The 115,343-nt window shown below is 48.5% G+C and carries 113 protein-coding genes and 5 pseudogenes (1 of these 118 running past the window's edge); 50 read left to right on the top strand and 68 right to left on the bottom strand.

The features are described 5' to 3' along the window. A partial coding sequence (locus OR1_RS12755; protein WP_041972275.1) for an ATP-binding protein occupies positions 1-1,191 on the bottom strand: 1,191 nt, incomplete at its 3' end. A 3-nt stretch (positions 1,192-1,194) separates the two neighbouring features. Beyond that, positions 1,195-1,761 carry an ATP-dependent Clp protease proteolytic subunit gene (locus OR1_RS12760; RefSeq protein ID WP_041972276.1) on the bottom strand — a complete coding sequence of 189 codons (567 nt, stop codon included), beginning with the start codon at positions 1,759-1,761 and terminating at the stop codon, positions 1,195-1,197. Between the two features lie 372 nt (positions 1,762-2,133). Between OR1_RS12760 and OR1_RS12765 the strand changes: the two genes are divergently transcribed. Next, positions 2,134-2,913, top strand: coding sequence for a hypothetical protein (locus tag OR1_RS12765; RefSeq protein WP_041972277.1), 780 nt, complete (start codon positions 2,134-2,136; stop codon positions 2,911-2,913). 5 nt (positions 2,914-2,918) lie between these two features. Here OR1_RS12765 and OR1_RS23300 read toward each other — a convergent pair. From OR1_RS23300 to OR1_RS12825, 12 genes and pseudogenes are all read right to left on the bottom strand, one after another. Next, positions 2,919-3,179: pseudogene (locus OR1_RS23300) on the bottom strand (AAA family ATPase); the annotation flags it as partial. Between the two features lie 110 nt (positions 3,180-3,289). Then, positions 3,290-3,817 (bottom strand): hypothetical protein, encoded by a 528-nt coding sequence (locus OR1_RS12770; protein WP_052440437.1) that lies wholly within the window; start codon positions 3,815-3,817, stop codon positions 3,290-3,292. Between the two features lie 17 nt (positions 3,818-3,834). Further along, positions 3,835-4,884, bottom strand: a complete 1,050-nt coding sequence (locus tag OR1_RS12775; protein ID WP_041972278.1) for an ADP-ribosylglycohydrolase family protein — start codon at positions 4,882-4,884, stop codon at positions 3,835-3,837. Positions 4,885-4,930: 46 nt separating this feature from the next. Continuing rightward, positions 4,931-5,470: a cyclin-dependent kinase inhibitor 3 family protein gene (locus tag OR1_RS12780; RefSeq protein ID WP_041972279.1), complete on the bottom strand. Its 540-nt coding sequence runs from the start codon at positions 5,468-5,470 to the stop codon at positions 4,931-4,933. After that, positions 5,467-5,814 carry a TSCPD domain-containing protein gene (locus OR1_RS12785; RefSeq protein ID WP_041972280.1) on the bottom strand — a complete coding sequence of 116 codons (348 nt, stop codon included), beginning with the start codon at positions 5,812-5,814 and terminating at the stop codon, positions 5,467-5,469. Before OR1_RS12785 ends, OR1_RS12780 begins: the two co-directional genes overlap by 4 nt. Before the next feature lie 65 nt (positions 5,815-5,879). Continuing rightward, positions 5,880-6,872 carry an ARPP-1 family domain-containing protein gene (locus OR1_RS12790; protein WP_041972281.1) on the bottom strand — a complete coding sequence of 331 codons (993 nt, stop codon included), beginning with the start codon at positions 6,870-6,872 and terminating at the stop codon, positions 5,880-5,882. A gap of 107 nt (positions 6,873-6,979) precedes the next feature. Next, on the bottom strand, positions 6,980-7,300 hold the full coding sequence (locus OR1_RS23305; protein ID WP_041972282.1) for a DUF4258 domain-containing protein: 321 nt from the start codon (positions 7,298-7,300) through the stop codon (positions 6,980-6,982). 88 nt (positions 7,301-7,388) lie between these two features. After that, positions 7,389-8,521, bottom strand: a protein-coding gene (locus OR1_RS22080) for an IS630 family transposase (protein ID WP_237754291.1) whose coding sequence is annotated in 2 segments (ribosomal slippage) — positions 7,389-8,089 and positions 8,089-8,521 — 1,134 coding nt in all. Because the reading frame shifts where the segments join, the coding sequence is not laid out codon by codon here. A gap of 226 nt (positions 8,522-8,747) precedes the next feature. Next, positions 8,748-9,215: a hypothetical protein gene (locus OR1_RS12810; RefSeq protein WP_041972285.1), complete on the bottom strand. Its 468-nt coding sequence runs from the start codon at positions 9,213-9,215 to the stop codon at positions 8,748-8,750. 60 nt (positions 9,216-9,275) lie between these two features. Then, the gene (locus OR1_RS20920) at positions 9,276-9,860 is read right to left on the bottom strand and encodes an ERCC4 domain-containing protein (RefSeq protein WP_052440438.1); all 585 of its coding nucleotides are present in this window, start codon (positions 9,858-9,860) and stop codon (positions 9,276-9,278) included. Between the two features lie 12 nt (positions 9,861-9,872). Continuing rightward, entirely contained in the window at positions 9,873-11,219 is a 1,347-nt protein-coding gene (dnaB, locus tag OR1_RS12820) for a replicative DNA helicase (RefSeq protein ID WP_041972286.1), read from the bottom strand. A 113-nt stretch (positions 11,220-11,332) separates the two neighbouring features. Next, complete coding sequence (locus OR1_RS12825) at positions 11,333-11,746, bottom strand: single-stranded DNA-binding protein (protein WP_082002940.1); 414 nt, start codon at positions 11,744-11,746, stop codon at positions 11,333-11,335. A gap of 390 nt (positions 11,747-12,136) precedes the next feature. Between OR1_RS12825 and OR1_RS12830 the strand changes: the two genes are divergently transcribed. From OR1_RS12830 to OR1_RS12845, 4 genes are all read left to right on the top strand, one after another. Next, positions 12,137-12,343 carry a hypothetical protein gene (locus OR1_RS12830; RefSeq protein WP_041972287.1) on the top strand — a complete coding sequence of 69 codons (207 nt, stop codon included), beginning with the start codon at positions 12,137-12,139 and terminating at the stop codon, positions 12,341-12,343. After that, positions 12,333-12,932: a zeta toxin family protein gene (locus OR1_RS12835; protein WP_041972288.1), complete on the top strand. Its 600-nt coding sequence runs from the start codon at positions 12,333-12,335 to the stop codon at positions 12,930-12,932. Before OR1_RS12830 ends, OR1_RS12835 begins: the two co-directional genes overlap by 11 nt. Positions 12,933-13,028: 96 nt before the next feature. Beyond that, entirely contained in the window at positions 13,029-14,015 is a 987-nt protein-coding gene (locus tag OR1_RS12840; protein ID WP_041972289.1) for a YafY family protein, read from the top strand. 79 nt (positions 14,016-14,094) lie between these two features. Then, positions 14,095-14,370: an integration host factor subunit alpha gene (locus OR1_RS12845; RefSeq protein WP_041972290.1), complete on the top strand. Its 276-nt coding sequence runs from the start codon at positions 14,095-14,097 to the stop codon at positions 14,368-14,370. 86 nt (positions 14,371-14,456) lie between these two features. Here OR1_RS12845 and OR1_RS12850 read toward each other — a convergent pair whose 3' ends face one another. Both OR1_RS12850 and OR1_RS12855 read right to left on the bottom strand, forming a co-directional pair. Beyond that, entirely contained in the window at positions 14,457-15,395 is a 939-nt protein-coding gene (locus OR1_RS12850) for a 3'-5' exonuclease (protein ID WP_041972292.1), read from the bottom strand. Positions 15,396-15,517: 122 nt separating this feature from the next. Continuing rightward, a complete protein-coding gene (locus tag OR1_RS12855; protein WP_041972293.1) occupies positions 15,518-17,845 on the bottom strand; it encodes a hypothetical protein in 2,328 nt (775 codons plus the stop codon). A gap of 317 nt (positions 17,846-18,162) precedes the next feature. Between OR1_RS12855 and OR1_RS12860 the strand changes: the two genes are divergently transcribed. The 6 genes and pseudogenes from OR1_RS12860 to OR1_RS12880 all read left to right on the top strand — a co-directional run bounded on the left by OR1_RS12860 (position 18,163) and on the right by OR1_RS12880 (position 22,026). Then, positions 18,163-18,573 (top strand): helix-turn-helix transcriptional regulator, encoded by a 411-nt coding sequence (locus tag OR1_RS12860; protein WP_041972294.1) that lies wholly within the window; start codon positions 18,163-18,165, stop codon positions 18,571-18,573. 185 nt (positions 18,574-18,758) lie between these two features. After that, positions 18,759-18,908 (top strand): annotated as a pseudogene (locus tag OR1_RS22805) (type IV toxin-antitoxin system AbiEi family antitoxin domain-containing protein); the annotation flags it as partial. A 138-nt stretch (positions 18,909-19,046) separates the two neighbouring features. Next, positions 19,047-19,361 carry a hypothetical protein gene (locus OR1_RS22810; RefSeq protein ID WP_237754296.1) on the top strand — a complete coding sequence of 105 codons (315 nt, stop codon included), beginning with the start codon at positions 19,047-19,049 and terminating at the stop codon, positions 19,359-19,361. Further along, positions 19,358-20,284, top strand: a complete 927-nt coding sequence (locus tag OR1_RS12870; RefSeq protein ID WP_041972297.1) for a nucleotidyl transferase AbiEii/AbiGii toxin family protein — start codon at positions 19,358-19,360, stop codon at positions 20,282-20,284. The genes OR1_RS22810 and OR1_RS12870 overlap by 4 nt, the downstream gene beginning before the upstream one ends. 106 nt (positions 20,285-20,390) lie before the next feature. Continuing rightward, positions 20,391-20,612, top strand: coding sequence for a DUF1653 domain-containing protein (locus tag OR1_RS12875; protein ID WP_041972298.1), 222 nt, complete (start codon positions 20,391-20,393; stop codon positions 20,610-20,612). A 229-nt stretch (positions 20,613-20,841) separates the two neighbouring features. Then, complete coding sequence (locus OR1_RS12880; RefSeq protein ID WP_041972299.1) at positions 20,842-22,026, top strand: MFS transporter; 1,185 nt, start codon at positions 20,842-20,844, stop codon at positions 22,024-22,026. An 11-nt stretch (positions 22,027-22,037) separates the two neighbouring features. On the opposite strand, the gene OR1_RS12885 is transcribed toward OR1_RS12880, so the two are convergent. The 3 genes from OR1_RS12885 to xseA all read right to left on the bottom strand — a co-directional run bounded on the left by OR1_RS12885 (position 22,038) and on the right by xseA (position 24,725). Further along, positions 22,038-23,000 carry a D-2-hydroxyacid dehydrogenase gene (locus OR1_RS12885; RefSeq protein ID WP_041972301.1) on the bottom strand — a complete coding sequence of 321 codons (963 nt, stop codon included), beginning with the start codon at positions 22,998-23,000 and terminating at the stop codon, positions 22,038-22,040. A gap of 68 nt (positions 23,001-23,068) precedes the next feature. Continuing rightward, a complete protein-coding gene (gene xseB / locus OR1_RS12890) occupies positions 23,069-23,287 on the bottom strand; it encodes an exodeoxyribonuclease VII small subunit (protein WP_041972302.1) in 219 nt (72 codons plus the stop codon). Continuing rightward, a complete protein-coding gene (xseA, locus tag OR1_RS12895; RefSeq protein ID WP_041972303.1) occupies positions 23,280-24,725 on the bottom strand; it encodes an exodeoxyribonuclease VII large subunit in 1,446 nt (481 codons plus the stop codon). Before xseA ends, xseB begins: the two co-directional genes overlap by 8 nt. 237 nt (positions 24,726-24,962) lie before the next feature. Here xseA and OR1_RS12900 point away from each other — a divergent pair, with 237 nt between their 5' ends. After that, positions 24,963-25,448, top strand: coding sequence for a hypothetical protein (locus OR1_RS12900; RefSeq protein ID WP_041972305.1), 486 nt, complete (start codon positions 24,963-24,965; stop codon positions 25,446-25,448). A 51-nt stretch (positions 25,449-25,499) separates the two neighbouring features. Here OR1_RS12900 and OR1_RS12905 read toward each other — a convergent pair whose 3' ends face one another. From OR1_RS12905 to lexA, 19 genes are all read right to left on the bottom strand, one after another. After that, positions 25,500-26,057 carry a thermonuclease family protein gene (locus OR1_RS12905; protein WP_041972306.1) on the bottom strand — a complete coding sequence of 186 codons (558 nt, stop codon included), beginning with the start codon at positions 26,055-26,057 and terminating at the stop codon, positions 25,500-25,502. Between the two features lie 33 nt (positions 26,058-26,090). Next, positions 26,091-26,366, bottom strand: coding sequence for a hypothetical protein (locus OR1_RS12910; RefSeq protein ID WP_041972307.1), 276 nt, complete (start codon positions 26,364-26,366; stop codon positions 26,091-26,093). Between the two features lie 233 nt (positions 26,367-26,599). Further along, a complete protein-coding gene (locus tag OR1_RS12915) occupies positions 26,600-27,214 on the bottom strand; it encodes an HAD family hydrolase (RefSeq protein ID WP_041972308.1) in 615 nt (204 codons plus the stop codon). A 55-nt stretch (positions 27,215-27,269) separates the two neighbouring features. Beyond that, entirely contained in the window at positions 27,270-28,229 is a 960-nt protein-coding gene (locus OR1_RS12920) for a GSU2403 family nucleotidyltransferase fold protein (RefSeq protein WP_202812054.1), read from the bottom strand. Between the two features lie 77 nt (positions 28,230-28,306). Then, on the bottom strand, positions 28,307-28,612 hold the full coding sequence (locus tag OR1_RS12925; protein ID WP_041972311.1) for a GIY-YIG nuclease family protein: 306 nt from the start codon (positions 28,610-28,612) through the stop codon (positions 28,307-28,309). Positions 28,613-28,668: 56 nt separating this feature from the next. Further along, positions 28,669-28,950 carry an isoprenylcysteine carboxylmethyltransferase family protein gene (locus OR1_RS20925; protein ID WP_052440439.1) on the bottom strand — a complete coding sequence of 94 codons (282 nt, stop codon included), beginning with the start codon at positions 28,948-28,950 and terminating at the stop codon, positions 28,669-28,671. Between the two features lie 213 nt (positions 28,951-29,163). Then, positions 29,164-29,937 (bottom strand): SagB/ThcOx family dehydrogenase, encoded by a 774-nt coding sequence (locus OR1_RS12935; protein WP_041972313.1) that lies wholly within the window; start codon positions 29,935-29,937, stop codon positions 29,164-29,166. Continuing rightward, a complete protein-coding gene (locus tag OR1_RS12940; protein WP_041972314.1) occupies positions 29,934-30,116 on the bottom strand; it encodes a hypothetical protein in 183 nt (60 codons plus the stop codon). Before OR1_RS12940 ends, OR1_RS12935 begins: the two co-directional genes overlap by 4 nt. Positions 30,117-30,186: 70 nt before the next feature. Then, the gene (locus OR1_RS12945) at positions 30,187-31,296 is read right to left on the bottom strand and encodes an ATP-binding protein (protein ID WP_202812055.1); all 1,110 of its coding nucleotides are present in this window, start codon (positions 31,294-31,296) and stop codon (positions 30,187-30,189) included. Between the two features lie 136 nt (positions 31,297-31,432). Further along, complete coding sequence (locus OR1_RS12950; RefSeq protein ID WP_041972406.1) at positions 31,433-32,695, bottom strand: M48 family metallopeptidase; 1,263 nt, start codon at positions 32,693-32,695, stop codon at positions 31,433-31,435. 32 nt (positions 32,696-32,727) lie between these two features. Further along, positions 32,728-33,624, bottom strand: a complete 897-nt coding sequence (locus OR1_RS12955; RefSeq protein WP_041972315.1) for a radical SAM protein — start codon at positions 33,622-33,624, stop codon at positions 32,728-32,730. Continuing rightward, a complete protein-coding gene (locus tag OR1_RS12960; RefSeq protein WP_041972317.1) occupies positions 33,614-34,141 on the bottom strand; it encodes a DUF3750 domain-containing protein in 528 nt (175 codons plus the stop codon). Before OR1_RS12960 ends, OR1_RS12955 begins: the two co-directional genes overlap by 11 nt. Continuing rightward, positions 34,138-34,584: a hypothetical protein gene (locus OR1_RS12965; protein ID WP_237754292.1), complete on the bottom strand. Its 447-nt coding sequence runs from the start codon at positions 34,582-34,584 to the stop codon at positions 34,138-34,140. The genes OR1_RS12960 and OR1_RS12965 overlap by 4 nt, the downstream gene beginning before the upstream one ends. Before the next feature lie 20 nt (positions 34,585-34,604). Beyond that, positions 34,605-34,880, bottom strand: a complete 276-nt coding sequence (locus OR1_RS12970) for a cupin domain-containing protein (protein WP_041972319.1) — start codon at positions 34,878-34,880, stop codon at positions 34,605-34,607. Positions 34,881-34,918: 38 nt separating this feature from the next. Beyond that, complete coding sequence (gene dinB, locus OR1_RS12975; RefSeq protein ID WP_041972320.1) at positions 34,919-36,148, bottom strand: DNA polymerase IV; 1,230 nt, start codon at positions 36,146-36,148, stop codon at positions 34,919-34,921. Positions 36,149-36,152: 4 nt separating this feature from the next. Beyond that, on the bottom strand, positions 36,153-36,689 hold the full coding sequence (locus OR1_RS12980; protein ID WP_041972407.1) for a hypothetical protein: 537 nt from the start codon (positions 36,687-36,689) through the stop codon (positions 36,153-36,155). Between the two features lie 42 nt (positions 36,690-36,731). Further along, positions 36,732-37,892 (bottom strand): MFS transporter, encoded by a 1,161-nt coding sequence (locus OR1_RS12985; RefSeq protein ID WP_041972322.1) that lies wholly within the window; start codon positions 37,890-37,892, stop codon positions 36,732-36,734. 2 nt (positions 37,893-37,894) lie between these two features. After that, on the bottom strand, positions 37,895-38,134 hold the full coding sequence (locus OR1_RS12990; protein ID WP_041972323.1) for a hypothetical protein: 240 nt from the start codon (positions 38,132-38,134) through the stop codon (positions 37,895-37,897). Between the two features lie 3 nt (positions 38,135-38,137). Continuing rightward, complete coding sequence (gene lexA, locus OR1_RS12995) at positions 38,138-38,740, bottom strand: transcriptional repressor LexA (protein ID WP_041972324.1); 603 nt, start codon at positions 38,738-38,740, stop codon at positions 38,138-38,140. Positions 38,741-39,029: 289 nt separating this feature from the next. On the opposite strand from lexA, the gene OR1_RS13000 reads away from it, so the two are divergent. From OR1_RS13000 to OR1_RS13080, 19 genes and pseudogenes are all read left to right on the top strand, one after another. Further along, positions 39,030-39,215 carry a hypothetical protein gene (locus OR1_RS13000; RefSeq protein WP_041972325.1) on the top strand — a complete coding sequence of 62 codons (186 nt, stop codon included), beginning with the start codon at positions 39,030-39,032 and terminating at the stop codon, positions 39,213-39,215. A gap of 54 nt (positions 39,216-39,269) precedes the next feature. Next, positions 39,270-40,556 carry a MerR family transcriptional regulator gene (locus tag OR1_RS22325; RefSeq protein ID WP_160295248.1) on the top strand — a complete coding sequence of 429 codons (1,287 nt, stop codon included), beginning with the start codon at positions 39,270-39,272 and terminating at the stop codon, positions 40,554-40,556. A 48-nt stretch (positions 40,557-40,604) separates the two neighbouring features. Further along, positions 40,605-41,378, top strand: a complete 774-nt coding sequence (locus OR1_RS13010) for a methyltransferase domain-containing protein (protein WP_041972326.1) — start codon at positions 40,605-40,607, stop codon at positions 41,376-41,378. Between the two features lie 534 nt (positions 41,379-41,912). Next, positions 41,913-42,318, top strand: a pseudogene (locus OR1_RS22815) (DDE-type integrase/transposase/recombinase); the annotation flags it as partial. 450 nt (positions 42,319-42,768) lie between these two features. Next, positions 42,769-43,338, top strand: coding sequence for a flavin reductase family protein (locus OR1_RS13015; protein WP_041972327.1), 570 nt, complete (start codon positions 42,769-42,771; stop codon positions 43,336-43,338). Beyond that, entirely contained in the window at positions 43,338-43,535 is a 198-nt protein-coding gene (locus tag OR1_RS13020) for a hypothetical protein (protein WP_041972328.1), read from the top strand. Before OR1_RS13015 ends, OR1_RS13020 begins: the two co-directional genes overlap by 1 nt. A gap of 2 nt (positions 43,536-43,537) precedes the next feature. Beyond that, positions 43,538-43,828, top strand: coding sequence for a putative quinol monooxygenase (locus OR1_RS13025; RefSeq protein WP_041972329.1), 291 nt, complete (start codon positions 43,538-43,540; stop codon positions 43,826-43,828). 4 nt (positions 43,829-43,832) lie between these two features. Further along, the gene (locus OR1_RS13030; protein WP_041972330.1) at positions 43,833-44,318 is read left to right on the top strand and encodes a DUF456 domain-containing protein; all 486 of its coding nucleotides are present in this window, start codon (positions 43,833-43,835) and stop codon (positions 44,316-44,318) included. 47 nt (positions 44,319-44,365) lie between these two features. After that, a complete protein-coding gene (locus OR1_RS13035; RefSeq protein ID WP_041972331.1) occupies positions 44,366-45,109 on the top strand; it encodes a cyclopropane-fatty-acyl-phospholipid synthase family protein in 744 nt (247 codons plus the stop codon). Between the two features lie 33 nt (positions 45,110-45,142). Beyond that, a complete protein-coding gene (locus OR1_RS13040) occupies positions 45,143-45,808 on the top strand; it encodes an SOS response-associated peptidase (protein ID WP_041972332.1) in 666 nt (221 codons plus the stop codon). 164 nt (positions 45,809-45,972) lie between these two features. Further along, the gene (locus tag OR1_RS22090) at positions 45,973-46,296 is read left to right on the top strand and encodes a hypothetical protein (RefSeq protein WP_152609886.1); all 324 of its coding nucleotides are present in this window, start codon (positions 45,973-45,975) and stop codon (positions 46,294-46,296) included. 45 nt (positions 46,297-46,341) lie between these two features. Beyond that, a complete protein-coding gene (locus OR1_RS13045) occupies positions 46,342-46,572 on the top strand; it encodes a PGPGW domain-containing protein (RefSeq protein ID WP_041972333.1) in 231 nt (76 codons plus the stop codon). After that, positions 46,569-46,880: a zf-TFIIB domain-containing protein gene (locus OR1_RS13050; protein WP_041972334.1), complete on the top strand. Its 312-nt coding sequence runs from the start codon at positions 46,569-46,571 to the stop codon at positions 46,878-46,880. Before OR1_RS13045 ends, OR1_RS13050 begins: the two co-directional genes overlap by 4 nt. Positions 46,881-46,893: 13 nt before the next feature. Then, the gene (locus OR1_RS13055) at positions 46,894-47,439 is read left to right on the top strand and encodes a hypothetical protein (RefSeq protein ID WP_041972335.1); all 546 of its coding nucleotides are present in this window, start codon (positions 46,894-46,896) and stop codon (positions 47,437-47,439) included. Further along, positions 47,436-48,371, top strand: a complete 936-nt coding sequence (locus OR1_RS13060) for a cation diffusion facilitator family transporter (protein ID WP_237754293.1) — start codon at positions 47,436-47,438, stop codon at positions 48,369-48,371. Before OR1_RS13055 ends, OR1_RS13060 begins: the two co-directional genes overlap by 4 nt. A gap of 103 nt (positions 48,372-48,474) precedes the next feature. Further along, a complete protein-coding gene (locus OR1_RS13065; RefSeq protein WP_041972336.1) occupies positions 48,475-49,155 on the top strand; it encodes a Bax inhibitor-1/YccA family protein in 681 nt (226 codons plus the stop codon). Positions 49,156-49,164: 9 nt separating this feature from the next. Then, positions 49,165-49,500, top strand: a complete 336-nt coding sequence (locus tag OR1_RS20930; RefSeq protein WP_052440440.1) for a PLDc N-terminal domain-containing protein — start codon at positions 49,165-49,167, stop codon at positions 49,498-49,500. A gap of 32 nt (positions 49,501-49,532) precedes the next feature. Next, positions 49,533-50,354 (top strand): nitroreductase family protein, encoded by an 822-nt coding sequence (locus OR1_RS13075; RefSeq protein WP_041972338.1) that lies wholly within the window; start codon positions 49,533-49,535, stop codon positions 50,352-50,354. 15 nt (positions 50,355-50,369) lie between these two features. Beyond that, positions 50,370-50,627, top strand: coding sequence for a DUF3820 family protein (locus OR1_RS13080; protein ID WP_152609887.1), 258 nt, complete (start codon positions 50,370-50,372; stop codon positions 50,625-50,627). Between the two features lie 375 nt (positions 50,628-51,002). Here OR1_RS13080 and OR1_RS20935 read toward each other — a convergent pair whose 3' ends face one another. Continuing rightward, complete coding sequence (locus OR1_RS20935) at positions 51,003-51,716, bottom strand: DUF2786 domain-containing protein (protein WP_052440441.1); 714 nt, start codon at positions 51,714-51,716, stop codon at positions 51,003-51,005. A 276-nt stretch (positions 51,717-51,992) separates the two neighbouring features. On the opposite strand from OR1_RS20935, the gene OR1_RS22095 reads away from it, so the two are divergent. After that, positions 51,993-52,289: a hypothetical protein gene (locus OR1_RS22095; protein ID WP_152609889.1), complete on the top strand. Its 297-nt coding sequence runs from the start codon at positions 51,993-51,995 to the stop codon at positions 52,287-52,289. Positions 52,290-52,334: 45 nt separating this feature from the next. Here the strand turns inward: OR1_RS22095 and OR1_RS13090 are convergent, their stop codons facing one another. Further along, a complete protein-coding gene (locus OR1_RS13090) occupies positions 52,335-52,676 on the bottom strand; it encodes a hypothetical protein (RefSeq protein WP_152609890.1) in 342 nt (113 codons plus the stop codon). A 121-nt stretch (positions 52,677-52,797) separates the two neighbouring features. On the opposite strand from OR1_RS13090, the gene OR1_RS22515 reads away from it, so the two are divergent. Next, a complete protein-coding gene (locus OR1_RS22515) occupies positions 52,798-52,953 on the top strand; it encodes a hypothetical protein (protein WP_193377106.1) in 156 nt (51 codons plus the stop codon). A 159-nt stretch (positions 52,954-53,112) separates the two neighbouring features. On the opposite strand, the gene OR1_RS13095 is transcribed toward OR1_RS22515, so the two are convergent. From OR1_RS13095 to OR1_RS13215, 25 genes and pseudogenes are all read right to left on the bottom strand, one after another. Next, a complete protein-coding gene (locus OR1_RS13095) occupies positions 53,113-54,192 on the bottom strand; it encodes an MBL fold metallo-hydrolase (RefSeq protein WP_041972340.1) in 1,080 nt (359 codons plus the stop codon). 114 nt (positions 54,193-54,306) lie between these two features. Beyond that, positions 54,307-55,464 (bottom strand): ATP-binding protein, encoded by a 1,158-nt coding sequence (locus tag OR1_RS13100; protein ID WP_041972341.1) that lies wholly within the window; start codon positions 55,462-55,464, stop codon positions 54,307-54,309. A 138-nt stretch (positions 55,465-55,602) separates the two neighbouring features. Next, the gene (locus OR1_RS13105) at positions 55,603-56,217 is read right to left on the bottom strand and encodes an arylesterase (protein WP_082002943.1); all 615 of its coding nucleotides are present in this window, start codon (positions 56,215-56,217) and stop codon (positions 55,603-55,605) included. A gap of 11 nt (positions 56,218-56,228) precedes the next feature. Then, entirely contained in the window at positions 56,229-56,525 is a 297-nt protein-coding gene (locus OR1_RS13110; RefSeq protein ID WP_041972342.1) for an MTH1187 family thiamine-binding protein, read from the bottom strand. A gap of 17 nt (positions 56,526-56,542) precedes the next feature. Further along, positions 56,543-56,830, bottom strand: a complete 288-nt coding sequence (locus OR1_RS13115) for a hypothetical protein (protein ID WP_041972343.1) — start codon at positions 56,828-56,830, stop codon at positions 56,543-56,545. Beyond that, entirely contained in the window at positions 56,793-57,347 is a 555-nt protein-coding gene (locus OR1_RS13120) for a cupin domain-containing protein (protein ID WP_041972344.1), read from the bottom strand. Before OR1_RS13120 ends, OR1_RS13115 begins: the two co-directional genes overlap by 38 nt. Positions 57,348-57,371: 24 nt before the next feature. Then, positions 57,372-58,151 (bottom strand): 4,5-DOPA dioxygenase extradiol, encoded by a 780-nt coding sequence (ygiD, locus tag OR1_RS13125; protein ID WP_041972345.1) that lies wholly within the window; start codon positions 58,149-58,151, stop codon positions 57,372-57,374. A gap of 70 nt (positions 58,152-58,221) precedes the next feature. Further along, positions 58,222-58,782, bottom strand: a complete 561-nt coding sequence (locus OR1_RS13130) for a cysteine hydrolase family protein (RefSeq protein ID WP_041972346.1) — start codon at positions 58,780-58,782, stop codon at positions 58,222-58,224. A 70-nt stretch (positions 58,783-58,852) separates the two neighbouring features. Then, positions 58,853-59,209 (bottom strand): helix-hairpin-helix domain-containing protein, encoded by a 357-nt coding sequence (locus OR1_RS13135; protein WP_041972347.1) that lies wholly within the window; start codon positions 59,207-59,209, stop codon positions 58,853-58,855. Positions 59,210-59,345: 136 nt separating this feature from the next. Next, positions 59,346-59,606, bottom strand: a pseudogene (locus OR1_RS13140) (HU family DNA-binding protein); the annotation flags it as partial. Between the two features lie 117 nt (positions 59,607-59,723). Then, complete coding sequence (locus OR1_RS13145) at positions 59,724-60,191, bottom strand: SRPBCC family protein (RefSeq protein ID WP_041972348.1); 468 nt, start codon at positions 60,189-60,191, stop codon at positions 59,724-59,726. A 155-nt stretch (positions 60,192-60,346) separates the two neighbouring features. After that, positions 60,347-61,384 (bottom strand): rhodanese-like domain-containing protein, encoded by a 1,038-nt coding sequence (locus OR1_RS13150; RefSeq protein ID WP_041972349.1) that lies wholly within the window; start codon positions 61,382-61,384, stop codon positions 60,347-60,349. 44 nt (positions 61,385-61,428) lie between these two features. Further along, on the bottom strand, positions 61,429-62,172 hold the full coding sequence (locus OR1_RS13155) for a hypothetical protein (protein WP_041972350.1): 744 nt from the start codon (positions 62,170-62,172) through the stop codon (positions 61,429-61,431). A 13-nt stretch (positions 62,173-62,185) separates the two neighbouring features. Next, positions 62,186-62,863 carry a flavodoxin family protein gene (locus tag OR1_RS13160; RefSeq protein WP_041972351.1) on the bottom strand — a complete coding sequence of 226 codons (678 nt, stop codon included), beginning with the start codon at positions 62,861-62,863 and terminating at the stop codon, positions 62,186-62,188. Positions 62,864-62,878: 15 nt separating this feature from the next. After that, the gene (locus tag OR1_RS13165; protein ID WP_041972352.1) at positions 62,879-63,622 is read right to left on the bottom strand and encodes a hypothetical protein; all 744 of its coding nucleotides are present in this window, start codon (positions 63,620-63,622) and stop codon (positions 62,879-62,881) included. A 15-nt stretch (positions 63,623-63,637) separates the two neighbouring features. Beyond that, on the bottom strand, positions 63,638-63,925 hold the full coding sequence (locus OR1_RS13170; protein WP_370543360.1) for a YheU family protein: 288 nt from the start codon (positions 63,923-63,925) through the stop codon (positions 63,638-63,640). Next, positions 63,909-64,400 carry a GreA/GreB family elongation factor gene (locus tag OR1_RS13175; protein WP_237754294.1) on the bottom strand — a complete coding sequence of 164 codons (492 nt, stop codon included), beginning with the start codon at positions 64,398-64,400 and terminating at the stop codon, positions 63,909-63,911. Before OR1_RS13175 ends, OR1_RS13170 begins: the two co-directional genes overlap by 17 nt. Then, positions 64,401-64,970 (bottom strand): hypothetical protein, encoded by a 570-nt coding sequence (locus tag OR1_RS22100; RefSeq protein WP_152609891.1) that lies wholly within the window; start codon positions 64,968-64,970, stop codon positions 64,401-64,403. It abuts the gene before it with no gap. Further along, entirely contained in the window at positions 64,963-65,568 is a 606-nt protein-coding gene (locus tag OR1_RS20940) for an isoprenylcysteine carboxylmethyltransferase family protein (protein WP_052440442.1), read from the bottom strand. The genes OR1_RS22100 and OR1_RS20940 overlap by 8 nt, the downstream gene beginning before the upstream one ends. 13 nt (positions 65,569-65,581) lie before the next feature. Next, on the bottom strand, positions 65,582-66,733 hold the full coding sequence (locus OR1_RS13190) for a glycosyltransferase family 2 protein (RefSeq protein WP_052440443.1): 1,152 nt from the start codon (positions 66,731-66,733) through the stop codon (positions 65,582-65,584). Between the two features lies 1 nt (position 66,734). After that, positions 66,735-67,655 (bottom strand): ROK family protein, encoded by a 921-nt coding sequence (locus tag OR1_RS13195; RefSeq protein WP_041972355.1) that lies wholly within the window; start codon positions 67,653-67,655, stop codon positions 66,735-66,737. 1 nt (position 67,656) lies between these two features. Next, the gene (locus OR1_RS13200; RefSeq protein ID WP_041972356.1) at positions 67,657-68,568 is read right to left on the bottom strand and encodes a 3'-5' exonuclease; all 912 of its coding nucleotides are present in this window, start codon (positions 68,566-68,568) and stop codon (positions 67,657-67,659) included. A 980-nt stretch (positions 68,569-69,548) separates the two neighbouring features. Beyond that, positions 69,549-70,565, bottom strand: a complete 1,017-nt coding sequence (locus tag OR1_RS13205; protein ID WP_052440444.1) for a RepB family plasmid replication initiator protein — start codon at positions 70,563-70,565, stop codon at positions 69,549-69,551. A 145-nt stretch (positions 70,566-70,710) separates the two neighbouring features. Then, on the bottom strand, positions 70,711-71,148 hold the full coding sequence (locus tag OR1_RS13210; RefSeq protein WP_041972357.1) for a hypothetical protein: 438 nt from the start codon (positions 71,146-71,148) through the stop codon (positions 70,711-70,713). After that, entirely contained in the window at positions 71,138-71,785 is a 648-nt protein-coding gene (locus tag OR1_RS13215) for an AAA family ATPase (RefSeq protein WP_041972358.1), read from the bottom strand. Before OR1_RS13215 ends, OR1_RS13210 begins: the two co-directional genes overlap by 11 nt. Before the next feature lie 1,345 nt (positions 71,786-73,130). On the opposite strand from OR1_RS13215, the gene OR1_RS13220 reads away from it, so the two are divergent. Beyond that, a complete protein-coding gene (locus OR1_RS13220; protein WP_052440455.1) occupies positions 73,131-73,709 on the top strand; it encodes a heme-binding protein in 579 nt (192 codons plus the stop codon). Here the strand turns inward: OR1_RS13220 and OR1_RS13225 are convergent. The 3 genes and pseudogenes from OR1_RS13225 to OR1_RS13230 all read right to left on the bottom strand — a co-directional run bounded on the left by OR1_RS13225 (position 73,697) and on the right by OR1_RS13230 (position 76,067). Beyond that, on the bottom strand, positions 73,697-74,797 hold the full coding sequence (locus OR1_RS13225) for an alkene reductase (protein ID WP_082002945.1): 1,101 nt from the start codon (positions 74,795-74,797) through the stop codon (positions 73,697-73,699). The genes OR1_RS13220 and OR1_RS13225 overlap by 13 nt on opposite strands. Before the next feature lie 172 nt (positions 74,798-74,969). Further along, positions 74,970-75,071 (bottom strand): annotated as a pseudogene (locus tag OR1_RS23035) (pirin family protein); the annotation flags it as partial. 156 nt (positions 75,072-75,227) lie between these two features. Beyond that, the gene (locus OR1_RS13230) at positions 75,228-76,067 is read right to left on the bottom strand and encodes a hypothetical protein (RefSeq protein ID WP_152609893.1); all 840 of its coding nucleotides are present in this window, start codon (positions 76,065-76,067) and stop codon (positions 75,228-75,230) included. A 377-nt stretch (positions 76,068-76,444) separates the two neighbouring features. Here OR1_RS13230 and OR1_RS13235 point away from each other — a divergent pair, with 377 nt between their 5' ends. The 16 genes from OR1_RS13235 to OR1_RS13320 all read left to right on the top strand — a co-directional run. Next, positions 76,445-77,581, top strand: coding sequence for an exonuclease SbcCD subunit D (locus OR1_RS13235; RefSeq protein ID WP_041972361.1), 1,137 nt, complete (start codon positions 76,445-76,447; stop codon positions 77,579-77,581). Continuing rightward, on the top strand, positions 77,569-80,616 hold the full coding sequence (locus tag OR1_RS13240; protein ID WP_041972362.1) for an AAA family ATPase: 3,048 nt from the start codon (positions 77,569-77,571) through the stop codon (positions 80,614-80,616). The genes OR1_RS13235 and OR1_RS13240 overlap by 13 nt, the downstream gene beginning before the upstream one ends. A gap of 302 nt (positions 80,617-80,918) precedes the next feature. Beyond that, entirely contained in the window at positions 80,919-81,257 is a 339-nt protein-coding gene (locus OR1_RS13245; RefSeq protein ID WP_041972363.1) for a hypothetical protein, read from the top strand. A 234-nt stretch (positions 81,258-81,491) separates the two neighbouring features. Then, positions 81,492-82,142: a hypothetical protein gene (locus OR1_RS13250; protein WP_041972364.1), complete on the top strand. Its 651-nt coding sequence runs from the start codon at positions 81,492-81,494 to the stop codon at positions 82,140-82,142. Positions 82,143-83,231: 1,089 nt separating this feature from the next. After that, complete coding sequence (locus tag OR1_RS13265; RefSeq protein ID WP_041972367.1) at positions 83,232-90,428, top strand: hypothetical protein; 7,197 nt, start codon at positions 83,232-83,234, stop codon at positions 90,426-90,428. Next, the gene (locus tag OR1_RS13270) at positions 90,421-93,120 is read left to right on the top strand and encodes a DEAD/DEAH box helicase (protein WP_052440445.1); all 2,700 of its coding nucleotides are present in this window, start codon (positions 90,421-90,423) and stop codon (positions 93,118-93,120) included. Before OR1_RS13265 ends, OR1_RS13270 begins: the two co-directional genes overlap by 8 nt. 40 nt (positions 93,121-93,160) lie before the next feature. Continuing rightward, a complete protein-coding gene (locus tag OR1_RS13275; RefSeq protein WP_041972369.1) occupies positions 93,161-93,928 on the top strand; it encodes a hypothetical protein in 768 nt (255 codons plus the stop codon). A 25-nt stretch (positions 93,929-93,953) separates the two neighbouring features. Next, a complete protein-coding gene (locus OR1_RS13280) occupies positions 93,954-97,727 on the top strand; it encodes an AAA family ATPase (protein WP_041972370.1) in 3,774 nt (1,257 codons plus the stop codon). 20 nt (positions 97,728-97,747) lie between these two features. Beyond that, entirely contained in the window at positions 97,748-99,808 is a 2,061-nt protein-coding gene (locus OR1_RS13285; protein ID WP_160295249.1) for a 3'-5' exonuclease, read from the top strand. Between the two features lie 213 nt (positions 99,809-100,021). Then, positions 100,022-102,787: an ATP-dependent DNA helicase gene (locus OR1_RS13290; protein WP_082002947.1), complete on the top strand. Its 2,766-nt coding sequence runs from the start codon at positions 100,022-100,024 to the stop codon at positions 102,785-102,787. Positions 102,788-102,823: 36 nt separating this feature from the next. Continuing rightward, positions 102,824-103,534 (top strand): hypothetical protein, encoded by a 711-nt coding sequence (locus OR1_RS13295; RefSeq protein WP_041972373.1) that lies wholly within the window; start codon positions 102,824-102,826, stop codon positions 103,532-103,534. A 19-nt stretch (positions 103,535-103,553) separates the two neighbouring features. Further along, entirely contained in the window at positions 103,554-106,547 is a 2,994-nt protein-coding gene (locus OR1_RS20945) for a site-specific DNA-methyltransferase (RefSeq protein ID WP_052440447.1), read from the top strand. Positions 106,548-106,556: 9 nt separating this feature from the next. Then, positions 106,557-110,183, top strand: coding sequence for a DEAD/DEAH box helicase family protein (locus tag OR1_RS13305; RefSeq protein WP_041972374.1), 3,627 nt, complete (start codon positions 106,557-106,559; stop codon positions 110,181-110,183). A 23-nt stretch (positions 110,184-110,206) separates the two neighbouring features. After that, entirely contained in the window at positions 110,207-114,514 is a 4,308-nt protein-coding gene (locus tag OR1_RS13310) for an AAA domain-containing protein (RefSeq protein WP_041972375.1), read from the top strand. A gap of 49 nt (positions 114,515-114,563) precedes the next feature. Then, positions 114,564-114,977: an HIT family protein gene (locus tag OR1_RS13315; protein WP_041972376.1), complete on the top strand. Its 414-nt coding sequence runs from the start codon at positions 114,564-114,566 to the stop codon at positions 114,975-114,977. 3 nt (positions 114,978-114,980) lie between these two features. After that, positions 114,981-115,343 carry the 5' portion of an HNH endonuclease domain-containing protein gene (locus tag OR1_RS13320; protein ID WP_041972377.1) on the top strand. It continues 672 nt past the right edge of the window, so 363 of the gene's 1,035 nt are visible here — the first part of the coding sequence; it begins with the start codon at positions 114,981-114,983; its stop codon lies off the right edge, out of view.

Here is a 115,343-nt window from a genome sequence, read left to right on the forward strand (position 1 = left end):
GGCCGGATCCAGCTCCAGCGGCTGGTTGGTCGCTAGGATGGTTATGCAGCGGGAGTTTTCCAATTCCAGAAGCAGGGAACGGCTCATACCGTGATTGCGCATCCCTGAGAAGATATCGTCGCACTCATCCAGGAGAACGATCCCCCCGGTGAGAGCGGCTTCCCTGAATAGTAGGCTTACGACTCCATCCCTGTGTACCGGGGCATTATCTACCTCTTCCATGTTGAGGGTCAGCAACGGGACATCGAGATGATTGGCTAACCCTCTTGCCAGCATGGTTTTGCCTGTACCTGATGGGCCGTAGAAGAGCATGGCGAGTCCGGTTCCGTACCCGAAAAAACGGTCCAATTCATTCTGCCGGCTGCTTTGCTGTGCCGCCTGGAACCTCTCGACTGTGGAGACGACTTCAAGTTTCAGATCTTCCTCCATGATGACCTGTTCGAGCCTGACAATGCTCCTTTCTTGGCGGATGAATGAAAATTCGCTGGTGTACTGGTTATTGTCCCCGATTATGTAGCGCGAGTGACGCTCGTGAAGATAGGTCGATACCTTCAGAATATTGGTTCTTTCGTCATAATGATCGCAGTGCCCTTCGATTATCTCCTGCTTGTTCAGTCTGCCATGCACACTGAAAAGACGGCGATTCTCCAACTGACTCCGCAGATCCGTGGAGATGATTGAAAGAATCACCCCGATCTCCATACCGTTGTCGCAGTTCCGCTCCAGCTTGCTGCTGCTGAATACCTCTGCAAAATCATGGGAGGTAAACTGCATCAGCAGAAGCAGTACGACCTTTCGCTCCAGCCTGTCCAGATTCCACATGCTGCAGAAGGAGATGAAGTTGAGATCAATTCTTTGAGTCTTGCACAGATCTTCACGTTGCCGGTTCTCTGCTTCAATTCTGGCAAGCATCTCCTCTGCCTGGCGCAGATCCGCATGTTCAGGGAGAAAAGGGAAGATGGCACTGAGCGGTTCTTCATCCCCCCTGCTCCGCCTATCCCCCCGACGGAGTGTGGCAACAGCAACCATCAGCATGGCCTCAAGCTCCAGAGCCTGGAGGTGTTCGAAGTTGTCGACAAACGGCACAAGACGTGTTCCCGGGATCAGGGTCTCTCTGGTCTGAGTGAATGAATAAAGCTGGGCTGCCTGGGAGCTGTCCGCGGCATGGGACTGCATCATCTGGCTGTTCATGGCCTAACCCCTCATCCTGATCGGTTCGATGACATCGGCGAGTCCGTGCTGGATCGCTTCATCGGGGGTGAGCCAGGTGTCCACGTCGCGGAGCAGGTACTTTTCAAGCTCTTTTCGGTCTTTGATGCCGGAGTAGGTGAGGTAATGATTGAGGATCCGCTCATGCTCCAGGTCTTCCTCTTTACGGCCGGCGATTAGCTGGCTGTGACTGCCGAAGTTGAAGGCGGAAAAGCGGTGGGATAGGATGGAGGTGCGAGGTGTTATGACACGACGCCCCTTGTCACCAGTCATGAAGATCAGGAGCCCCATGGATGCGATCATGCCGATGCCGGTAGTGTAGATCGGCACGCGGGACCACTCCATAATATCGATGATGGAGAACCCTGCCGGGCAGGAACCGCCCGGAGAGTTAATGATCATCTGGATCTGGCTGGTTTCCCCCTTGATGTTGTACTCGATGATCTGCTTACAAACCGTTTCGGCGGTGCCGCCGTTGATGGGGCCGGAGATGTAGATGATGCCGTAGTCGTCGAGCCCGCTCTCTTTCTTCTGCTTGTCGTTGTCTGCCATTTGGTGCCTCCCGAATCTTGAGTATGATTCAGGAATACACCCATGAGACGTCAAAACCTGTCGCATTACATCAAGCAGAATGTTGTTAAGGCTGGAGGAGAAAGGTACCCTTTGAAAAGGATTGTTTAGAGTGAAGAATGAAAGTTGGCTAAGCGGCGTAAATGTATCGTTTTGGCATCGACTCTAATGTATGGAGTTCTTAAAATCCCCACTTTCTGCCTTTACTAAGCTTAATTTGAATGAACCAAGGAGAACTATTTTTCAGTAACTTGAGACCATTATCAACAGATAGCTGTTAAATAATCACATCATGTTTAAGCATACTAATTAAATGACGATAATACGTTTATTGCTAATTCTGAAGGGAATTAAATGAAATACTACAGAGGGACTAGAGTTAGTTTTGCAGTAAAGGGCATCCAGATGCGAGGCCAAATCATCGAAAACAGCGATGGGGAAATCAGGATCAAAGGAATAAATGGGAAACTTTACTCTACCGATCAAAGAGGCAGGCACACTCATTTTGATAGGGGAACCTTACAAGAAGAATCTTTTGGAGTCAGGATATTTGACACTATTCTTGATGAAAAATACAATGACACCACTTCTCGTCAAGCAGCTGATTTTTGGAGAGAATTCTGTTTCGCGTCAGAATGGGACTTTGCATATGAGCGAGTACATTCAATAGCTGACATCGATTATTTTTTTGGTTCAAGAGTTATTCCTGAGCCAATAATCATTTTTTGTGGTCATGGTTTAGACAAAACCGATCAAAAAAGCGGTTTTGAAAAAGGCTGGATTTTATCCAACGGAGAAACCCTAGACGGAGGAATCAATAATCAAAATGGAATCAGAATCCTTCCTGCAAACAAAAATAAAATAATAATATTTTCTGCCTGTTTAATCGGTAAAAATACTAAAATGGCCACAAATTTGAAAAAATTATTTAACGCCGAGGCTCTTTTTGCCTATCGGACAGAAATTCAGGATAGAATTTGTTTCCTTGTTGAACCCTTTTTACTTACATTGATTTCGGAAGATGCAAGGATAAGTGCCATTCCGCATCATTATGAAACCACTAAGAAATCTCTGGCCCCATTGAAAAACATAAATCAAAGCCATGAGAAGACTTTTCCATTAATCCACTATTGACGCAACTAATCATTACCTTGTGATTCTGCTATGAGGACTACCTGAGTCACTTCCCAACTTTGCTGCGTCCCTCGCCGGTCGGCTAGGAAGCTGTCAGCCTCGTCCAGCACTAATATTGCATTCTGCTGCCTTGCCTCTTCAAACATGGAGGCAATCTTCTTTTCGCTCTATCCGACATACTTGTCGAGAAGGTCCGAGGCTCTTCTAACTATTACAGGCAGGCCAAGTTCATCTGAGATATAACGAGCCAACTCACTCTTGCCGGTTCCGGCTGCCCCCTAGAAGCAGAAGTTGCCATGTTGCCGCTTCTTAAGCCCTTCAATCAGTCGGGTAGAGATCATGAACGCTCCCCCCCGTTCACATCACATCGATCCCCCTATGATGCCTGCGAACTCAACTTGCGTGCCCATTCAATGAATGCATCATCCTTTGCCGCAGCAGTCGAAAAGTATTGTTTCTCAAGTTCTATATCCAGCCTTGCGAGGTCAAGTCGGTCGGCATCCCAACAGGTCCCGATGGTCGCCTCATAGCTTATGATGCCTCGTGTGTGGTAAGTGCATGCCTTTACAAGGAGATCGATCTGCCCGTCATCCAGACCAAGAAATTCCCGTTTGAGGCGTTGCGCCAGTCCAGCTCCCCTGCGACCGTGGCCATGGTCTGAGCGATCATTGATCCTTCTTGAATCGTGCAGGTAAGCAAATGCATCGACTACTCTGATATCTGCCCCGGTACGCTCGGCAAGTGACCTGCCAATAATGCTGACCCGCTCCCAGTGTGCAATGCCATGAATCCCTTCCCAGTTGAGTCGGTACTGGATACGTACTGCCTGGAGCAGACTCTGGAGCTCAGCCTGATTCATTCCCGGAGCATAATTATCAAATTCGTTGCTTCGACCTGATTGCATTTGGTTCATTCCCTATGTTATTCCGCTATTGCCAGCAATTGTCCTGACCGCTCAATAAGATCCTTGAGCTCTACTCTCTCACGCCATCCGTCGGGGATTGATTCCTTACCAAGCAGGAGCCCGAGAATATTGCCGGTTATTGAGCCGGTGCTGTCCGAGTCTCCATCGTGGTTTACCGCGAGTCGAACTCCTTTACTGAAATCACCTTCAGCAGCAAGGGCGGAGTAAACCCCTATGGCAAGCGCCTCTTCGCCTGTCCACCCCTCCCCTATCATTGCAATTGATTCCGGTGATGATGCCGCCGAGCTTTCCTTGAGGATTACGGCAAGATCCAGCAGTTCGAGGCACTCTTCATGCCCCGGCCACTGAACAAGAACTGACCGGGCATCCCGAATCGATTCCATCAGTGTTTTGCCTCTGGAGATACCGAATATTATCGCTGCAAATGCACCGGCGGAAAGGTAACCAGACGGATGTCCGTGAGTAATGGCGGCGAGTCGACAGCCAAGCTCGAATGAGTCCCCCAGCCCCTTTTCATAACCGGATCCGTTCATGAGTGAAGCATAGAGCAGTCCCACCGGTGCTACGCGCATCACGCCACCGCACCCTTTACTATCGTTCAGAGGGGAGTCAATCGTTCCAACAGAGCATGTTGTAAGAGCTGAGATACAGGTGTTGCCCGGAGCCCTTCTTACGTTCAAATCTGGGATGTTTACCAAGCCTCCACCGCTTCTGACAGTTGAAAGCTGCTCCCCCTGGAGTCCCCCCTGGGTTGCAAGCCAGCGCAGATACGCACTGTGGACGTATGATATGCAGGCTTCATGGTGTTTGAATGCTCCTGCTGAGCGGGCATGCAGCAGCCCTTCTGTCGTGAACAGAGTCATCTGGGTATCGTCGGTTATCGCTCCAATTCCGCCGGGAGCTTCTGCAAAATCTTCTATCCCTTTTGGGCCGAATTTCCTTCTGATCTCGTTTAGCGAGGAAAACTCCACTGCCCATCCTAGAGCGTCTCCGATAGCACCTCCAAGAAGACAACCTGCATAGTTTGCTGAGGTAATTCTGGTCATATCTGTGTCACCCGTTGAAATATTCAAATAGCTTCTCCCTGCGCATCTACCAAAGATTCAATATGAACCGCTCCTGCTGGAAGGTTTCCACCGTGCCAGGTCGGCTTGTTCTTACCATCTGGAGAGCCATGTGCGGGTCCATTCCCCGTTCTACCAGAAGTAAGGCCGCAACGGTCCCTGCCCTGCCAAGTCCACCTTTGCAGTGGACAATAATCTTCTCTCCCTGATCAAGCAGGCGATGCAGAAGCGGAGACGCATCCAGCCAGAGTTTTGCGAAAACCCCATCAGGAACATCAGCATCTTTTATGGGGAGGTGTAACCAGTGAAGCCCCAGTTCAATTGCCAGAACCGGCAGTTCGGAGACTCCCAGCTGATGAAGTTCTTTGTCTTCGACCAGTGTCACCAGAGTAGTTGCCCCCCAAGTTTTGATTGCTTGAAGATCTGTCGTGAGGTCCCGGTTCCACAGGCCGCTGATACCTTCATCCTTCTTTCCGGGGCAGAAGGTCATTCCGATGACACCATTAGTGCCAGGGGCGGAAACTCCATTGATTATGAGAGGGTCGGTAATACTTGTCCTGGCTTTCATGCATTTACCCTTTCCGAAAATTCACGTTCCGTTTCCCTGATCGCCTGCGCCAGTGAATCCATGCAAGATCGGATTCCCCGGTGGCAGGCTATCCCTCCGAGTTCCTGAACGACTGTGGCAGGCGGCACCCCGGCCCGCAGGCCGAATGAGATCATCCTGGTCAATCCATCCATCACGGCACTGCCGCAGGTGCCGGCTTTCCCAAAACGGCAGAGCAACTCGACCGGTTCCCCGCTTTTCAGGTCCCGATTAACCGTGACGTAGAGCCTCCCGCATGGGGTGTCGAGTTGCAGGGTCTGACCGGGAAGCGCTGCCGGGCGGTTATTTCTGAAGGTAGCTGGCATCAGATATCCCGGTCAGAGGCGAACGATCTTTTATCAATCAACATGGGATGCGCTCTACACATCGATTATTCGCGGAAACGGCGGCGTTGCGAAAACGATGACATTCTCTCTTCACGTGGTTGAGTCCCCTGCCCTTCCTTCCTGAAGAACGCCAGATGGATGGTTGTCTGTTCAACCATTAGAGCTGAACCAATAAGCTTGGGGCTCTTGAACCGGTAGTCGGTTCCCATCCCGGCAGCAGGGAAAACTTCTTCACTGCAAGTCCCTATCTCGTTAATGAACGATCTGGCTTTATCTAGTAATTCTTGATATTTAACCTCGCTTTTTTTTTGAAGTATCGCTTCCATTACATAACTGGTCAGAATCTTCCGGTGAAGTTTCGCGTATGCCTGCGGGTAGCCGACCAGATCGAGGCCGGCGAGACGACCTGCAAGGAACACAAGAACGCCGCACTGCCCATCAACCGAGGGAAGTCTGTCGATGTAGTCGGAGATGTCCTCGGTTCTCCCCTCATACACATCACGCATGGCGCTGGTGGCGGATGAGCAATTCGCTTCCTTTGAAAGGTTGTCGATGTTCTCCCAGATACCACCCTGGTCTGCCCGGTGGCCCCTGCTTTCGCGAAGGCTGTAGGAAACTGACTCGTTTTTGTAAGAACGGTGGTTACGGGACATCATAATTCCGGAATCCTCGAACTTGTCTGACCTGTAGTTCCATCGTCCCCGCTCGGTACAGGAAACGGGGAGCAAAGCATCAAATTTCCCCTGCAACAGGATGGTGCTGTTCAGCACCCTGTTCTGCTTGGCACCTCTCAACTCTTCACCGTCAAGAAGAAGAACGTGTTCCGACCCTCGGTTGATGACCTTTAGATCGGGGACAGAACCTTCCCTGCTTACCTCTGTCACCTCGATGTGACCCATTTCCAAGGCTTCACTCATGGTGAGGTATTCAATTCCGTCATAGGCAGGCGAAATGAGCGGTACTACTGCTATCGAGCCATGAACTGCTGGCTCCGCCAGTTTGAGTTGCTCAAGGTATCCACTTAACAGGTTTGCCATCTTCCACCTCCATGCTGGGTTTTCTGCCATTGTTGGAGGTCATCGTAGCAGGTGACCTCCCCCATACCGAGTCATAGGTTTGAAGTATTTTCAGTGAGTGTGATTTTTCAGTGCCACGAGCGGCGAGCTTTATCCCTAAGAGCGCTCAGGTCATTATTGCGATAGACGGTTAGAATTGCTCCGTCTGGCGAGCATACAACGTGCACTCCCTCACAACGGAAGAGGTTGACGCCATGTTTTTGGTAGCGGGAGACTTCCTTGTGTCCAACAACATATATGGCAGCACCACGGGTGTGAATAACTCGACCAAAAGAGATGACGAGGTCGATCTCGTCCGCGCTTATGGCTCGAGAGAACATTCGGGAACGAGCGTGATTTGTTAAAAAATAATCCGGGGAGAATGTTGACTGGAGAGCGGTACTGGCCATCTGACACCTCCTGAAAACGCTGAATTATTGCACGCGTTCAGAATATCAGCTGACCACACCCATTTAGTGCCCTAGTACCACGTAACAGTTATAACTTCGGATAAAGGCGCTTCAGTTTGATCCTGGCGTCCGCTGTAGTGAACTGCCAGACGATTTTTCTGGCGCTGTTATTTCGGTCATTTTCCCATGCGGCCACTTCTGCTTGCATGGTTGTCATGTCGGCAATTCGCCGACCAAGGCACTGACCTTTCAGGACGCTGAGTTCAATCTCTGCCATATTGAGCCAGCTACCATGCTTGGGTGTGTAATGTATTTCAAGTCGTTCGGCCAAGCGCCTGGCTTCTTCAGGTTCGAATGCTTCATAGAGTGAGGCGGTATTGTGAGTATTCAGGTTGTCCATAACCAATCGTACCTTGCTTGCTTCGGGATAGCGATTATCAAGCATCTGCTTGATTTGCATCGCCCAGTCTTTTCTGGTGCGTCGCTCCGTGATCGCCACATGCCGCCTGCCTGCCAACGGCTCGACTTCCATGAAGATCTCAGCAACTCCATTTCTCACGTATTCGTCATCAATGCGTACCGGTCTCCCAGGGGCATATGGTATGGGCTGACGTACTTCGCCGATCATCTGCTTGCACGATTCATCCATGCACACCACCGGATACTCAGGGTTGTAAGGAAGATGATACACTCCAAGGACATCTTCCATCGCTGCTACAAAGGCTGCGCTCCCTTCCGGTGGGATTTTCCAGTACTTGCTGAGATGAGGCTTAAGTTCGTTTTTTTTAAAACCCGCTGTACGGTCATGTGTGAAACGGATTCGGCAAACTTAAGTTCGACAGCCTTATCTGCAAGAAGTCTTACTGTCCAGCGTTGGTTGCCCTCTGGCACTTCTGAGCATGCCAGTGCTATCAGTCTTGCTTCGAATTTGCCGTCAAAAATAACTTCACGTGGCGGCTTTTCTCTTGGTTTGCGTTCAAGTGCTGCTTCGAGGCCATCTTCTACAAATCGTTTCTTAAGATGCTCAATCGTGCGGCTTGTCACACCCAGAGCTTCCGCCGTATCAGCAACATTCCATGCCGGTCCATCTGGACCTGCATCGCATAGCAGCAGTGCGCGGGCATGGACAAATCTCCTCGCGTGGGTTTTACCGCGACGAGTTAACGTTTCCAGTTCTCTTCGTTCATCTAAAGTAAGTGTTACTCGGTATCTTGACGACATGGTGGCCTCCTTGATAGAGAGGCCACCAGTATATAACACTTAGTAAATTACGAAATATTATATGTTACATGGTACTAGGTTTTCAAATAAATTTTCAACTGCAAGGAGGGTATTGAAGAGATTGAATGTGGTTATGCTATAGAGAGTTTATTGTGGTTCTTTCTCGAATAAACTCTAAATGACGAACGCCCATCATAAATTCCATAAATATATCCGCGAGATTAGATCAATTAAGTAATCTTTCGAAATTACTGGCTACATACTTCTCAAATTGTGGCTTGCAATATTCAATTAATTTCCCGGTGATTTTGTCCTTCTTCTTCCCATTAAACCAAATACTCCGTTTACCTTTGTTCTTGCCACTTTTGTTTTGATGAGCCTCACTGATAAACTCCTCTGAGTTCATTATCCAAGTCATGTCCATACGTTCTGAGTAAAACACAAACCAATAATTATCTCGTAATTCATGGGGGATAGCGGCAAAAAGAGCCGCATCTCCTTCACATACTGTTTGAGAGCGGGCCTTAATTTGCACCGTTATAAATGAGCCATCTTGTCGACGGATGACAGCATCTATCGCGTCATCATCGACCAAAGGGACATAGATATCTAACCCCTCTTTAAGCATCTTCCCAATCATCCAGTACTCCATACGCTTTCCAAAACCAGCTGAATGCCTAAATGGCAGGGACATATCATCTCCTATCTACGATAAATGGGTTTCCAAATCTGTTATACACATTGTTGTTAAATGCTACAATCCATCAGTGTCGATCAGTACGCGGTCATAACCGTTCTGCTCCAACCACCAGTAAGTGAAATGCTTCGAGAGCCAACTGGCCGCTTTTTCTGTTGCCAGATCTCGATGTCGAGACGAATACAAAACAGGAATACCGAACTTTGCCTCAATGGCATCCAGTGTCCCGCATACGGCATTGGGATGAGCTTCCGTCATCAAGTCGTCAAAACTACGGTACGGTGTCTTCATATCTTCGTAACTGGCTTCTATCAGAATCGCTTTCCATCGGAAAATTGCCAATCGTTCACACGCACGAAGGAAACGTTCTCTATTGGCGATTGTGCTGGATATTGCATCTGACATGGATTTACGTTCTAAAGCCAGGACATCTTCCATCCCTGCAACGGAATAGTCTCCGGCTTTAAGTGCAACGCATTGCTCACCACCAAACCAGTTCGGATGCCTGTCAAACAGGCAGAGCGGCATCTGTTCCCGCGAGTCAACCAGCACGACTGGTTTGGGAATCTTCCAGGCTCTAACCACAGCCTGCCCCCCGCGCATGACGAGAAGTCTTGTCTTACTGGGTGATACAAAGCGCATGCCTATCCTTTCCTAATCTGAGCGGTTGCTGAGATTTTCAAACTTGGTGAATTCCCCTATAAACGCGACATTGACGGTGTCGATCGGGCCGTTGCGCTGTTTTCCAACTATGATCTCCGCCTTCCCCTTCAGTTCCGGATCCTCCTTGTCGTAATACTCTTCCCGGTGAACGAACATGACAACGTCGGCATCCTGCTCAATTGCTCCTGATTCCCGCAAGTCACTGAGAACCGGCCGTCTCTCTTTAGCGGAGCGCTGTGTTGACAGCCTGCTCAATTGCGAAAGTGCAATGACCGGTACGTTGAGCTCCTTGGCGAGAGCCTTAAGTGAACGTGAAATCTCCGCTATTTCCTGCTGCCGGTTCTCGGATCTGCTGCTGCCGCGCATTAGCTGGAGATAATCGATCACAACCAGTCCGAGCCCATGAGAAGCCTTGAGCCGCCTGGCCTTGGCTCGAAGTTCCAGGACAGTAATTCCTGCCGTGTCATCAATGAAAATAGACCCGTCCGATAGCTGGCTGGCACCTTTGGTAAGCCGTGGGAAGTCGACATCTATGAGATGACCGGTTCTGAGGCGATTGGCATTAACCCGGGATTCAGAGCAAAGCATTCGGACTGCTAACTCCTCTTTGCTCATCTCCATGGAAAAGATTACGACCGGCACCTGTTTGGTGGCGTGGATAGCCGCGTGCTGTGCGATGTTGAGCGCCAGAGCAGTCTTCCCCATGGCAGGCCTCCCCGCGATAATGATCAGGTTACCTTTCTGAAAACCTGCTGTAAGTTCATCTAGGTCGTAAAATCCGGAAGGGATTCCGGTTATCCTCTCTTTTCGTTCATACAGATGCTGAATCTGATTGAATGCTGCCATCATAACTTCTTTCAACGGGACCGTGGTTTGAGTTACATGTTCACTGGATATCTCGAATACAGCCTGTTGAGCCTGGTCCAGCAGGTCGTTGATTTCTATCTTGTCATCATAGATTTTTGTGGCAATGTCTGTTGTGGCATGCATAAGACGCCTTGCAATGGCTTTCTCCTTTACAAGGCGACAGTAGTAGGCAATATTCGCAGAGGTCGGAACGTAATCTACCAGCATTGCCAGATAGGCCGCACCGCCGACTGCTTCCAAGGAGTTACGCTTCTTGAGAGTCGTTGTCAGGCTAATCAGGTCACATGGCAGGGACTTCTCTCGCAGTTCCAGCATTGCAGCAAGAATTTTCCGATGGCTCTCGACATAAAGGTCATCGACCTGGACCATTTCGATGACCGTGTTAATCGCCTCGTTGTCAAGAAGGATACCGCCGAGAACCGACATTTCAGCTTCAATGTGCTGAGGAGGGATGCGACGCATGTCATTCATTAATAACCTTTCATCAGCGGAAAGAATCCGGTTAGAAATGGAAAGTAACAGAGTACTGCTAGGTAGTGACAACATCCGTCTCTATCGCGATGCCCGAGACTCCCCAGTAAGTCTCAGAACGGCGCCTTATCATAATCATCAAGGCTGGAGTTCTCAAAACTGCCAACATCAAATGATGTATCTCCTTTCGCCTCACTCTTGGGCGACAGCATCTTCATGGAGTCTCCCACAATCTCAGTGGTGTAGCGGTCATTACCCTCCTTGTCCTGCCACTTACGGGTTTGAAGCCGCCCTTCAATGTAAACTGTCTTCCCCTTGTGCAAGTAGTCCCGGGCTATTTCAGCCTGCCTGCCCCACAGTGTCACGCGATGCCACTCTGTACGCTCTTCCATCTCGCCATTCTTGTTTTTAAACTTTTCGCTGGTTGCCACTGTTAATGACGCAACGGTTTGACCTGTTGCTGTTGTCTTGATTTCAGGATCTTTACCGAGATTACCAATAATTATAGCCTTGTTGAGTGATGCCATTTATTCCCTCCTTGATGATCTTTACTCCATCATAAAGGCCCACCTCCCCCATATAGTGCCCCACATCAGAAAAGATTCGGCTAACCTCTGATCATTTCCCTTTTTGTACCAAGCTCTCCGGATCTCAATTTCTCTTCTGGAAGGATCTATAAGGGAGGGGGCATCCGGGGAATATTTTCGGAAGCTGCTCTCGATTATCCTTTCATTGAAAGTTTCGTAGCAGTAGGCATACCTGAGATTACAGGTGTTGCAAATGTCCATGCCGGCAGATTCTACACTGCCGCAGGCGACACGCTGGTTTCTGTCTTTCCGGATTCAACAAATAATTTGACCCCTTAAGGAGGTTCAGATACTCTTCAAGTATAAACTGGCATCGTGATGGAGGTAGCTATGAAACCTGCTGCTCATAGAAATAGCGAGACAAGAGAACTAACAGATAAAGAGCTAAACGAAATTACTCGTGCTATGGGAGAAGATGTTCGTTCACAGTCAATAAAAGTTTCAGATATTATCCAGGCAAACCTTAAAGCAGAATTCGCTTCCCGCCGTCTTAGCACACCAGTTCAGATCACGACGAGAAAATCAGTTGCGGCCTAAATTGATCATAATAGCCGGTCCAAACGGTTCCGGAAAAACAACCTTTACCCCTCAGATGCTCAAACATGATTGGGCTGAAGGTTGTCTGTTCATCAACCCTGATGAAATTGCAAAAAATGAATATGGAGACTGGAATTCGCCTCAGGCCGTTATGAAGGCTGTCATAAGAGCTCAGGAGATGCGTGAAGATAGTTTGAAAACAGGCCGCAGCATGCTCATAGAATCGGTATTTTCAGCACAGGACAAGCTGGATTTTATCCGCAGAGCAAAAGAAGCAGAATTTTTCATCCGTTTCTTTTTCATCGGTACTGACACTCCGGAAATCAATGCAGCCCGTGTCGCGAGGCGAGTACTCCATGGGGGCCACGAAGTTCCAATTAACAAGATCATTTCCCGGTATTCAAAATCAATAGCTAATGCGTCAACAGCCCTTACGATTGCAGATCGTGGATATGTATACGATAATTCCATTACGAACCGAAATCCAAAGATTCTTTTTCGTACAAGAAATAGTGAAGTATTCAAAACCTATTCTGAACTGAATAATCATCCCTGGGCGCAAATGATGTGTGAGGAAATGAGGGATTAACTCATCACGCCGCCTTTCTCAGCGAATTCTCCCAAATCCCCTAGGCAGCACCAAAGGTTGTATCGTGTATAGTTGATTCATTTTGTGGAGGACTACATGGGCGAGCAACTGTATTTGGAGCGTTTTATCTGGTTTGACGATAAAGTTCGGCAGGGGAAATATCCAAACGCCACCACACTCGCCGAAAAGTTTGAAGTTGACAAGAAAACTGCACAACGATCCATTGAGCATTTTCGTGATCGAATTTTTGCTCCTCTTGAATATGATCCGGTAAAAAAGGGGTATTACTATTATGAAAAATTTGAGATCCCGGTTGCCCGGCTATCCCAAAATGAACTTCTCGCCTTATTGATATCGAAAAAGCTCTTGAGCGATGCATCGCCAGGTCCGCTCGGTGAGGAATTAAACAAAGTTGTCGATAAGCTTGGGACCATGATCGCTGCCGGAATGCCGGGCACTATATCTCCGGATCAGGCTTTTTCCTTCCGCTGGAATGGGTTTTACCCATCAGACTCAATATTCTTCAGCATAGTCAGCTCAGCGCTTCTACAGGGTCGTCTTCTGTCGTTCTGCTACTACTCTCCTACTAGCAGCGCCTGCACTATGCGCACTGTCGAACCGCATCACCTTGTCAACTACATGGGGACCTGGCATCTCGTTGCCTGGTGTCGTCTGCGTAATGAGTGGCGTGATTTTCTCTTATCAAGAATGAGTTTGTGCCAGGCGGAAGAGATCCGATTCGAGTTCCGTCCTGAGACTGAATGGCGGCCGCATTTGGATGAAACGTTTGGGATCTTTCAGAACAAGGAACGTTTCGATGTGACGCTCCGATTTACACCAGAGCGGGCCAAATGGATAGTGGGGGAGATCTGGCATCCAGAACAAGTCGTAGAGTTACAAGAGGATGGATACCTTGTAATGACCATACCGGTTTCACATCATGCCGAGATATTAATGGAGATTCTAAGACACGGTGCGCAAGTGGAAATATTACGGCCGGACTGGCTTCGGGCTAAAATAGTGGAAGAGGCAAGAGCACTTGCAGAACTTTACAGTTCGTCTTTCGAACCTACTACTAGATAGCGAAAAATCTGTTCCATCCGAAACAAATATTAGGTATAGATTCAGCTATATACTTTCAAAGTGTTCAGTGAGGGACTGTATGACAAAAGCCGATCTTGTCGGAAAGGTAAGCGACGTATCCAATTTCACCCAGAAAGAATCAGTCGATATAGTTGAATCAGTACTGGAGATTATCAAGGAAACCCTTGGGAAAGGCGAGACATTGAAGATCTCTGGGTTTGGAAGTTTCACTGTGAAGCAAAAGCGTGCACGTAAAGGGAGGAACCCTCAGACCGGTGAGTCCATAACGCTCGATTCCCGCAAGGTTCTGACCTTCAAAGCAAGCAATCTTTTGCGGGATGCCGTAAATCGCTGAACAGTCATCTCCCACTTTAGTATCTTACAGCTTGCATAGGTCGCTGGTGATGGCTGACGGATGATCGCTTCCCCCGTAGCATTCCTTCAGCGTTCGCGAACAGAAAATCGATCCTGTGCGCTGACTCTGAAAACTTCCACATCAGTGATTTTGCCATCTTGGTAAATTTCTTTCGCGAGCCAGCAGAGTTCATCCTTCTCCTGGCAACAGGGAATAGTTGTCCACCAAGCCTTGGATCTACCATCTGTTCCATCGTTCCAGCGATAGTTCCTTTGTTTAAGTAAATCTTTTTTATCAAATGGTGCTCCGACAGCCCATATTTTTGTAGTCTCGTCCAGATGCCTGTCAAGCAAGGACCTGAATACCAGGCGATTGCTCACAGGGAGTTTTCCAAGGAGAATTCCCAGAACCCCTTCCGCGTCATTGAGAGCTCGGTGTGCATCGACAAACAATCCGAACTTGAACAGAAGGTATTCCAAGGTTCTGGTGGAAAAATTCTCATTCTTCCAGTCAATCTGCTCGATGGAACATGCCCAAGGCAGTTTATTAAATGACGGGAATCTTTCTTCCACAAATTTGCGGTCAAAACCCGCATTATGCGCAATAACCAGACTTGCGGTATTCGCAAGGTGATTAACCCGACCATCGTCAAAAAACTTCCCACGGACCATTTCATCAGTAATACCTGTAAGTGCAGTTATTTCGGCAGTAATCGGCCGACAAGGGTCTTCAAAGCCGGAGTAACGGTCAACAACCCTTATGATGTCAGCTGTGTCTGGGTCAAACTCAAATGCAACAATTCCAACCTCAATGGCTTTATCTACCGTATAATTCAAGCCTGTCGTTTCCACATCGAGACAAATTGCTGTTTTTGCAGTATTGACGCTTTTCCTCGTAAAACGTGGGTCACTGTCAAGATCGACTTTACGAGATATTTTTGTAGAGCCTGTGGCGATAAGCGCATTAATTGCTGTTTCAACATCGACAGGGATCATAACTTTGGCATTACTGGAATCGGTAGTCATATATGTATTCTCCGTAAATTTATTAACAAGCTGAAAGATGTCTCCCAGGATATACAATTTTGTTTTTTTCTACGCTAGATGGGTGAAGATAATGTGATCTCAGATTCCACCCAGTCAGCAGGTTAATAATTGATCGCGACATTTGTCTCTGCTGCAATAAGCGGAGCGGAAAAAGGCGGCTGTTGAATGCTCTCGGAGTTTTCCGCAGCCGCTTCCTGCCGTTCTTTAACTTTATTAAGGTTGTCCCTTACACGGGCAAGAGCCGCGTCAGACAGGACTACTCCGAATCCGGCGGAATTCAGGCGGTCAACAACATGTTGAGCCAAACCCGGCAGCCCGTTCTGATATGTTTTCCCGTCGATTGAGCGTGATTTGTAATACAGCATCCCCTCAATCTCGATAAGGTCGTCACCATTACGTTTGCACAAGCATACTTTGCTCTGCCGCCTTTCAGAGTAACTCCCGGGACCATCGAGATAAAAGATATCCCCATCAAAGACACCCCAGACCTCTACGTAGTATCTTTTCTCGTCACTGCGCCGAATCAGAAAGTCAGCGGCGCGTAGCGTTCGCCTACCATTTTCCTCAAAATTCAGCCTTGGATGGAAGGATATGATTTTGACTCCAAGTGCCTGAAAGATCTCTGAAACAGCGGCTTCAAGGAACGAACCGAGCAGATTTCCTTGTGAGTCCTTGCATGGTGCTTTCAGGTTCAAATCTTTCGCGATCGATTCCAACCATTCTTTTTCGGATGCGTATTTGTAACTTCCGCTGTATTCTCTATGCCAATCCGTTGGTGAAATAACTCCCTGTTCCATCACAAAATCCTTCAAGTCCATATAGCTAGTATCTTTCCAGTGCATCAGAATAGGTATCCCAAGTCTTTCCCGCACCCGGTCAAGCAGTTTCCGCTCCCGAAGGTTCGCTACCAAGCCGGGATTTGCTACAGCGATTTCTTCTGTGGTCGTCGCTCCGAGGTTTTCTCCTATCTCAACTGCTTTCATGATCCGATCCTCGTCAGAAAGAGCACTGAAATTTGGCAACTGGTAGAGACCAAACTCCTTGCATACTCTGTCAGTCCATTGATTCGCACGGATAATCTTCATTATGCTTGGGCATTTCCTCTCTAAATCAGGTACCGATCTGATATTTAGCGGCAGTAGGTGCTCAATTATCTCATCGTAGTCCTGTGGTATTTTCTTGCTACCGATTGTGATGTTGAGCTCTTTACAGATTGCGAGCAGAGTATCGCGGTCATTCAGCTCAAACCTCAGAATCATGTTGCTGATTTTTCTGTCTGGATACATCTTCAGTTCATTCAAGCGCTTGCCGCTATGAGGTGCCAGCAATTCACGCAACATGTTTTCGTCGTCGTTCTCATATTTTTCGTGTTTTTGCCAACCTTGTTGATCAGCAAACTCATTCATTCGCCTGCCTCGAAGCCTGTTAAAGCTCTTTGGCAACAGAATTTGCGCCTGATGCAGGCTCGTTACGCCGTTATCGATGCACAGCTTTTTGAATTCAGCAAAGTCCGGGCGCGAAGCATCCAGCGAGTTGAAGTTTCGGCACTTTTCGTTCATGCAAAAAGTAAATCCTCTGTAGCGAATCTGATCGTAAGTTCTACCATTCTGGATGGTTCCACATGCCGCGCATTCAAGCATCACCGGTTGAGTGCGCAGTACTTGCATTGGGTTCTTCATTTCAAGCTTAGATCCGATAAAGCGCATCCCGTGCTCTGCCAAGAAGGAATTGAATCTGTCTGCGCAGGTGAACGGATAACAATCATCACACCCACGATATTTTCCCTCTCTTACAGTTCTCAATGTTTTCTTAGTTTTGTGTCCATGATCCAGGCATATGCATTCCATGTGAGTTGATTCGGTTTTGTATTCTGTCTCAAGCAGATTCAGTCCTTGTTCCATGAAGATCGCTTTGGCTTGTTCAAGGTCATAATTTGTTGGCTTGGCTCGAAAATCCATGGCCAACGTTTTTCTGAGAGATTCAGAACCGTATTTTTCACACCGTCTTGTGCCACTCCGGATAATTCTGTCCCACGTGGTTGTTTTCGTTTCCCCATTGAACTCGAAGGTAATGGGGTCTTTTGCTTTATGCAGTTTTTCAGTGTGGCAATCTATGCCCAGAAGTTGCCCAGGAGACTCTACTGGAACATGCACAGGGGATTTAACTGTCGCGCCAACTTTCCTCATCTCTTCAGTTATGTAAGAAAGGCGCAGTTTCCCTTTTGGGTGGCACGGTTGATAGGGGCAGCGACCTTTATTGCTCATAACTGTTCCAATCCCAGGCTCGTAGTAGCCACCGCATTCACGACACCTGACAAGTACCTTGACTTCATTGTTAACGATCGTGTCTGGACAATAGATCAAATCCAGATTCTTTTGCTGAGCGCTGCGAATGATATCGATCTTGGTTATATTGCTCTTTTTAGACATTGTTTTCCTCCCTGGGTTTCCTGATACGTTTTTGTCGGTATGTGCGCATAAGAAAAGTGCACAACAAAGACTTTAGTCTCTTTTACTAAACTATAGTACAGATGTCAATACTAAAATACTGGCGTCGAGAAATAACCTGTAATCCCTTAACAGGGATCTATAGCCGCTTAAATTCAATGGCTGTGCGCGCATGTTGCGCAAATGGCGGCTCTGTGATATTAAATAAAGTGCTGTTTAAGCTATAAAAATAGATAAGCTGAACTAAAGTTTATTAGCAGGCAAAGTGTCTGCAATTGGATAGGATTGTGGGGGATTATATGGCGGAGACTATTGACCTTAAGTTCGTTACCAGAATGAAGCGCCTTCTTTCGAGAGCAGGAAGCGCAGAGAAGTTGGCTCGATTAACAGGATTGTCTGCTAGTATCATTGGCAGATATGCTGAGGGGAAAGCTGATCCGGCAAGAAAACGACTTATTGCAATTGCTGAGGCTTCAGGGTCTACCGTTGAATGGCTTGCCACAGGGAATGTATTGGATGGAAAAGCTAAGACTGCATTGAAGGATGTTGTAATTGCTGTCGATAAAATATGTCAAAATGAAAATATAGTTCTTGATCCGTCCAAAAAAGCAGACCTTATAATTTTCATATTTGAAGAGATGGTAGAGGATTTAAAGACAATAGAAGATTTGGAAAGCAAAATCGTTCAACTTGCGTCTTTTGGAAGGTAACAGCATATTTCGGCGAGCTTTCAGAGTAGATTTCTCACATTTCATGGGTCTTGTCACTTGTGCTTTCATCCCGCTCCACTGAATAGAATGGGAATTTTCGCTGATGTAGTTAAATATTTCTTGATTGTTCCAATTACTAGGTATATGTTTTTTTAATACTACTTTTTGGAACATAAGACGGGACTATGTACCATACAGCGAAACAAAGACTCCTTGATCTTTTCGACAAACAAATCGTGATTCGCTCCCGCGACCTGGACCAATACAAAATTTCTCGCATTGAGGTCAGTCGACTCTGTAAGCGTGGAGTAATCCAGCGAGTCGGACGCGGCATCTATCGGCTAGTAAACGCTGAGATCACAGAACATCAAACTCTTGCCGAGGTTGGCAAAGCGATCCCTAACGGTGTAGTCTGCCTCCTTTCCGCACTTCGTTTTCACGATCTGACAACACAGGCCCCATTTGAGGTCTGGATGGCTATCGACGTCAAAGCCCATCTCCCCAAAACTAATCTACCGATAAAATTCGTCAGATTTTCAGGATCAGCGCTTAGTGATGGTGTCGAAACCCACAGAATGGATGGTATGGAGATAAAAGTTTACTGCCTTGCCAAAACAGTAGCTGATTGCTTCAAATACCGGCATAAAATCGGACTGGATGTTGCCCTGGAAGCACTCCGTGAATGTAGGAAAAGTGGTCGTTGCTCAATCGATGACCTCTGGCGGTATGCAAAGGTCTGCCGGGTTAGCAATGTCATGATGCCTTATATAGAGGCGATGACCGTATGACACAAATTCGTGGTAAAAATATCGCTGCTTCAGTTCGTCAGCGATTGCTTGACCAGGCAAGGGCAAAACGAGTCGATTTCAATCTGCTTCTCACCCGTTACGGACTGGAAAGGTTTCTCTATCGCCTGGGGCGATCAGAATACAGGGAGCGCTTTGTTCTGAAAGGGGCAATGCTTTTTCCGTTGTGGGGCGTTGTCAGTTACCGTTCGACACGGGATGTTGACCTGCTTGGCTATGGAGATAGCGAGATCGAGGCGCTGGTTACGGTTTTTCGTACAATCTGCCAAACAGAAGTGGCAGATGACGGGATCACGTTTGATCCGGCGAGTGTCAAGGCTGAAGACATCAGGGACCTGATGGAATATGGCGGCACGAGACTCAATATCAATGCAGACCTTGCCGGCGCCCGCATTCATCTGCAAGTGGATATCGGTTTTGGCGATGTCATAACACCATCAGCAGATTCTGCCGAGTACCCAACATTGCTTGATCACCCGGCTCCATCCCTGCGAGTATATCCGCGGGAAACGGTAATTGCTGAAAAATTCCAGGCAATGGTTCACTTGGGCATAGCCAACAGCCGTATGAAGGATTTCCATGACCTGTGGGTGCTTGGCAGTCAGTTCGATTTCAACGGCAAGACATTGGCAACGGCACTTGCGCGAACCTTTGAGCGGAGAAATACGCCGTTGCCGCTCGAACTGCCCCTGGCACTGACTTCAGAATTCTTTGCCGACATTCAGAAGATCAGACAATGGAAGGCCTTTCTCAATCGAACCGGTCTAACTGTAGAGGTTGAATTGGCTGAAGTTGCGTCATTTATAGCCGGCTTTGTTATGCCGCCAATAGAAAACTGCATTCTAGGCAAAGAATTTAATGTGGTCTGGCAAGCTGGGGGCCCTTGGCCTGCCACGTATAAGTGATATTACCCAGAGTGCCGGGTGGATATACCAATCCCATAAATTATATGGATAAAATCAACAATAATAGTCATTTCCATGTATTTGATGACATAACAATGGAGAGAATATGCAGAATAAACTTTCGCCGGGGCTATACCGGCATTACAAGGGGGGCGAGTATCAGGTAATCGGCACTGCCCGTCACAGCGAAACAGATGAACTGCTGGTCGTCTATCGCTGCCTTTACGATAATGACTCGCTCTGGGTAAGACCGCTGGTAATGTTCATGGAGACAGTAACTGTTGACGGAACAGAGGTGCCGCGCTTTGCTTATTGCGGAAGTGAATAACAAGAAGAGAGTATCGATTGAACATCGCGTCAAGGTATATGCTCTGTTGCACCGGGCTTTCACTGGAAGCGACTATGAAGTGTTGCTTGTGAAGCAGTTGCACGACAAAGCCAGAACCATCCACAACTGGGTCTGTACGTTGTGACGGCAATAACGAGAAGTTCCTATTATGGGAACTTTTCGAATGGCAATCACTCTGTATCTGCATATTAATCTCTGACAGGTATTCATGGCAAAAGACCAACCCTCGCTTACCCCGTTTCTGATGATCTGCCTGATCGGCTTCCTCTCTTTTCTAAGTTCCTATCTTCGCATGCCGGTTTTGCCTCTGTATGCCGCTACCCTGGGAGCCGGGCCGGCAGAGGTTGGGGTTATCAATGGCGCTTATCTGTTGACAGCCGGCTTGTTTTCCATACCTTCCGGTCTCCTGGCCGACCGTATCGGGCGCACCCTGCCGATCGTCGTTGGAATAGTTGCCATGGCCATTTCTTCGCTACTGATACCGTTGTGCAGTTCGCCGGTCCAGATGGCTGCGGCCTATGTTCTCTTCGGAGGCGGAATAGCGGCTTTTGGCCCGAGCATGCTTTCTCTGGTGGCAGATGTTATGCCGTCAGGACGCCTTGGACAGGCGTATGGTTGGTACACTTCCGTTATTTACGTGGCTATGACCGTAGGTCCAGCGGCAGGAGGTTTTCTTGCAAAGAGTATTGGCCTGCGAGAAGTCTTCATCATATCGGGGTCAGGCTCTCTGGCAGTTGCTTTTCTTGCATTATTTTTTCTGCCCAAGAGTCCCCCACGGCACAGATCGGATATGCACTCAGTACTGACGGCAAGTTTTGAATTGCTGCACAACCAGTGGTTGATCTCTTGTCTCATCGCAACCGTAGGCAGTTGCGTAGCCTTTGGCGTATTTTTCACTTTCCTGCCCCTATATGCAACTTCGTGCGGATACGATCCGGCACAGGTCGGAATGCTGTTTGCCGCTCAGGCCCTGACAAATGTGGTTAGCAGAATACCTATTGGATTTGTTGCTGACAGGATTGATCGTCGGTTGATAATAAACGCCGGATTGTTCTGTATTGCGGTGGCACTGATAGCAATGGGGCAGACCGTGCAACTGATCCCCCTGCTCATATGTTCCATTGTCCTGGGTGCGGGTATGGCTCTTGCCTATACGGCAATCGGGGTTTTGATAGCCGAGCAGGTGCCGGCAATGCAGCGGGGATTGGCAATGGGGATGTACAACAGCTGTATTTTTCTTGGGATGATGACCGGCTCAACCGTTATGGGAGTGGCGTTGAAAAAGATCGGGTATCCCCTTGGTTTCGCCATTTCCGGTGGAGTGGCCCTGATTTCGCTGGTATGGTTTGCCTCGATGTTACGAAAGGCGCAAAGAGATACAGCACCGCGTTAACTTTGAACATGCTACGGTGAGTTTACTACGTTGATCGGCGCTCCGGCCAAAAAGGCCGCGACATTGCTCGTTACAGTTTTCATCATTCTTTTCCTGGCTGCCAGTGATGCCCAGGCGATATGAGGGGTCATGACGCAGTTGGCAGCTGTCAGGAGCGGATTATCGGCCACCATCGGTTCTACCGTCACTACGTCAAGCCCCGCCCCGGCAATAACGCCACGGTTTAAAGCATCGGCCAGATCGGCTTCGTTTACCAGCCCACCGCGAGCAACATTGATGAAGTAAGAGGTTGGCTTCATCCCGGCAATGAGTGAGGCATTGACGAAGCCGGTGTTCTCGGGTGTCTGCGGGCAGTTGAGGCAAACAACATCCGCATTTGAGAAGAGCTGCTCCAGCGGCATGAATGTGACGGGAACCGGCCCGGGATCGGATGGAGTACGCGGGGAATAGGCAATCACCTTCATGCCGAAGGCAGATGCAATACGGGCAACTGCACGACCGATGTTTCCATAGCCGACAATTCCAATGGTAAGGCCATACAGTTCCACAATTGGCATTTTGCTGAAGGAATAATCGGGACAACTTACCCACTCGCCCGCCTTTACAGCTGCATTATGCAGTCCGGCCCCGGTGACCAGCTCCAGCAGCAGGGCAAATGCTGTCTGGGCGACTGATTCGGTCGAATAGGCGGGGATGTTCGATACCGGTATCCCCCGCCTGGCCGCCGCTTCCACATCAACATTGTTGTAGCCGGTTGCCAGAACAGCGATAAAGCGCAGCTTTGGCAGTGCAGTGATGATCTCTTCAGTCAGCTTGACCTTGTTGGTGAGGATGATCTCCGTATCGCAACACCGCTCCAGCAATAGATCAGCAGATGTGCGATCATAAATGCGACAATCAGCGAGAGCCTCTAGCGATGACCATGGGTTATCGCCGGGATTTACTGTATAACCGTCCAGAACTGTGAGTCTCATAAATCTATCCTCCACACAACAGCAACAAATCAATAACAGCCGCGGACAGATGTACTTCTCTGCATTTTTCAGGCGGCTGAATTATTGCTTTCCAGCTTCTTGAAAACATCCGTCACCTTGATCTCAACCTCTTTCAGTTTCTGGTCAAGCTCAATAATGAGATCCACTCCATTTGTAACATCTTCTGCAAGCTTATCGATAGGCGTATCAGAGTTGTCGAGACTAGTCAGAATCTCGTCCAGCTTAGCTACCTTTTGTTCATAGGAAAGCTCATTGGGATCACTCACCTTTTTTCTCCTTTGCGGTCACTTCGCTAATTATTAGTCCATCTGCAAAATGCGCATATATTTTCTCTTTTTCACTTACATCATTGATAGATCGGACAAGGTACCCATCCTTCCGATGAACTATAGCATATCCTCGTTTAAGAACATTTTTCGGGTCTGAAGCCTTTAAGGTCGCCATCTTCTCATACAGACTTTTTCTCTCAAGGCTTAATCGTCTCAGAAAACGGTCCCGGTCAAAACGACTCTTCATTCCACAAAGAGTATTGTTGGTGCATGATAAGATGGATTTTGTCCGCAATTCGAGACTATGTCTTTTGAAGATCAGCCTCTCCTTATGATTTTGAATCAAGGAAAGCGGCATGGCACGCAGCCGTTCTCTTCGTTTCTCGTTCGTAATCTGTTCTGTGGATATACGGACTTGCACTCGATGTCTCAGTTTCTGGGCACGTTCAAGTAATCCACTTACAGTCACATCCAACAGTTTTCGTGATCCTTGATATATTCCAGTTTTCGCTCTCTCAATATGGTCTTTACCGATTTTCAAGCGGTAAGCCCAGACTGTTTTTAATGTATTTGCCGACTCGTCCAGTTGTCTGCGCATTTGGACGAAACGGGCAACAAGTTCCTCTGCTGCAGCGGTCGGGGTCTTGAATGCTTTATTTGAAACGTAATCCAGAACGCTCGTATCAATTTCATGCCCAATACCGGTCCATACGGGGATGCTGCTGCTAGCGATATTACGGGCAATCGGTTCATTGTCCAATGAGTATAGATCCGTCTTGCTGCCGCCACCCCTTGCAATCACTATCAACTCAACATTGATACTCCTCAGCTTATCGAGCGCCCGAAGGACAGACTTCTCGGTTTGCTCCCCTTGCATCATGGCATCGGCCAGATAGATCGCGAAGCCATATCCTGAAGTTGTAAGAGTTTGGATGAAGTCATTGTAAGCGGCGCTACCAGCGCTGGTAATAAGTCCGATTTTCAGTGGAAGCATTGGTAGAAAACAATCTTTGTTCGGTTGAAACAATCCTTCTTTTTGCAGCCGTTCTATGATCTCGCGCTTCTTGAGTTCCATTTCCCCCATTGCGATTGCCGGGTCTGCATCAATCACTCTGAGAGATAAACCATATTGCGGACTGTACTGGAGAGAACAGAGAAATCCAACGACAGTTCCATCGATCAACACAAGATCCATATTGGATGTATTAAACAGTTCCCGAATACTGGTAAGTTCTCGCTGCCAGATAGTACAGGTTATTTTAGCGACGATCTTTCCATCGGCGCCTGTCTCGATGAGGTCGCAGTAGAATGCCCCACCTCTTTCACGCCCAGACGCTATTTCAGCCTTAACCCAAAACTGCTTGGATATCGCCGGTTGTAACAGCACCGTGATGCGTTCCGTTATTTTAGAGAGAGGGAAAAATCTTTTATCCATAAGGGGTGCAGGTAATACCTTACGTATTTAGAGAAAATGGGCACCTAAAAGATTGCATGCATAGCAATGTATCGAACAGGCTGGACAAACCAAATATTCCGTTCGACAGAGTTAGCAATTTACATAATTCGAGAGGGGATGAGTTTTTTTGTGCCGGGAAACATGGATTTTCTCCTTTACACCCCCTTAGAAAATCTCGACAATCGAATAAAGATCTTTGAATCAAGGAGATGGCCTATGACAACTGCCAAAAGTTTTATTGCATTATCCGAGGAAGCAGCACGTGATTCCAACTTGCCGAAAAAACTGATCCAATATCTTGCAAATAATGAGCATATCGAACTTCCACTTCGTCCCATGGACAATATAGGATTGTTTTATATACATAAAATCTGGCAAGATAAGGAATTTGCTATTAAAATGTTAGAGAATTTCACCAAAAAACAACGAATGTTGATGATCCGTGATGTTGGGACAAATAAAATTGAGCGGTACATTTTAACCCGATTTATGCGCCAATATGCTAATAATCCTGAGAGAAAGTTGTATGTATATGATGTCGCCGGAGAAGTGATGAGACATTTTAACCTCCCCCAGCAACATACAACAATGATTGCTAAATTGACCGAGAAGATCCGGAACCGCGCGTACAAGCAGGCAAAAGACCCGTTTAAGTTGAATCAGTACATGGATATTGCCAGCCCCTCAAAATCAAAGATTTAGACTGATGAGGCTGTCAGCCATCCGAAAACTAAAGGGTTCATATTTGTTACATTACAGATGCTTGTTATTTTTCAACCTCTTTCTGAACTCCCACGGAGGTTGAGGATTGTTCTGTTGCCACAATCCAAGCCTCTTACCACGAGCAGCATCTTCAAGTCCTATATACTCAGACCGGTACGGGGTATCCAGATACTGCCTGTAAGCCCAGGCATACCCTTCTGCAACCATCTCGGCGTTTATGCTCTTGCCACTCAATTTGACGATCCCCACGGCACGCTTGTACTGGTCGATTGCCATAATATCTATTGTGACATTTTTCCGGAATAGCTTGGAATTTAGGGCTTGATAGGCCTCTTCACCATAAGGCTGTCCAGGCTTACTGACATGGCCGGTCTTTTTGTTGCTCTTCTCTGTTTCTGGGGCATCGATACCGTACAACCTTACCTTGACCTTGGTTTTCAGGCTGTCCTGTATATGGATGGTATCACCATCAACAACTTTGATTACCATTCCATCTATGGAGCGAATCGGGCCCTTGGCGAGAGAATATGCTGGCAAGAGTAGTATTGCCAGTAGGGGTAGGATTAATTTTGTGAACGGTCTAGTCATCATATCTCCATTACAAGTGGGAGGATGGTCAGTTTATTGAATATATTTATTTTCACTGGCACTTATGCCTAAATCAGATGACAGTTTTTCAGCATCAATTGGCTTCTCAACTTTCGTGTCAGTTACTGGTTTATGGCGATCATCTACAGAAGCCAGAAGTTCAACTTGCAAGGTGTCATCCTCTGATAACGCATTTAGATCATCTTCCAATGATTTGGCTTTCTTCCTCTTATCTGCTGCATAGGCAATACTGCCAACAAGCAATAAGGCAACTGTGAAGGTAAGAATAGGCACGTATCTTTTTTTCATGACGCGACTCTTTCATGTAAGGAAATCAACAGGAGTGTACTTTATCACGATTACAGAACTGGATAGAAAAAAAGTGCCCCTACGCAGGAGGGAGCATAGGGGCCATGAAGGAGGAAGATTTTTTGTTGGTCTTCCTGATTACTGAATAAGCGAGATCAGTGCCAAGTCGTATGCCTTGATTTATATAAGTTTTTTGAAACTGCATACCAAGGAGCTGTATTGTTCGTGAACAATTATGACAGATAGATTGCCAGATCAGCCAGTGACGTTACTGCGAAATCAGTAAATTCGGGCCAGATCATACCATCCGGTCTTCCGACATGCACCGTGGATGTCCCGGCAACTTTCCCTGCCTGCAGATCAAAGAGATAATCCCCAACCATTACCGCATCGCCTGGATCAGCTCCCCACCCGGAGAGAATCCGGTGAATTCCTGTGGGATCAGGCTTTGGAGGAGCTTCAGAGCGACCCAGAATATTTTCGCGGGTGAAATATCCGTCTGCACCTATTGCGTTAAGAGTAAGCAGGGCAATCTCCCTGTCGTTCCTGGTCAGTATCCCGAGCCGTGCTCCAGATCCGTGAAGTCTTTCCAGTACATCCAGAGCACCGGCTGACGGCTGTGCCTTCCTGGCAAGGTCGAGCTCGATCTCCTGTAAACGGGTGTGGCGCTTGAAAGCTTCAGGTTCAGGCAGGGAATCGAGGTGCCCAAGAATGTCTGCTCCGGGAGGGATATCCAGTTCTCTGCAGATGAAAGCAAAGTCATGCACCGGTACGGTCAGGGTACCGTCAAGGTCAAAGATCCAATGCGATATTGACTTGAGTTTATGTGAGATGGGGGAGAAGTGCATTAATTTCTAGCTGGTCAGATAAAATATTGAAATTAATCATATTCCAACTGCTTTCTTATTGAGCTGATTCCTTGTGACCCAGCAGATAATCTTCTATCAAATGTTCCACAATATCAGCCTGCAATAAATCCCTTCTTTTCTTAAGTTGATCACGATCTCCCTGCTCGGCTAACCATCTTTTTACCGTCACAAACATATTTGGCGATACGGTATTCATCCGCGCCATTTTCCCCGTTTCAGAAACAATAATCTCTGTGAACTTCGGGCAGTTAACAAATGAATCCCCCCGATTGATTTCGACGGCGAACAACTCATTTTCTGCGTCAGTGAGCCTGACAGGATGCGGATCGTCGCCTGTTTTGAGTCGTCTGACAACATCAACTTCGAAGCCTTTACTGTTTACCGCTGTATAGAGTTGTCCATCTCTTCGCTCAAATGTTTTGTCGATTTTTTTAAGCAATCCGAGGAATGATGTTCCAATATCGTCCATGCGGGATACAAATTTTATGCGTTTCCTTACATCCCAGAGAAGATCGACGTCAATGGTAGCCAGGGCGGCTGGATCATGTATCATGATGCCTGCCGCTGCTTCATAGGCATAGAGTGAATGCGTGCCAATCACCGTAAAATATTCACTAATACCTGACTCAACCAGACGGTTCAGAATATCAACCAGCATGTCCGGGGCTCGTCCAACTCGAAGAGCCTTGTTGATGCGTCGCTGTTTTTCCAGTTCTGCACGAAGATCACGAATTCTTTCGGTAGCCATATTTTTTCTGGAGATGAAATCATGATAAATCGTTTCAGTTTTTTCAGATCTTGGACCAAGGCTTTTTTGCGCCGAAGATACCGAAGTTCGAATCAGATACTCAGAACCGCTCTGTTCTCGCCAGATCATACCTCCACGCACTTCTTTGAGCTTTTTACAGGCTCCCTCATAAGCCGTGAAAACCGATCTGGCGTTAATATATTGTCTGGTTGCGTCTCCGGGCAATTCAGATATTTTATTTTTCAATGTTTTTTCCATAAATGGATATTACTTTGAAAATACAATAATATCAATGATATTTATTAGTGTCCAACCACTTTGCATCAATTATGCATTCCTAGGTTCTTAGCCTGTTGCAAAACCAGTCCTTTTTCTGCTTCCATTGACTGTTGTAACACCAGCATATGCTTTTCTGCGCGATTCATGGTTTTGATCTGCAATTCTCTCCTGGAAGCTGATGAGCGATCGTGACCCCCTTCGAGGAAGATCACTTTCAGTGGGTTCCGTCCCCGGAAATACTTTGCTCCCCTACCCTCTTCGTGCTGGCGGAATCGTCTTTCAACATCTGTAGTAATCCCGGTGTAGAGGGTGTCATCTGAACACTCGATGATGTAGACCTGCCAGTTCATCCACTGCTCCTGTACCTTGAGGCTCCATACAGAGCCATTTCGCCTTGCAAGTGATTTCAGAAAATGAAGGGAAGCAACTTCTTTACCCGCTTCCTGTATGTGACGTATTCTGGGAACTTCTCCACCAGCAGACGCTCTTCATACCCGGACTTGACGTCAAAAAAGATGAAAAGCAGCACCGCATACCCGATTGTCAGAAAACTGTTTACCCATAATCCCCACCCGAAAGCGATGAAGATGATGCCGCTGTAAATGGGATGCCGCACTAACCGGTAAGCACCGGTTACTACAAGCGTCGCACTGTTCTTCGGTACCGGCAGTGGAGAGATTCCTGCCAAGGTTTATCACTCCGATAGTTGCAAGTATGGAACCTGACACCAGCAGAACAGTTCCTGCAACGGATGCGATCAATGCAAAAGGAGGGGGCCAAGCATTCATCCCATGAACAGTGCTCGGTCCGAACGCGAGCAGTGCAAACAGCACTGTCTGGACAAGCAGATATCCCCATCCACGAGATCTTTTTACACATAGACCCATACCTGGAAAATGACTCACCGTATTTTTGAAACCTTCCCGACCGGGGCCATGTAGATAACAAACTCATCGACACCATCCACTCCCAGCAGATCATCGGCAAGGGTCTGATTGTAGGCTGCGATGGCGCAAGTACCTGCACCAATGGCTTCGCACGCAAGGTACAGGTTTTGGCAGACGTGTCCGGCATCAAGGGCGATGACCTTGTAGGATGCCTCTGCATACCGCCATTCTGTCCGGGTCGGAATGACCGTCCAGATGAACGTAACCGCTGCCTGCCCGGCGAAACTCTGACCGTGAGTGGCTGCCGTCAAGTACGCAGGCAGGTTATTGATGTCTCGTTCAAGCACTATGGAGTGATCAAGGGGCAGGTAGCGGTATATGCCGCTCTCTATTCCTTCTACCCTGTTGATGGCAAGATAGGTTTCAAAGGGGTGTCGGCATCCGGCGGAAGGAACCGTTCTCAGGACTGCCGCTTCGTGCAGTTCTTCCCTGACACCCTGGGTCGACCAGAGGAGAAATGCGAGTTCATCAAGAGAAAGTGAGTCTGCGGTAAACCGGCGATGGCTTTCACGGTTGGCAATGGCGCTCTGCAGCTCACACTGCGGGACAGCCCATGATTCTGGATCTGGAAGCCTGATAATCGTACTGTCAAGAGATACCGGTTTCTGGATTGGGGGAGGTCTCACTCCACGGGATTGGAGCGTTCCCCGAAAATCCACCTCTTCCCTGATCCGGTCGGTCAGGAAGTATCTGCCGCTTTCCGTGGAGATATTCGGGATTCGTTTCATCTGGCACCAGCTTCTGAACATATTTCTGCAGAATCAGCAATCTCATCTATCCAGTAGGTCTGTTTGTGATGACTGCGCGTCAAATCTGCCAGGCGGCTCTCAGCAATGGTTTTGCTAGCAAACTCTCCCACAAGAAACCGGTTGCCGTTGTCGTCCTGCCGCCACAACTGCCATGCCATTACATCAACTCCTTAAGCCAGAACTGCATGGAGTGATATCAGCCTGCAGGCTTTCCGGACGGGAACTGTTTCATCCGAGCAAACCGTCCATATGTCTGAACCCCAGAATCCGCAGGCCGTTGCTCCGCTCCTGGTCTTCTTCCCCGCCATAGACAACAATTCCTGGAGATGCCTGGGGATTGAGTCTGCGGTAATAGTCGATCCCTTTCCACGAGTCCGACTGAATAGTTGCCCCTGATTTGACCTCAATAGGAGTGATCCCGGCAGCGGTTTCATGGAGCAGATCAACTTCATGCCCTGCGTTGTCTCTCCAGAAATACAGCTTAGGATCCCGAACCTGATTCAGTCTTTGCTTCATCAGCTCAGTAACCACAAAGGTCTCAAATAGAGCACCTACCAGGGGATGACTGGGAACCTGTTCTGCTTTTTCAATACCCAAAAGATGGCAGGCAAGTCCTACATCCCAAAAATACAGTTTCGGAGCTTTGATGAGCCGCTTGTTGAGATTGTTGTGATGCGGCTGCAACAGGGTGATTATGAAGCTTGCTTCCAGCAGCGACAGCCAGGAACGGGCGGTGTTATGGTTGATGCCGGCATCGGACGCCAGCGAACTGGCGTTCAGTATCTGCCCTGTCCTTCCGGCACACAGCCTGAGAAAGCGGGAAAAGAGCGACAGGTCCTTGATTGCCATGATCTCACGGACATCACGCTCCACGTAGGTGGTTACGTAGAATGAAAGCGCTTCGACAGGGTCGAGATTGTCGGCAATAATTCGCGGATAAAAACCTTTGAACAGCTGGTGAGGGAGGTCACCTTCGGAGAAGGTCGCACGCTCCGCAAGGCTGAACGGCAGGAGCTTCAGAATCGCGGTGCGCCCTGCAAGGGATTGCGTTACCGACTCCATCAAGATGAACTGATGACTACCGGTGAGGATGTAAGCACCCCTCAGCTCTGGTTTCGCATCAACTCGAACCTGAATTTCGGAAAGCAGTCCCGGCGCCCGTTGAATCTCGTCCAGTATTGCTCCGTCCCGTGCATGGGTATTCAGAAATCCCACCGGGTCGGTGATGGCAAATTCGCGCAGAGAGAGCTTTTCGAGCGTTACATATGGTTTGTTCGGAAAAGCCATTTTTGCAAGAGTGCTTTTGCCGGACTGCCGCGGCCCGATAACGGTAATCACCGGATACTGCCCGGCAAGTCGAACAAGGTGACTTTGTATGGTCCGTTGAATCAGCATGGATAGGAGTTTAGCAGTAAACCGTACAAATTGTCAAATACAACAGAAATCTGTACAGTCTGAGAAGATACTAAACTCCTCATTGCTTGCTCCCCTCCCAGGGGGAGACTCGTTGAAACCGCAAAGCACGCACCCGATCCACAACCGGTGGATGTGAGTAGTAAAACCCTGCATACAGGGGATGAGGGTGGAGGTTGGAGAGATTCTCGGCTGACATTTTGATCAGTGCTGAGGCGAGAGATTCCGGATCTCCGGTGATGGCAGAGGCAAACCGGTCTGCATCACGCTCATGACGACGCGAGAACCATGCAGAGATCGGAGTGAGAGGGAACATCAACAACGATGCGACGAACCCCAGAATTATCAGCCGGGCGAAAAATGATCCACTTTCCATTCCCACTAACCCGGGCAGACCTTCCCATTGCATCGCCTGCCAGGCGCACCACATCCCTCCAAGCAGCATCACCTCGGAAACAATCAGACGCTTGAGGATATGCCTCAGCTTCCAATGTCCGATCTCGTGGGCAAGCACTGCAACGATTTCAGCATGAGTCATCTGCTGAATAAGCGTGTCAAAAAGGACTATCCGTTTCACCTTGCCGATTCCGGTGAAATAGGCGTTGCTGTGGCGACTCCGTTTGGAGGCATCCATCTTCATGACCCGGCCTACCTTGAGACCAGCCTTTGCCATCATGGCAGAGATCTCTTCTGTAAGCCCCGGTTCATCGACCGGCTCGAATTTGTTGAACAGCGGCTCGATGACGTAGGGTGAGATGAACATCATGACAAGGGTAAACAGAGCCATTACCCCCCAGACCCAGAGCCACCAGTGCAGGGGGCTCCATTCAATCAGCCAGAGCGACGCGGAGAGTATAATCGCTAGAAAGAGTGAGCCGATGAACTGCGATTTGAGCAGGTCAGTGAGCCATAGCAAAGGAGTTGTGGTGTTGAACCCGTGTCGTGCCTCGACCACGAATGTGCCGTATAGAGTGAACGGCAGTTCCAGAATCGTCTGAACCCAGGTCAGGATCAGGAAGAAGAGCAGGCCCTGCACGATGAAGGAGTCGCTCACTCCGGATATAAAGCTGTCGTACAGCGGAAGGACTCCTGCGAAGAGAAAAAGAACCACCAGAGCATTATCAAACAGAGATTCCCATAGCCCCAGACGGCTGCTGTCGAGGGTATATGCCGTTGTCTTTGTCAGAGTCTCCTGACTTATTGCATCGCTAAAACCGTCCGGGATAGTAGCCCCGTGCTGCTTGAGATGTTGCAGGTTGATCTGTCGCAGCCAGTAGGTGAATGTGGTTGTAACGGCAAAAAGAAGTAATAGGGATATTTTCAGTGGCAACCTCGCTCAGACGGCAAAAATGTTATTCAGTAATACTCTTCTTCATATTCCGGAACCTCATCGAGGAACCCGGGACAGATGGCGGCCTTGGCCAGTGCTGACTCAACATCTTTTATCAAACGGTCACGGTCTTTCGGATAGCTCCCTGCCAGATTGAGAAAGTTTGATACATGGTTGGAGCGAAGGATCGTGCGTGCCGGATTCAGATGAAGAAGCATCTCTTTCGCTTCAAGCATAAGTTCCCGGCGGGTGCACTGCTTGAGCTGCCGGACGAACTCTTCGTTGTGGCGATGGAACAGAGTGAGTAGTGAGAAATATTCCGGATTCACCAGGTTGACCCATGCAGCGGTTGCTCTGGCATGATCAAGGCTGCGTTCTCTTCCGGCCAGGCCAAGGATGGCAGTTACGGAAAGCTTCATACCGGCAGTTCTCGCCTTGATAGCCTGCTGGGCCATCTCCTCAGCAGTGAACCCTTTTTTGATGAATGCCAGCGTTTCATCATCTCCAGATTCCAGTCCGAAATAGAGAATGCGGAGCTTCTTCTCCCGCAGGATGACAAGCTGATCAAGGTTTTTTGTTATCAAGCTGTTCGGGGAAGCATATGAGCCGATTCTGGTTAGATTGGGGAAGGTTTCCACCATGGTATCAAGCAGCGTGACAAGCCCGGCGAACGGATAGACGAGCGCATCGCCGTCGGCAATGAAAATCCGGTCAATTGTTGGTTTGTATCGCTCGGGGATGGCAGTTATTTCTTTGATTATCTCATCCACAGGTCTGATACGGAACTTCTTCCCCTTGTACATGCCGCAGAAGGTACAGCTGTTCTGGGAGCATCCTACAGTTATCTGGAAGATGAGACTTCTCGCTTCGCTTGGAGGACGGAAGAGTGGCTCAACGTATCGCGGGAATGCTTCAGTTTTCATAGCCGCTACCGATGGCCGAGAATGGTAGATCGAGTCCGAGTTCCGGAATCTTTTTGGCAATCCAGGCGATAAAGGTGTTGCTGTTCGGTCCCGGAAACGCCTTGTAGGTGTCCGGCCAGGGGTAGCTTCGTGCAGCCTGGTCGATGGCCGGTATCAGCTGTTCAGCTCTGGCTCCCCGTATCTCAGTGAGGAGCCGGGGGCGTTCACCGAACCAGAAGCGGTCAGGGAGGTCCTTTTCAATGCGGACTATGGGAAGACCTCGATGTTGCCTCCATCCGATCAGCTCGTACACTGTGTATGCAGGGTCGTTGGCCGGTTTGACCGATATCCAGGTATGAACGGCGAACCACCCCCGCCATCCCCACGTGGGGGCTGCATAGGCCTGCACCACTGCTTCCTTTGTCACGGTCGGGTCAGGGGCGATCCCGGCCGGTTCACGGCTTGCGGTGCGCCAGTCCTTGCTAGCACACCCTGCAACTGATGCAAACAGGCATATCATTATCAGCAATCTTTTCATTTTCGCTGCAACTCCCTGGGCAGTTCCTGAATCCACCCCATCCGGATGACCCCCCAGAGCCCTATCAGTATCGCTTCGGCGGCATCATGACGCAACGCAGTGGGCTTTTTTGCCCCTGACCAGATTATAACATTACGAGCCAGTTCACCGGCATATTTCTTGGCAGCCAAACCGCTTTTTTGTTCCCTTGGATAAAAAAACAGCGGTCTCCAGGTTTCAGCTCCGATGCAGATCACCCGCTTCCCTCTGCGTTCTGCCTCTTTCAACCAGACATTCGCCAGATTGCCGCCACCCTCGATCACCAGTGCCGTCAGACCGTTGATCGATTCCAGGATGCGCGGGACATCCTGTTTCAGGCGTTCGGTGGAGCCGTAGTTGTGGGATCGATACCACACGAGCCTTCCTGTGCCTTCGTAGAGGGCAAGCCCGGTTCTTAACCCCATATCAACCGCCAGCAGCGCCATCAGTCAAAGCGGTAGTGTTTGCGGACAGACTGCAATACGTTCCAGCGGCATGACATCCCGGCGGGGAATACCACCAAGTCACCGGCCTTGATGGCTACTGGTGCACCCTTGTCAGGGGTTACGATGACCTCCCCCTCCAAAAGGTAACAGGTTTCGCGGCTGTCATAGGTCCAGGGGAACTCGGAAGCTTCGCAGGTCCAGATAGGCCAAGAGAAGACTCCGAGAGAGTTCAGCCTGCCTGTATCAGGGGCGTGGTCCACTATGATTTTTGTCATGGCAGTTCCTTTCTGATTGGGTATACCCCAAGGTACATCTATTGAACATCCACATTCCGGATCCCGCTGGGTCTCCAAGCGGGGGAAATGACGAATGATCCCTTTTCCTCATTGTCGAGAACGCTGCCATAGGTCACTGAGAAACCGCCGTACCGGTCATTTACCTCATCCATCGCAGCCGTAGCCAGCACCTTGCGCCGCTCATCCTCGAACAGTGGGAGCTGCTGCCGCTGGTAGGAAAGGTTCGTGATTCTCACCCCCAGGAGGCGGACTGGCTGTTCTATTTCCAGCGAGTCCAGGATGCTGACGGTTTCCTTGAATATCTCCTCACTCTGGTTTGTGTGCTCTCGTCGGGTCTGTTGTTTACCTACTGAGGTGAAGTCCGAGAAACGAACCACCAGGTGGACTGTCTTGCCGGCAACACCATAACGCCGGGCTCTACGACCCACCATCTCAGATAGCTGCAGCAGGTACTTCAGAATGTCCTTCCTGTTGTCGATGTCCCGGTCCAGGGTCATGCTGTGGCCAACGCTCTTGACCTCCTCCTGATTCTCCGCAGGTACTACCGGGCTGTCGTCTATGCCGAGCCCCATCCGGTGCAACTGTTCGCCGATGACGCCGAACTTCCGGGTCAGGCGGTCAACGTCATAACGACCCAGTTCTCCGCAGGTCTGTATCCCCATCATCAACAGGTGCCGCTCCATCTTCTTGCCGATCCCGCACAGCTCTTTGACCGGCATCTTTTCCAAGGTGCGGGCAACATCCTCCGGTTTGATTTCCGTCAGTCCGTCAGGTTTCTTCATTTCAGATGCAAGTTTGGCGAGCAGTTTGTTGGGAGCGATGCCGATGGAGCAGGTAATCCCGAAGCGATGTTTGATGCGGGCTTTGATCTGGAAGGCGATGGTTTCTGGAGACCCAAAGATCGAGAGCGAGTGGGTCACGTCCATCCATGCTTCGTCAATGGAAAAGACCTCGACCAACGGGGTGTAGTCCCGCATCATCTTCATTATTTCTGTCGAGGTGTGGGTGTACTTGCGGTTGTCGCCGATGACGAAGATGATCTGCGGGCAGGCCTGTTTTGCCTGCCAGGTGTTCATGCCGGTCTTGACCCCGAAGGCACGGGCTTCGTAGGAGGCGGTAGTGACGACGGTTCGGCCCCTACCGATGACGGCTATCGGCTTCCCCTGCAGCTCCGGGTTGGTCTGCTGCTCGACGGAGGCAAAAAAGGCATTTGCGTCAATGTGCATTACTATCCGATGATCAGCCATCTTATTACACCGTGTGACGCAGAATCCTGGTTCGGACTATCTTGATAATCGTGGGTACGCTGAACATGGCGATGAGGATGATCATCATGGTTACGTTGGGGTCTTTTATGACAGTGTTCAGCTTCAGGGTGCTGACAGCTATGACGCCGAAATAGATCATGTCACCGGCAATGGCGATTGCCCAGCCGGCAAGGAACCCGTGTCCGGCAGCATGAGCTGTTGCACGACCGGTCATCGGATCAACGCCGAAGGAGATCATGATGAGCCCCACGGGACCGGCGCCGGTTCCGGCCATGTGATGAACGCTGCGGGCTGTTGCGGCTTTCATGGCGGCAGCGAAACGGGTCAGGAAGGAAACCTTGCTGCAGATGAAGGCCAGTATCCGCAGTACCGGCTCGAACAGGAAGGCGAGGATGATATCGGACACCAGATAGAGCAGTGCCGTGACCGGCCATGCGATCCCTTTGGTCTGGGCAAGCATGACGCCTGCCGGTATGCCGCCCCCGACCGGGATGATGAAGAGCTTCAGCACGGACAGCATGTTTGATGTTACAGAAACTATGTCTACGTTGAATGCCACTTGCTACATACTCCTTGCTCTTCCTCGCCCGATAATCAGCACTCCTGATACGGCAGCAACTCCGGCCAACACCAGGTTAATGATCAGAAAGGCGTGCTGCCTACCTGAATGTTCCAGTACACCCCAGAGCGTACCGGCAACGATGCTTCCCATCGCCTGACCTGATACGCGGGCTATGGAGAGCAAACCGGAGGCGACGGTCGTAGTCCCTTCCGGGGCATTGGAGAGAACAGCTGCATTATTGGCCGCCTGGAAGAGCGCCCGGCCAAGTCCGATACCGAGTAACCCGAGAACTACAGAACCGGTGACCCCCTGCCCGATGGAGGCGAACATCAGGGTGACGCTCCCGAACCAGCTGATGCGGTCATAACCGACCTTGTCGGACAACTTACCACAGAACGGCCCAGCCATCATCAGGATTAGAGGTGGGACAAGCATCATCAAGCCGACTCTGGCAGGTGAGAGCCCCCCGGATTCAAGATAGAACGGCCACAATAGATTGATCCCGAATGACTGAACAAAGAAGCAGACCGTGGATAGCAGTGCAAGGATAAACCTTGGTGCGCGGATGGCGCGACGCAGACCCTCTATCAGACCGACACCGTGGAGGTCGGTCAGTCTGCCGGAAAGGATCAGTGCCAGCATTCCGAACGGGAGGTTGATGTAGAATATGGATTGCCAGCCGAACCACTCAACCAGGAATCCCCCCAAAGGCGGTCCCATCAGGGTACCAGCAGCAACCGAGCCAGAGATCATGCCCAAGGCCCAGCCGCGATTCTCTTTGAATGTTGCTGCTGTCATGCCTGGAACCAGGCCGACAATTCCGGCACCGACAATCCCCTGTACAAACCGGAGCAATAGGAGTGTATGGAGGTTCGGAGAGAATACCAGGATCTGGGAGATAATGGCGAAAGCGGCCAGGGAGAAGCGGTACACTTTCACCGTCCCGATCCTGCCGGCAATGCCAGAGACTGGCAGAAAGGCTATGGCTGCTCCGATCAGGTAGAGTGACGAGGCTCCCTGAACGGCAGCGGCATCGGTTCCGAAGTGGGCGGCCAGTGATGGGAGCGCCAGATTGAGTGCGCTGGAATCTACAGTGGACAGGATGACCCCAATCAAAAGAGCAGCCAATCTGAGATCGAATTGCGGTTTATCGGTAGCCATATCTAGGTCTCAAGCCCCTCAAGGCTCCAAGTCTGTTCGGAAGTGTCATAGGTCAACTCATACAAACCACCTTCGTCACGCACAGCGAAATGCAAACGCTTCGAATTACCCTTCACATCCGTCCATGTGTAGGTGGTCTCAAGGACGCCGTGCTTGCGGTTCTTCCAGTCGAACCAGACCGGCTTGATGGTGCGACCGGGTCCGAAGACCACGGCGACGCGTATGGGTTCCTTGACCCTCACGGCTTACCCAAGGTCGCGGTAAACACCGACGACCTTGCCGATGATGGTTACATCACTGGAGCCATCCTGCACTATGATCGCCTGCATGTTCGGATTTTCCGGTTGAAGACGGATACTACCCATCTCCCGGTAGAAACGCTTCAGCGTGGCCTCGCCGTCCACCATGGCCACGACGATGTCACGGTTTTCGGCGCTCGGCTGGGGTCGCACCAGCGCCAGGTCACCGTCGCTGATGCAAGCATTGATCATGGAATCACCGCTGACTTTAAGGAAGAATTTGCCGCCGTGGAGCCGCATCCGGTCGAGGGCCATGTAGCCGGTAATATCCTCGACCGGCGGTGTGAGTGCCCCGGCCTTGACGGTGCCGACAATTGGGAGGGATGCTGACTCGCTAGCAGGGGATGTAAGGGCGATGCTGCGAGAACCGGCATCCCGCTTCAGGTAACCCTTCTTTTCGAGGGCATCGAGATGACGCATGGCAGACAGGGTGCCGGACACACCGATATGGGCGCATATCTCCCGAAGGGTTGGAGGATAGCCGTTGTTGTCGATGTATGACTGGATGAAGTCCAGAACCTGCTGCTGTCGTGCTGTGGGTTGGGACATGCTGACCTCGCATAGTTGTCACAATTTATACGTTATCATGTGATAACTATATAGGGTCCGACATCTAAATGTCAACTCTCCTCTTGTGTATCCATGTCCACATCTAGCCACAATCAAAGTGTGGTCGAGAAAAGACTTGGACCTGAAGAGAAGATGCCAATAGCTACTGACAATAAAAAATTTGGAAAGCTGGTAATATTCACTTGACCCGTCTACAGGTTCACGCTTTAGCCTTGAAATCGTCACGGCCATGACAGAACATTCAATTGATGCTGAAAGGAGCACGACAATGAAGAATCATGTAACAGTGGAGGAATGGGTCAAGCGGTTTCGCGACATCGGACTGAACGATGACGCAATGCAGAAATGGCACCGGCTGTTCGAGCAGGAAAACCCGAATGGTCACCAGAGCTTTCTGGAGTGGCTGGGGCTACCGGAAGAGAAGGTAACAGCCATCCGCGCAAAGTACGCTTAAATCGAATCGGCCCTCGGAAGGCACCGGGGGCTGCACTTCTTTAACGAGGTCATCATGTACCGAATAACTGAACTGGCCAATCAGTTCGGGCTGTCAAGAAGCACCTTGCTTTATTACGACCGGATAGGGCTGCTCAAGCCATCGGGGCGCAGTGAATCAAATTATCGCTGCTATTCACCGTCAGAAAAGGAACGTCTGGAATCTATCTGTTCCATGCGCCAGGCTGGTGTGGATATAGAGGGGATACGATCAATCCTTCAGACAGCAGGTGATGACACGACAGAGGTGTTGAAACGCCGGTTGGCTGAGATCGGCAATGAAATCTCGGCACTGATGACCAAGCAGCGACTGATTGCCGGGATGCTGAAGTTGCAAGGCGAAGGCGGCCCCAGGAATACCGTCGATAAGGATATGTTCGTTTCCATGCTCAGGGCTGCCGGGATGGATGACAATGCCATGCGGAAACTGCATGCCGAATTTGAACGAAAGGAACCGGCGGCACATCATGCTTTCCTGTTGTCCCTGGGAATATCGGAGAAGGAAGCCCTGCACATTCGCAAATGGTCAGCCGATCTGGGGAGAAACCAGATAATGGATTATTTTTACGAGATATATGAAGCAATGCCAAGGCAGGGGCCAGGGTCGGATAAGGCTACGCTCAAGGCATTGTCGATGTTACCCTCATTTCCACCTGATACATCAGTGTTGGACCTTGGATGCGGCACCGGTAGTCAGACAGTGGCCCTTGCCGGGCAACTTGACTGCAGGATTACGGCTGTCGATAATCATTGGCCGTTCCTTAACAAGCTACAGGAAACTACAAAACAGAAAGGTCTGACAGACAAGATTGAAGTAAAAGAAGCATCCATGCTGGAATTACCGTTTGCACCTGAGAGTTTCGACCTTATCTGGTCCGAAGGTGCTCTCTACATCATGGGGATGGAGAAAGCCCTGCAATCACTTCGACCACTCCTGCGCCCTTGTGGTTATCTGGTATACACCGAGTTGACCTGGTTCACCGAAAATCCCCCGGAAGAAGCCGCTGAATTCTGGAAACAGGGGTACCCGGCGATGCTGAATGTTGAAGGTAATCTTGAACTCGCAAGGGGGAATGGCTTTAATGTCATTGGACATTTCCCACTCCCTGTGGAAGCATGGGCAGAAGAATACTATCTGCCATTAAAACACACTCTGGCGCAATTCATTAAGCGGCGTCCGGATGACTCAACGGCATCAGAGGTAGTAGATCAGATAAATGCTGAAATCGACCTGTTCGTGAAGTTCCAGGATTCATACGGCTATTGCTTCTATATGCTCCAGAAGAAAGAGACAGCGCATTAAAACAGTGACAGCTTGAGGACAAATTCCATCAACAATGGAGATACCGTCATGACGCAACACCTTGCAGATGCTCATCAATCCCGTATCATCGACCAGTTCTCCCGCCAGGCCATACCATTCACGCAGATTCCCGGCCATTATGATGCCATGCAGGTGCTGATAGAAATGTCCAGAGTTACTAAGGAAGACCTTGTGCTTGACGTTGCATGCGGGCCTGGAATGGTCGCCTGCGAGTTTGCCAGGCATGCTCATCATGTGACCGGCATCGACATAACACCTGCCATGATAGAGCAGGCAGAAAAACGGCAACAAGAACAGAATCTTGAGAATGTTTCCTGGCAGATCGGCACTGCGACTCCGCTCCCTTTTGCTGACGGTTCGTTTTCCCTGGTGCTGACCCGCTACAGTTACCATCACCTGCTGGCGCCAACAGAGGCATTGGCGGAAATGATTCGAGTGTGCAGACCCGGCGGAAGGGTTCTGGTGGCAGATGTCGCAATCGAATCGAGCAAATCGGCAACCTATGACCGGCTGGAAATACTCCGTGATCCCTCACATACTCATGCCCTCACCAGAGAGGAGTTCTCTGCGCTTTTCCTGAACTCAGGGCTGCAGGAGTGCCGCCAAAGTGGCTATGGAGTTGACATTGAACTGGAGGCACAACTGAAGGCTTCTTTTCCCAAACCAGGGGATGAGGAGATAATTCGGAAGATGGTTACGGAAGACGTTGGCGTTGACAGTATCGGCATCAATGCACGAGTGGGTGATCACAGAATCGTTTACACTGTACCTATCGCAGTCTATGTCGGCACAAAGTCCTGAGAGGTTCGGTAATGTATCTCAAATAGGCCGTAGGCAATAGGCTCTCTGCTTATAAACTGACAAAAAAACGAATTGGCAGAAAATTGTCAAAAACAGGCTGTTATAATGCGTTTTTGGCAGAAAGTGACAAATTGCTGCCAAAATCTGTCAATTTGGGCGCGCAGCAGCCGTCTTTTGGCAGAAAGTGGCAAGGTCTGACAATGAATTGTCAGATTTGACCTCTTACTCGGCTGTTTTTGACATTTTATTGCCAGTTCCTGTCATTTTTGAATTTTCACCTGAGGACGGACAATATTTTTTTCGGGGAAAAACGCCGAGGTAATTATCGTATTTTTGATGCTGATATGAATTAGCGAGTTCTAATAAAAGTGATATTTTTCTTTGGAATTTTTCCTCCGATTTTCCAGTCAAATCGGAAAAATGGTACCATATAATAAAGGAGGTTATTGTTGGGAAATTTTTCAGGCAAAATCAGCAAAAATCGAAAAACAAAAATGAGAGCATTTTTGACTTGATATTGACGTAATGTGGTCCCTCCGCTGCAAGCAGATAAGGAAGTTCAAGGCAACCACCGACTCGAATCACAAGATGCCTGTTGCTCCCAATATCCTGAATTAAAAGTTTGCAGTGTCGAAGCTGAACCAGGTTGACATCACCTATATACCAACTGATGATGGCTGACTGTATCTGGCGGGTATCAAAGACCTATGCACGAAGGAAATCGTCGGCTACGCCCTGAATTAGCAGATGACCCATAATTTGGTAGGCAGGGCACTGTTTCGGGCTGTGGCAACAAAGAAAGCGGCCAAGGGCTGATTCATCATTCAGACCATGGCAGCCAGTACTGCTCCAGGAAATACCAGAAGCTCATCAAGCAGTTCGGGATAGTGCCGTCAATGAGCAGAAAGGGTGTTACGATAAAGCACCGATGGAGAGATTTTGAAAATTATTTTTTGTGATCGCCCAAGAAAACTTGAAAATCATATGATTCAAGAGCTGTAATTTGCAAAAAATTGAGGACGGGCAATAACTTTTTCGGGGAAAACGACGAGGTAATTATCGTATTTTTGATGCTGGTTTAATTAGCGTATTCTAATAAAAGTGATATTTTTCTTTGGAATTTTTCCTCCGATTTTCCAGTCAAATCGGAAAAATGGGACCTTATAATAAAAGGTGTTGTTGTTGGGAAATTTTTTAGGCAAATCGGAAAAAATCGAAAAACAAAAATGAGCGCATTTTTGACGTGATGTTGACGTAATGTGGTCCATCGGGTTTAGGGAAAACTTAACTGTCAACAGCTCAACGGTGATGGTCAGGTGAATGAAAGTTGAAGTGGATACAAACTCAATCTTAGATCGACTTTGAAATTGTACTCTGTCGGAGGAATTGTATGAAGAAATCATTGGGAGCAAAAACTCTGCTTTTCCCGACTCCAGTTCTTATGGTCGGCACTTACGACCAGAACGGCAAGCCAAACCTGATGAACGCCGCCTGGGGTGGCATCTGCTGCTCACAACCGCCATGCGTAGCCGTATCCTTGCGCAAGGCTACCTACTCGTACAATTGTATCGTTGAGCGTAAGGCGTTCACCGTCGGCATCGCCTGCGAACGTAAAATGGCCGAGGCGGATTACTGCGGCATCTACTCCGGCCGGGAAGGGGACAAGTTCGCCGCCACCAGACTTACCCCGGTGAGAAGCTCTCTTGTGGACGCCCCCTATGCCGAGGAGTTTCCGGTCGTACTGGAGTGCCGCCTGCTGCACACTCTTGAGATTGGTCTGCATACCCAGTTCGTTGGCGAAATACTCGACGTCAAGGGGGACGAGTCGGTGATAGGCGAGGACGGCCTGCTCAATATCTTGAAGATCCAACCGCTTATCTTCGACACATCCCGCAAGGGGTATCACAGTGTCGGCCCCTGCGTCGGTCAGGCGTTTTCCATCGGGAAAGAGCTCAAGTAGTGCGCACGGCAGAGGTGTCATCGCTGGACCGGGCGCTGGCCAGGGTGTGCGAGTTCTGCCCGGTTTGCCTCCATGCCCGGCACTACCAGGAAGGGATCGTGTTCAACTTCGTAAAGACCGTGGAACAGGGCATCTGCCCCTTCTGTCAGGCCTATGAACGAGTCCACGGCAGAAAGGCCCACGAGAGGAGGATGTAATAATGCCAGCAGTGACCGTGGTAGCGCAACTGACCGTCCGGGAGGAAGCCATAGAATCGGTACAGGCCGAACTGCTCAAGCTGATTGATCCCACCCGGGCCGAGGAAGGGTGCATCGAATACCGTCTGCACCAGGATAACGACAACCCGTCACAGTTCATCTTCTACGAGAACTGGGAGAACATGGCCTGTCTGGAGCGGCACATGAATTCAGATCACTTCAAGAGATACATCGCGGCGGTTGGCGACCAGGTTACGCACAAGGTCGTCCAGAAGCTGACAGAGATCTGCTGACTGTATGGACCAGTCTATCTTTCTCTGGATACTCTGCGCCATCTGCACAGTTACCGGTCTGTCGGGCCTCCTTCTCCCCTTGATCCCCGGTGCGCCGATACTGTTCCTAGGGTTGCTGTTCGGTGCATGGGCGGATAACTTCCATTATGTCGGGATCTGGACCCTGCTGGTTCTTGCAGGCATGGCCGGGCTGACATACCTGGTCGAGTTCGCCGCATCGATCCTGGGGGTCAGGAAGTTCGGTGGATCGAAGCGGGCAATGACGGGTGCAGCCATCGGTGGTCTGGTCGGGCTGTTTCTGGGTATCCCTGGGATACTTCTCGGCCCTTTCATTGGTGCGGTGGTCGGGGAACTGTCGTTGCAGCGAAGCCTGGACGAGGCGAGCCGGGCTGGCTTAGGGACGGTAGTGGGATTGGCGATAGGCGTTGCCGGTAAGTTGGCGATCGGAATTGCCATGGTCGGACTGTTCCTGCTCAAGCGATTTATCTAGTCAGGCAGTGACAGAATCTAATCAACACCCAAAGGAGATTTCTTACATTGGATATTCCACGAATATTCAACATTACTGAGAGTGCTCACCGCATCCATAACCCATTCACACCCGAAAAACTCGCCACACTCGGCACGGCGCTGCGACTGGAGCCTGGAACCCGGATGCTTGACCTCGGCAGCGGTTCGGGGGAGATGCTGTGCACCTGGGCACGCAATCATGGCGTCATCGGCACCGGAATCGACATGAGCCAGCTGTTCATCGAGCAAGCGAAACTCCGTGCCGAAGCACTCGGCGTCGCTGATCGAGTCACGTTCATCCATGGCGACGCAGCGGGCTATGTCTCTGACAAGAACGTCGATGTGGCAGCCTGTGTCGGTGCCACCTGGATCGGTGGGGGAGTTGTCGGCACTATCGAGCTTCTGGCGCGGAGCCTGAGCCCCGGAGGGATCATCCTCGTCGGCGAGCCCTACTGGAGGCAGTTGCCGACGGAAGATATTGCCAAGGGGTGTCATGCCAACTCGATCTCCGACTTTCTCATGCTCCCGGAACTTCTCGCGTCTTTCGGCAATCTTGCTTACGACGTCGTTGAAATGGTGCTGGCCGACCAGGACAGCTGGGACAGATACGAGGCGGCCAAGTGGCTCACCATGCGTCGATGGCTTGAAGCCAACCCCGCCGACGAGTTCGTGGAAGAAGTTCGAGCCCAACTGACCTCGGAACCCGTACGCTATGCATCTTACACGCGTGAATACCTGGGCTGGGGTGTGTTCGCACTGATGCCGCGGTGATGAGGGGATTACCTGTCAGTTGGGGGATTCATTATGTGTGGTCGTTTTACATCTCTCCTGACGCCTGAACTGCTGGCGGTCATCTATGAGATCCATGCTAAGATCGACCTGCAGCCACGCTACAACATCGCACCCACCCAGGACATTTTGGTGGTGCGGGAAGATTCTGCCGGAGTACGATATCCCAGCTATGTTCGCTGGGGGTTGATCCCCCACTGGGCGAAGGACAAGTCAATCGCAAGCAAGATGATCAACGCCCGAAGTGAAACCGTCCACGAGAAGCCCGCCTTCCGCCAAGCGATCCGCAGCAGGCGCTGTATCGTTCCGGCTTCGGGGTTTTTCGAGTGGTCCGCTACGCCTACAGGAAAATTTCCACACTACATAACCATGCGGGATGAATCACCATTTTCGTTCGCTGGGATATGGGAAACCTGGAAGGCATCCGATGGGAGTGACGCAGAGACCTGCACCATCCTGACCACATCGGCCAATCCCCTGATGGCTACGATTCATGACCGGATGCCGGTGATTCTTCATCAGGGGGAATTTCGCCTCTGGCTGGATCCCACGGTTAATGACCCGCGTGAACTGCAGCGGCTTTATCAACCATACCCTGCGGAGTTGATGCAGGAGTGGCAGGTGTCTACTGCTGTCAACTCGCCACGCCATTCTGATCCCAACTGCATTGTTCCGACTTGAAGTAACATTTGAAGTGACCGTACACTCCATTCACGTGATAATAACTGCACGACAATGATATTGAATTTATGGATAGGATTAGAAATATGGACCTGAGATGCTCTATCTATTGACAATACAGAGGATAAGAGCTTAGATTTCGACTTGTGCTCATGGTCTATCACATGAAACTTATCTCAGTCATCATAATTGCCCTCTATCTAGTGCTCCCGGTAGCATGTCTGGCACATCCATGTTCATCGCTTGGGGAAATAGCCCACTTTGATGCGACGGTAGACATTGAGGTTGACCAGTCGGCTGAATGTCCAGTGAATCACGATGATGACGACTGCGAAACAACCTGTTGCTGTTCCGGGTATACCATCTCTTCCACTTTCCCCGAAATATCATCGCCAGTTAGCATTGTCGATAACTCACCTCACGAACCGTATCTTGCCCTCCCCAATATCATTGACAGGATATTTGTCCCTCCGCAGAACTTTGCCTGACCAATAATAATCGAATATTACCGATTCCAAAGGTACCGAATCGCTATGAACGGATGGTCGCTGAAAAATCTGAAGCGGCTGATTGTGGCGGTTATCGGCATGACAGTCCTTGTCATAGGCATTGCCATGATTGTCCTGCCGGGGCCAGCCATCATTGTCATACCAGTCGCACTGGGCATCCTGGCAACCGAGTTTGCCTGGGCAAGAATAGCATTGCATCGAGTACGCGAGCATATCCAACGACTGAATAACAATAAAAAGGAGAAATCACCATGAAATGTCCCAGATGCGCAGGAGTAGACCTGAAACTCGCCGACCGCCAGGGGGTAGAGATAGATTATTGCCCGGAATGTCGTGGTATCTGGCTTGACCGGGGAGAACTGGACAAGATAATCGAGCGTTCGTATGCACCACAGCAGCCGGCGTACACGCAACCTGAACCGCCACCTGCCTATCAACCGCACTATCAGCAGCCTTACCCGCAGCATCACGACAAACACCACGACAAGCACGGCTACGGTCACGGTAGTCATCATGGCGGCCATCACGGCAGGAAGTCATGGCTTGCGGAACTGTTCGACTAGGAGAAGCTACTTCATGAAACCTTTTATCGTAATTGCATGTGCCGTTCTGTTAATGGCACTATCCGGCTGTTCATCTGAGAAACCGCCGGAACCACAGAAAATACAGGCATTCGTGCTTTCCCTTGCCGACAAGGAGAAACTGGTGTCGTTCCAGAAAGAGGTTCTCAATATCGAGAACCTTACCGACAAAGCCCTGAATGTCGCTACTGAGGAGCTTAAGACGGTTCTAAAGGGTGGAGAGATTTCCATCAATCTCCCTTCCATCATCGACAGGGCAAAAAATGAAAGCCTGAAGGCCGGTGAAGCACTGGCTAAGAAGGCAATCCCCGAATCATTGCCCCCTGAAGCGAAGAAACTGCTCAACGAGTCCAAGGCCGGCTTTATCGCTTCGTACAAGGCATACGCGGAATCGTTCGATGCAATCAGGAGTTTCACAACAGACAAGAATCCGATGACCTTGCTGGAATACCGGAAGAAAAATGCCGAGGCTCAGGAACAGCTCAAGGGAGCTACCGAAAAGCTGAAGCAGATAATGACCGCCGCCGGAGTAACGAAATGATGCAGTCACTTGAAGTACAACAGGCAAAATCAAAGGCAGCACTTTTTTCGATTGTCTCGAACAGTATCCTCATCGTCCTCAAGCTGATTGTCGGCATCATGATGCAGTCGGTCAGCGTTATCTCCGAGGCGGTCCATTCCGGTCTCGACCTGGTAGCGGCAATCATTGCCTGGTTCTCGGTAAGGGAATCAGGCAAGCCTGCCGACGATGAGCATCGATTCGGGCACGGTAAAATCGAGAACGTGGCGGGAACCATCGAAGCGGTACTGATATTCGGTGCCGCCTTCTATATCATCTGGGAGGCTGGGCACAAACTCAAATCAGGCGTTATCGAAGTCGAAAGCCTTGGATTGGGTGCACTGGTCATGCTGGTGTCGGCAGTGGCGAACTACTTCGTCTCCCGCTATCTGCTCAATGTGGCTATAAAGACCGATTCCGTTGCTCTCGAAGCTGATGCGATGCACCTGAGAACCGATGTCTACACCTCAGTTGGCGTTCTCGGCGGACTCATAGCAATCAAACTAACCGGCATCGCCATGCTCGACCCTATCATCGCCATTGTCGTGGCGCTCATGATTATCAAGGCTGCCTGGGACCTGACAAAGACGGCATTCTTCCATATTCTCGACGTTAAGCTGCCGGATGACGAAGAAGCTGTAATCCATGATGTAATGGGGAACTATTCAGGAAAGTACATTGAGTATCACAAGCTCAGAACCCGCAAGTCAGGACATATCAGGCATATCGACATGCACCTGGTGGTGCCGAAACAGATGACGGTTGAGGCTGGTCATACGCTCACACACGAGATTATCTCCGATATCGATAAAGCCCTGGCACACAGTCATATCCTGGTCCATATCGAACCCTGCCCAGGAGGATGTGATGCGTGTGTGGTTGAATGCCCGAAACTCAAAATCGCTGTGGCTTAGCGATAAATTTCAGCCTTAGCTGTATACAGTTGATTTTTCATCTGGCCGTACTTACATTGAAAATAGATGTCCAACATACATAATCACGTAAGGAGTCGATAGCATGTCCATACCTTCCTCACCACGCAGCAGTTCGTACCAGACCATTGAAGTAACCCAGAGCAACACCATGGGAGCCGTCTATGGATGGATGGCTGCCGGCTTGGCGCTCACTGCCATTGTCTCGATGGCGGTCGTGAGTTCTCCCGCATTGCTGAACATGCTGTACGGCAACAGGATGATGTTTTTCGGGCTGATGATTGTGGAGTTGGGGTTGGTCTTCGCGATCAGCGGTTTTGCCGTCAGAATGGGAACAGTGACAGCTGCACCGCTCTTCCTGCTCTACTCTGCACTGAACGGGGTGACGATCTCCGGAATATTCCTCGTCTATACCGGCCAGTCAATCACTTCCGCTTTTGTCACCACTGCCGGAACCTTTGGCGCCATGAGCGTCTATGGCCTTGTAACCAAGCGTGACCTTACATCTCTTGGCTCCTTCTGCTTTATGGGGCTTATCGGCATCGTCATAGCTTCAATCGTGAACATTTTCCTGCACTCCAACATGATGCAGTTTGTCATAAGCGGAATTGGCCTGATCGTCTTTATAGGACTAACCGCCTACGACACCCAGAAGCTCAAGGGGGTTCGGGGTGGCGCCGCAGTTGCCGGGGCCTTGGCCCTGTATCTCGACTTCATCAACATCTTCCTGATGATGTTGCAGCTGTTCGGTGACCGGAGAGAGTAGGAAAGGGAGTTGTTCACCACATTTTTCCTGATGACGCTTGTCTCCATCCTGCTGCTGCCAGCCTGTATCTGGCTGTATGCTTTGGCGGATGTACTGATAAACGAGTTCCATAACTTTGGTGTCAAGTTGATCTGGTTGGTGTTGCTCTGCAGTTTCCCCCCAATTGCCACGATCTTTTACTACCTTATTGGAAGAAGCCAGAGGATAACCTTTCACAGGGCAGGCAAACCGGTAATGCTCGTGATTCTGCTTGTCCCGGTCATTGCCATAACCGCCATCTACATGCTGTACATTGGAGACTCTGCTCCTTACAGAGAGGTCATACCCAACACCATAACGATCTGATTACCAAACAGATATCAACCAAGGAGTCTCTGATGATCAACTTCAAAATCGACCAGCAGAAGTGCATTAAATGCGGCAGCTGTGTTGCCGATTGCCCGGCACGCATCATCGCAATGGACGGAATCCCGTACATTGCTCCTGAAAAAGAAGTAGCATGTTATCGGTGCCAGCACTGTTTCTCCATCTGTCCTACTGGAGCCATTTCCATCCTGGGGCTTGATCCCAAAAACAGTCAGACATTGACTGGAGCATTACCGGAAGCTGACCAGATGGAACTGCTCATCAAAGGGCGTCGTGCAGTCAGGCAATACAAGCCCGAGAATCTGGAACCGGAACTTCTCCAGCGGCTGTTGAACGTCGCATGTTATGCCCCATCCGGCCTGAACGCCCGTCAGGTGCATTTCACACTAGTCGATGAGCGGGAGAAACTGGCCAAACTTCGCGATGACGTTATGACTGGTTTGGGAAAACTGATCAAAGGAAACGGATTGCCGCCCGGATTGGAGTTCTTTGCCGACTTTTACCGTGCCTGGGAAGAGCATGGGGTGGACATCCTCTTCCGGGGAGCCCCACATTTCCTGGTCGTTTCTGCACCAAAGGGCATTGTTTCCCCGGTTGAGGATTGCCTGATCGCCCTGACCACGTTTGAGCTGTTCGCACAGACGCTTGGCGTGGGAACCGTCTGGGATGGCTTGGCAAAGCTGGCCATCAACGATCTGCTGCCGGAATTCCGCACCCGGCTCGGGATACCAGAAGACCATGTTGTAGGTTATGCCATGGCATTCGGCAAACCGGAAGTGACCTATGCCAGAACAGCACAGCACAAACCGGCAGCAGTGCATCGGGTGGCGTAGGGGTAACCGGCCAGTATGAGCCATGACACGTTTAACCCCTGCATCGAGTCATTCGGTGACCCCGGCGAACTTTTGGAACTGGCAACTGCAAGGATGCCATTCGGGAAATATCAGGGTAGTCTGCTGATTGATCTTCCCGAACCATACGTCGTCTGGTTCGCCAATAACGGGTTTCCGGACGGGAAACTGGGAATGATGCTGCAAACAGTGCACACCATCAAGGTTAACGGGCTGGAATATCTCTTTGAGCCGTTGCGGAAATGGAAGGGATAACGAGGCAGGTGTCAGGAATCAATACAATTTCAAATTGTACTCTTCTAAAAAAATAAAAACAGACTGTTTTTTTCAGGCACGATTTGGGTATAGTGAAATCAAGGTTGCGCAACCTGAAAGAGATACACGCAGTAGAAGGAGAAAAATAGAAGCAGAAGTTCCAGACAGAAATAAACATCAATGGAGGAACGAACCGAATGACTGAGGACACTCCGCCTGGCTGTTAATGGAACATACGCTGTAGTATCCAGGCTTTCGTAAACGCCTGTTACCCATGAAATGGGAGAATTGATGAACAGAGGCCCGCGCTACACGTGCGGGCCTTTCAAATTTCTGCCTCCAGATTATGTGAGGTACCTCAACGTGGATTCGATTTCAGATGCCGCAATGTTGAATCCTTTTCTGTTGTGGACTACAATTCCCAGATATCCCTTTGTTGATACCTACAGCCTGCCCGTCCTGCTGGCCCTGCGAATAGGCATGACTGTCAATGTAGCTTCGGCGGCCGTGAAATGTTCTCATTGGTCCCATGTCAGACATCGCCTTTTTGATCAACCCTTCCTTGATCGGCACCAGTGCTCCCGGTGTAATGGGAGTCTGAATCTTCTGTTCGCGTAATCTTCCCGTTATGGTAGACACTGCTCCCAGATAGTAAGACTGTCGCATCAGTTCGCGATGGCGGTTGGTGTGGCGATCGCTGGAATTTATCTTCATGAAACTGCTGCAGAGCCGACGCAAGGTTTTGTCCAAATAGGAAAAGGTATAAGCAGCAACCTGAACATCAGCGCCTACCCCAATGAATGTCATCCTCCCTGTCGCCGGGTGATGGACAGCCTGGCAGTCGAACGCGGTGCATACACCGGCAGAAAGATTACGTACCCACTTGGGTAGGGTCTTTGATACCTGAGCTTCGACCTTATCAGCTGACTGCGGTTTCTGCTCCGACTCGATATCTGCCATTGCTAGGTTGTGCTCTGAGAGCAGGCGTTGTGCATGACTTGCTGCAAGAGCAGCTTCATGTTCGTTGCTGGAGTTGGCTAGGGCCAGCAGTTTTCTGATCTTCTCGATGACAGGGTTTTCGATAGACATACAATTCTCCATTGCTGTTTTGGCATGGTGAGAAGGTATTTGCAATGGTTCTCATCATCTGCCCAGTAAAATCCATCGCTTCAGACTTGGGGAATAGCCAGTGCTTTTCAGAAAACACAATAACTCAAATGCGGTGTCGGTGGGATCATTTAAGGAGTTCAATTAACGGCTATTCCTTTTGTAACGCAGGCATCTATCTGTAATTGCGATGGTTATTTTTTGGCATGTTAGATGCGATATGCGTGTTAGAGGCTAATCACAATGGAGGGAGTCAACATGAAAAAGACAATTTCCACTATAATAGCAATAGGACTTGTTTCAAGCATGCTCGTCAACACTGCTTATGCCGGTCATAATGACGGTGGAATCAATCCAGCCTGGATTCCGGTAGCAATCTTTTCAACGATAGCTGCAGTGGCAATTGCGCAATCACCGCCTGTAGTGCATGAACGACGGATAATCTATGAGCCGGTCCGAGAAGTCAGATATGTGGAACCCCGGCATCATCGACACTCGCATTATTATGAGCATGACCGTGAATTTGAAGGTCATCGGCACCAAGAGTACCGCTAGTTCCGAATGCATGCCTGATTGCAGGGATGTTTTCCCCTGGCAAACTCATCCTGACTTGCTATCCCTGTTTTTTAGAATCGGGACGGCTGCGTAGATTATCAGGATAACCGCAAAGCAGGTTATCGCCGCTACAGTATATGCAAGATTCTTCCCTTCCCAAAGTCCCAAGAACTCCTTGCTCATTTCATGCAATAGCATGTTGAGTTTTCCTCCGGCCGCCTCCATTTCGTGCCTGAATCTTTTAGAGTGTTCATAATCGTAGAATACTGATTCAGGCAGATCCTGCGCTGTCAGATATATTCCAATAGATGTACTCATTCCGATAAGGAAAACGATTCCTGAGGATATGTACAATTTGATTTTCAGCTTTGGGGGATCAACCTTCATGAAGTGGTCCATACACCTGAAAAACGAGAATACAGATCGTCATTAATAGATGGCTGAATCTGGAATCCGATACCCCATGTGATATATTTGATGCGAAATTATAGTGTCCCTGGAGGGCCATATGTCAACACCGCTTATTGTCCTGGCAGTCATTCTGGCGATATGTGCATTCATCCTCATACCGGCCATGATGGTCAAGAGTGGCCCTCAAAAAAGCAATGACCAGCATGTTCAGGGGAAACCCAGCAAAAACCAGAAGAAGAAAAAGAAGCGCTGAAGACGAGTCACTGCCTATTTCTGATTTGTCAGCTTTCCACTATCTTCCGCTTAAAGCCCGCTTATCTGCTGTCGGCAAAGCAGCTGACTACCTGTGCAAGATTTCTGAAACCGCTCCTGTAAACCGCATGGACCCATCCCCTGTGTTGAAAAATTCAAGCTATCGATAGAGTTGCATGGCATCGCAAGAGTATAAGGGCATGGGGGTGAGGTGCTCCGGCATCCTGAGTATGGTTGTCCCGGTTGGAGGAGAAAGCTCGGCGTACAATTCGTCACTGCGACCGAGATAGGTCTTGGAAAGGTGTACCGGCAGGAAGTATTTCGGCCGAATCTGCTCTAGCATTTCATTCATGTCTGCAGTGCAGAGGTGATGAGATGAACGCGCCTTATGCTTGTCATCCTGAAGGAAGGCGCATTCTCCAACCAGCAGGGTGACCCCGTTAAGAAGCCGCTCTGCCTTTTCCCGATTTCCCGCAAGAAACCCAATGTCAGTGAGGTAACCGATACTTGCAGAGGAATACTCGCCCTGAATCTTGTTATACAAGCCTTGAGCGTCTTCGATGAGTTGCTCCTGAACTTCATCATTCACTCGTCGTACAACCTTGAGCTGACCGGAATCCTTCCAGTCTTCAAAGAAACGCCTCTTCAACTCGCGCATCCACTCCCCCGGAATCAAGCCGAGTGCTGCCATCTTCTGCGGATCAACCTGAAATATCTTTTGCTCCACTACCCTGAACGCCAGAACCGGAATCCCATGATCAAGCAGTTCTGCCGAAACTTCCATATGATTGAGGCGATAGATTATTCCCTCGCGCGGCGCTACCCCGACTTTGCTGCGGGCAAATGCGTCAGGCCCGTAAAAGCGGAAGCTGTGGACATCAAACTGATGGATCTCATGCACCATGAAGGTGCACCAGTAAGGCTCCGCCAGATTCCAGTCATACCCTCTCAAGCGTGCTTCAACTCTGTCGGCAAATCCTGGTGGTCCGAACAGGTCAATTGTTCGCGGGCTCGCATGGACCTGTCGGAGAAACGCGTCAAACCCCATAAAGTGATCCATATGTGCATGGGTGACGAAAATGGCCCTTACCGGCTTCATCTCCCGTTTCGCAACGTGGGAGAGCGCTCCGCAGTCGATCATTATGCTCTGGTGTATTGGTCGGTCACGTATGACCAGGCAGGGATCGTCTATAAGCCCGGAAAAATAGGTAGGTTCAAGGTATCGAAATAGTCTGGTCATTCCGCATTACCTGCTTGCAACAGATACCAGAGAAGGATTTGTTGTCAGTCGACAAAAATTAGCATCACCACAATTTAATCACTGCGTTGTTCCTATCGGTAATTTCCTGAGGGATCAGAAAAGTTCGATTCTTACTTGACGATTGACCAGCCGGTTATTAAGCCATAGCCTCATGAGGGGGTCAGTCAGGTTAAACAACCCGCTCTCATCTCTTTCGATGTGATCTTCCGTAATCAGGGTAGCCAGAGATTTCTTCACAGTGCCAGCATTTGACAATCTATGTTTCGACATGTAATCCCCAGCCATGGGGTGTTGGGTTGGTTCTGCCGCAAGAGCCTGCAAAAGTGTCCGTACCTGCGGCGTCAGTCCGGCGTAGATCGCCATGAATTGCGATGATTCTCGGTCTAAGGTGTCATTGATGGCATCTAGTAGGTCCTGATTGGAAGGGCTTTTCGGAGCAGTCATCTCGAAAAGCGTATGGGCAATTGCGGTCACGCTGTAAGTATGACATGCGACAGTGGCAACGATGTCGTCAGTGATATTGCGATCCCAGGCCGCTCCAGAAGCTGCAACAACGGCAACAAGATGCTCAGAGAACTCGTCGGAATTGATCAACGGCAAGTTTCGTACGGTTGCTCCGCGATAAAAGGCTCTTTTGGGGGATTCGAACATGTCCCGGAGTATTTTCCGGCGAGAACCGATAAACAGGTATGATGCCTTCTGGTGCTGGATTGTAGTGCGCAGCGCAGCCTCGATGGCCTCACCATCCTTCAGTAATGCGAGATCCTGGAATTCGTCGAGCACAACAAGCAGCGGTATATCAAATTTGTCAGAGACTTTATCGAGATCTCCAACTACCGACACGAGCCTGTCGATCCCGCCTCGCACCGCCCCGGAAGCTGACACAGAGATAGTGAACGTTCCGTCCGGATTCATGGTGACAACCGGCAAGTACGCCCTGATAAGGGATGCAAGTCGCTGGAAGATTTTTTTATCCAAACTGAGGGCGGCAAATAGAGCAATCGCAATCCGCTCTGCTGCGGCATCGGCAGACGGCACCGCGCTGAGATCAGCTATCGAGACGACACCTCCGGCATTTCGGTAATCTCTGGCAAGCCTGTAAGCAAGCGTAGTTTTCCCGGCCCTGCGTGGAGCGAGAAGTACGTTGTTGTTCCCTGATCTAGCTTCCAGCATCAGCGCAGCGAGTATTTCCGTTTGATTGCAAAACGGTTCTTTGTCGCCCAGAACGGTTTTGGAGAAGGGGTTGCGCATAGCACTCCTATTACTCAACTATTAGTATAATACTGCTAGTTAAGTAGCAAATCAACTAAAAGTAAAATATATGAGTTCTGAGTTATATTTATGTTGCGTAAAACTCATCCACTTATTAACAGACAAGCCTCTATGAACTTACAGTGCACCTGAGTTTCTGAGAAGTTTCGCCACAGATTCTGCAAGAAGCCGGTATCCTGCTGCATTTGGGTGGATAGCGTCAGACTTCAGACTGCTTTTTGATAGTATCCGCTTCAATGCTTCACTTTCCAGCGGGATGTCATTCTCCCTTGCAATCTCCTGGTAAAACGTCGGCAATTTGAGGCCGAACTCCAGTTTCGGCACTCCAATGAGTACCACGGCAACCCCGCGATTCCTTGCAACTGCGATCATCTCTCCCAGATTTGCTTTCGCCTGCGCTTCGTCCTGACGCTGCAGGAAATCGTTGCCGCCGAGACAGAGGAGCATCAGTGCCGGACGATTTTCATCAAGGGTTGCTGCAAGGCGCTGTTTCGCAATTCCGGTCGTCTCGCCCGGCACACCGGCATTCACGACATTTCTTCCGATGAGACCCGCCAGAACGGACGGGTAGCTCTCAGTGGGTGCAGCTCCAGTACCAAAGGTGATGCTGTCGCCGAATGCGAGAACGACTGCATCGCTCGGGAGTTTCTCTATTTGCGGCGTCTTGTTGCATGAGAAGAGGAAGAGAATTCCGCAGATTAGAAACAACCCTGCTGTCAGTGATCGTAGCACTTCTACACCTCTCAGAGCTTGTCTTTTACGCTCCGCACTTTGTCTTCCATGCTCTGACTGCGATCTGTCCGGGTGCCGAGTTTTATAGTTGTAGTAATGCGGGGCGCTCCCATTTCGTGGACAACCTCATGACATTTCTTCACCGCCGCAAAGACATCATCCCATTCGCCTTCAATATTGGTCCCGTAGGAGTGCAGGGAAGTCTTAAGACCTGCTTCGGTCAGCACCTTTTCGCAGGCTGCGATGTACGGTGACAGGGACACCCCGACACCGATCGGGACAACGCATAGATCAACAAGTACTTTCATCCGTTCACTGCTCCTTTCTATGTCTTCGGCTCAGTTCTGGTAAGGATGCTGCGCTGCAGACCGAGAAGGTTCCGTGCTTCGCTTATTGCAGTGGCAAACCCGTCCCTGCTTGCATGATAGATTGCATTGGGCTCACCCTCTTCATCCCATGGCCAGCCAGTTCTGACAATCATGATCAGCAGCTCTTCAAGTGCATCAGTTCGCTTTCTGAGGACGTCGTACTCTTTCAGTAACTCTGATACAAGCGACGGTTCGATAACTCCGTTTTCAAGTTGGAACTGTATCGTTTGCAGTAGTTTTGACATGGGTTACGCTCTCCCTAGTTAGTTGACGAATAATCCCGGTGTGCGATGGTAACTGCCGTATCAGGTCATCTCTATCCGCCATTTCAAAGTCGGCAAAATCGAATCCTGGTGAAACCGTACAGCTCACCAGTGCATAGCCGCCGTTGCCGGTAACTTCAGCTCCGAACCAGAACCCGGCAGGGACAACGGCTTGAAATGATGCACCGGCATCAAGGTCGGCACCCAGACGATGAGTCTGATAGCTGCCATCCTGCGACAGCATATGGATAGTCAGCGTTGTACCGCTATGGAAATGCCATAGTTCGTCGGATTTGATCCGGTGGAACGCAGAGAAATCGCCCTTCTCTAAAAGGAAGTAGATCGCCGTGCAGAATGAGCGGTCACCGGAGAATCGATCAGGAAGTGCTGCTGCAGGAATAGTCTCTTCTGAACGGTATGTCTCCCGATACCAGCCTCCTTCCGGATGACGGAGCAGTTCGAGTTTTCTAATCAACTCAATTGCTGTAGGTGCAGTCATACATTCTCTCGGCACGTTCCCCCCCTACCCTATTCTCACTGACTGCATGGAAATAGAACCCATGACTATCTGATCAGCAAAGAATGAAACCGTATCGTCCGCCATCTGCAGAGCCAGAATGTAAAGTAGTGGCAGATAGTGCTCGTTCGTCGGAATTGAAAGGCGTGACGATGATCCAAGGGAAGAGTAGTCAATCAGGTTGTCTACAGCGCCTTTATGGATTAACCCGGTCACCAGTGTATTGAACTCTGAAGCCCACTGATACGGTGAATCGTCATTCCAACGCATGAGGGAGAGGTTGTGGACTATGTTGCCACTTCCTACAATGAGAACTCCCTCTTTCCGGAGAGGGAGCAGCTTCTTTGCCAGTTCGAAATGTTCGCGGGGTGACTTTTTCAGGTCAAGGGAGAGCTGGATAACCGGTATGTCGGCTTCCGGATACATACGGCGCAGTACTGACCAGGCACCATGATCGAACCCCCATGATTCGTCGGCAGCAATCTCTTCCAGCCCGATCAAATCCCGGACATGATGAGCAAGTTCCGGTGAACCGATTGCAGGGTACTGCACCCGGAATAGTTCATCTGGGAAGCCATAGAAGTCGTGAATCGTTCGCGGCGACTCCATGGCGGTTACTCTGGTGCCGTCAGTCTCCCAATGCGCAGAGACACAGATTATCGACTTCGGGTGCGGGATCGTTGCGGCCTGTTCTCTCCAGGCTACTACGAAAGGAGTTTCTTCTATCGCGTTCATCGGGTTGCCGTGACCGATGAAAAGGGCCGGCATCTGATGTTCAGTTGTCATGATGGTAGACCTCCAGGCAGTCTACATGTATTTCCCGTTGAGCAGCAGGGGGGTCAGAGCTACGCCGAACTCAAACCGTCGAGGATATGTTTTCGAGAATTTCCTCCACGCCTTTCACCTGGGCAAATACCGCACCGAGTGCCGCCATATACGAGGCATGTACCTGTGCTGCCGGAACGGTTACTCCATTGAAGGACAAATCCCTGGTGGCACAGGCATCGTGGGTAACGATGCAGGAAAACCCGAGGTCGAAGGCAGCCCTTACCGTGGTATCGACACACATGTGACTCATCATACCGCAGATAAGGAGAGTTCCAATTTTATCAGCCTTAAGCTGTTCCAGGAGACTGGTGTCACGGAAACTGCTGGGGAAATGCTTGGTGATTACCGGTTCCGTGGGTAATGGAGCTACTGATTTGTGAATCGCTGCACCTTCAGTATCCGGGAGGAAGAATGTTGCGCCAGGTTGCATGGAGATATGCTGCACATGGTACACAGGCCATGACTGCTTTCTGAACGCTGACAGAAGCCGTAATGCTGCTGCCGCTGCCTGAACGCTGCCAACCAGTTCCATCTTGCCGCCGGGGAAATAGTCATTCTGATTGTCGATGATAAGAAGCGCTGTTTTCATGCGGTATCCATTCCTTTTAAATGAAAAACCCCGGCATCACCGGGGCATTAGTTTGTGCCAGACCTGTTTACTATTTTTTTGCAGCCTGTTTTGCGATGATCTTGTCCTTGATCTTGTCGTAGGTTGCCTGAGGAACAATCTTCTTGGAAACGAGTTGGTCCTTCTTCGCATAAGGACGACCAGCGATGATCTTCTTACTGTAAGCGTCACCGATTCCCGCAAGCCCTTTCAGCTGCTCTTCAGTGGCTGAATTGATGTCAAGCAATTCTTCTTTGGCAGCAGCCGACTCGGCCTTCTTATCTGCGGGTGTCGTCTTGGCCGCTTCCGCAGGTTTTGCAGCAGGCGCTTTCTTATCAGCAGCGAAGACAGGGAGAGAGATGGCCAGGGCGAGCAGGATGGCAAACAACAGGGCGAACTGTTTTCTCATTTTATTGTCTCCTTATCACGATGGGCGTAAATTATTATTTCTTCTTGGCCTTTGCCGCTGTTTTAGCAGGAGCTTTCGCTGCCTTTGCAGCAGGTTTCGCCTTTTCTTTCTTGCAAACAAATTTGCATGCATCAAGATCTTTGAGATTTTTTCCGGCGGTAAACTTACCGACCCGCTTGGCAGCGATTTTCAGCGGTTTGCCTGTCTGGGGGTTTCTGCCGGTTCGAGCGGCTCGTTTGAGTGTGGAGAAAGTTCCGAAGCCCAATAATGAGATTTTCCCGTCGTTCATCAGTTCTGTGGTTACGGTGCACTGGAACGCTGCTACGGCTGCTTCTGCCTGTGCTTTGGTAAGCTTTGCCTTCTCTGCAATTTTGGCTACAAGTTCTGCCTTGGTCATGTTCCCTTTCCTCCTTGATAATGAAATAATACAGCGAGAATAGCAGGTTTACTCGATGTTACAAGGCAGATCAGGTTGCTATATATCCAACTGAGTCGATGGCAAAAGATATAATATTCATATTGTGCCGCTGGACAATATTGCCTTTACCGTTTTCTGCCGGTAATCAAAAATTCGCTCAAGCTGTTTTCTTACTATTGGGAATGCAGCTTCTCCCAAAGGAATTGATGGAAGCCGGAAGCGAACCTCATCATCGATAATCGTTCTGCCATCTTCGCATTCGGTGAATGTGTGTCGATGAATCCACTGCTGGTACGGTCCTTCCAGCTGTTCATCTTCGAAATAAACCGGCGGCGACCATTCGGTTATCCTGGTTTTCCAGGAAAATGGAATTCCAAACAGCTTCAACCGGTAATCGATAAGAGCACCCTGGCACATCACTATCGGCAGGGGTGTGAGGATGGAAAACTGGAGTTCCGGAGGCGTTATCCGCTCAAGGTTGGCTGCATCAGCGAAAAATTCAAAGACTCGTACCCTTGGAAGAGAAATTGTGAGTGAATAGTTGAGAACATGTTCCTGCTTCATTTATGTTCATATCCTTGAATCAACTACCGCAACTCCTCTTCGATCTTCTCTGGAGTGTCGGTCGATGCATATCGTTTAGCCGGTAATGATGTCACAATAGTGGTCATGTCTAAATCAGTCAAACTGGTTAATTTAATCGGAATACGGACAGTAGATTATTTTTTGAGATCCCTACGCTCTACTGGCAATGACAATGATCCTCCTAAAGCAACCAGATAGCCTTTGGCTTCCCCAAGCCCATCTGTCGCATCGTTCCAGCCCAGAGTTCCAAATCGCATGTCATATGCTTCATATCCCAACTGGTTCAGAAAAAGTGCCGCAGATCCTGCCCAATGACCTACATAGCAGATGAGCACAATTTTTTTGTTCCGGGGAAGTTTGCTCAAGCTGTCCGCCTTGGCAATTTCGCTGTAAGGAATATTGATCGCCCCGGGGACATGCCCTTTGGAATAATCCTCAGGCCTCTGAAGGCTGACGAGGAAATATTTCTTATCAGTTCCCTTGACTGCATTCTCATAAACCTCATTCCTGTTTATGAACAGACCAGGTTTCTGGGCGATAACTGCCTTGGTCCGCTCAATAATGACACCGCGAACATCTTTACCGATATTTCCCATGGTCGGGAGTTCGTATCGTTCTTTCTGAATACTATCAGCTGTGCTTACAGGGTATCCGGCAGATCCCGGATAGGGAGACGCGATTTGCGCCCCAGTCTTGTTCCAGTAACTGAGCCCCATGGAAACAACTTTGGTGTCATAACCGAGTTGGCCGAGAAAAAGGGCGGCTGCCATGGAACGGTGACCATCTTCACAGCTCAAGACAATCTTTTTATCCCGTGGCAGTCGAGCCAAGGATGCAGCTTCGGCAATCTCCTGAAATGGAATATTGATGGCACCGGGAATATGCCCCCTGGCATAGTCATCAGCAGATTGCACGCTCACCAGCAGATAAGAACTGTCTCCACCTTTAACAATCTTCTCATAGACATCCTCGGCCCGCATGAACGGAAAGGTGCTGAAGTACTTATTACTTACCTGAAGAATTTCGTCTAATACCGGCTCACTGGCAGTTACAGTCTGTTGTAATGCCGGAGAAGAACCTGTTCCGGCAGCCAGAGCCGAAGTGATAATCAAACAGAAGGCAAGAAGCATCAGAAGGGTAATGGTTCTGATTTGGCGTGGATGGCAATTCATCAGTTGACCTCCGTTATTAGGGTATGGAATCTCTGAAAATAACGTCAGTTATTGCTATCTGAAACCGGCACTTCAAGGGCAATCAGCACAGCCCGCAGGAGTGAGGCACTCTGAGCCAGTTGCTCATAGGCAGTCGCTTTACTCATTAGGGAGGTTTTGCTCTCCTGGAGCTGGTAGCTTAAGGCGATACTTCTTCCGGCGATTGCTGCAACCTCGGCTACCAGCGAATCACGAAACTTTTGAGGATCAATTTTCACCGGGTATTTCCCCATCAAAGAGCGAATCTCTTGAACCAGTTTGGGATCGTTCTCAACGACGTTGTCATTTCTGCCGTGATGCAATTTGTTAAAGGATCCGTATTCCATGTTGTGAAGGGGCATTGAGAGGTCGCCAAGGTAATGCATGGCGTAGCCAAGTGGATACAGTGCATATTTGGAAGGGTTTTTCTTCTGCTCCCTGTAGGTTTCGAGTGATGCGATTATGGCGCCGTAGAGATGGCCACTCTCGGGCTCTGCGGTGCTGAAATACGGGACCTGGCCCAGTATCATATTTGCGGTGACGACGGTTCCTTTGGGGTTGTTGCAGTAATGGTTGAGCCGTTCGACGGGTGCCCGCTCCTTTGCCATGTCGGCACCGACTGCCAGATAGGAGAGCTTCTCGGCACCTGCTGCTTCAACCACGGCCATGTGGGTGCGGTCATTCCAGGCAGATGCCTGACCTGCAGTTACCACCAACAAGATGAGTTGAATGATGACAACTGAATAGCGAGTGAAATATGAAATATTCATGAACTCTCCGGATTCAAACTTTTTGGTTTCTCTTTTTCTGCCAGTATCCCCGCTCGAACACCCAGTACTCCTGCATGAAGTCAACAAGACCTGACATCCTCTCCCTGAACGCATCATGGAACAGCTTCTGATCGGGGAACTCACGCTTATCAGCAATACTCTGGCAAAGGTCTCGACCGAGGGCATGGGCTTTTTCAAACAGAACAGGCTCGTCCGGGAACAGTCTGACTCCGATCATTGGTGAGCCAACGCCACCAACAGATGTAGCGCCAAGCGTATTTGCAAAGCGGTTCATGTAACTGATGACCTCTTCGTCCTCGCCCCCGCCGGATGTCTCGACCATTGCCGCATACTTCCCTTCCAGAGCCATGCAGTGAATAAGTCCGTTGCAGCGGTCAAACAGCGCTTTCATCTGGGCGGTGACACTGAAAATATAGTTCGGACTGGCCAGAATGAAGCCATCGCAGGCAAGGAGTTTCTCCTTGATCGCTTCGTAGTCGTCCTTGATGGAGCAGATGCCTGTGGAGTGACAAACATCGCATCCCACACAAGGCTGGACCTTCATTGCCGAAAGCGAGATGATTTCCTCTTCAGCTCCGTACTCTCTGACTCCCGTCAGAACCTCTTCCAGGAGTCTGCCGGTATTACCTTTCATTCCGCGTGGGCTGGCGATTATGGCCAGAATTTTCATGGTTGTGATCCTCCTCTATTTGGGACTGGGAGAAAATTTCTCTTTCGGAATATCGCTATTGATCTGAATGTCAGAGAGAGTAATGACCGACAGTTTCATCTCGCCTGCATAGTTTACGAGTCGATAGGGGAACATTACTGTGCCGACCCGCCTGAAATCCTCATAGTCGGTTGACAGCTCGCTGGAACCCATCCCCATGTCGAAATCTGAAGCCACTCTGACGATCAGATGCTTCTCTGGATCGATGAACACCCTCAGTTTCGGAGCGCCTTTGAGATCAATAAGCAGCAGGTCATACAGTTTGCCTTTGTACTCATTCTTCCCCGCATACGACATGGAATAACTCATGTCGGCAAGCCCCATAGGCAGGTCGAGGTAACTGTACTGGTAGATCATCGACTGGAGCGTCACGGGCCGCGCTTCTTTCAGAGATTCAGGACTCCCCTGCCACCCCTTTGCCCCATCAAGGATTCTTGCTTCGCCCCCTTGATCAGGCATGATCTCTATCCGGAGTTTTTGCGGTCGTGCATAGTAGCGGGCGTAATCACCCTGCTTGTCTTTCATAAAATCGGAAATAGTTCCTTTTGCGGTCACTGACTTCACTTTTCCCACGGCATCTTTCCCACCATAGGCATCAAGAACTGATGTAATAACTTTCTTCAGTTGCTCAGATGGTACTTCGTCAGCAAAACTGACAGCAGGAGAGCATATCAGTGCTAATATGAGCAAGAGAGCTGATTTCACTACAAATGTTTGCATATGAACCTCGTAATATTATTTATTAACGACAATGTTGCAGCTGTTCGTTGACAGGTCAAACACGACCTTCGCTTTCTTCTGCTGCAACTGCCGGAGTACCTGTTCGATTTTGTCTTCAAGCGTGTAGCAAGAAACTCCAAGCTCTTCCCATTCCCTGGTAACGAACTCCGCTATCAGGGAGTGGAGAACTTCAGGGCTGATTCGGTCATACGGTACGTCAACACCGTCTTCATGATAGTCGCTCTGACTCTTTGGCTGATACCCCTTTTCAGGAACTATTTCAACATCAACATATTTCGACAATTTCATACTCCGTTCGGCTGTTTCCGGTTTCAATCTCTACTGCATCGCCAACAGTCTTGCCGAGGAGTTCCCTCCCCAGTGGCGATCCCGGGGTTATGACGACAATCTCCTGGTCCTGGTATTCTATTTTCAATCCCCCTTCGATCGGGCAGATGAACAGTGTCCTCTGTTTACCGTCAGGATCTTCAAGAGTTACAAGTGAGGTCAGTCGTACGGTTTCGACATTCGACCCATGCGGTTTCAGCTGCCGGTATATCTCTATGGACTTTCTGAGTTCATGAGCCCGGTTGGCCTGCCCCTGGGCAACATAAGAAGCTTCAAGTGCGAGAGTATCGTATTTGTTATCCGGCTGATTCTCTTCGTGGGTTGAGGCTTCGTGGGCTGTTTTCGCTGCGGTGAAGAGCACATCGAGATCGTGAGATAGCTGCGCGATGATCTTCTTGAGAAGCTCTGCCTTTACAATCCGTTCAGTCATCTACTGGAACCCGGCAACCTGTGCCTGGTACATGGTGACCTGCACAAAACGAACGGCAAACTCCTTCGAGCACTTTGAACAGTTCATAAAAAACGGTTTGCCGCTCTTTCCCTTCTCAAGGGGGATATCATGGCGAACATGGCAGTAAGGACAGTTTGCAACAACAGGTGGATGAGCAGCAGGTTTCGCTTCACTTTTTCGTTTCGGTTTGGCTCCCGGAAGCGGTGCAGTAACTTTCAATTCAGGAACTGTTTCCTCTTGTTGCTTCTCCATATCTGATGCCTCCGTTTTCTTGCGCTCACGTTTCGGTTTTTGTGGTAGTGGTGCCGGCTCAGTCTCTGTGAATGAAACAGCCGGTACTGGAACCTCTCCTTTAAGAGCCAGTTTCCATGATGCTGGCAGCGATGAGTTTGAAAAACGTAGCGGTTTACCAGCCCTGGTTTGCGCAGCCCCACCTTCAACTACGTAATACCGGTCACGGTAGTGTACCAGCTGCTGCACACCAATCACCGCAGCTATTGTTCCGGAGCAGTGTCTGTTTTCCAGCCAGAAGGTTATAGGTTCATTCATCTACTTTACCCTTTCGTATTCCAATAATACCACGTGGGATGAACCGGGGCACATGCCGGCAGTAATTTCGATACTCGTTTCCGAACCGCTCGGTCAGTTCTCGTTCTTCAAAAAGTACTACAATCCGGATGCCGACCAGCCATAGCAGTGCTGCAGCGTATCCGGCAGGATAGTTGGCGACAAGTGCGTAACCGATAAGGGCAAGATCCATCTGCAGGTAGCGGGGGTGACGCACCCGGCTGTACATACCGGAAGTGATGAGATGGCCAACACCGGTCACTTCGGGAAGTCCAACAAGAACCGGGATTGGAAGTTCGGAAGCCAGCAGTTTACGCAACCACCCTGATAGCGCCAGGAGTATCGCACCGATAGAAACAAGAAACCAGTTTGTTCCCCACTCGGTCTGCAGGAGAACTCCACGAAGCAGGAACATGCCGGACATGATAAGCAGCAGGACGCTGCAGGTGACCCAGTAGGTAAAGGATTTACCCTTTCTCCTCCAATAGCGGGCGAAGGGGTGAATCATCAGCCAGAAGACGATGGCGCCGGGTATGGCGACTGTAAGCATGACTGCTATTACGTAGCGAATGATATTCATGTATCTCAGCTCGTCAGACTCGATTTCCCTTCAATTCCTTAAGCGAGTAGAACGTGCCTCTCCATTGTATTCCACCCTGTGAAAGGTTAAGAACCATCGTCCTGAGGAGTATCCAAACAAAGAGGAGAGTGGAAAGCGGGAACCCTACAGCATACCATCGCTTTGAGGCATGAAACGTTGCGCAGTCTGCAAAGAGTACGGTAAGGAGCAGTACTGTAAATATGTAGATTGAGCGGGTGATGCCGCAGGTCAAAAAGATTGCGAGATATGGCCAGATTGTGGCTAAAAGGTGAAAGATGACCCCGAAGAGTGCCAGTGAGATGCGGTAATCGCACCCCGAGAAGGCGTTTTTCTCAAGCCCCCTGATAACCTCACCCAGAGAGGAGTACCATTCGACGCTGAGGAAATCCGGACCATATGCCACATCTGACCTGAATCCCCCCTTTTTGATGATCTTCCCCAGTTTAATGTCATCGTCCGGACGAAGTCTTATGGCTTCATGGCCACCGACTGCCTTGTAGGCATCCCGGCTGACCATATTGAATGCTCCGATCCCCGTATGATAGGAGCTTTTCGGGTCTCGTGCCTTCCAGGGACGGGCAAAGATGGAAAAAAAGATAATGAAGGATGCCCCGAACATCTGCAGGAAGGTGGTGGGCATGGTCATTGATGGGGATACCGCTAGATGATGGATCTCTCGCTCCAGAAAAAAGTGTACTGCACGGGAAAGAACAGTCGGCTCCATAATGATGTCGGCATCAGTGAACAGGAGAATTTCGCCGTTAGATTCGGATGCCCCTCGCCAGAGAGCATGGTTTTTCCCGAGCCATCCTGACGGCAGATCTGAGAGGTGAATTACGCGCAATCGAGAATCATGTTTATCCATTTCATCGAGAATAGACCCGGTGTCATCGTCGGAACGGTCGTCCACTACGATCAGTTCATAATCAGGGTAGTTGAGTGATAAGAGCGACTGTATGGCTGAACGGATGTTACGCGATTCATTGCGGGCTGCGACGATGACTGATACCGGTGGGACTACGTTAGGGAGTTCTGGAGTTACGTCCCTCAGGGCCCGGATGGTTCTGTTGCCATACATGATGTCGATGGCAAATATAAACCAGACGATAAAGGTGACAAGTGCAAGCCAGGCGAGCGGGGTCAAGTCACAACACCTGTCCCCCCTGCCCTATCCATGCGGCACCAAACACTCCGGCTGAATCTCCGAGACGGTTCTTAAGGATCGGGGTACGCAGATGATCGTGGAAAACGTAATTTTTGACCCTCTCAATGCCCTCTGAATAGATTTCATCGATATTAGATAGTCCTCCCCCTAATACGACAACATCGGGGTCTAGTATGGAAATGAGGCCTCCCAGGCAGCGTCCGAAATCATCCAGGAAACGATTGAAAGTTTTCAGGCAACGAGGCTCTCCGGTTCGGGCATGCGAAACAATCGCGTCCATCGATATATTCTGCCCGTATTCCCTGAAAAAGGCAGCTTCAACACCCGATCCGCTGATAAGTGTCTCAACACAGCCTTGATTACCGCAATAGCAGGGTGCCCCTTGAGGATCAACAGAGTAATGTCCCCATTCTCCTGCTATTCTATGAGGCCCTTCGCGCACGACTCCATCGATAGAGAGTCCACCGCCGCAGCCTGTTCCCATGATGACTCCGAAAACCAGATTGCCCCCCTCCCCTGCTCCGGCTCGGCATTCTGCCAGCGTGAAGCAGTCGGCGTCGTTGCGAACCTTGACCGGTCTGCTTAACAATCGCTCGATGTCGGCCTTGAGAGGGTGGCCGATCAGGCAGGTAGAGTTGGCGTTACGAACAAAACCGGTCTTTTCATCCACAGATCCGGGTATTCCGATGCCGACAGTGTAGGGAGCATCCGTGCTAAGTCGAGAAGCAGCATGGTTTATCATCTCCACTACAGAGTTCACAATGGCTTCATACCCATCATGGCGGGGTGTGGGCTTGCGTTCACGGAACAGGACTGTATCATCAACGGAAAGGAGTATTGATTCAGTCTTGGTGCCGCCGAGGTCGATTCCTATTGCAGGTAGTGCCTGGGATATATTCATATCACTCTTCCCGAACAGAAAAACGTGACACGGCATCAATCCGCTTGATAACAACATGCTTGGTGTTGCCACCGGGGTAGATTTCCTTGGCCAGGAATTTCAGCTCTTTCTGCTCATCTTCCTCTGAAACGACAGTCCACCATGCCTTGACACCTCCGCGTGAACCGTCACTCCATCGGTATCCACGCTCTTTCAGGATATCCTTGGTTTCAAAAGGTGAGCCTACGGCGATTATTCTGGAGGTCGATTCAAATGCTTTATCCAGAAGGGTCTTGAAAACAGGGGCATTGCTTACAGGAAGCGTTCCGAGCAGCAGGCCCAAAACCCCTTCGGCGTCTTCCAATGCTCGATGGGCATTGATGCAGTGCCCGCCGCATTTGAGCAGAACGAACTCCAGAGAGCGTGATTTGATCCGTTCGGCATCCCAGTTGATCTGCGATACGGAACAGGCCCATGGAAGCTTTATAAATGCCGGGAAGCGTTTCTCAACAAACCGTCGGTCGAAACCGGCATTGTGAGCAATGACCAGGCTTGCCTTGCTGGCAAGAATATTCACCTGCTCATCGGCAAATTCCTGATTGGCAACCATCTCATCGGTAATACCGGTGATTTCTGTTATCTCTTTCGACAGCGGCATTCCGGGATCTTCAAACCCCGAATAGCGGTCAGTGATCCTGATGATTTCACCTGTATCGGGATTGTATTCAAAGGCGACAATGCCGAGTTCGATCACCTTGTCTGCTGACGGATTCAAACCCGTTGTCTCGGTATCAAGACAGAGGGCAATCTTTGCGTTGGGAGAAGTTCTACGGGTAAAACGAGGATCGGTTTCCAGATTCAATCGGCGTAGTACAACGTAATCACCGGTAGAATGGAGCGCTGAAATGGCAATCTCAATTTCTAGTGGATTCATTTCATTCCTTCATTAGCTAACTTACTGGTGTCATTGCTTATTTTGGGTATATATCTATTGAATACAATTATTCTGATTTTGGTTTTGATTTTATAAGAGATAAAAATTGTACGTAACCTTTTATACCTTATTTCCTTTTAAAACCCTTTAAAACCCTTAACGCTCTGTAGACCATTGACAATAGCCACTTTACAGACATTATCGTCCGCGATAAGTCGTTAAATCAACCGCGATAGGTCTAATATCATCCTTGCTAAGTCTAAATTCCGTCCACGTAAGGTCGAAGAACCATCCATGTAAAGTCTTATGAACATCCGTGATAGGTCGAATGCGTAGATCACACATGAAATCCAGCTTTAACACAGTTCCCCCCCCTTCGTTCTTTAAGTGGATATTCTGAAAGACGAATTGCCATTATTGATGTTTAAGATATTGCAGACATCCATCCATGATAGGTCGAACCCATAACTTTGTGCTCTACTTTAAATAAATTGCTTAAATAATTGAATTATAAGTTGACATTATTCGTAGCCATCCACGATAAGTCGAATATGGTAAAGACAATCTATCCGCGTTAGGTCGAATGCAATGCATGTTTAACATCCGTGATAAGTCGAAGAGAATGAACAAATATATCCGTGCAAAGTCGATAACATGAGCGTATTTATCCATCCGTGCTAGGTCGAATGACGTTCAGTTGTCAAAATCTGAAATATTAGTGGCTTCGCCCAACTGTTTATCCGCGCTAGGTCGAATTGCCGATATCTCAAAAGAACATAAAATCCTTGGATACGTATCATGCTGATATCAGATATTAAAAAAAACGTGCTGATATATTAAAGTACAAATTTTAGGTTTTGTCATCGAGGATTCGACGTATCGCGGATAGTGAAAACATCCGTGATGGGTCGAACATAGAGGCCTGGTTGAGTAATCACTTGCCTGAAGATGGGGAGGGAATTTCGAGGCATAAGAAGAAGTCAGGTGATGGCTTTCTTTTTTGCTGAAGATAATGGCTTGCTTTGTCGCACAATAGTTACGTGATCTCCTTCAATTCGACTCTCTTTAGTAAGCACATTGAGTTTAACAAGTTCTCCAACAGATTTCTTGAGGCGTTCCCGGAGTTTAGCTTTAGGTAGCGTCATATCCAGGTTTAGGGCAGCCGATATTGTCATAAGAGGTCCGTACCAGCAGTCGTCCCGGTGAGACTGCATAAAACGGAAAAGTGCTTTTGCAATTGGTGAATTGATCTGACTTCTCATCTGAGCATCAATCATTGTAACTTCACCAGCTGCGTAAGCTTCATAAAAATAGGGATTTATTGTTACTGTGAACTCTCCTGTATCATGGTCATATTCACCCCCCATGATGAGATTTTTGAATGTGGTTTTTTTAGGGATTTTTTTCTTCCCTTCTTGACGGTTTGTTGTTAGGTCAAAACGAGCGCTAGTCATAAGCTTAAATGCACTCAGAGCATCTTCATAATGATTTTTACCTGGTTTATTTATTCCTTTCATTTTAAGAAGTTGCAGAAGTGATCCTCTGTAAGTGTATGTTGTCTGTCCATCGACCTCAGTTTTAATTCTGTTATTGGCTTCGTTGAGAAGAGCCAGAAGAATAATAAGCATATCTTCTTCATACACACTGAGTTTTGGTCCGCTGTATTTAATTGATCCCCAGGCATGATCGGCGATTATCATATCGCGGATATATTCCCGCGTTGACATCTCTTGCTTTGACATAGGGAAGAATGGAGACGTTCTGGTAAGTTCAGTTGGTAACGGGGAAAGGGGTAATTTCAGCTGCTCTGGAGTACCAGCCCCTTCTATTACAGCCTTGCGAATTTCCTTCGCCTGTTTTTTTGCCTGGGCAGGGATTTCATCTTGTCTATCCTGCATTGCAGATTTCATTTTCAGTAAAGTCAGCGCCATGTCTTCAGGAATATTTTGCAGATGTCCCCGGTCTTCTGGCGAAACTTTGTTCAGCAATTCCTGCATTATTGCAGAGACACTTTGTGGAAGGTTATCGTTGTTCGGTGTGTTAGGCATTGAACTATATTAACGGATAAGAATCATAAATCAAGGATTAATCATCGAATCTATCTTATCAAAAGCATTACATATTACTCAATTACCCCCTCCCCTATTCCTTGTTGGCGAAATATTCCTGTTCTTCCCGCATCAATTTCAACATGGCATGACGAACCCACTCGCTTTTAGAAACGCCAAGAGCTTTGCAGTGCCGTTCTAAGGATAACCAGATGTTTTCCTGTAATCTCATAGTGAATGGCTTGTCAAGATCAGATCTCCCTGCTGCGATTGACGGCATTTCAAAAGGGGTTGTAGGCCATTCATGTCTCCTGACGTATTCATGGAGATCATGAACGTGCTGTTTGGTTTTCGGGATTCTTGGTTTTTTTGGATCCTCTTTTATTTCAGAAACATTGTGCGTATCAATGTTTTGGGACGAACTTGACTCTAGGGTATCAGCTTTTGCAGCACCGATAAATTTCTCTTCTTCCGGGGACATAATATCTTCAACAGTTTTGCTCGGCTTCGTTGATTTTGGTTTAAACGCCATTTAATGCCTCCTTGTAAAGAGCTAATATTTCGGCGATTGCTTTTGAATCTTTCTTGTCAAGTTCATTAACAGCCCGTCCTTCAGCAGCCGATCGTCTATAAGCAACTCTGTAGCCGATTTTAACGTTCATGAGCTGCAGGTTCTTCATTTCAGTCACTACGTCTGTTGCATCGGTTGAAAGCCCAATACGCGGGTTTGTATCCATTTTATTTAAAACGGAATATGTCTTCATATCGGGATTAACAGCTAGGGCGTCTTCAAGTAATTCGTTCATGTTTTCAACTCCCCAGATGTCGTATTGGCCTGCTAAAAAAGGTACGATAAGAATATCTGCAACGACCAGAGATGATCTTAAACCCGCGCTGTCGCGTCCACCGGCATCGATTACGATGTCAGTACATTTTGGAATAAGTTTCCTTACTTCTGATGCAACAGCTCGACCTGTAATAGATACACAAGTGATTGTTGGCGTTACCCCTTCATCTTCTCTTACCTTAACAAACTCACTTGCGCTCCCTTGAGGATCAGCGTCAATCAGAATAACGTCATTGCCCTCTTGTGCCCGCATAATTGCGAGGTTTGTAGCGATTGTCGTCTTCCCAGTCCCACCTTTTTCGTTTGCGACTACGATAACCATAGGGCCTCCAGTGTATTTCCTTATACAGCATATACAATACATTTCCTGTAATTGCAAGTATGACAATAAAATAACCTATATAACCTTAATATAAAATCAATTACATGACTTGTCAAATAAACACAAGGTATGTACTGTACATACAGTACATGACATGAACGGATATTGGTTGGGAGATTTGGTAACTACAGGTATATGATGCCTACAGCTGATATCAACCTGTTGGGCATTGTGCCAAAGAATACTGCCAGCGGGGTCCTGGAAATGACGCTTTCAAGAGTATATTGGGAACGTATCTCTGACTGGATAGGGCTTCCTAATGCGCTAGCCGAGCACGCCAATCGAACGTACACGGACAGGGGATCTTTCATATGTGAAACTAGTATTCGTCGATCATTTTGAACGTTGCGCGATGGTCCTGGATACATATTCCGGCACATTGATAAATGTATGAAGTGATTTCCGCATTTTCAAGAAACCGTTTCCACAATCGCATAAATTAATGAGTTGTGGCTGTTGATGAAAAGAGTATATAGAGGAATATTGCTACGAATGGGAATAATGCCAGGCAAGCACATTGCATGACATAGATGTAACATAATGTCGTGTACTGTATGTACAGTACATCACATGACTATAAAGTGAACCAGCAACATTCCCATATAATCGAGTATGGGATGGTGTTTTTCAGGTGTTATATGCTTATTTAAAATTCTGGAAATATTTTGACGAAGCTTATCTATTTAAAGCATTCTTATCGATATTAGAGTCACAGAATCCCCTTGATTTGGGCTGAGGAGGGGGGTAATTGCACCTGATCAGATAGGAATTACATTGCTTGTATATACAGTACATGACATGCACATAAACAACATTACATTTAAATAACATGCAACACATTAAATACACATTTATGATAAATGACTCTTCAGTAAACGTCACATATCTTCGTCAGAATTGAGAAGCAGTAGAACGGCTGGACAAGTTAATCCGGTTTGGCAGGTAAGAAAACAAGATGACCGAGAGAGATCTGTCCAGGCGAGGGAATTTTCAGAAAAACCTGCAGAAGATCGAGCATGTTGATACAAAGTGATAGATTGATTTGATGTTTGAGGTTGCCAACATTGTTGGGAGTATAGCTTTTCAGCGATGAAGATAATTCAATGCATTATACTTACGGCAGACACATTGACGCTAAGAAGTCCTTGATGCCCAAGCGGGTTCGCAGAACAATAAAGGGCAACGAAGGTTTCTAAAGTTACAATTGCATCTGTTGGGCTATGGAGGACTTGTGAAACTGGCTGGGCTAGTGATGATAGTAATGCTTTTGATCGGAGTACAGGCAATGGCAATTGAAGAGGCGCCCTACAAAGTGGCTCAAGAGAACGGGATATTCGAGGTGCGTGACTATGAGCCGCATATACTTGCCGAGACTTTGGTTGATGGCTCTCTTGAAGATGCTGGCAGTAAAGCCTTCAGGCGTCTCTTCAACTACATATCCGGCGCAAATCATTCCCGCAGTTCAATTGAAATGACGGCCCCAGTTTCACAGGAGCCAAAAGGTGAAAAGATTACCATGACGGCCCCGGTGAGTCAGCAGGCATCAGCGGGAAAGTGGGCTGTCAGCTTCATGATGCCGGCAAGCTACACACTGGCAACGTTGCCTGTTCCCGACGACAGTAGTATCACCCTGCGTCAGGTTCCGGCCAGACGTATGGCAGCAGTTCGATATTCCGGGACGTGGAGCGAGAAGAACTATCTCGAAAACAAGGAACGACTGGAAAACTGGATTCGTGAAAACGGATTTGTGATCAGAGGCGAACCGGTGTGGGCTCGCTACAATCCTCCCTTCACCCTCTGGTTCCTACGTCGCAATGAGATCCTGATACCGGTCGATAGCCTCACAAAAGATCAAACTCTATAGTCGGCTAATCCGGGATAATCCGTATATCCTTCCTTCCCAGGAGTGTAGAAGGTTGCCTGATCGGGGACAGCCAAGGAGGCCCCGGTTCTGAGCCGCTCAACAAGATCGGGGTTGGCTATGAGCGGTCTACCGAATGCCACCAAGTCCGCCGTGCCGTCTTGTATATCTGCCTCCGCCCGCTCCCGGTCATAACCGCCGGAAAGAATGATAGATCCGCCGCCGCTGTCACGGAACGACTTGCACATAGTGCAAACTACTGCCTGATCGGGCTTCGGTGCTCCCATTGCGGAATGATCGACCATGTGCATGTAGGCCATCCCAAGGCGCCCAAGGTCAGCAGCAAGCTGGGTGTACTGCCCGGCAATCCCCTCATAGGTTCCGCTCATGTCGTTGAACACCCCGTACGGTGAAAGCCGGATACCGGTTCGTGAAGCGCCGATGGCGTTGATGACGGCTCTAGCCACATCCAGTGCAAAGCAATTGCGGCGGGTTGCATCGCCACCGTAGTCATCGTCCCTTTGGTTTGACCCAGGATCAAGGAACTGGGTTATCAGGTACCCGTTGGCCCCGTGGATCTCAACACCATCAAAACCTGCTTCGCTGGCAAGTGTTGCGGCACGTGCGTATTCCTCAATTGCAGCGGCAATGTCACCTGCTGTCATAGATCTTGGTGTATCATAAGTTTGCTCACCTTTAACATCGGTCCAGATGGCGCCGCTCATGGCGATAGCAGACGGGGCCAGCAGTTCCGCTCCCACCGGCAGATTGAGTGTTGATCCCACCCGGCCGGCATGCATCAGCTGAATGAAGATACGCCCGCCGCCGGCGTGTACAGCCTCGGTCACTAGGCGCCAGCCATCCCGCTGCTCAGTAGAGAATATCCCCGGGATACGGGCATATCCCAAGCCGTTTGGAGATGGGGAGGTTCCCTCGGTGACGATCAGTCCGGTTGAAGCACGCTGATCGTAGTATTCGGCCATCAGGCTGTTGGGGATATTGCCCTGTGCCCGACTCCGGGTCATGGGTGCCATGACGATGCGGTTTTTGAGTTCTACTGTCCCAAGTCTAAACGGAGAAAACAGTTTCAAGTGAACCTCCTTCAGTATATGGAGATTTCAGTGATGCAGTGCCGCCAATACCAGGTTTGGTGAATGCCTATTGACGAGAACCATGCGCACCGAGAGAAATGTTATGTGCTCCAGCTCTGCGACATTATATGGCTCCCAACCGAAATGACCTATCAGTTTGGCTACTGTATGCTATGCTAACTGATCTGTTGCCCATGCTGTTCTTGTGTTCCAGTGCTCCTTCAAGAACGGATGAAATGATTTTCTTTCCACGATGAGGGTGAGTCGGAAACCCCATTCTTGAAAGTCACCGCACGAGGTGTGCATGTATCTTGAGAATAGGAACATTCAGAGATACTTCCTGTGTTTCTGGAGTCATATCTGTAGAAATGAGTTTCCCAATGCGTTTAATAAAGCATAGATGTTTATCACTATTCGCAATTCTGCAAAATCAATCATCTAACGAATAAGACATTCGTGTTATCGCATCGTTATCTGACTCAAAGCTGCTCTGCATTGGATAGTTTTGATCCGTCACCGGGATCATTATATATTGTCTCAGTTGTTCCATAAGTACTGGCCGGAATAACCTATATATCTCTGTGGGTTGATCTATGTGAGGTAAACTATTATCTCTTTGCATTCCAAGTTCGCGTGCTTTCTTTCTCCTACTTTTTGATAACTTATGCATATATTCCGGATGTTTAAGGAGGCGTCTTAAGTGGCTGTCTTTTTTTGGAAATGAATTTATACTGCCTGCAAATATTGACTGAAACATATCAATTGGCAAAATGTTGTCGAGTTTGACATTTGTTATTTTTGCTTCTACTCTCCATTTAGTTCCTTCTAAATTACTTTCTTTCGCTTTATTATATATCACCAAAACTAATCTTGATTTTGGTCTTCCGAAATATAATGTTTCAATAGGATCGTTATTTTTCGGGAATCTATTTACTTTTCTACGACCTGTTATATCAAACCAGAAGTACTGGGACAAATCATGTTTGTAATCTAATGCTACATCAAGCCTAGATATTTTATATATCTGCAACTTATTTAGTATATATAATATGATATCATCATCACACTTTCTTGGGTTAAATGCTAGTCTTATATATTTATGACAAATTATTACTGTTGAACCATCAATTAGATTATAATTATAAAAAGTGGCGTAATCATATTTTATGCTGTATGATTTAACAATCCACGGCTTACCAGTGATTTTGAAAGAAAATGAAAAATCTGGCATAGCTAAGACCATTAACTTATCAATTGAAACAGAAATCATGAGACCCCCCATAAACTTTGCTTTTCTGTCGGCATTCGATATGTGCACGAAATAAATGGGAAACTGATTAATTTTGCCCGTTTGACGCCTCTGAGATTAGCGTATTTTCGCATATGTAGTGGCAACTATTACGTCTCCATAGATGTTTTCCCCACTCTATTTGAATATTCTCGTATCGTACAAAAGTCGAAAACTGGTAGTTGGGGAACTGCTCAGATAAGGTTTCACAAGGTAGCTATTTCATGAATTTTTGTCGATATTAAATCGACAAGTTTAGTAAATATTTCTACTTACAAATCAGAAATAATGATCCATATAGGACTCCATTTGGGGGAGGTCCTGTGTTACCCTTTGGCAAATCTTATAAGGGGTAGCCTATGCGAATTCTTCACCTTGCTGACCTTCACCTCGGGAAAATATTCCATGAAGTCCATCTGACAGACGATCAGGCATATCTCCTCAATCAGGTCGTTGACTTGGCTGCCGAGTACAAGGTCGATACTGTTGTGATAACCGGCGACATCTACGATCGGTCTGTTCCTCCGGTAGAAGCGACCGAGATACTCGACGATTTTTTATCCCGCATTGTTCTGGATCTCGGCATCAAAATTATTCTCATCCCTGGAAATCATGACAGCGCCGAACGGGTCGGTTTCGGCAGCCGCCTCCTGCGAGAGCGGGGCCTTCACATAGCTGCCGATCCCTTTGCCTGCACCCCAATCGAACTGCACGACTCCCATGGTCCGGTCACCTTCCTGCCTCTACCCTATCTGGAACCGATAATTTTACGACGCCATCTCAATGATGCTGATATCCCCGATTTTACTGCAGCATATCGGCATGTTCTTGCAGGCCTCCCGACCTCCGGCCGCACCGTCTGCGTGGCCCACTGCTACGCCGCGGGAGGGGAGGGTAGCGAATCCGAGCGCCCACTGGCCATAGGAGGAAGCAGCCTAGTGGACTCAGAGGTCTTCTCCCCGTTCAGCCTCACCCTCCTCGGCCACCTGCACCGCCCCCAGAAGGTCGGCCCGAAAGCATGGTATGCCGGTGCTCCCTTACGCTATTCATTCTCTGAACTTGACCACGACAAAATGTTCAGCATATTTGAACTGGACGCCGCTGGTGGGGTCATCCGCACCACCATCCCGGTGCTCCCGAGAAGGGAGTTGCGCGAGCTGAGAGGGACACTTGATGAGATTCTGAAAGCAGCTGAGAGTGACCCGTCTTGTGACGATTATTTCTCTATTATCCTTACCGACCGCGGGACGTTGTTCGATTATGCGGCCAAAATCCGTGATCTCTATCCGAATGTACTCTCCATTGTTAGAATTCAGCAGGAAGGGGAGGGGAATATTGTCAACCCGGGGGAATTGAGGAGGCTATCCGATCAGGAGATCGTCGCCCGTTTCTATGGGCACGTCGCCGGAGAGATGGATGAACAGGAGGAGGATGTCCTGAATCAAGTGCTTGACGCGATGAACCGCAGGGAAGGAGGTGACGCATGCGCCCTCTGAAACTCTACATGCAGGCGTTCGGTCCTTTTGCAGGTAAACAGGAGATCAACTTCGCCCTCCTCGGCGAGAAAGCCTTCTTCCTGATCCAGGGGCCGACCGGGGCTGGTAAAACATCTATTCTCGACGCTGTTTGTTACGCGCTCTACGGGACTCCCAGCGGTTCCACCAGGGACGAGCATACTCTTCGTTCACAGCATGCTCCTAAAGACCTGCTGTGCGAAGTGGAGTTCCTGTTCCAGGTCGGCCCGCGCCGCTTTCATATTAAACGGAGCCCCGAGCAAACCCTGCTAAAGAAGGGGAAAGAGCAAAAGTCTCTTCACAAAGTCGAACTGTGCGAGGTCGATGCCGACGGGGCGGTTATAGACACACCGCTGTACAAGGTCGGAGACATCAGGGAGAGAATCGAACAGGTGCTCGGCTTTACCGCCGATCAGTTCCGCCAGGTTGTGATTCTCCCCCAGGGGGAGTTTCGCAAACTGTTGCTGGCCTCCTCGGCAGACAAGGAGAAGATTCTCGAAAAATTATTCGCTACCGAGCGATTCAAGCGAATCGAAAACGAACTCAAGGAAAGAAGCGCCGCCCTTGCCAGGAGTCTCGAAGGGATCAGGAACACCATCCGCGGGATCCTCGAAGGCCAGGAGGTTGTCTCTCCTTCGGAACTCGAAGCCAAACAGAAAGAATTGGAGCAGTTGGAGAGCGAGTTGTCGGTAAAATACTCTGCAGCTGCAGCAAGCCTGCAAGAGGCTGCAGAAGCCCTCCAGAAAGGGCATATAATCGAGGAGAAGTTTCTTCGGCTAGAAAAAGCTCAAGTTGCGGTAAGTGGCCTCGCAGGGGAACGGGAATCGATTGAGAAAATTGCTGTCAAATGCGAACGGGGCAAACGGGCGCTCTCACTTGACGACTTCTATAATGCGCTTACCCGGGACCGTCATCAGAGCCGTGACCTTGCGACACGGATCAGCGAACTGGACGAATCACTGGTAAAAATGCGTGGTGAATTGTCTGTTGCAAAAGGAGATCAGGAGAGTATGCGGAAACTCGCTGCTGAAATTCCGGCAAAGACGGCGGAAAAGGCAGGTCTCGAAGGTCGACTCCGCCTCATTGAAGAGGTGACGGTCGGGGAACGGAAACTGAAGGAAGCGGTGAAGGCACGAAAAGCGGCAAGCGACGAGTTCGAACTGGTTCAGAAAAACATATCAGCGCTAGAGGCATGGCTTGCGGAGGCTGGAGAGAGAATCGAAGATCTTGCCCGGGAAGCCGGTCAACGTGGAGAGGTCGGGGAGCGGCTCAAGGGGGTGGAAAGCCAGGCTGCATCTGCAAGGAAACTGGCGGGTGCCGCTGACAGGGAAGTGAAACTCGCAAAAGAACAGGGGAAGCTGGCAGATCAGTACAGCAAGGCGGAAGCCGATGTCGTCTCGGCTGTTGCCATATATGAAGGGCTTTCGGAGAAACTCATCCACGGTCAGGCAGCCCGATTGGCAAAGGAGCTCCACGACGGCGCACCCTGTCCGGTGTGCGGCTCCTTGGAGCACCCGGCGCCTGCCGGCGGTGCTGAGAATGTTCCAACCGATCTGGAGATCGAAGCTGCAAAGCTGGCCGTTGAGACCGCTCGGGAGAAGCTTGACCAGGTCAGGGGAGAAGCTGCCAACCATAATGTCTCCCTGGGAGAGGCGAGGTCGGAAGCGAACACATTGCGACAGCAGCTCGGATCTGCTGCGGATACATCGGTAGCCATTCTGGATGAAGAGATAAAACGCTTAAAATTACTGTTTACAGATCTTGTCAGCAAAGAAAAGGAGCTTGAAACAGCACGTGCGAGCCGGGCAGGGGAGGGGAGCAAGCTGGAAGAGGCTCGGAAATCTCTGACAGGGAAAGCCGAGGCCCTGCAGAAAGCCGCCGCTCAGGCAGATTTATTGGCAGGGCAGCTGCAGGCGAAAAGCAGCGAACTTGGAGACGGAGAGCGCGACTCAGTTGCGGTGAAAAAACTGATTGCTGATATCGAAACATTCATAGTGGAAACGTCTGAAGGGCTCAAAACAGCGGACGGACTGGCTGAACGTCTGGAGCGGGAATCCAGCGCTCGGCAGGGGGAACGGGATGGGGCCGTGAAGAGCTCCGAAGAGCTGACTGAGCGTTTGGGCAAGGGAGAGAAAACATTTGCTGATCGCATGGCTAAGGCCGGTTTTGCGGATGAGGAGGAGTATCGTGCGTCCGGTCTCACGGGGGATGAACTCGAGCGTCTGGAGCAAAAGGTTGCCGTGTACCGGGAGAAGGTGGCCGCTGCCTCAGCAGAGCAGACACAGGCTGGGGAGGCATGTTCCGGGCTCACACGGCCTGATCTCCATTCCCTTACTTCAAGCCGAACGAGTGCGGAAGATGCTTTGACTGCCATTGCAGAAGAGCAGGGGAGGGAGAAGTCTCTGCATGAGACTATCCGGTCGTCTTTACTAGTGATCGAAAAGTATCAGAAAGAGAGTGCCGATCAAGAGCAGCAGTACCGGGTCGTATCGAACCTTTCAAATCTTGCCTCAGGCAATAACTCAAAGCGGATAACCCTCCAGAGGTACGTACTGGCGTCGTTGTTCGAAGAGGTGGCGACTGCCGCTTCTGCGCGTCTGTCCCTTATGAGCCGGGGGCGTTACCACTTGAGGCGCTCTGAGACGGTCACTGATGCCCGTAAGGGTGCAGGGCTTGATCTTGAAGTAACCGATGATTTCACCGGCCAACGCCGGCCGGCTTCGTCACTGTCAGGCGGTGAGACCTTCCTTGCATCTCTCTCGCTGGCGCTGGGGCTTTCCGATATCGTTCTTGCGCAAAGCGGTGGGCGATATCTTGATACACTGTTTATCGACGAGGGCTTCGGAACACTAGATCAGGAAACGCTTGATATTGCTATGGACACATTGGTGCGACTGAATGAGCAGGGGAGGATGGTAGGGATTATCTCGCACGTGGCAGAACTGAAGGAGCAGATTCCGAGCCGCCTGGAGGTTGTGTCGGGGAGGTGTGGGAGCAAGGTGCATATGGTTTTTTAATATTTTTGAAGTTTTCGAAAATAATGATTCCTACCCCCTTAGAAAATTTCTATCATATAGAGGTGGGCATTTGAGCAGAGTAACAACGATGTATTGTGATTATGGGTTTTAAAACAGCTAATGTCATGAGTGATAAACCGAAACCCTGCTGAGAGTATCAAGCTACGAGATGCCGTAAGCGTGCCTGTGATGTACAAGAGGAGGTGCTTTCCTCCTTACAGAATTTGATAGCATAACCGTTAGTGTTGCCAGCCAGAAATATATTGCCCGAATTAATCGCAAATAAATCTGGGGGTGACACAATGAAAGCCGAATGGATAAAAGTATGCAAGTTGATCGCTGAAGAGTCTAAGTATAAAGCAGTTTACATAATTGTGTTGTTTGTGGATGTTAATGGTTTATTTATATTAAGGAGATATTGGGGTGGATTGTATCATAAATTAAATCAAGCACAATCCGCTTTTATAAATATAAATGCTGCTTTAAAAGAATTTGATAATTACTATAATGAAAAAACATCAGACAATCATTTATTCAGAAATTATAAAGTAGATAACGATCTGGAACTAAACATTATCAGTATATATTGGACCGATAATGGCTTCATTCTACAAAATGAAGAACAGCTTACCTTGTGGTAGTTACACTTGCATTTCATAGGTACAGATCTTTGACACAACAAGCTTCAAGTATCAGTAAATTGCTTTTATCGGTTAAATTTTTTATTCCAGCTATTATTGCCATTACTATATCGGCCTATGCAGCGTTTGCCCCGGCCGAAACGGTGGCAAGGGCAACCCTTGGCAACGGCTTGCGTGTTGTGGTGGTAAAGAACAGCCTATCCCTGATGATTCGTTATCTCTTTCGGAGTTATCATGAGTGAAGATACCTGTTCCGTTCCGGAGCATTACCGAATACTGGCTCAAGAACTAGCCCCCCTGCGAGATAAAATTCGGGCAACACTGCGAGAGAGGCCGATGTGCTCCGGCAAAAAGCTGACATCATTTGTTCAGGCAGCAAATATTTTGAGCATGTTTGATGCTGATAGGATATCGAGTGTGTTTACCAGCATATCTTCGACGATTCTGGCCAGAGAATCTGTTTCACGCAGCATTATCGTATCGGCGGTGGATGAACTCAGTTGTGCGGTAAACAGTTGCCTGTCTACATTTTATGAACTAAGCAGTTGCCAATTTCCGGAAGGATACGAAGCAGGCAAGCCGCTGGTTATCGCATTACCAGAACGGTTCCTGCTGCAACTGACAGAGTTCATGGACAGACTGTTGTTGACTATAGAAGATCCTGCTGCTGCCCACCTGGAGTACGGCACGACAAAAATAACTCTTAACGTCACCTTCAACATTGACGCTGAAGTTCGACGGTTCCAGGACTGGATTGGGTCAGTTAAACAAGAAGAGCCCAATAGCCGAGTGTCATGCAACAAAACCGGTGAGTTGTTCTGGGGCATTCTTGGAGGGATTGCACTCAGCTCATTATTCTTCGGAGATCATAACGGCGATCACTAATTTGTTGTATGTGGGAAGTGTGGAATCCTGTTGAGTCGGTGATGATCACTACTCACTCAATCTCTTGCCCATCCAGATAGATTTTAAGATTTTTCCCCTGCATTTTATTCAAACTTTCACCATTATCGAAAACGATTTGCCGTTTCGATGCAAAAAATTTCACAATGCAGTTTTCTGCCTCATATTCCGTAAAGGGGATAAAACTTTCGTGGACACCTTCTTGTGATCGATAATCCAGTTCGGTTATTGACAGAAGTGTCATAAAAATGTACAAGAATTTCATTAAATGTTATATGGTTTTGAGGGAAATCTTGAGAGTTGCTGGTTTTAGATCCGTTGATCGTCAAAAGCCGCCATTTCAGCGTTTTGTTGAATGGCGGCTTTTGTTATTTTTAGATCAAGTTGTCAGATGAAATCAGGGAATTTACAAAGCATGCGATATTTATTTGTACCTGGGACGCTATATGGGGGAGGTCTGTCAGTAAGATTGAATTTGTACAATACTCAGGCGGGGGCAAAAGTGAAATGCATCTAGCCAACAAGAGGAACGAAGAGATGTTGAACTCGCAGGAATTCATAGATCAATGTCCTGAGGTGTATCTGGTTTCTGAGGACGGCGAGGTTGGGCAAAAGCCAGGAACAGCGCTGCTGAAGTGATACCTCGAGAGCATTTTGGATGGTTTTTAGGGTGATTAGTTTCTGAATGTGTTATCGCGGCTATATATGATCACTATGATTAATATGCTCGTGGTTGCTGATGATTACATTTGACTACTGGGGGTATTTTGCAAGGTTATACCACAGATATTATAAACTTAATTCAGGACAACCTACGAGATCGTTACCAAAGTGGGTTCCCAATTTTAAAGGAATTGATTCAAAACGCAGATGATGCCAAAAATGTCTCACGCTTTGTATTTGGCGATCACCAAGGGTTTTCTGAAGCTTCGCATCCATTACTAAAGGGGCCGGGGCGTTTTTTTCTATAATAATGGAGAGTTCAGTAAAACAGATAAAAAAGCAATTGCATCTTTCGCTAGTAATACAAAAGCAGGTGAATCAGAGACAATAGGAAAATTTGGCCTAGGGATGAAAAGTGTTTTCCATCTGTGTGAAGCATTTTTCTATATTGCTTGGGATGGCGAGCATAAATTTTTCGAAGCACTCAATCCTTGGAAAATATCCGCCGAAGACAATATTCATTCAGATTGGGACGTTGTAAATGATTTTGACTGGGAATTATTAAGTGAGGTATCAGCGACAATTTCTAGAAATGATGATAAGGGTTTTTTCCTCTGGATACCACTTAGAAAAAAGAGTCATTTATACAATCAAAACAGCCCTACCGGATCAATAATGGATTTTTTCCCGGGAGATGATGGTCTACTCGGACAAGATTTATCTTTTCTGCACGATTTAAATCTGAAATCAGATCTTGCATCCCTCCTCCCTCTATTAAGAAGCCTGTCATCGATAGAATTTATCCCGTCAGAGGGTGATTCAAAATTCCACCTTGAATTGAAAAATAAAGTAACTACTGATGCAGAAAAAGACGCCTGCAAATGGTTTGGTGAAGTTGTGGGTGGTGACTGTTCCCTAGTATTCAATGGATTTAAGCTAGAGTCGACTTCCGAGGAATTTAGTATCATTAAAGGGAATGATAAATGGCCTAAAAGCTATTACCAGGATGTTGCTGGATTTAGGAAACTGGCACCGGATAAATCAAAGCCAGAGGGAAGCGTAGTCATAAGTCATCAGGACAACCAGCTTGGTAAACTTACCATTCAATGGGCTCTTTTCTTGCCATTAGGGGAAGAAACTCATATTTACAGAGCAAAAATCCAGAATTCTAATCGTCATATCCGAATATTTGTCCACGGGCAGTTTTTTGTAGATGCAGGAAGGAGAGGGATCCACGATTTTGATCAGTTATGTGAAAGAACGCTGGAGAACACAACCGAAATTGATGAAACAACGCTTCGTCGAAAGTGGAATCAATTGCTTGCACAAAAAGTTTCTCTCCCCCTTGTTATAAAATCTCTTGATGATTATGTCCGAAGTAATTCCTTTAGTGAAAAAGAGATTGCAGGATTTACACAAGCCATAACGGAATCAATTTCAGAAGCAAAAGAAAGATTCATAGATAAATTTAGAAAATTCATTTGCACTACTAACTCGTGGCTAAAAATACTTGACTGCAATGGTTCCGCCTGGAATCTTGTGGATAGAAAAGAATACAGACTTTTACCACTGCCTGCTCCACCCAATGTAGACCCCAAAAGGCCATGGCATGTATTGCCCAAACTAGATATGTTGGGGGATACGTACATATATTATGATGGAAACGCTCCAGCTATTCATGTGAATGAACAACAATGGAGCGAGCACGAAATCATTAATATTATTACGGGCATAAATATAGGTATTTTTACTGAATCCACTTCTCTTGAATATTTATCAGAATATTTTCAGGCATTACCCTCGTTTTACTTGAGGACTGAAAAAACTCAGAATGCGATTCGATCTTTATTAAAAGAAGGTTTTCTTAATACACAACTCAATCTCCTACGTAACAATCGACAGAAAATTGTAAATCTCGTCAAATTCCTTCTCCCTCATAATCGTTTATCTATAGGAACGCAAGATGCAGCAGCAAAAGGCGCAATACCTGAACATATCTATTCAACATTATGGGCAAGTGGCGCAGAAGTATTAATAGTCCCCAAAGATCTCGATGACTATGAAAACCCTGGAACAGCCTATCTACACCGAGATGACGCCCTGCTTTTATTGAGAGCACTCCACTCAACTATAGAGTCTAATCCCTTACATAATACAACGATAGAACGTTGCCTTGATGTTGCAAATCTAATATTGAGTTCTCTAGATGAGAATAATCGTGGTGCGATTCTCAGAACCAACCCAGATCTCAAGATAATTCAGGTGGTTGACGCCAAAACGCTAAGAAATGTGGCTGTATCATATGCGACTTTGGAAACTGCTCGTAAAAGAAACAACCTTTTTGGTTTGACTCAAGGAACAAATATTCAAACTCGGGCGGGATATTCAAAATTACTTACTGACGTTTTGCCTGAAGAAAAGATACTTCTTACCAACCTAGAATCATTCAAGATATATTTCGGGAACACAGAAATTCTTCCATCATCTGGTAATGGTGAGAATATCTTGATGTCCCTTGGAAATATAATTAAAAAGCTTGGTCCGATGAGTTCCAGGCAAAAACTCATAGAATACGTCGACAATCCAGGTCAAGATTTTCTCGCCTTAATGGGTCTTAGATATTTGCTTCATGGCGATGAAGTACATTTTTCAGATGAGAAAACCCATCTATGGGTTGCGAGGCACCGCCAATCGACAGCATGGGAGAAGCTATGGCGTCAAGTATCTAATATTGAGGCGGAAAATGCATGGAATATCCTTGACCGCGGTTTGGTAGAAAATCTACCGTCAGGAAGGTGGAATTCTCTAGGGATTAAAGAAATTGATCCTGACGAAGTTATAAATGAACTATCGATTATAGGTTCAAATCATATCACCAGTAATCAGTTTACGGATAAAGAATGTGATGAAATTCTGAGCAGTATAGACAACATGGATGTCTGGTTGCGATTGCCATTTCACACCATTAAAACCGGTAAAAAAGGGCGAATTGATAGCAATACATTTCTTGATATGGGGATATCTCTACCAAATAGCTTGGCATCAACAATTCAAATTGTTGAAAATAGTTATATTCCTGCCATTGCCAAAAAACAAAAAGAATGGATACCACGATTAGATGAAGCTGCGATAGTTCAAATAGCCCTTGACTATGAATGCCCGGCAAAATACTGGCGGCTAATTGTTGAGATGCTGGAGAAGAATAGCATTTATGACAGGATTAACACTGTACGCAATCTTAAAGAGACATGTTGGTTACCACTGTATAACGGTAAAATAATACGACCAGTAGATGTCATCGATTTACCTGCCATGTCTCAACATGTACAAATCCTTGCTTCAAAAGCGGGCTATTGTTATGCGTCTGTAGATGACTTGGAAAAAGAAATACGTGCTTCAGCCTCATTAAGTTTTATGAGATCAATATGTTTTTCGAAGGACAATGAAGCGCTCAAAATACTTGGTTTTCTGATGGCAGAAGTACCTGGATACACAGTCGGTCAGGTCAATCTTCCTGATGATACGCGATTTCAAAAAATTCTCCCTACGTTTAACAAAATTAAGAAATTGCCTGCCTGGAAGATATTTACATCTTCTGTAGAAGAGTATGGAATTGATCGTTGTTCAGAATATTTGCTACCAGAAATACTGAAACCAATTCAAGCGGAAGACCTAGTTATTGTTTTAAATGAATTGGCTACTCATACTGATACTCGAAATATTGAGATTGATTCGGTTTTTAATATCTATTTGGAACTGTTTTGCAAAGATTACGACCAAGCAGTCGAATTCCTCCCACAAATTAAACTTAAATCGGTTTCAGGGGAATGGATAAAAACAGATAATCTTTGTTATGGCGCGGCAGATGTTTCAAATGACTCATTACTGGAAGAAAAACATGCAAAAATACTAGATGACATAATAGCTGATACAAGTAGGTATATTGATAAAAATCCTAAACCAATATCGATCTCACAATCTGGAGATGCTCAACAAACTATAAAAAGCTACTTCAATGACTGGAAAGGGCTTGTTCAAGACGAACTAATCGGTGCAGCAATAAGCCTGATGGGACCTAAACTCAGATCATTAGCTGATGAATACTTAGAGCCACACACATCTGATTGGTTGTATGATCAAATCAGCTGGAGAGACGCAGATTGCGTCATATCAGACGGTTACGGGAATAAAACTACAATACCAAAAAGAGTGTATCGAACAAATTGGGACCATCTTGATGTAGAAGTAAAAATCATTGCAGATAAATTGGTAAATGTAATAAGCATAACTGGAAATAAGATACAGGTACCCCTATCTGATAACTTCACCACTATAATAGCAGGATCACTAGAAGGTTACGGAAATTTCAAATATGTTATACCGTTGCGCAAAATAATCACAAACAATTATTCGAACGATGAACTGACAGAATTAGTAAAAAACACAATAAGCTACATCCTTGACAAATGTTATTATCAGACAAACACTGATTTAAATGAACTTTTACAAGAATTAAGTAAAAGTGATCAACTTCAAATAGATGTCGTTCGCGGAATGATCCTCGATCATCTACCATTCTATTTACCACAATTAAATGCAAATCGAAGAAATGATAAGCTGAAAAAAGCTTTAGAAGGGTATCATGATGCTCGTGTAAGGTATCAAGAAAGTAAAAGCTCTCTCAAAACCCCAGTAGAAAAGCATGAACAATTATTAAAGGAGCTTGATAAGCAGAAAAGCCGAATTGCACAGCTTCTGCAAAATGACGAAGAAGTAAGGAAAACGGTTCTTGAAGGTCTTAAACAGAAGCTGATGGATTTTCAGTATGATCTGCAAAGCCTCCCATTTGAGCTCTTTCAAAATTCAGATGACGCTGCTGTTGAACTTGGCTCTTTTGAGTCTGGTGGCAAAGTTCCATCACCGGCACAAAAAATGGTTATTGATATTGATGGTTCAACTATACGGTTTATGCACTGGGGCAGAAAAATCAATTCAAACCCGGATCGAAGCAAAAATCTCGGATTTCACCGCGACCTCGAAAAGATGTTGGTCTTATCTTCTTCCGATAAACAAAGCAATGATGAAGTAACCGGTAAGTTCGGGCTTGGCTTCAAAAGTGTATTTTTATGTTGTGATCAACCCCGGCTTCTAAGTGGTCGGCTTTGCGTCGAGGTTATAGGAGGTGTTCTCCCTCGATCTTGGTCTCCCTCACAACTTACAATCTCAAAACTAAAGCAATATTCTGAAGATCAACAATATCAGGGAACAGTTATCGAGTTAGACCTTAATGATGAAGCTCAGGTAGATGACCTTCTGATAAGATTCAAAATCATGGCTGGCCTGCTGAGTGTGTTCGGAAGAGCCATAAAAAGAATCAATCTTTTTCCATCAAATGGTGATCAAATATACGAGTGGCAACCTTTCACGCTCTCAGATGGCATAGAGATCGGCGATTGTCGACTTCCGGTCGATAAGGAAGTTGTAACCAGGCAAGGTTTGGTCTTTCGACTTAAGAACGGATCCGTGTTTTTTGTGATCTCACCTGAAGGTTTCTGCCGTCTTCCTAAAGAGGTTCCCTCTCTATGGGTCACATCTCCAACACGCGAAAACGAAAGTCTTGGGTTTGCTGTAAATGCAGCTTTTTCTCTTGATGCAGGTAGAGGGCGACTGGCAGGCGATTCGCAATCGAATATTGATTGTGCTGAAAAAATAGGAAAAGAGCTCGGTGTAAAGTTATCTTCTCTAATTTCAATATTGGAAAGAGACTGGCTGTTTGTAAAAGAACACCTCAATTTAGTAGATAGTCTTTCCCCCGCTGGATTATTGGCAACATTATGGAAAACCTTATCAATAGCTGCAATTAACACAGATGGGACAGGTATATGCTCATCTGTTGCCAAAACGGCACTCATAAAATTGAGCCATGGTCCGATTCCAAATGCATTGCCGATTCCATATGAGCAGTTAGTAACCAATGACTTGATTCGACACGAACTGTCTGGACCTTGGGTCTACCGAGAAGTAATAGAACAACTCGTAAATCTAGGTATTCCGCCTGACCAATGCGTTTCGACTGATATTTCAGTTCTTCTTAAGCGAATCGGTTTGGGTGCAAACATAGATAAATTTAGTTTCACATCGATAATGCATTTAATCGAAAGAGATTGTTGTGATGAGGCCATTGCTGCAACACTTGAAACTATAGCTTTAATTGTATGGGAACAGCTTAAAGAGGATGAGAAAACCCAATCGGCAGAGGTGTTTTCAAAGTTGCTCTTTAAAAATGTTTCAGGCCTATGGAAATCATCAAGGGATTTACTGTGCGTTGGAAATGTGGATAACAAAGAAGAGGAGCTTAGAATAAACTTTGCTCCAGATAGCGCAAGATTGGCTGATGTCTATGACGAAATTGGCAGAGCATTTTTCAAACGAAGCCGACCACGTTTTGAAGCTCCTACCGAATTGTTAGTAGAATGGGTTCGTAAAGCAGATTGTGAGCCTAAGCAAAGCGCTGCATTGTATTATCTGGTCCATGGAGAGTTGGGGCACAAGGTTGCTCGTTCGCTCCGTCAAAATGGCCTCTCAGGCACATGGTTATCAGGTGTAAGTGAATCTCACCATTGTCTTGAAAACTGGTCTTATAGCGATAAAGAAGAGCTCCTGCGGATGTTGGTAAAAGTTCAGTTTGATCTATCAGATTTCCCACCATCAATCTCTAATAAACCACCTCTTTCTCCAAACAAAGTTCTTGGCGCTATCTATGATTGGTGGCTGGCAAATAAAGTCACTCAAATTGAAAAATATGAGCGTAAGTCCTTTCCAGGGGGGGTTTTCCCGCCTTTAGATTTCGATCTTCTGAAAAAAGAACCTGAGGCAAGAAAGGGCTGGTTGACTCTCTTTTTGCTTGGGGCCTTTCATACAATCGGGCGAGCAAAACCAGAGCAACACCGCTCATTTATTAATCTCTGTCAATCTAAGGGATGGATGGACAGATTTGTTACTGTTGGACAAACTGGATTGGACGAGTGGATGGCTGTCATTAAAAATTACCTCCAGGATGAGATGCAGGATCCCGAGTACTACCAATGGATGAAAGAGTTCGTATCCTTTTTCCTTCTAGGGTACTGGTTGGATGAGTATGTGGAGAGCTTTAAGGCTATTGATAGGATGAAGGACCCTTTCAGTTTAAAGCAAATAACAGCTCCGAGGATAAATCCGGCTTTTCAGGGAGGAGGCCCTGATGCTCCGCCGATTGACAGGGCTTTAGGCATGGGAGCTTGCTTTGTCATGAGAGAACTGGCAAGGAAAAAAATCATAAACAACCAGCTTGCTCATAGATATTGCTATGTGCCGAGAAGGCCAGTGCGAAATTTGTTGGAGAGACTTGGGTGCCATGGATTGAATAATGGTTTCGATCACGAGACTCGCTCGAAGATGATCCATGAGTTCTTGTGTACGCATCTAGGCGATAAAAAGGCGACTTTCGAGAACTCATACGATTTGCCATTGTTGATTGTTGCTATGGATACTGATCTGCAAGTCCAGTTATTTGAATCAACACTGGTATTAGATAATGAGATTGATGAGGAGATTGAGTATGTCTAATACAGCCCCGTTTTCATCTGGCGATCTTGTCCGTCATTCCAGATTTGGCAATGGCAAAGTTGAATTCGATAAAGGACCAACCACACTGGTCCGTTTCGAGCACGGGATAGAAGAGGTTGCTAAGGATGAATTGTCTCGATTTTCCACTCCAGAACAGACTCTCAATAAAACCACATGGGATTCCCCGTCAGAAGTTCTTGTACGAACCCAGGCGGCAGCAATTACTTCTGTGAATGATACCTGGGGGGTACTGTCACGATCAAAGATCGCTCTGTTACCACATCAGTTGTGGGTATGCAAAAGAGTCAACGAAGTGTGGCCTGCTCGGTGGTTGGTGGCAGATGATGTTGGTCTGGGAAAAACGATAGAGGCTGGCCTGATATTATGGCCTCTTCTTGCAAAGGGAACAGTCAAGAGGTTGTTGATACTCTGCCCAGCATCGCTTGTTGACCAATGGCAGTTTCGTTTAAGAGAGATGTTTGACATTCGCATGGTGAAATATGTGAGCGAGGCTGATAACGCGAAATCAGATTTCTGGAATACTCACAATCAAGTTGTCGCTTCCTTTCATACTCTTCGTGATGATCATAAAGGGCGACATGACCGCCTCATTGAAAGTGACCCATGGGATCTAGTTATTGTAGACGAAGCTCATCATCTCAACGCGGATGAAGATGCAGGTCCGACACTGGCTTATAAGTTGGTGGGTCGATTACAAGAAGAACGCAGAGTAGAATCCATGGTCTTTTTCACGGGTACTCCGCACAGAGGCAAAAACTATGGCTTCCTGGCGTTGCTGAAATTGCTTCATCCCGACAAGTTTGATCCAAAAAATGATCTATGTGAGCAGCTTCCACTGCTTAAGCAGGTGTTGATACGCAATAATAAGCAGAATGTCACCGATCTACAGGGTAAAAAACTATTTTTCCCACCAATTGTGTCACCGGAAACCTATGCTTACTCGCCTGAAGAAGAATATTTCTATGAAATGCTGACTGACTTTATTGCAACTGGGAAGATGTATGCCAATTCGCTGAGCGAGTCTGGCGGGCGGGTTGTAATGCTTGTCCTGATTTCAATGCAGAAATTGGCCTCCAGTTCTGTGGCAGCAATTCACAAAGCTTTAAAGAGACGCCTTGCTCGGATCAACCAAAGCCAATACGAACTGAAAAATCTGGAAGAAATATTAAGTAAAAGCAAAGCCAAATTTTCAGAACTCGATTCACTTCAATCTTCAGGCAATGATGATGAAATAGCCAAACTTGAAGAGCAGATTGTTGAAATGGCAGAATCTGTTCACCTCATGGAAGATGAAGCTCCACGATTGCAAGAATTGATTGATGCGGCTGACATGGTTATTGAAGAAACCAAAATATGTAAAATCATTGAGCTTCTAAAGACAAAATTCGCAGAACGGACAATTGTTTTCTTCACTGAATACAAGGCAACACAATCTCTTCTTATTTCGCGGTTGTTTAGTGAATTTGGTGATAATTGCGCAACATTCATCAATGGTGATAATCGAGCAGAGGGAATTATTGATTCAAGTGGAAAAATTATTGTCCTTAGTGAAAACCGTGAAAACGCAGCTGAAAAATTTAACAATGGGAAAGTACGCTTTATTGTTTGTACTGAAGCGGGTGGTGAAGGGATAGACCTCCAGGAGCGTTGCCATAGTCTGATACATGTAGATCTTCCATGGAACCCGATGCGCCTCCATCAACGGGTTGGAAGATTAAATCGGTATGGTCAGACCCGACAGGTTGAAGTGGTCACTTTGCGTAATCCTGACACCGTAGAGTCACGGATTTGGGAAAAACTTAACTCAAAAATTGACAATATTATGCAGGCGCTAGGATCAGCAATGGACGAACCGGAAGATTTACTCCAACTTGTGCTTGGAATGACATCCCCGTCTATGTTCAATGAAGTATTCAACGGTGCTTCCACAATTGCACCAAATTCTCTTGGTACATGGTTTGACGCTAAAACAGCTAAATTTGGTGGTAATGATGTTATCGACACAGTGAAGCAGATTGTTGGCAACAGTGCCCGCTTTGATTACAAGGAAGTATCCGACAAAATCCCACGTATAGACCTTCCTGCGCTACAACCATTTTTGGAAGCCATGCTTTCAATGAATGGGAGGAGAATTGTCAAGGACGAAGAGGGGATATCCTTTAAGACGCCAGATGAGTGGCTCACGGAACCGGGAGTCAGGACTACTTACGAGAACATGGTCTTCGATCGGAATTTGCGCGGGCAGGATGCTGCTAAACGAGTTTTAGGAGTGGGGCACAAGGTTATAGATCATGCCATCAAGCAGTCGCTCGATTACACTTCGAGCGTTGCAACAATCGCTGCTAATCGATTAAAACAACCATTCTTCGTGTTCAAAGTTTTCGATAGAATCACCAGCGAAAAGACAAGCATTCGAAACAAAATTGTTGGTACAACCCCAACGACTGATGGGATGCGGATGCTGCAAGACTGGGAGTTGCTGATTGAATTGAATAATGTTTCACTTGGCCGCGATGTCAAGGCGGAATACTCGTCACCACCAGTAAATATTGCTGAAATTCGTGAAACGGTTTCATCGGCATTGTCGTTTGTCACTTCAAAACTGTTAGAGCTTGATGTGCCGTTTAAACACCCGACTGTCGAGTTGCACTCTGTTATATATCCAGTGTAATACATCACTTTAAAAAGATTATTAAATTCAGGGAGGCAGAATGGATACCAACATTTGGACTCAATTTGATTTCCCCGGAGATATGGCAAAGGCTGTACAGACCGCAGACGGCTTTAAGTCCACTTTCGGACACCTTGCGACACATCCATACAATATCAACGACCCTGAAAGAAGTTGGTGGTGGCTGTTCCCAACAGGGAAAGGATATTCAAATTGGCCAGCTTATCAATGTGGAAAGTTTGTGTTTTACAAGCCTTGGGGGGTAAACGCCATCAGAACAGGTCTTATCTTTGAAAAAGGGGTCTGTAAAGAGCTGGCAAGTGCTTTCGGTTCTGCAAAAGCCAAACATTTTGAGATGACAGATCGGTGGATGTGGCATTCACTCCTGAAGAGTCTTCGTGACAACTCCCTCGCCCAGGCACTGGATAAGATTAGAGAAAGGACTGGCGAGGGTCCGGAGTTCACGCTCTCCGTAACCGTTCCGATGGACGATAAAGTGCTTTCTGATAAGGATACCGTATATAGGTTTCGTAGTGCCTTTAAGGACAGAGTCATCCACGTCAGCACCAAGCAGGAGGAGAGGGAGATTCCCGGGATTGAGGCGGTTGAGTCTCTGCCAGCAATGGCAGACTGCCTGGAGGCGATGCACGCCGGTAAAGGCAAAATGCTGTGGGTGGATTTCATCGTGGGACTTGATATCCCCGTAGGAGAAAGCGGTGTTACTGCTCCGTGGACCGGCACGGAGGTATGGGATAATTTGCTGGAGCCGTTCTCCCCATGGATAAAGACGGAATTCGACCAGCACTGAAGTCAACCACTAATAGGGAGGCATTATGTCACAACTGTCTGACGGAGCCAGAGAACTTGCTCCTTCACATATATCTATCAGAGTCCCTTGGCATGATGATTGTTGGAAAGGGACTGTCTGCGCATCTCCTTGCCTAAATGCTTCTTGCCTTGTTCTGAAAAATATCCATGAAAATAAAAATGACCAAAAGGAGAAATCGATCGCTGGACGGCGATGGGATGAAATTGGCCCAGACTTATTACCCGCCTGCGCTTCAGAACGGGGTGCCTTTATGGCACCATTTGAGTATACCCGGACGCTGAAACACCCTTATTTTGGGGCGAGTAAACTTCATGACCATTTCGAACCAACACCATATATTCATGCGCCATATTCCGCATCATGTATTCCGTTCCGTTGGATGCTAACTGCAGAGACAGATACTATTGCTGAAGAACATGGAATAGGCTTCCAGCACGAACTCGAAGAAAAAATAACCAAAGAAATGGGATTTGGTACAAGTTGGCTTCAGACAAGAAGAAATCAGCTTGCTATGTTGGGGACATTTTTTAGCGCAATTCGCCCAAAGGAATCGCTCTGTTTTTTCTATGCAAAGCAGACCCCTCTGGTGGAAGACCCTCGTAGAATAATAGTTGGTATTGGGCGGGTCGTTAGCGTTGGTGAGCCTGTTGAGTTCAACTATGCTAAGCATTGGAAAGAGATGCATAGATCCATGGCATGGGAAAGAAATGTCCAGCATTCCATCCGCCCTGATTTTGCAGATGGCTTCCTTTTCCCGTATCACGAATTACAAGAACTTGCCGAACGCGACCCGTCTATAGATATTTCAGATTGTGTTGCTTTCGCTCCTGAAAGCACTTGGGCTGAATTTTCGTTCGGGTCGGAGCTTGTAGGGCATGATGCTGCAATAGCAGCTCTTTTAGTTTGCAGTAAATCTTTGCATCGAATCGGTGAGGTTTTACCGGGCAATTGGCAGAAAGCATTGAAGTGGGTAGATGCGGAGATTAATCGTCTTTGGTCGATGAGAGGGCCGTGCCCTGGGTTAGGTTCGGCACTTACTGCATTTGGGCTCAGCAATGGGAGCTTGATAGCGCATGAAATTGGGAAGAGCCAGGTTGAGGCGCATGCTGAGTGGAACGAAGACCCTTGGCCCCTGGTTGACCAGGTGTTTACCGATCCTTCTATCCTTGGCCCCGTAGCAAAAAGAAGCATCAGTGCAACTTTACGGGAAAAATGGCAGCTGCTGCCGACTGAACGCAAACAATTACTGCAACTGCTGAGCAGGTTCTCTTTGACCTCGGCTCAGGCAACCCGGTTTTTCCAGCCTACTGAACGCACGAAAGTAGGCATTACCGTTTCTGACTTGGACATAATTACCAATCCCTATCTTATCTATGAGTTGGATCGCGGCAGGATCGACGCAATCACGGTTGACATTGTAGACAGGGGGATGTTCCCTGATCAGATTGTTCGTCAGAAGCATCCTTTACCAACCCCATCGGCTTTGGAAGGGGATGATGACCCCCGTAGAGTTAGGGCGCTGATCATCCGTAACCTAGATAAGGCAGCTTCACAAGGTCATACCCTCCAACCACGCACGCAAGTCATTCAATCAATTAGAGACCTCCCTCTCGATCCACCATGTCCGGTAGATGCGGACTTGCTTGCAATTGTAGAGTCGCACTTTGCGGATGAGATCGTGAAAGTTGAAATGGGTGATGGAAGCCCAGCATATCAACTGGGGTCCCTTCATGCAGCAGGCAAAATTATTCGTTCTACTGTAGAGCGACGGTTGAAAGGGGCGCGCCATACTGGGGATTACCCCTGGAATGACCTTCTCAATCAGGTCTTTGAAGCTTCCAGACGTCTTGATAGCCTGCCACCAGAGGAGCGCATACAGGAAGAATCTGCTCGCAATGAAAAAGCATGCGCACTTGCCGAATTGTTTGCATCACGCATATCGGTTTTGATCGGCCCGGCGGGCACTGGAAAAACAACACTTCTAAAAATCCTCTGCGACCTACAGCATATTCGGGATGGAGTTTGCCTGTTGGCTCCGACTGGTAAGGCTCGCGTCAGAATGGAACAACTGTTAGGCGTGAAAGGTGCTCAAACCATAGCACAATTCTTACTTCCACTTGGTAGATACAACGCTGAAACAGGCGCTTACCTGATGTCAGACAGCCCAAAAAGGAAAGGGGTGCAAACTCTAATTATTGATGAAGCTTCCATGTTAACTGAGGAGCAGATTGCAGCAGTTCTGGACGCGATAGAGCCTCCAAGCCGCATTATTCTTGTGGGAGACCCAAAACAATTACCACCTATCGGTAGTGGTCGGCCATTCCTTGATATTGTCAGGAGATTATCTCCATCTGATTTGGCCAGCCGATTCCCGAAAGTAGGCTCTGGGTATGCAGAGCTGACGATACGTAGAAGGCAAGTGGGAGAAAAGCGAGATGACCTTCTGCTTGCCGAATGGTTTGGAGGAGAGTCGCCTGGACCTGGGTGTGATGAGATATGGGATAAACTGGGACGAGGTTTTGATTCACCTACAATTTCTCTTCAGCAATGGGACACGGAGGAAGAGCTGAATTCAAAGCTCCTAGATTGTCTTGTCAAAGAGTTAGGCCTCAAGAGCTCGGCTGATCAACTTGGGTTTGAGCAATCCTATGGGGGAAAAGAAATCAATGGCCGTTGCTACTTCAACCAAAGACGGGGCGAAGAGCCTGGGGCAGGTGAATTGGCTGAATCTTGGCAAATTCTGACACCACGGAGAGGTTCAACATCCGGGGTCGACGCCCTGAACCGATTTATTAAAGAATCATTCCGCAGTCAAGTTAGAGAGTTTGCCCTCCAAAAGTGGCGTCAAATCCCAAAACCAAAAGGCCTAGAAGGCATTCTCTACGGAGACAAAGTCATAAACAACACCAATAAGTCGAGAAAAAACGTATACCCTGAAGATGGGGCAATGAAATACGTTGCGAATGGCGAGATTGGGGTTGTAGTGGGCCATTTCAAAAAGAAAGATTCGAAATACAAAGGATTGCCGAAAGATTTAGAGGTCGAATTTTCATCGCAGAGTGGATACAAGTACACATTCTGGAATAGCGATTTTTCAGATGAAGGTGAAGTAAAACTGAGCCTTGCCTACGCACTTACTGTCCACAAAACTCAGGGCAGCGAATTTGGTAAAACCTTTGTGGTGTTGCCTAAACACTGTAGGATGCTATCGAGAGAGCTATTGTATACGGCTCTTACCCGCCAGAAGGAAAAGATAGTCATCCTTTATCAGGGCGAGTTTTATGATCTCCGAGAATACACAGACCCATATTACTCCGAAGCTGCGCGCAGGCTGACGAATCTTTTCGAGGCTCCCAAGCTAGTTGCTTTCCGGGAGAAATTTTTCGAAGAGGGTCTTATCCATAAAACTCGGCGAGGGGAAGCGGTGCGATCAAAATCCGAGGTAATCATAGCAGACTTGTTGCTTTCGAAAAACCTCCCCTACAAGTACGAAAAAGAATTGTTAGGCAGCGATGGGTCGAGAAGGTACCCCGACTTCACCATAGAGGATGAAGAAATGGGCGTTAATTATTACTGGGAGCATCTAGGGATGCTTCGAGATCCCAACTACCGAGCCTCTTGGGAGACAAAGCTCGAATGGTATCGCAGTCAAGGGATCCTCCCGCTTGAAGAAAACGGTGGAGCAAATGGGACGCTCGTAATAACCAAGGACGACCCCAATGGAGGGATTGATTCAGCCGCAATTGAAAAACTGGTTACAAAGGTTTTTGCAGTATGAGCTCTGCCTGGCTAACAACAATGAAGCCGACATTCCAGGCAGAATGGTTGGCGCTACCTCCCAAAATAAGCCATCAGGTACTTGAAAAGCTTTCCTTATTGACTCAAGATCCGCGCCCGGACGGTGTCGGGAGGAAAAAGCTCAAGGATTTTGGGGGGAAGCTTCACCGAATGCGCTGCGGCGACTACCGGATTTTTTACACTTTCGAGGAACCATACGTGAGCCTCCTTGCTCTTCGTAAGCGTCATGAACATACCTACGATGAGGACATTGAAGCAGAATCGCTTGGAGGCCTCATTATTGACACGCCGGTTGTAGAGCAGCAAAAATCTGTAGGTTGGGAATCCTTCCTAAAGCCAGTTAACCCCCAAACCACTCAACTGCCAGAACCAATAACAGCTGAATTGCTTTCCCGGCTTCGGATACCAGATCACTTTCACAATCGGCTCACACTCATCCAGACAAGGGAAGCACTTTACGAGTGTCCAGGGGTTCCCGAAGAGCATTTGCTTATGCTTGATGAGGTTATGTTTGAAAGATCGTTTGAAGAAATAATCCAGCAACCAGATTTTTTAGCCAACGATGTATCTGACTTACTGAAATTCAAGGAAGGAAGCCTGTTGAGTTTCCTTCTGAAGCTCGACCCGGAGCAGGAAAAATTTGTCTACTGGGCCATGGACTCCAAAGGGCCGACTATGGTCAAGGGTGGCCCAGGGACAGGGAAAAGTACAGTGGCACTCTATCGCGTTCGTACCCTGATGGAAGCGATACGATCAGATACCCCCGTTCGTGTCCTCTTTACAACATATACGAACGCACTGGTGTCCTACTCACGGCAGCTACTCTCGCAACTGTTGGGTAGTAAGGTCGCCAGTGTCGAGGTCCGAACAGCCGACAGCCTGGTTCATGCCATCGTCAAAGGCAAGTCTGGAGAGGTTAACATACTCCCACCGGATCAGGAGAAGACAATCTTCCAGCAGGCCATCGACAAGACAGATTTTGGGGGTGGCAGCCTGGCGAGGCGGTCACACATGGATCTTATCACTAGGTTGGGCATCGAATACCTGATGGAGGAAATCGCAGAAGTAATCGAGGCAAGGGGACTGACCACTGTAGATGATTATCAGTCATGTCCAAGGGGTGGGCGTCGGATACCACTGAATGCCAACCAACGCTCGACGGTTTGGCAGGTAAGGGAAAGTTTTATTCGGTGCATGGCGAGAGCGAATGCAACGACCTGGGCAATGCTCAGGCATCAGGCCGCACAACTGGTAAAGGAGGGACATGGCCCCAAGCTGTACGATGCCGTGATTGTTGATGAAGCGCAGGATCTGGATCCCGTTTCACTCGGAATGCTCGCCAATCTTTGTAAAAATCCGAACCGTTTGTTTGTTACCGCGGATGCCAACCAGTCGATCTACAAAAATGGCTTCAGTTGGTCCGATGTCCATGACTCATTGCAGTTTCGGGGGCGAACGGGCGTTTTGAAGACCAACCACAGATCAACAAAGGAAATAGGTGAAGCAGCCAAGGACTATCTGGGTGCGGAGGCCATTGATGAGATCACCCCCCAGGAAAGGCAATACAGTCATACCGGCCCGTTACCTGCAGTCAGGAGAGTAGTTAATGAAGAAGACGAGGCTTCTTTGATAGCACGTTTTTTTCAGGGAGCATCCAAAGAGCTTCGATTCGGGATATCGGCATGTGCTGTGTTGGTGCCAACTCAAAGGGCAGGAGAATCTCTGGCTGCCAAGCTATCCAGCAAAGGGATTGATGTTGAGTTTATGTCCGGCAAAACCTTAGATTTGGAAAAGCCCGTAGCCAAGATAATAACACTTAAAAGCTCTAAGGGACTGGAGTTCCCAGTGGTCGCTCTATCAGGATTCTCACAATCGATATATCCAAAAATCGTTGACACGTTAGCAGGGGATGTGTCTGCCGAACGGACCTCTCGTGAGAGAAGAACTCTCTATGTAGCAATGACCCGTGCCATGAGGGCGCTATTGATACTATTGCCTCTTGGTAGACAAGATAGCCTTTTTGAGGGTTTTGATGGCTCCCTTTGGAATATTGGTGATTAGCATTCGGCTAAGCACTTTATGATAAAACTATTGGCTGATTTAGACATGGCTTAACCTGAAGTTGTTGAGGTTGTCGCTCTATAAGTTGGTTGGCGAGAACAAGTTCCCAGGCCATAAGATAGGCCGGAGATGGCGATTCAGTAAGGAAGGATAGCTGGCTGAGGGAAACGAATAAGCAAAAATAATCAATGTCATCAATCAAGGGCGTTACGAGTGACACTGCAGTTATCCCCTGAACAACAACGAGTCATATCGCACCGTGGAACCGACGTGCAGGTCGTCGCTTGTGCCGGCTCCGGCAAGACGGAATCCATTTCTCGGCGTGTTGCCGCTCTGATCGCCGAGGGGGAGCCTCCTGACTCTATCATCGCCTTCACCTTCACCGAGAAAGCTGCTGTTGAGCTGAAAGACCGCATCTACCAGCGAGTCGAAGAGGTCAAGGGTACTGACTTTCTAGGTCGGCTCGGGCCGATGTACGTCGGCACCATTCATGGCTATTGCTTTCGCCTGCTGCAGGATTACGTTCCCAAGTACGGCAATTATGAAGTGCTAGACGAGAACCGGCATGTCGGCCTGCTCAGCCGCGAGTTCCAGAACCTGGGGCTGAAGAACATCGGTGTGCGCCATTGGGAGCCGATCCGGGACTTCGCCAAGACGGTTGACGTCATCAGTAACGAGCTGATCGATCCCGCCTCGCTGTCCGGTACCCCCCTCGGTGACTGCTACCACGCGTATCTTGATATGCTGGACCGCTATCACTTCCTGAGCTTTGGCCTCATTGTGGGCAAGGCAATTGAATCCCTGCATGATCCGGTCATATACGATCGTGTCCATTCCCGCCTTCGGCACCTCATTGTCGATGAATATCAGGATGTCAACCCTGCCCAGGAGAAGTTGGTAGAACTGCTGGGGGCCGCTCCGGTGCAGGTCTGTGTGGTGGGTGACGATGATCAGTCCATCTACCAGTGGCGGGGGTCAGATGTCGCCAACATCCTTACCTTCGCCAAGCGCCGGCCCAATGTTGAGGTCATCAAGCTGGAGAGTAACCGTCGGAGTCGACCCGAGATAGTCACCACCGCCAACGCATTCGCCCAGACCATTCCCCAGCGCCTTGATAAAGAGATGCAGGCGAACAGACCGGCAGGATCGCCGGAGATCGTTACCTGGTGTGATGATACCCAGGAGGATGAAGCCCGCCAGATCGCCCAGACGATTCAGCGGCTCTATGCCCAGGGGTATCGCTACCGGGATATGGCTATCCTGTACCGATCCGTTCGCACCTCAGCACCGGGTCTGGTGGACGTGTTGGAGCAGTTCAACATTCCGTTCTCCTGTGGTGGGCGCACCGGTCTCTTCATCCAACCCGCGGTCAACCATTTCGGTGAACTTATGGCCTGGTTCGCTGATGGCAGCTGGAAAGATGAGCGATATGGTCAACAGCGCGATGCCAGCCTGGATAATGTCGTAGCCGGCTTGAATGCACACTTCGGTAATGGTGGCGAGATCCCCGGTCTGCGTAAGTACCTTGAGGACTGGAAAGCTTTCCGCCTGCGTAATAACCGCCCCATCAGCCTGGTCGGCGACTTCTATAGGTTGCTCAACTTTCTGGGTGCTCACGAGATCGACGTAGATACTCCTTTGGGTTCTGCCCTGTTCGGCTCCTTCGCGCGATTCTCCGAGCTGCTGGCTGACTTCGAGCACGTTACCAGGCGTGGTCGCTACGTGACTGAGAATGGGGAGCGTGTCTTCCGAGGCGGTCAGGACCGGGGGAAACCCTACTACCAGAAGCTGCATAACTACCTGCTACATTATGCCCGCGACGCCTATGAAGATTTTGAAGGTGAAGAGATTTCGGGTACCGATTCCGTAAGCATCCTGACCGTGCATCAATCCAAAGGGTTGGAGTGGCCGGTGGTGTTCATGCCGGCATTGACCTCCCAGCGCTTTCCCTCGAAGTTCGCCGGCCAGAGTCAGACCTGGCTATTGCCGGAAACAGTCTTTCCGGTTCGTCTCCGGCAGCGTTACGAGGGTGGAGATGCCGACGAGCGCCGCCTGTTCTACGTCGCCATGACCAGGGCACGGGACGTGGTCTACCTGTCCAATTTCCAGCGGATCAGCAAGGCAACCAAGCCGTCGCCGTACCTGAAGGATGTGGCTGAGCGCACTGGTGGAATAAGAACCTATGATCAGCTGCCGATCCCCGCTCCGCCGTCGGATACGAAACAGAAAGAAGCACCTCCGCTGGAGTTGAGCTTTTCAGATATTGCAACCTTCGAGGATTGCGGCTTCCGCTATCGCTTAGGCAAGTTATTCGGCTTCCAGCAAGAGCTGGCTATCGAGTTGGGTTACGGTAAGGCGCTGCATCATGTCTTGAGGCAGGTGGCTGAACAGGCTCGCAGTACTGGTGAGATACCGAATCCTACCGAACTGACGACCATCATTGATGAAGAATTCTATCTTCCGTTCGCCGACAATCCGACCTTTACCCGGATGCACAAGGCTTCAGGGATGCTGGTCAAGAACTACGTTAAGGACTACTCCAGTGACCTACGCCGGGTCTGGGAGATCGAGCGCCCCTTCGAGGTTCACTTGGAGGACGGTATCCTGGCCGGTCGTGCCGACATCATCCTGGATATGGAGGATGGGAAGATCGGGAAGCTGGCCATAGTGGACTACAAGACCGCCACCGATCCGGTACGTGATGAACGATACCACCTCCAGTTGGCGGTCTATGCCGCTGCAGGTCGTGGTGAAGGGCTCGATGTCTCTGCCGGTTATCTCCATGAGCTCAGGGATGGAACCCGGCATGAAGTGGACATTAGTGACGCCAAGACGAGTGCTGCGCTGACTACGGTAACCAAGTCAGTTAAAGGAATACGAGGCGGAACGTTCATACCTTGTTGCCTGAAAGAACAGTGCGAACGGTGTGATTATAAATTGGTATGCAAGCATAACGCTGCACCATCTGATGCGATATGAGTAATTCGTTAACGGTAGGTTAAATGGAAGGTTTGTATGGCATGGGATTTTGAAGAACTAAAAGTGTTGGTCGAAAATAAGCACGGAGCAGGACAAAGTAATTTGCTTGATCCTCTTCTTAATTCATTGTGGCGGAAGCTTGAAATTGCCCGATATCACTCTATAGAGTCCAGGCGGCTCACCGAGCAGTATTTCGGGGATGACTCATTCGAAAATTACAATAAAGCATTTAGATATATTTTTGACAGAATTAACGGAGATGAAGAAGCACGTAAATTCTTTCAAGATGCCTTTATTGCTGAAGCTAATATTGTAGCATATTCACAATCTATGCATTCTGCTTTCGATATTTTGGGGAAGGTAATCATAGAGTCTCTAAAAATAGATCATATGTTTCACGCCAATCAAAATATCTATTTGTTCACTGTTAAAAACAAGCTCAAACATCATGGTATCGCTAACAACATTGTCACAGAGATAGAAACCGCTATTAATAATGACTCATACAAGTACTTAAGAGCATTTGTTAACGTAAATAAGCATCTATGCCTTCTGAGAATACCACATACAGTTGAAATGAATGCAGCATCAGAAATTCCCTTTGGTATGAAAATAGAGCCTTTTCTTTACGAAAATGAGCATTTTCAAGAAAAATGGGCACGATATTTTGTAACTGAAGAGTTTAATGAAATATCAGAAAGTATTGTAAAAATCGGTAATTCTATAAACGATCATCTGAAAATATAACAAACTAGAGGTGCTGAAAATGGCGAAGAACAAGGGCACGGATAATGGAATTAACACAACTGACTATCGGCATGACGGCGAGAAGCGGAAGAATATACCGCTAGCCAAGATCGCCGCCGAAGGCCAAATACCCAAGGTTAAGAGAGCGAAGTATCACTACAGCCCTCACCTCTCTCCGGAGTTGCGGTTTGACCCTACCGGTAATGCTGACCGTGTTCTCAGTATCAAGGAGAAGATGAAGGATACCCTGACCAAGGAAGAGTTGTCGCTGCTGGACAGCGCTCTGAACAGCCATCAGCCCTGGCTGGAGTGGGCGGAGAAGAAGGAACAGCATGACCGGAAGTTCTTCGAGGTTGATCCGATAGCTCTCCACATCCACGAGCGTGTATCAGCGCAGGCAATGATGAAGATTGCCGCCCGCCAAGATGTCCAACGTGACCTGTTCGCGGATCCCCAGCAGGAGTACCAGGAGGCGGTTAAGTTCTACAAGCATGACGTCGACTGGGCAAATAGGATGATTCTCGGTGATTCACTTCAAGTTATGACTTCTCTTGCTCGTCGGGAAGATTTGGCGGGAAAGGTTCAGATGATCTTCATGGACCCTCCTTATGGGATAAGATTTGGTTCTAACTTTCAACCTGAGATAGGTAAAAAAGATGTAAAGGATAAGGAATCAGACCTCACTAGAGAGCCTGAAATGGTCAGAGCTTATCGTGATACATGGACACTGGGAACTCACTCGTATTTGTCATACCTACGGGAGAGAATGTCATTGGCTAAAGAACTATTGACTGAAAGTGGGAGTATTTTTGTTCAAATTTCAGACGAAAACCTTCATCGAGTTCGCATGTTAATGGATGAAGTTTTCGGCGTAGAGAATTTTTGCGCCATAATTCCATTTCGAAAACGACTTATGCCTTTAGGTGCAACACTCCTTGAAGGGATGTGTGATTTTCTAATTTGGTTCTCGGTTTCGAAAGAAAAAGTGAAATTTCGACATCTTTATCGACAATCTCAACCCTCGGCTGAATCTCGTTGGACCAATGTCGAAGAAATTGACGGATCAAGGCGAAAACTCACTAAAGAAGAAAGAGATGATCTTTCATGTTTACCAGATGGCGCTAGAGTTTATAGACTTGTCTCGCAAAGAAAACCTGAATATTTCCCATCCAATGATTATGAGTTCACCTTCCAGGGGAAACCATTTCGTCCCCCTCGTGGTGGATGTTGGATGGCGAGTAAAGATATAATGGAGGTTCTTGCTAAAGCAGATCGTTTAGAAGCAGAAGGAGATAACCTTAGTTATATCCTTTATCACAAGGATTTTCCCTACTCAAAAATTACTAACTTTTGGGTAGATACTGCTCCTGTTCAAAATAAACGTTATGTAGTGCAAACTGCAGAGCAAGTAATTACTCGTTGTCTTCTGATGACGACCGATCCTGGTGATCTTGTACTTGATCCTACATGTGGTAGTGGTTCCACAGCTTTCGTCAGCGAGCAATGGGGGCGACGTTGGATAACCATTGACACCAGTCGTGTAGCAATTTCTCTTGCAAGACAGAGACTATTAACAGCATCTCTACCCTTCTATAGAATAAAAAATAGTTCCCAGCATGATTCAGCTAATCCAGCATTTGGATTCGAATGTAACAAAATCCCGCATTTAACCCGAAATAGTATTGCGCAAAATTCTTCATTGATCCCTATATTTTCAAAACACGAAGAGATAATGGCTAACCAATTAGCTAATTTGAATAACATTTTCAAAGTTGAAGTATCTCAGTCGTTACGTGAAAAGTTAGTGGTAAAATTTGCTGAATTGGAAAAAAGAATAGGTAAGAAAAATATAACTGATTCAGATCAAAGGCGATTATTGCTACCTAAAGATGGTTGGAACGAATGGAATGTTCCTTTTAAATCTGATGAAGACTGGCCAAGTAGGTTGTCTGATGCTTTATCTGAATATCGCTCAGCGTGGCAAAATAAAATGAAAGAAGTTGGTGATTGCATAGCAAAAAATGCTGAGAAAAGTGAGTTTGTAGATCAGCCTGAAATTGTACGAAATGTTGTCCGGGTTACTGGACCTTTCACGGTTGAGGGTGTAAAGCCTGAAGAGTTGTCATTGGATGAAGATGGTCTATTTGATCCAACTCCTAATGAGTTTGAGGGTGATGATGTTGAAGTGCCTATTCAAGTTGAAGGTCAGAATATAATATCCTACCTTACTCAAATGGTAAGCCTGATTCGAATGGACGGAGTTACCTTTCCCAACAATAAGCACATGAAGTTTTCAAGAATCGAACCACTGTTCGAGCAGGGATCAGGTTCTACTCTCCATGCGGAAGGTGCCTGGGATGGCACAGATGATGGCGAACCGAACAGCGTAGCCATTGCCTTTGGCCCACAGTATGGCCCCGTCACTGCTACACAGGTGGAAGAATTAGTGCGGGCCAGCCGCCGGTATGACGAACTGGTCATCGCAGGATTCAGCTTCGATGCTGCCGCTGCAGCCGCCATTCAAGAATCTCAGCATCCGAAGTTGAAGATTCACATGGCCCACATCCGACCTGACGCCGGCCCTGGTATGGCAGGGTTGCTGAAGGACACACCCAATAGCCAGCTCTTCACAATCTTCGGTCAGCCTGAGATTGAGGTGAACCCCACTACTGACGGCGAATTCAAGGTCAAGCTGCTCGGGGTAGATATCTATGACCCGCTCAAGGGGGAAGTGAAGTCGTCCGGCGCTGATAAGGTTGCAGCTTGGTTCCTGGACAGCGACTTCGACGGGCGCTGCTTCTGCATTACGCAGGCGTTCTTCCCCAACCAGGATGCCTGGGATAAGATCGCCAAGAGTCTTGGGTCATCGGCAGATACCGCCGCCTTCACCGCATTCAAGGGTACTGTTTCTCTTCCTTTCCCAGCCGGTAAGCACAAGCGAATTGCTGTGAAGGTAATTGATCCGCGTGGTAATGAAGTCATGGCCATCGCTCAGCTCGGCGACGAGCGATAGGGGGCGATCATGGCAAAGGCGAAAACAACAACGGAAGTCACTCCTGATGGCTGGGCACCAACCCAAGCTGTTGATGATCCCATCCTGAATAGCCCCTATGAGGAGCCGAAGCAGTACTGGCGCTATGCTGACGGAGTACCGCATAAGGTGCCAGGGCGCAGGCCGGCACGGTACCACTTCAAGGACAAGCAGACCGGCGCTGCACAACAGGACCTTTTCAAGATCGAGACAGAAGACGACTTGCCACTGATCAACGCACTCCGTAAGGACGTCAAGCGATGGCGTGATTCTGGTTATCGTGGTGCATCTGCTGTTACCAAGGAATTGCTGACCTGGTGGATACGGGAAGATCGACCGCGACGGCTCTTCTTCTGCCAGCGGGAAGCGGTGGAAACGGTCATCTACCTCCTGGAGCTTGGCATTCCAGGGAGATTACGGGCATCCGGATTTCAAAATTTTGAGGTGGATGCTGATAACATCTCGCTCTTGTTGAAGGGTGAAAAACCTAACTTCGATAACCTCGGCGAAGACTTCTTCCCGCGCCTCGTTGATCCCGCGTCTGATGCTGGACTCCTGGCGCTCCGTCGGCTCGGCTGCAAGATGGCCACCGGCAGTGGCAAGACTATCGTCATGGCCATGCTGATCTCCTGGGCTTTCTGCAATCGCGGTCGCAACCCTTCCTCGACCAGCTTCCCCAATGCCGTGCTGATCTGTGCCCCGAACCTGACAGTCAGGAAACGGTTATCTGTGCTGCGCCCAGATGATCCTGACAATTACTATGACACGTTCGACTTGATTCCGCCCAAGTACCGGGAGTTCATGAACGCAGGTAAGGTGCTGGTGACCAACTGGCACATCTTCGCCCCGAAGGGTGAGCATACCGAAGGCGGTAAGAGCTATGCCGTGGTCAATAAGGGCGAGGAAACGCATGACGCCTTCACCCGTAACCGGCTCGGTGAACTGGCGCAGAGGCTCCCGATACTGGTTCTGAATGATGAGGGGCATCACTGTTGGCGGGGTAAGAATCTATCCGAGACAGATGAAAAAAAGGCATTGAAGGATCGCAGTAAGGAAGAGCAGGACTTCTTGAAAGAAGAAGCCGAAGAGGCCCGCATCTGGCTGGCCGGTCTGGATCGAATCAATAATAGCGGGCTGATCGGTAAGGATGAGAGCGGGACCATTCTGCCCGGTATATCGGCGTGCGTTGACCTCTCGGCCACTCCCTTCTACCTGGCCAACAGCGGCTATCCAGAAGGGAGTCCGTTCCCCTGGCTGGTGAGTGACTTCGGTCTGGTGGATGCCATCGAGAGCGGTATCACCAAGGTGCCGCGTCTGCCGGTCAAGGATGACCAGGGGAACAAGGACGAGGCGGGCCGGCCTGATCCGGTCTACTTCCGGCTGTGGGATAGCATCAAGAAGCAGCTGAAACCGGAAGACTATATCAGCAAGACCAAGGTAAAACCCGAGGCTCTGTTCAAGTACGCCGAGGGGGCGTTGACCACTCTCCTGGCCCAGTGGAAGGTACAGTTCGACAAGTGTAAAGAGGACGCGGGCGGTAAATCCTTTATCCCGCCGGTCATCATAGTGGTCTGCGATAATACTGAAGTTGCGTCCATATTCTTCCGCGAGATCAGCGGGGAGTATGAAGAAGAAACTGTCAATGAAGAAGGCAAGACCGTTGTTGTAAAGAAATATACCGGTGGTCTGCTGCATGAGTTGGAGAACAGCGCCGCCTTCCAGCCGACTATACGTATTGACTCCAAGCTGCTCGCCAAGATTGAAGCCGAGGGAGATGAAACCAAGGACGAGGCGGCTCTGCGGCTGCGCGAGTTGATCGACACGGTCGGCAAGCGTGGCGGTATCGGCGAGCAGGTACGGTGTGTGGTGTCGGTGTCCATGTTGACGGAAGGCTGGGACGCCAACAACGTCACCCATATCCTGGGGGTTCGCGCTTTCGGCAGTCAGCTCCTCTGCGAGCAGGTTGTAGGTCGTGGCCTGCGCCGGGTCAGTTATGACATCAACCCCGAGACCGGGATGCTGAACGCCGAGTACGCCGACGTGTACGGAATCCCATTCTCCCTGATCCCGTTCAAGGGGAAACCCAAGGAAGATAAAGAAAAGCCTGATCCCGTGTACCACAGTATTTATGCCGTACCTGAACGGGATGCATACGAGATCAGAATGCCTAACGTGGAGAGCTATGTCTATGCCCTGCGGGAGGGCGGTATAACCTGTGATGTGGATAAGCTGGAAGCTCTGATCGTGGACAAGGAGCCGAATACCGTCTATCTGGCACCGACACGCGGTTACCAGGATGAAGCGACCGGCATCAAGGATACCGGCGAATTCATCCCCCAGACGCGGGAAGAATACTACAAGACTGTGCGCCCCCAGCAGGTGATATTCCGATTAGCCCAGATTATCCTGGATGACCTGGCCCAAGGTGCTGAAGGCGGTGACCGCGGGAAACTCAAGTTCTTGGCCCGGCATCAACTCTTCCCGGAATTACTCAAGATCGTCAGGGAGTATGTCCGTAAGAAGGTTACATTTAAAGAGGGCGTAGATGAACGCGAGCTTGCACTGAAACGCTACGCCCAACTATTACGCGAACGCGTCAGGGACGGCATTCTCCCGCTGGTGGCAAAGGACGATCAGAAACTCTTGCCGGTACTGAACTCCTTTGAGCCGTACACATCGACCGGGAACGTCAATTACCAGACCTGCCGGCCCGTCATGGAGCTGGAAAAGAGTCACCTGAATCGTGCCATGTTGCAGAGTAGCTACGAGAGCCAGGCGATCGAGATCATGGAAGATCTGGATGCGGTGGATTACTTCACTCCCAACGACCGTCAGATCGGCCTGATTATCCCTTATGAATATGAAGGGCACCGGCATAATTACGAGCCGGACTTCGTGGTGAAGCTGAAGAATGGGAAGCTGGTGCTGTTGGAGATAAAGGGGATGGGTGGCAAGATCTATAACCAAGATCTGGTGCCGGCCAAGAATGCCGCCGCCAGGAAGTGGGTTGCCGCTGTTAATAATAATGCGCGGTATGGAGAGTGGGTATTCGAGATATGTGAGGAGCTAAGCGGATTGAGGCAGATGCTGGAACTACATGCCGGCATAGCAGATGAGAACCGCCCCTTCCGTATCTTGGTGCCAACGGACGGTGAGCACTGGAAAACCTGTATTCCACTCATTGCCTTACAGACTGTAGTCAGGAAATCCCAGGAGAAGCAGAAGACACTGGATGGATTCGGCTCGTGGTCATCGTCCTGGGTAACCTGGGATGGTCACCCCCCCTTTCAGGACGGTATGTTCGTGGCACAGGTTCGGGGCGATGCGATGGAGCCGGATATCGAAGCTGGTGCTTACGGGGTATTCAGCAAGATCGACGGACAGGATCGCCAAGGGAAGGTTGTGCTCGCCGTTCACGGTGGGATTGATGATCCGTTTGCTGGCCGCTCTTACACCGTAAGGGAATATCACAGCGAACGCTGCGGATCGGACGGAACTGACTGGCAGCATGTGCGGGTCACGTTGAAGCCGACGAATCCAGCTGCTGCTGAATTCGTGCTGGACGTAAAGGACGAAAACGAAGTGCGGGTGTTGGCAGAGCTGGTCGGGATTTTGTAACGCTATCCCCAGGAGAGTAAGCTATGGCTGAAACACCGCATCGTCGCAGGCAAATCCCCTGGCAGGACGTAATCAAGCACCATAAGGAGATCACGCGTCGTGCAGAGGAGGAGTTTTTCTCCTTACCGACAAGTCAGACCGATTCCGAACGATGGACGTCGCTTATCGGTGCTCCTCCAGTCAACTTCGCTGGCCCATGGAAACTACAACATGCCGACATCAAAAGTGTTGGCATGCAGCGCAGTATCAAGGCGGAAGGCATCACAGAGTTTTTCCTGGGCTGTTCCTGTTGGCACGCTCTCAAAAAAGTTGGCGACAAGTGGTTTATCGACTGGCGACCAGCCGTATACCGACAGGTCGAAGTCCTAATAGACGGGGACGAGGTTATCCTTAAGCCAGCCCAGGGTAAATGGGAGTTCTCTCCTTTAGTGTTTTCACTGTTAGACAAGAAGTCTGCACATCCTGCCCACGAGCTCGATGACTGGCTTCCGCAGCTTCTCGAAAGCGCCTATAAGCACCACGAGACCACGGGAGTCGATCTCGCTGCCGCACTCATTGAGATATTCAGTCGAGACCTCCCTGCACTGGGAGATGAAATCCAGAAGCAATTCCCCCCTGACAAAAAGATTCTTAAGCCATCCCAGTGGATTCTCTTTTCCCCACCACCATCAACCGCAGCTGTGAACCAGCATCTGATGGCCGACTACAAGAGAATCGAGTCGAGGTTGGAGGCCGATGCGAAAGATATCGGCGGATTTCATCTTTTTGAGGATGTCAAGGCTTTCCCAGATCAGCAGATCGACCTCCTGCCCATTGTGGCGTTAAACGAGTCGCAACGGGTAGCAGTATCGAATATTCTTCAGGGTAAACCCGTTACCGTCATAAGCGGGCCTCCGGGCTGCGGGAAGAGTCAGGTCGTAGTCTCGGCGCTCCTGAACGCCTGGGCAAAAGGAACAACTGTCGTATTTGCCAGCAACAACAACAAGGCAGTCGATGTGGTTCGCGAGCGCATAAAGAGGTTTGAAGAGGACTTCCCCATCGCCGTTCGTGCTGGATCGCGTCGTGAGAGCAATCTGGAGGAGGCGCTTCGGCAAGCTCTCAACGTGGTCACTGACGTCGGCAGGAAGAAGGGAAGCGACGAATCCGCCAATAAGCAGAAGAAACTGAGCGACACTCGCAAGACTCTCCAGCAGTTTATCGACAGCAATATCCCTCAAAGGATCGATCAGTCCCTTAAATCCGCCATCAACGCCTACTCGAAGTATCTAGAGACATCACAACTTCTGAACGAGAAAGATCAGTCCATCAGAAAAGTTCTCACCGACATGCACTATAAGATGAAGGCTGAGTCTTTCGAAACGGAGCTATTGGCACCGTTCCGGGAGTGGCTGGACGAAGCAGATGATGTGCGTCTCTCCATATCCACAACTGAGCGAGAGCACGTTCGACTGGAAGCAGAGCTTAAACTTACCAAAACCATGAGAGATGGTGCCTGCCAGAAGGCGGGACTGGAGCCTCAGCAGATAACCAGCTGGGAATGGCTCATATCTGGGCCAAGTCCGGACATATTGCGGGTGTGGAGAGACAAACTCAGAGAGACTCTGAATAAGCCCTTAGAAGGGTCACTTGGACCGATAGTATGGGACGGTAGCTATGACCGCTGGAATGGCAGCGCCGAGACCAAGAAGTGGGCAAGTGAATCCAACAAGCACCTGACCGAAGTGCGAAATGCAGTGAACCGACTTTCCCCGATAGTGTCCCAGATCAAAGCTGCCCAGGCAAAATACAAGTCTCAACAGCAATCTCTGCACGAAAGCGGAATTCCGGATAACGTTGCCCCGGATCATACTGTAATATCATCGTGGATGGCACTGTTTGCGGAGCACACTACGGCACCTGCGTCGAATATGGACTGGCTTCCCTGGTCTCCACACAAAAAGAGAGATCGCCAACTGCAGCAACTTGAAAAACAGCTGCGGCCGGTTTTTCCCATATCTATCTGGCAGCGAATAGGAGTTTTAAATAATGAGGGGCGATCCGCTCTCGGGACCATTCTAGAGAAATGCCAGGTCTGGTCTGAGGTTCAACGGCTTTGGCAGGAGATGGAGACAAACCTTCTCGACGTGGAGAATACCTACTTTCTCATGCGTACGAAAGCAAGCACTCTGGGGTTTACCAACGCACCCAAAAGCACGGAAACAGCTGACTGGGAAGCATTCGAGACAGAGATAGCAGAGACCCTCGCAGTAGCGGAAGCCGCAGAAAAAGCCTGGAAGAAAATGGAAGAGAAGGATGCCACCATTGCCTACCTAAGATCTCTGGTGGTTGATTTTGAGTCACATGGGTCAGGAATTCCCCTTAAAGAAGAATGGAAGAAGGGCCGAGGGCTACAGCTCGACAGCGCGCTCAAGGCTTTGGGTGATACGCCGAGTGCAGAAACCCTTGTGGTGGCGCGCACGGCCCTATACACAGCCCCCCTGGATGATTTTCTCACGTGCTGGGACGAGGCGCGCAATAATGAAGAGTTACTGCGCAAGCTATGCTTGGATCTAAGCAGATTGCCTTCCAACGATCACCTGATTGAAACCTGGTGGAAAAGACACCCGAAGCCACTGCCAGCCGACATTGTGAAGTTCCCTCGACTACCAGATCATGACGACCTGTTGTTCGCTCATTTGACATCCTGTTCCGCATGGCAGGAGAGCTGGGAGCAGTTCAGGGATAATGACAGGCCTCAGCTTCAGAAAATTATTTCAGAAGAGAGTTCGTGGGCACGTGAAGCATTAGGGAAAGTGATTGAATCGCTTCCGACAGAGTATTCGGACAAAGCCAAGACGCTTGTCCAGAACGTCTTGACCAACTCCAAAAGTGATTGGCCTACAGATGAGCTCTTGAATGCGTTTTCCGAGTTCGGTCCAGAAGCCATTAAGGCGAGGATTGAGGGGATAGACCAGGAACTTGAGGCGTTATCGTTTACCTTTGCCAGGGACGAGTGGATCGGGAAACTGTCAGAAGATGTAGAACTGCAGGAGACCCTAAGCAAGCTGCTCAATAACTTCGAGCGAAAAAGGGGTAGGATTGAGGAAGCAGATTATGAGCTGTTCCGAAGTGCATTAAAAGCAGTCCCTATCTGGATCACAACCGCACAGGCAACACAATCCATCCCCTTGCTGCCTGAATTATTCGATCTACTGATAATTGACGAAGCTACGCAATGTACCGTAACGAACCTCTTGCCACTGGTCTATCGCGCAAAGCATATCGCCGTGATTGGTGACAAGGAACAGTTGGAAGCAATCACCAGCCTCTCCCCGGCAGCCGAGAATGTCCTGGCGAGCAGCTTTGGTGTCGATCACCTGCTGGACCTCCTTGGACACACGAAGAACACTGTTTATGGTGCCTTTGTGCAATGCCTCCCGAGACGCTACAGCGATGTTATAGCTCTTGACGAGCACTACCGAAGTCACCCTCTTATCATCGGCTTTGCAAATGAACATGTGTACAAGAAGAAATTACGGCTCAAGAAAGACCCCTCTCAAGGGGTGCGAATCCCCACAGGAGCCGGATTATTTTGTAAAGACGTGGAAGGCATCTGTCAGCGTGACAAACGGGGGCAAAGCTGGCAGAACCAGCAGGAGGCCGATGCCGTCGTCGAAACAATACGCGGGCTTCGGTCTGAATCACAGTTCGCCCGTTTTTCTTTGGGAGTTGTCACCCCCTTCAAAGCACAGGTTGATCTTGTTTCCGAGCAGCTAGATAAGGAAGGTTTACTATCAAACATATTGGTCGGCACTGCCCACAGCTTCCAAGGGGATGAACGGGACGTTATCATATTTAGTTCGGTCGTTAGCAAGGGAATAACTGAAGGGGCAGCAACGTGGGTAGAAAAACCGCCAAACCTGATTAACGTAGCTGTTACTAGAGCGCGAGAAGCACTGTTTTTGGTCGGGAACCTATCCTGCTGCCGGCAACAGCCGGGCATATTGGGGAAGCTAGCGGCTTATGCTGAGGAAGTAGAAACTTTACGAAGTACCAGCCAAGAGGAGCTTGAACTTTTCAGCTGGATGGTTATTCAAGGATGGGCTCCAGAAGTGCATCCTGTAATAGGAGATATTGAGGTTGACTTTACGATAAAGCATGAGGGCAGAAAGATTGCTGTAGAGGTTGATGGTACTCAACATGACTGGAATACTGTCGCGGATAGCGCCAGAGATGCATACTTAAAGGGAAAAGGATTCATGGTTATAAGAATTCCGGCAAGGGCTGTAAGAGAAGCACCAGCTGTATGCATCGAAAAAATTGAGCACGTTATGCAGACTATAAGCCAGTAAACTGAAGTCGGAATACGTTTGTCTCGGTGAGCCCAAAAGGAATATTTACATGTCAAATTGTCCATTCTGCAATATCAACCCTTCCCGCATTATCGCGTCAAACGACAGTGCCTTTGCAATTTTTGATGGATTTCCTATATCTCCTAACCACGCTTTAATCATCCCTAAACGTCATATAGCTTCGCTTTTTGAGGCGACAAATATTGAAAGAGAAGCGCTGCTTGAATTAGTAACGGAAGTAAGGGTGAATCTAAGATTGTCCCCAGCAACATTACATGAAGGGGTGGAGATTTTCCCTGATGGGTTCAACATCGGAATTAACGATGGTGCTGCCGCCGGCCAAACTGTAATGCATCTGCACATCCACCTGATACCTCGTTATGTAGGCGATCAACCTGATCCACGCGGTGGTGTACGGTGGATCTTCCCTGAGAAAGCTGACTACTGGTCTAACCGGAAATGACGCATGGCAGATGAAACCCGTTTTTATGAAATAGAGCCATCTCGCGAAAACTATTGGCGTGCAATAATTCTTTTTGGTCGGAATGTCGCATCATATAAATTTGCTTTGGCTAAAGCACTCTACGACATGAGACACCATCCAAACGAGTTGATTCGGATGGATGAATTGGCACCAGTATTTGCCAAACATATTGCGGACCACCTTATAAAGTGTGATAAACAGGCAACTTCGAGTAAAAGCCGTTTTCTTGATTTATGCCGTGCTTTCAATAAAGGTGAGATTACAGAAGCAACCCTTTCTGAACAAACTGTAAGGCTTGGTTTTCAGAATGTTATCGATGCTTTTCATAATGTACATGGGAATGAA

Origin of the sequence: Geobacter sp. OR-1, from assembly GCF_000813145.1 — a bacterium.
GTDB lineage: Bacteria > Desulfobacterota > Desulfuromonadia > Geobacterales > DSM-12255 > Geoanaerobacter.

What these genes read in the sequence shown, in the direction of transcription:
- OR1_RS12760 (WP_041972276.1), bottom strand. Translation starts at nt 1,761, where the DNA reads ATGGCAGACAACGACAAGCAGAAGAAAGAGAGCGGGCTCGACGACTAC.
- OR1_RS12765 (WP_041972277.1), top strand. Translation starts at nt 2,134, where the DNA reads ATGAAATACTACAGAGGGACTAGAGTTAGTTTTGCAGTAAAGGGCATC.
- OR1_RS12770 (WP_052440437.1), bottom strand. Translation starts at nt 3,817, where the DNA reads ATGCAATCAGGTCGAAGCAACGAATTTGATAATTATGCTCCGGGAATG.
- OR1_RS12775 (WP_041972278.1), bottom strand. Translation starts at nt 4,884, where the DNA reads ATGACCAGAATTACCTCAGCAAACTATGCAGGTTGTCTTCTTGGAGGT.
- OR1_RS12780 (WP_041972279.1), bottom strand. Translation starts at nt 5,470, where the DNA reads ATGAAAGCCAGGACAAGTATTACCGACCCTCTCATAATCAATGGAGTT.
- OR1_RS12785 (WP_041972280.1), bottom strand. Translation starts at nt 5,814, where the DNA reads ATGCCAGCTACCTTCAGAAATAACCGCCCGGCAGCGCTTCCCGGTCAG.
- OR1_RS12790 (WP_041972281.1), bottom strand. Translation starts at nt 6,872, where the DNA reads ATGGCAAACCTGTTAAGTGGATACCTTGAGCAACTCAAACTGGCGGAG.
- OR1_RS23305 (WP_041972282.1), bottom strand. Translation starts at nt 7,300, where the DNA reads ATGGCCAGTACCGCTCTCCAGTCAACATTCTCCCCGGATTATTTTTTA.
- OR1_RS12810 (WP_041972285.1), bottom strand. Translation starts at nt 9,215, where the DNA reads ATGTCCCTGCCATTTAGGCATTCAGCTGGTTTTGGAAAGCGTATGGAG.
- OR1_RS20920 (WP_052440438.1), bottom strand. Translation starts at nt 9,860, where the DNA reads ATGCGCTTTGTATCACCCAGTAAGACAAGACTTCTCGTCATGCGCGGG.
- dnaB (WP_041972286.1), bottom strand. Translation starts at nt 11,219, where the DNA reads ATGAATGACATGCGTCGCATCCCTCCTCAGCACATTGAAGCTGAAATG.
- OR1_RS12825 (WP_082002940.1), bottom strand. Translation starts at nt 11,746, where the DNA reads ATGGCATCACTCAACAAGGCTATAATTATTGGTAATCTCGGTAAAGAT.
- OR1_RS12830 (WP_041972287.1), top strand. Translation starts at nt 12,137, where the DNA reads ATGAAACCTGCTGCTCATAGAAATAGCGAGACAAGAGAACTAACAGAT.
- OR1_RS12840 (WP_041972289.1), top strand. Translation starts at nt 13,029, where the DNA reads ATGGGCGAGCAACTGTATTTGGAGCGTTTTATCTGGTTTGACGATAAA.
- OR1_RS12845 (WP_041972290.1), top strand. Translation starts at nt 14,095, where the DNA reads ATGACAAAAGCCGATCTTGTCGGAAAGGTAAGCGACGTATCCAATTTC.
- OR1_RS12850 (WP_041972292.1), bottom strand. Translation starts at nt 15,395, where the DNA reads ATGACTACCGATTCCAGTAATGCCAAAGTTATGATCCCTGTCGATGTT.
- OR1_RS12855 (WP_041972293.1), bottom strand. Translation starts at nt 17,845, where the DNA reads ATGTCTAAAAAGAGCAATATAACCAAGATCGATATCATTCGCAGCGCT.
- OR1_RS12860 (WP_041972294.1), top strand. Translation starts at nt 18,163, where the DNA reads ATGGCGGAGACTATTGACCTTAAGTTCGTTACCAGAATGAAGCGCCTT.
- OR1_RS22810 (WP_237754296.1), top strand. Translation starts at nt 19,047, where the DNA reads ATGGCTATCGACGTCAAAGCCCATCTCCCCAAAACTAATCTACCGATA.
- OR1_RS12870 (WP_041972297.1), top strand. Translation starts at nt 19,358, where the DNA reads ATGACACAAATTCGTGGTAAAAATATCGCTGCTTCAGTTCGTCAGCGA.
- OR1_RS12875 (WP_041972298.1), top strand. Translation starts at nt 20,391, where the DNA reads ATGCAGAATAAACTTTCGCCGGGGCTATACCGGCATTACAAGGGGGGC.
- OR1_RS12880 (WP_041972299.1), top strand. Translation starts at nt 20,842, where the DNA reads ATGGCAAAAGACCAACCCTCGCTTACCCCGTTTCTGATGATCTGCCTG.
- OR1_RS12885 (WP_041972301.1), bottom strand. Translation starts at nt 23,000, where the DNA reads ATGAGACTCACAGTTCTGGACGGTTATACAGTAAATCCCGGCGATAAC.
- xseA (WP_041972303.1), bottom strand. Translation starts at nt 24,725, where the DNA reads ATGGATAAAAGATTTTTCCCTCTCTCTAAAATAACGGAACGCATCACG.
- OR1_RS12900 (WP_041972305.1), top strand. Translation starts at nt 24,963, where the DNA reads ATGACAACTGCCAAAAGTTTTATTGCATTATCCGAGGAAGCAGCACGT.
- OR1_RS12905 (WP_041972306.1), bottom strand. Translation starts at nt 26,057, where the DNA reads ATGACTAGACCGTTCACAAAATTAATCCTACCCCTACTGGCAATACTA.
- OR1_RS12910 (WP_041972307.1), bottom strand. Translation starts at nt 26,366, where the DNA reads ATGAAAAAAAGATACGTGCCTATTCTTACCTTCACAGTTGCCTTATTG.
- OR1_RS12915 (WP_041972308.1), bottom strand. Translation starts at nt 27,214, where the DNA reads ATGCACTTCTCCCCCATCTCACATAAACTCAAGTCAATATCGCATTGG.
- OR1_RS12925 (WP_041972311.1), bottom strand. Translation starts at nt 28,612, where the DNA reads ATGAACTGGCAGGTCTACATCATCGAGTGTTCAGATGACACCCTCTAC.
- OR1_RS12935 (WP_041972313.1), bottom strand. Translation starts at nt 29,937, where the DNA reads ATGAAACGAATCCCGAATATCTCCACGGAAAGCGGCAGATACTTCCTG.
- OR1_RS12940 (WP_041972314.1), bottom strand. Translation starts at nt 30,116, where the DNA reads ATGGCATGGCAGTTGTGGCGGCAGGACGACAACGGCAACCGGTTTCTT.
- OR1_RS12955 (WP_041972315.1), bottom strand. Translation starts at nt 33,624, where the DNA reads ATGAAAACTGAAGCATTCCCGCGATACGTTGAGCCACTCTTCCGTCCT.
- OR1_RS12960 (WP_041972317.1), bottom strand. Translation starts at nt 34,141, where the DNA reads ATGAAAAGATTGCTGATAATGATATGCCTGTTTGCATCAGTTGCAGGG.
- OR1_RS12965 (WP_237754292.1), bottom strand. Translation starts at nt 34,584, where the DNA reads ATGGGGTTAAGAACCGGGCTTGCCCTCTACGAAGGCACAGGAAGGCTC.
- OR1_RS12970 (WP_041972319.1), bottom strand. Translation starts at nt 34,880, where the DNA reads ATGACAAAAATCATAGTGGACCACGCCCCTGATACAGGCAGGCTGAAC.
- dinB (WP_041972320.1), bottom strand. Translation starts at nt 36,148, where the DNA reads ATGGCTGATCATCGGATAGTAATGCACATTGACGCAAATGCCTTTTTT.
- OR1_RS12980 (WP_041972407.1), bottom strand. Translation starts at nt 36,689, where the DNA reads ATGCTGTCCGTGCTGAAGCTCTTCATCATCCCGGTCGGGGGCGGCATA.
- OR1_RS12985 (WP_041972322.1), bottom strand. Translation starts at nt 37,892, where the DNA reads ATGGCTACCGATAAACCGCAATTCGATCTCAGATTGGCTGCTCTTTTG.
- lexA (WP_041972324.1), bottom strand. Translation starts at nt 38,740, where the DNA reads ATGTCCCAACCCACAGCACGACAGCAGCAGGTTCTGGACTTCATCCAG.
- OR1_RS13000 (WP_041972325.1), top strand. Translation starts at nt 39,030, where the DNA reads ATGAAGAATCATGTAACAGTGGAGGAATGGGTCAAGCGGTTTCGCGAC.
- OR1_RS22325 (WP_160295248.1), top strand. Translation starts at nt 39,270, where the DNA reads ATGTACCGAATAACTGAACTGGCCAATCAGTTCGGGCTGTCAAGAAGC.
- OR1_RS13010 (WP_041972326.1), top strand. Translation starts at nt 40,605, where the DNA reads ATGACGCAACACCTTGCAGATGCTCATCAATCCCGTATCATCGACCAG.
- OR1_RS13015 (WP_041972327.1), top strand. Translation starts at nt 42,769, where the DNA reads ATGAAGAAATCATTGGGAGCAAAAACTCTGCTTTTCCCGACTCCAGTT.
- OR1_RS13025 (WP_041972329.1), top strand. Translation starts at nt 43,538, where the DNA reads ATGCCAGCAGTGACCGTGGTAGCGCAACTGACCGTCCGGGAGGAAGCC.
- OR1_RS13030 (WP_041972330.1), top strand. Translation starts at nt 43,833, where the DNA reads ATGGACCAGTCTATCTTTCTCTGGATACTCTGCGCCATCTGCACAGTT.
- OR1_RS13040 (WP_041972332.1), top strand. Translation starts at nt 45,143, where the DNA reads ATGTGTGGTCGTTTTACATCTCTCCTGACGCCTGAACTGCTGGCGGTC.
- OR1_RS22090 (WP_152609886.1), top strand. Translation starts at nt 45,973, where the DNA reads ATGAAACTTATCTCAGTCATCATAATTGCCCTCTATCTAGTGCTCCCG.
- OR1_RS13045 (WP_041972333.1), top strand. Translation starts at nt 46,342, where the DNA reads ATGAACGGATGGTCGCTGAAAAATCTGAAGCGGCTGATTGTGGCGGTT.
- OR1_RS13050 (WP_041972334.1), top strand. Translation starts at nt 46,569, where the DNA reads ATGAAATGTCCCAGATGCGCAGGAGTAGACCTGAAACTCGCCGACCGC.
- OR1_RS13055 (WP_041972335.1), top strand. Translation starts at nt 46,894, where the DNA reads ATGAAACCTTTTATCGTAATTGCATGTGCCGTTCTGTTAATGGCACTA.
- OR1_RS13060 (WP_237754293.1), top strand. Translation starts at nt 47,436, where the DNA reads ATGATGCAGTCACTTGAAGTACAACAGGCAAAATCAAAGGCAGCACTT.
- OR1_RS13065 (WP_041972336.1), top strand. Translation starts at nt 48,475, where the DNA reads ATGTCCATACCTTCCTCACCACGCAGCAGTTCGTACCAGACCATTGAA.
- OR1_RS13075 (WP_041972338.1), top strand. Translation starts at nt 49,533, where the DNA reads ATGATCAACTTCAAAATCGACCAGCAGAAGTGCATTAAATGCGGCAGC.
- OR1_RS13080 (WP_152609887.1), top strand. Translation starts at nt 50,370, where the DNA reads ATGAGCCATGACACGTTTAACCCCTGCATCGAGTCATTCGGTGACCCC.
- OR1_RS20935 (WP_052440441.1), bottom strand. Translation starts at nt 51,716, where the DNA reads ATGTCTATCGAAAACCCTGTCATCGAGAAGATCAGAAAACTGCTGGCC.
- OR1_RS22095 (WP_152609889.1), top strand. Translation starts at nt 51,993, where the DNA reads ATGAAAAAGACAATTTCCACTATAATAGCAATAGGACTTGTTTCAAGC.
- OR1_RS13090 (WP_152609890.1), bottom strand. Translation starts at nt 52,676, where the DNA reads ATGAAGGTTGATCCCCCAAAGCTGAAAATCAAATTGTACATATCCTCA.
- OR1_RS22515 (WP_193377106.1), top strand. Translation starts at nt 52,798, where the DNA reads ATGTCAACACCGCTTATTGTCCTGGCAGTCATTCTGGCGATATGTGCA.
- OR1_RS13095 (WP_041972340.1), bottom strand. Translation starts at nt 54,192, where the DNA reads ATGACCAGACTATTTCGATACCTTGAACCTACCTATTTTTCCGGGCTT.
- OR1_RS13100 (WP_041972341.1), bottom strand. Translation starts at nt 55,464, where the DNA reads ATGCGCAACCCCTTCTCCAAAACCGTTCTGGGCGACAAAGAACCGTTT.
- OR1_RS13110 (WP_041972342.1), bottom strand. Translation starts at nt 56,525, where the DNA reads ATGAAAGTACTTGTTGATCTATGCGTTGTCCCGATCGGTGTCGGGGTG.
- OR1_RS13115 (WP_041972343.1), bottom strand. Translation starts at nt 56,830, where the DNA reads ATGTCAAAACTACTGCAAACGATACAGTTCCAACTTGAAAACGGAGTT.
- OR1_RS13120 (WP_041972344.1), bottom strand. Translation starts at nt 57,347, where the DNA reads ATGACTGCACCTACAGCAATTGAGTTGATTAGAAAACTCGAACTGCTC.
- ygiD (WP_041972345.1), bottom strand. Translation starts at nt 58,151, where the DNA reads ATGACAACTGAACATCAGATGCCGGCCCTTTTCATCGGTCACGGCAAC.
- OR1_RS13130 (WP_041972346.1), bottom strand. Translation starts at nt 58,782, where the DNA reads ATGAAAACAGCGCTTCTTATCATCGACAATCAGAATGACTATTTCCCC.
- OR1_RS13135 (WP_041972347.1), bottom strand. Translation starts at nt 59,209, where the DNA reads ATGAGAAAACAGTTCGCCCTGTTGTTTGCCATCCTGCTCGCCCTGGCC.
- OR1_RS13145 (WP_041972348.1), bottom strand. Translation starts at nt 60,191, where the DNA reads ATGAAGCAGGAACATGTTCTCAACTATTCACTCACAATTTCTCTTCCA.
- OR1_RS13150 (WP_041972349.1), bottom strand. Translation starts at nt 61,384, where the DNA reads ATGAATTGCCATCCACGCCAAATCAGAACCATTACCCTTCTGATGCTT.
- OR1_RS13155 (WP_041972350.1), bottom strand. Translation starts at nt 62,172, where the DNA reads ATGAATATTTCATATTTCACTCGCTATTCAGTTGTCATCATTCAACTC.
- OR1_RS13160 (WP_041972351.1), bottom strand. Translation starts at nt 62,863, where the DNA reads ATGAAAATTCTGGCCATAATCGCCAGCCCACGCGGAATGAAAGGTAAT.
- OR1_RS13165 (WP_041972352.1), bottom strand. Translation starts at nt 63,622, where the DNA reads ATGCAAACATTTGTAGTGAAATCAGCTCTCTTGCTCATATTAGCACTG.
- OR1_RS13175 (WP_237754294.1), bottom strand. Translation starts at nt 64,400, where the DNA reads ATGACTGAACGGATTGTAAAGGCAGAGCTTCTCAAGAAGATCATCGCG.
- OR1_RS22100 (WP_152609891.1), bottom strand. Translation starts at nt 64,970, where the DNA reads ATGAATGAACCTATAACCTTCTGGCTGGAAAACAGACACTGCTCCGGA.
- OR1_RS20940 (WP_052440442.1), bottom strand. Translation starts at nt 65,568, where the DNA reads ATGAATATCATTCGCTACGTAATAGCAGTCATGCTTACAGTCGCCATA.
- OR1_RS13195 (WP_041972355.1), bottom strand. Translation starts at nt 67,655, where the DNA reads ATGAATATATCCCAGGCACTACCTGCAATAGGAATCGACCTCGGCGGC.
- OR1_RS13200 (WP_041972356.1), bottom strand. Translation starts at nt 68,568, where the DNA reads ATGAATCCACTAGAAATTGAGATTGCCATTTCAGCGCTCCATTCTACC.
- OR1_RS13205 (WP_052440444.1), bottom strand. Translation starts at nt 70,565, where the DNA reads ATGCAGGAATTGCTGAACAAAGTTTCGCCAGAAGACCGGGGACATCTG.
- OR1_RS13210 (WP_041972357.1), bottom strand. Translation starts at nt 71,148, where the DNA reads ATGGCGTTTAAACCAAAATCAACGAAGCCGAGCAAAACTGTTGAAGAT.
- OR1_RS13215 (WP_041972358.1), bottom strand. Translation starts at nt 71,785, where the DNA reads ATGGTTATCGTAGTCGCAAACGAAAAAGGTGGGACTGGGAAGACGACA.
- OR1_RS13220 (WP_052440455.1), top strand. Translation starts at nt 73,131, where the DNA reads ATGGCAATTGAAGAGGCGCCCTACAAAGTGGCTCAAGAGAACGGGATA.
- OR1_RS13230 (WP_152609893.1), bottom strand. Translation starts at nt 76,067, where the DNA reads ATGATTTCTGTTTCAATTGATAAGTTAATGGTCTTAGCTATGCCAGAT.
- OR1_RS13235 (WP_041972361.1), top strand. Translation starts at nt 76,445, where the DNA reads ATGCGAATTCTTCACCTTGCTGACCTTCACCTCGGGAAAATATTCCAT.
- OR1_RS13240 (WP_041972362.1), top strand. Translation starts at nt 77,569, where the DNA reads ATGCGCCCTCTGAAACTCTACATGCAGGCGTTCGGTCCTTTTGCAGGT.
- OR1_RS13245 (WP_041972363.1), top strand. Translation starts at nt 80,919, where the DNA reads ATGAAAGCCGAATGGATAAAAGTATGCAAGTTGATCGCTGAAGAGTCT.
- OR1_RS13250 (WP_041972364.1), top strand. Translation starts at nt 81,492, where the DNA reads ATGAGTGAAGATACCTGTTCCGTTCCGGAGCATTACCGAATACTGGCT.
- OR1_RS13265 (WP_041972367.1), top strand. Translation starts at nt 83,232, where the DNA reads ATGAAAAGTGTTTTCCATCTGTGTGAAGCATTTTTCTATATTGCTTGG.
- OR1_RS13270 (WP_052440445.1), top strand. Translation starts at nt 90,421, where the DNA reads ATGTCTAATACAGCCCCGTTTTCATCTGGCGATCTTGTCCGTCATTCC.
- OR1_RS13275 (WP_041972369.1), top strand. Translation starts at nt 93,161, where the DNA reads ATGGATACCAACATTTGGACTCAATTTGATTTCCCCGGAGATATGGCA.
- OR1_RS13280 (WP_041972370.1), top strand. Translation starts at nt 93,954, where the DNA reads ATGTCACAACTGTCTGACGGAGCCAGAGAACTTGCTCCTTCACATATA.
- OR1_RS13285 (WP_160295249.1), top strand. Translation starts at nt 97,748, where the DNA reads ATGAAGCCGACATTCCAGGCAGAATGGTTGGCGCTACCTCCCAAAATA.
- OR1_RS13295 (WP_041972373.1), top strand. Translation starts at nt 102,824, where the DNA reads ATGGCATGGGATTTTGAAGAACTAAAAGTGTTGGTCGAAAATAAGCAC.
- OR1_RS20945 (WP_052440447.1), top strand. Translation starts at nt 103,554, where the DNA reads ATGGCGAAGAACAAGGGCACGGATAATGGAATTAACACAACTGACTAT.
- OR1_RS13305 (WP_041972374.1), top strand. Translation starts at nt 106,557, where the DNA reads ATGGCAAAGGCGAAAACAACAACGGAAGTCACTCCTGATGGCTGGGCA.
- OR1_RS13310 (WP_041972375.1), top strand. Translation starts at nt 110,207, where the DNA reads ATGGCTGAAACACCGCATCGTCGCAGGCAAATCCCCTGGCAGGACGTA.
- OR1_RS13315 (WP_041972376.1), top strand. Translation starts at nt 114,564, where the DNA reads ATGTCAAATTGTCCATTCTGCAATATCAACCCTTCCCGCATTATCGCG.